Consider the following 115343-nt stretch of genomic DNA (forward strand, 5'->3'; position numbering starts at 1 on the left):
ATGCTCAGCGGGCATAATCATCTTTTTGACAAAACTTTGTATAATGATGTCTGGTATTGCTGCAATGGCGCTATGAGTGGCTTCTGGTGGGGCAAAGGGGATAAGGAATCTATCGGGGAAGGTTATTACAAAGAAACACCTCCGGGATTTGCTATCCTGAAATTATATGAAGACGGATCTGTGGAGAACAATTATTATCCGCATTCTTTTTAAAACATTAAACTTGTGTATGAAAAAGTGCATCACTGCCCTATTATTTTTAACGGTTTGTACAGGTGTTTCTGCACAAACCCGCAAGGCTGTATTTATCATTGTTGACGGTATTTCTGCGGATGCGCTGGAAGCAGTGAACACCCCTAATCTGCAACGCATTGCCAAAGATGGAAAATATCTTCGCGCATATGTGGGCGGAGAAAAAGGCGGATATTCTCAAACACCCACCATCTCTGCGGTTGGGTATAACAGCATGATAACAGGTACCTGGGTGAACAAACATAATGTTTGGGACAATGATATCGCAGCGCCTAATTACAATTACCAGAATATCTTCCGCATTATAGAGGATAAATATCCGCAGAAGAAAACAGCCATCTTCAGCAGCTGGCTGGATAACCGCACTAAACTTGTGGCGGAGGGTATGACTGAAGCAGGCAATATCATGCTTGATTATAAATTTGATGGATACGAACTGGATACCGTAAAGTTCCCGCATGATAAGTCCAGGGATTTTATGGAGAAGATAGATGCGCATGTGGCAGAAGAAGCGGCGAATTGCATCCGTAAGAATGCGCCGGATTTTTCATGGGTATACCTGGAGTATACAGATGACATGGGGCATATGTATGGAGACAGCCCACAATTCACACGCGCTATTGAAAAGATGGATGAAAAGGTAGGTAAGATCTATGATGCTATTCAATACCGCCAGAAGCAGTTTAAAGAAAACTGGATGATCATCATTACAACAGATCATGGCCGTGATGAAAAAACAGGTAAAGGCCATGGCGGTCAATCTGCCCGCCAGCGTTCCAGCTGGATCCTCACTAATCAGCCACAGGTAAATAATTACGCGAAGTATTATTATCCCGGTGTAGTGGATATCATGCCTACTGTGGCCCGTTTCCTGCAGGTGCCGTTGCCAATGGCCGTTGGTCGTGAATCAGATGGTATTTCCCTGATCGGTAAAGTATCTGTAGCTAATCCTACGGTATTAAAGGTTCAGGATAAACTGGATGTTACCTGGAAAGCATTGGATGAACAGGGTACGGTGAAAGTATGGCTGGCCAGTACCAACAATTATAAAACAGGCAGCGAAGATGTGTATACACTGATCGCAGAAGTGCCGGTTGGCAAGGAGCGCATCAGCATACCATTGCAGGATAAATCTTCGGCCATATATAAAGTAGTGCTGGAAGGAAAAGAGAACACCATTAACAGGTGGTGGGTGGAAGAAGCTAAAAAGTAAAACACCCCCTCCCCAAAGTGGTGGGTGGAAGAAACTAAAAAGTAAAACACCCCCTCTCCAAAAAGAAAAAACCTCCGCCCTCTGTTGCGCGGCAAACTCGCTTTATTCAACGGCTGCAAATGCTTGCAGCCGTTGTTGTTTTAACTCAAATGACGTTCCAGTATGGTGGGTAAAGTGGCTAATACAATAGGTTTGATCACATAATCACTGGCGCCAGCTTTCATGAACACATCCATGGCTTCTGTGAATGCATCTCCGGAAGCAATGATCACCGGAATATGCTGCAGGGATGGATCTTCTTTTAGTTGCAGCAGGGTTTGTTTCCCATTCATTTTAGGCATGTGAGAATCCAGGAGAATAAGGTCCGGTACTTGCTGACGTGCTGCGGCGAGGCCTTCCACTCCATTGTTGGCTGTTATTACCTGTACGCCAAGGCTTGTGAGATAATTCCTGAGCAGTGCCTGGCTCATTTTATCGTCTTCCACTACCAGTATAATTTTATTGTCAAAGCGGAGCGGCGGAGGTTCTTCCGTAGCAGAAAGCGCACTACCTCTTTTGAAATCAGATAAAGGGAAGGAAACAGTAAAAGTAGTAGTGAGGTGTTCTTCACATTCCACGGTGATATTGCCATTCAGCAATAGGACAAAATGTTTGGAGATGTATAATCCCAGCCCGGTACCTTCAATGAAACTGGTTTTCTCTGTTACAAAAGGTTCAAAGATCTTTTCGAGTTTGTCCTTTTCAATGCCACCTCCCTGGTCAGTAATACTGATGAACCAGGTCCTTTCTTTTACACCAGTATGGATAGTGATCACGCTGTTATTGCGGGTGAACTTAATGGCATTCGTTAACAGGTTATTGATGATCTGGGAAAGTTTGGTTTCATCTGTGAAAACATGATCCGGCAGGGTATCGTCAAATTGCTGTTCTATGTGTACCCCTTTTGTATTGGCCACATATTCGTAAATGTTGGCGGTATTCCGGATAGCGGTGCGGATGTGTATCTCTTTGCGTTTTACTTCATCCAGGTGGCCGGCTTCAATGCGGGACAATTCAAGGATATTATTGATAATGTCCTTGATATTAAAACTGGCCACATAAAGATTGTCTACGAGCTCCGGCAGTACTTCCGGTTCGGCTGCTTTCTTTATATCCATACGCATTAACTGCACGATCCCGAAAATGGCATTGAGCGGGTTACGGATCTCATGGCTGGTTTCCTGCAAAAACACCTTTCTTGATTTATTGGATCTTTCCAGTTCCTCCTTTTGTTCCTCGAGGACCTTCATGAGTGCATTCCTGTCGTCCTTATAAAAACTGATCACCAGGGTGTTCATGGTAAGGATGAACAGGATGCATAACCAGCGCAATATGAAGGTGGCAGTATGCGGGAAACTGATAGGGTCAATGATCTCTGCGTAATAGAAGAATTCAGTGGTGATGAGGCCACCTGCTATTGCTATTAAACAAACGGTCCTCGCGGGGCCTTTTTCGTACAACAGGTAAGTGGCGTTCACCAGGAATAGTAAGATCAGGATAGCTTCCACGGCAGTGCCAAACAGGATACCGAAGTAAACGAACTCCATGGCTTGCAGGATCATGAAGGCCATACTGGCTGTTTCAGGCCGGCGCATTTTATTTAACCAGATGATGCTAAGAAAGCCAACGGACTCAAGCATGGCAGGGATCAGGATCTGCAGTTTCCTGTTCATGATAAAGAATACGATCCCCATGATGAATGCCAGTACAGCAGTCGTCAGACTGAGGGAGTTAATGATACGTATCCTGCGCTGTTTCCGTTCGTCCTGGTCCGCAGTACCTAATTGGATGAGGTAAGCTATAGGAGGATATAGTTTCAATAGACGTATATTTTGGTGTACTCGAAGGGGCCGCGGTTCTTATAGGCTACAAAAATAGGGAATAGCGTAATGTCCTCAAAATGAGAATACTACACGCAAACATATATGCGGGTCTTTTTTAGTCGGTGATGGGGATGTTTATGCTGCTGGGATGGTCTTTATCTGTGATAATAGTGGCTTCGATCAGGCGGGGTGCGGATGTGGTTTCCCGGGCAACAATACCCCCAAATCCATAGTTCTTTTCTATGGAAGGGTGATTGACACTGCCAAACTCCATGCGGATCCTGCTGCCTTTCCGGATCTTTTTGAGGTAGATATAAGCATTGTCAAAAGCCAGTTTTTCAATACTGTTCAGGGGCATCAGTTTGGGTTGATCTCCTCCAAAGCGATAACGGCAACGGATGGCAGCGGTACCTAAATATACCCGTATGTTATCTTTTGTGATCTCATAGAAATTAATGGAAAAATCCGCATCGGGTACATTCAGGCGGATATACAGTGTGGCGCTGATCCTGTCTGATAACTGGATATCCTCCGGGAAGGGATCTGTTTCAAAGAGGATAGCTTGCGGGGAATAAATACTGTCGTTGTTTCTCCTGTCTGGCAGGATACTTTGGTAAGCCCTTCCGGAATCTTGTAAAGAAGTGATGTCATGCTGGTAGACCAATGATTGCTGTGTTTCCGGTAACTGGCTTTGCAGTTTTTTGGTGTTGGTAAGATAGTACCGCAGAGTATCTTTTGTGAGGTCCGCAAAAGAGGTGGTGCCTTTCCATTCACCGGTGCCGGCAGCAAAGTAAGTGATCTTGTTCTTCATCCAGAAGGGTTTTGGTCCGTCCTTCAGGATCCAGTTAAACCATGCGATCATGTATCTGTAAGGTGCTATCTGTGCCTGTTTTTCTATGGCCCGCGCGGATTGTATAGGATTGGTCATCCATTGGGAACCGCCATGATCAAAGGGACCAATGAGCAGCTGGTGATTTTGTTGTGCAACAGCTCCGCCATAACGGTGATGGTTATTGTAATAGAACATAGCTCCATTTTGATCATCATCATAATAACCGGTTACAGTGAGCATGGGGATATCCAGGCTGGCATAATCTTCCTGGTTGGGCATGATCCCCTGCCAGTAATCATCATAGTCAGGATGGGATACCCATTTGCGGAAGAAGGGATTGGGCAGGCCCGCGAGGGAATCAAATTGTGCAAATGGAATGTGACGGCGATACATGTCCATTTCTTTTCCATACCAGAAATTTTCGTCCAGGAACTTTGCGAGGTTATATTCCGTGCCGCTCACAAACTCCGCCCAGCGCAGCATATAGGGTGTGAACATATTGGCGTTGCGTGGGAAGTCAACACCAAAACCTACGGCTACTGCGGGATTCACTGCTTTCAGGGCAGGGTGGCGATAAGCTTTGCGGATGCTTTGCCATTGTGCAAAACCAAGATAGGAGCCGCCGGTGGTACCTACTTTTCCATTACACCAGCGTTGCAGGCTTACCCAGTCTATGATATCATAATAGTCCTGTGCATCTTTTTCATACGGGAAATTTTCTCCTTCAGAAGTACGCCTGCCGCGGTTATCTATATACACATAATTGTAGCCATGTAATGCCCATATGTTTCCCCGTTCTGCTTCTCTTCCGTAAGGGTATGGACTGAGGCTGATAATGGCGGGTTCTCTTTCCATCACATCTTCATTCTGGAAAATAAAGGCATTCAGCAGAACACCATCCCGCATGGGGATGCGGGCTACTATTTTCCTGAAGCGGGTAGGCTCCAGCCGTTGTAAAGCTTCCTGCAGGGAGGTATAATGTTTATCCAGGAAATCCTGGATGGCCTGGTATTGCAGGATCTCCACTATTTTATTAAGGTTCGGGTCCTGCCCGGTTTTTTGGATCTGTTCCAGTTGCTGTACTATATTAAGCCTGAGCAGGCTGGCGTATTCCGGCTGGAAACTTCCTTTCAGACTACTGATCACATCTGCCCTGAAATCTTTTTGTACGGTCTTTATACGTTCCTGTAGTTTCTCAGTTTCTTTACCCGGCCATGCCGCCATTTCCTGCAGCAGGTTAATGGGGGAAAGTACTTTCGCGTCTTTGGGCCATTTGAGTAAAATATTAAAAGCCTTTTGTGCTTCTTCATATTCCTGCCGGATCAGCATAGCGCTGCTTACCATACCCATTGGAAAATGTTTGGCTTTGCAGAAAACATATGCGCTGTCTGCCAGCCGTTGCATTTCCAAACGGACGGCAGCGGTATCCCTTATGTTTAAGTTTTGGGTGAGGCGGAAGGAGCGTTGGGCGTAAGTAGTGATTGCCAGCAGCAGGCAAACAGGGAAAAGGGTTAGGATACGCATATGTTAAGTCAGGTTTGTATCCAAATATACCGAAAAAGAAACGCCTTAACGTTTCCTATGGCTACAAACACACTTTCGCCCTATGAACAACCATTAATTGTGCTGATAGCTGCCGGGCGTATCTCCTGTCCATCTTTTAAAGGCACGTGTAAAAGCACTGAGTTCATTGTACCCCAGCATATAGGATACTTCCTTCAGCGGATAATTTCCGGACGACATATAATGCATGGCGAGTGACTTGCGTACAGCGTCTGCAATATCCTGGTACTTCACACCTTCTTCCCGCAATTTGCGTTGCAGGCTGCGTGGGCTGATATTGAAATTCGCGGCCATCTGCTCCAATGAAATAATACCGAGGTAAGCATTTGTGAGCAGGTAATTATAGATCCTTGCCTGCAGGGATTGTGTGCCGGCAGCCTGTTCCGGAAGGGTTTGTACTTTTTTCAGCAGCAGGCTTTGCAATTCATAATTCGCTGTGAGGATGGGTTCATCCCAATGTTTCTTATCAAACTCCAGGGAAAACTCACCGGTGCGCTTTGTGGGTTTGCAGCGTAATACCCTTTCATATTCTGCGATGTTGGATACTACATAAGGAAAACGTGCAGCTTTAGGCTGGATCTTTTGCAATAGCAATCCATCCAGTTCATGCACGGTAAATACCATGAAAAAATCCATCAGTTGCAGGAACGAAAAGGAGGGTGGTGCATCCGTATGTGGAATAAAACGGATGGTGAATGTTTTGCTTTTATCGGGAGGTGTTACTTCCATCCTGAAAACATCCGTGATAAGATGTGCCAGTGCGGCAGCATGTGTGATAGCTTCTCCCACTGTACCACTGCTTTTTACGATCTCTCCCACTACGCCGAGTGCAGTTACCTGCAGGGATTCTCCAAAGTGCAAACCAAAGAGGGGATCATTGGTGAGATGCCCTGCGTTGGTCCATAAATTATTCATCTGTGTTGCGGTGATGCTTTCTCCTGATGGTTTCTTCAATTCGTCCAGCTGAATGCCTGCCAGTTTGCACAGCTGCTGTGGCAACACATCTCTGTGTGCTGCATATGCCAGCAGGCTCAGGGCCATTCTTTTCTGTTGGTCTTCCATATGCTAAAGTTATTGCAAAAAGGTCTTGTCGCGAAATGGTAATTGTTTGTCGTGTGAAGATAAGTGTAGCCGGGGCATGCCGGCCTAGCTTTGTGTTATCAAAAAATTAAAAACATGGAAACAATCGTAAGAGAATTTTTAGCAGCAGTACAACGGGTGGACCTTGAAAAGATAGGGGCTATCCTGCATCCGGAAGTAAAATGGAATGCTCCCGGTAACAATCGTTTTTCTGGTTTGAAATTATCCGTTACGGAAGTATTCCAAATGGTAGGAGGGATGTTTGAAGCTTCTCAAAATACCTTTGCATTGGCAGAGATCAAATCAGTAGCGGTGAATGGAAATAAGGTAGCGTGTTTGCTGCGTTTTACCGCTGCACGCAATGGCGTAACGCTGGATACAGATAACATTGATGTGTATACCGTAGTGGATGGAAAAATTGTAGCGGTGGATGCGTTTGCTACAGATGCGGCAGCAGAGGATGCATTCTGGGGTTCTTTACCGCAATAACGTAGCCGTGCCGGTGAGGAAGAAGTCAAATCCAAGATAATCGACTGCTTTCACCTGCCATACGTATACACCGGATGATTGGATCCTTCCATTGATGCGGCCATCCCATCCTTTGCCACTCTGGAAACCACGGTATACCAATTCTCCCCAACGGGTATAAACCATGAAGTATTCAATATTCTGGATACCTGCAGCGATAGGGCGTAACTGATCATTCACACCATCTCCGTTTGGTGTGAATGCCGTGGGTACAAAAACCTGTGGCATGGTATTGTATACTTTCACATTCAGGAAAGCAGAATCTGTACATCCGCCAATGTCCTGCACCAATACTTTATAACGTAATCCTTTGATGGGTGCATTGAATAATGCTATAGGATTGGGAATAGTAGTAGCAGATAATCCGTTTGAAGGAAACCAGGTGTACTGCGAGCCGCCGGAAGCATTTAATTGCAGTGGCTGGCCCAATACAATAGCAGTGTCCCTTCCTGCAAAAGCATTGATCTTAGGTAGTACGGTCACCATCACGGTATCTTTTGTAGGCTTAGGGCAGCCTCTTGTATCAAATGCAGAAAAGACGTAAGCAGCGGTTGCTTTTGGTCTTACCGTAGGATCCATGGAAATGGGAACGCCGGCAGCATCTGTGGTTTGCCATGTATAAAAAGTACCGTCCGTGAGTGCATGCAGTTGTGCGAAGGTATCAAAACAGATAATGGTATCTGCACCTGCAAATGCACGCGGATAAGGTACTGTGGATACCAGCATCTGATCAGTGGCAGAGCAGCCGCTGATGGTGGCGGTAACACTATAAATAGTATTATTGGTAGTGATCGCTAAAGGACTTTTAACGGCAGCATTATTTAAATTCTGGGCAGGCGTCCATGTATATAACAGGCCATTGGATTGCGGCCTTAACTGGATCTGATCTCCCTGGCAGATCACCGTGTCTGCCGGTAAATTTAAACTTACGCGATCTACTGTTCGTATCATCACAGAGTCTCGGTTCAGGCAGCCGTCCTGATCAAGATCTACATAATATTTTGTGTCTGTAGTGGGGCTCACTCTTGGTATGGGGGTATTTGCACCCGTCATATTAATGGTGGGCGACCAGGTGAATACACCAGTGCCCAATGCCTGTAATTGTAACTGATCGGGCGGGCAGATGAGTGTATCGCGGAATGAAAGATTGATCGGTGGTTTATCCAGTACCTCCAGCGGATTGAAGATAGTATCCTTGCAACCGACAGTATTGTGTACGATCAGCCGGACGTTCTTAAGGCCGTTAGTGGGATAAGTATAAAGCGGATGCTGCTCATCGGAAAAATCTGTTTGTGCAGTGGGCTCTCCGAAATCCCAATCCCAGAAATTAGTAATGCCATACCGGGAAGTGGTCTGGTCTCTGAATATAAGCGGTTTATTGATGCAGGAGCCGGTCACAGAAAAACGGGGTTCAAATCCGGGGTACACATACACTTGTGCATCAGTAGAATCAGGACATTGAAAACCTCTGTTGGTAGCCAGCTTGATGGTATAAGTACCTGCTGTGGGGAATGTATAATCTGCGATGTTGTTGCTAGAATTATAGACCACTGCCCCTGCGCTGTTCTTAAATTCCCAGAACCAGGATACGATCAGCGGGCTGGTAGATTGATTGGCTAAACTTAGCTGTTGGGTATTACCGCATAACATGTATTCCGGTAAAAGTGAGGCGGAGGCTACGGTGCAGCCGGTGATATTTATCTGCAGGTCTTTCCGTTGTGTGGCAATAGCTACACCATTACGGATCTCCTGTACGCAAACGGTTACTACATAAATTCCTACACCTGGTGCTATACCTGTGATCAAACCAGTATTGGGATTAATGGAAACACGGTTGCCTAACGGACTGCCGCCACTAAAACCATCACCATAAGGAACAGAATAATAGGGAGGGGATACAGGCGGCTGACTGTTATTTCCACCAATTGGGCCACCAGCTCCTCCTCCGCCACCTCCACCACCAGAATAACCGGCAGTTTGGTAAGCTTCGCAAAAGAAATAACGCAGCTGATCTCCATCTCCATCCGTTGCGGCAAAACTGTAAGAGAAAGAGTTCTCTGCGCAGATGGTCACCAGGTCATCTCCCGTAAATCTGGCGCTGTGATTTTGTGCAAAAGCAGTACCCGGAATTTCAGCAGTGTAAGTGGCGCCGATCCTGCCATAACCAAAGGAAAGATTATTAATACCGTCTACCCGGTTGGTAACCTGGGAAGTGAGGATGTAACCATCTGCAGAAGCCGGTAAGGAAAGAGGAAATGTCCAGGTGCCTACATAATAACAAATGAATGGTGGCCGGGTAATGCAGGGATCGTTGCTGGTAGTGCTGATCTGTTCTTCGTTGTTAAACGTAACTGCTATATCCTGGATGCGTGCTCCCGTAGCCCTGTTAAATACACCTATATAAGTTGGATTGGCAAACTGGCGGTTGGCTGTACCGCAGCTTCTGAATTGTTTTAAGGTAACGGAATAGTTGTACATGCCACCGGACATGCCTGTAAATGTATAATACATCTCCCCGCCGGTAATGTGGTCGGCTTTGAGGGTGAGCGATGCTCCTAAAAAAATCAGCAACAGAATGTGCTTCATGCAGATGTATTTGCGCCAGGGATACTACGTAAAAACCCTCGTTCTGGTTGCTCTGTCAGCTTATGTTAGGTCAGATGATCTGTTGTAAATGTATGATTCCTTCACGTATGCTGGTAGCACCTATGAAAGAATATTATACATACTTTTTATGTATAATGCAATTCGGGTTGCTTACTAGCAGATAGAGTTGAATTTTTAATATTGTGTAATTGTAAATTTTATGTGTCAGAGCTGAAATTGCTTCAAAGGAAGGATGATCCTGAAGGTTGCGCCTTCTCCATTTTCAGAATGAGCGGTGATACTGCCATGATGGTTCAGTACTATTTTCCTGCAAAGTGCCAATCCTATACCGGTTCCTGCATATTCATGTTTTGTATGCAGGCGTTGAAAGATGGTAAAGATCTGTTCTGCATATTGCTGATCAAACCCGATGCCGTTGTCTTTAAACTCGATCAGGCAGTAGGAGAGGGAGGGATTTAATCCTTCCGGCAATTGAGCATCCATGTCTAACATGGTAACCGTGATATTAATGGCAGGTTCATCTCTTGTATTAAATTTCAGGGCGTTACTGATCAGGTTGCTGAAGAGCTGATTGATCTGTAAAGGATTCGCTTCAATTACCGGGAGTTGTTGTATGTTGATCTTTGCATTCTTTTCGCGGATCAGCAATTCAAAGTCATCCACTACCTGCCAGATAACGGCATGAAGATCTACTCTCGTAAAAGTTTCTTCCGGTGCTATTAAGCGGGAATAATGTAATACATCTTTGATCAGTCTTCTCATGCGGGTAGAGGATGCCGCAATTTTATCCAGGTAACCTTTGGACTTTGAAGAGATAGACCCCAGGCTGCTTTCCAGCATTTCTGTGAAGGTCCTTATTTTCCTCAGTGGTTCCTGGAGATCGTGACTGGTGATATAAGCAAACTGTTCCAGTTCTGAGTTGGAACGTTGCAGGTTGAAGTTGGCGCTTTTGATCTCTGCAGTTCTTTCATGCACGCGTTTTTCCAGTAATTCTTCACTGGCGCGTAAAGCATGTTCCGCTTCTTTCAGTTCTGTAATATCTATCATTACATTCATGGCCCCTGTTACATAACCTTCATGATCATGTAAGGGTTCCGGATAGGCGATCACATGTTTCATTTTTCCATCCGGCTGCTGGATCAGCATTTCCAGGTTGATGTCCCGGTTTTCGCGGAGGGCTTTAGCCATGGGGCCATTTTCATGTGCAATGGGTGTGCCGTCTGTTAAGAACATCTTATACGAGCCGTTCCATTTATCTTTTCCGATCGCTGGTTCCCTGCCCCATAATTCCCTGGCGGCATTATTGTACAGGTTGATGAAACCATTGGCATCTATGGTAAAAACGGCCACAGGGAGGCTTTCTACCAACTGGCGGTAATTTGCTTCCGCTATTTCTATTTTTATGCCTTGTTTTCTTTTTTCTGTGGTTTCATGACAGACCACCAGGATGCCGCCTACTTGTCCTTCTTCATCTTTCACGGGGCTGTAGCTGAAGGTCCAGTACATATCTTCTATGCTGCCATTGCGATAGATGGGCACCAGCAGATCTTCATTCCATGTGGATTCGCCAGCCCATACCTGGTCTATCTGCGGTTTGATGATGTGCCATATTTCCGGCCAGCAGTCTTCTCCTTTTTGTCCTACGGCGGCGGGATGTTTGCCTTCAATTCCTAAACTGGGGCGGTAGGCATCATTGTAGAACTGTATCATATCCGGTCCCCACCATAAGAACATGGGGAAGCGGGAATTCAATACAATGCTCAGTGCGGTACGTAAACTTTGCGGCCATTGATCCGGTGTGCCAATGGAAGTGGAGGCCCAATCGTAGTTACGGATCAATGCACCTAACTCACCACCTCCTTCCATAAACTTGAAAGAAGCGTAAGTTGGAGTTGATGTCATGATCACAATGCTTTAACGGGTAGCAGGAAATAATAAACCATGCAGGAGGCCCACTAATTCTGAGAACTTCTCTGGTTTAGTGATAAAATCATGTGCACCCAATTGTTTGGCTTCTTCAATTGTTTTCATGTCTGAAGCAGTTGAAAAAATAATAACGGGTACATCTTTTGCCTTATGTGCTGCTTTTACTTCCCGAAGGAACTGGATGCCGTTCATTACAGGCATATTAAGATCAAGGAAGATCAGATCCGGTAATGCATCGGAATCATTTAACTGCATAATGCCTTCATAGCCATTGGGTGCAATCGTACAACTGATAGCATTATCTATGAATGCAAGAGCAGAGGTGAAGATCTCCTGATCATCAATATCATCATCTATGAGCAGTATGGTGGGTGTGTTTAACATAACTTCAGGTCTATTCAATCGCTAGGTGAAACTACAATTTTTTGTAGGATAAAATTCAATTTGCGAAACATTACAAAATAAATATATGTCTATCAGGGCTTTTATTGAGGATAACGCATTACTGTTAATTTAAACAAAAAACGGGAGAAATTATAGTTAACGGCTGTTTTCGCCGAATAAAATAATTAATTATTTAGCCGTAAGATTGTAATTAATATTCCTTGTATGAGAAAGTTACTCTTTATGACGCTGGTGGTTATTAGCAGCCAGCACCTGTTTGCACAGAAAAAACCGAACGTTATCATTATTTATGCGGATGACCTGGGGTATGGGGACCTCGGTTGCTATGGCGCTACCAAAGTAAAAACTCCGAATATTGACCGGCTGGCCAAAGAAGGGCTGCGTTTCACTAACGGGCATACTACTTCTGCCACCTGCACGCCTTCCCGGTTTGCTTTGCTCACGGGGAGATATCCCTGGCGGAAAACGGGAACGGGTGTTTTACCGGGCAACGCGATCATGATCATTCCCACGGATAAACCATCCCTGGCCACTGTGATGCAAAAAGGTGGTTACAAAACGGCCCTGGTGGGAAAATGGCACCTGGGCCTGGGAGATGGAAATGACATTGACTGGAACGGGTCTGTGAAACCGGGACCTAATGAAGTGGGATTTGATTATTCCTTTTGTTTTCCTGCCACGGCGGACAGGGTGCCCACTGTTTTTGTAGAAAACCACACAGTGCTGGGGCTGGATAAGAACGATCCTATTGAAGTTAACTATAAAGAAAAAGTAGGAAATGACCCTACCGGCAAAGAGCATCCGGAATTGCTCAAAATGAGATCTTCTGCGGGACATGGACATGACAATACGATCGTCAATGGTATCGGCAGGATCGGTTACATGAAAGGGGGGAATAAAGCCCGCTGGACGGATGAAGAACTGGCGTATACATTTACAGAAAGAGCAGAACAGTTCATTGAGCAAAATCGCCAACAACCTTTCTTCCTTTATTTCGCGCTGAGTGATATTCATGTTCCCCGGATGCCGGGTACTGCTTTCAAAGGTAAAAGCGGCTTAGGTTACAGAGGGGATGCTATCTTACAAATGGATTGGACGGTCGGCCGGATCACGCAGAAGTTGCGGGAGCTGGGGATCGAGAAAAATACGCTGATCATTTTTTCCAGTGATAATGGGCCGGTGCTGGATGATGGTTACGAGGATGAAGCGGTAACATTGCAAAACGGGCATCAGCCTGCTGGTGTTTTGCGGGGAGGGAAATACAGTGCTTTTGAAGGAGGTACGCGTGTGCCGTGGATTGTTTCCTGGCCGGGGACTGTAAAGAGCGGAACTTCTTCTGATGCGTTGATCAGTCAGGTGGACTTATTTGCTTCTTTCTCTCAACTAACCGGGCAGAAATTAGGAGTGGATGATGCCCCGGATAGTTTTAATATGCTGGATGTTTTACTGGGGCGTTCTGCTAAAGGACGATCCTGGCTCGTATTGCAGGGAGGTTCTTTGTCTTTGGTGCAGGGGAATTTTAAATACATTACACCTTCTAAAGGGAAGGCGTTGATGGAGTTGGTGAATATTGAATCTGGTAATGATGAGGCGGCGCAGTTGTATGATCTTTCGAAAGATGTGGGGGAGCGGAATAATATTGCTGCTTTATATCCGGAGAGGGTGAAGGAGATGGCTGCGGAGTTGCAGCGGTTAAAAGTTGCGGAGAGGACGAGGTAGTTTTTTGCTAGGAGTTTGCCGCGCAGCAAAGGGCGGAGTTTTTTTTCTTCTTTAGGGGGAGCTTTTTTTGGAATGAGTGCTTTTTATGGTGAGAGGCTTTTTGGGTAGTACTTTTATGGCGAGAAGATTTTAAGATAAAAAACAGATCATATAACAATAGGTCAGATGGTAACTACCATCTGACCTATTGCATTTAATGACTTAAAATAAAAAACTAATTGGTGTTTACACCTACCTTTTTGCATTAATAAGCGCTGGCAGTATTTAATAACTCCATAGCTGAAGCATCCAGCTTTAAGGAGGCGGCGGCGATGAGATCATTGAACTGGGCCATGTTGCTGGCGCTGGCAATGGGAGCTGTGATGCCGGGTTGGGCCATTACCCATGCAATAGCTACAGTACCGGGTTTGCTGTTGTATTGGGCGGCTACTTCATCTAAGGTGTTCAATATTTTAAAGCCTCGTTCATTGATGTAGCGAGAAACATATTTTGTGCGGCTGCTGCCTTCGAGGTCTTTTTCGGAGCGGTATTTTCCGGTTAGGAAACCGCTGGCCAATGCGAAAAATGGAATTACGCCTATGTTGTGTTCTGTTACAAAAGGGGCATATTGGGTTTCGTACTTTTCCCTTTCCAGGAGGTTGTATTCCGGTTGCAGGGATTGGTATAAAGGGAAACCTTTTTGTTGGCTGATCTGGATGGATTCGGCGAGCCGTTCTACTGTCATGTTGGAAGTGCCGATGGCGCGTACTTTGCCTGAGCGTACTATTTCTGCATAGGCTTCGAGGGTTTCCTCTATGGGTGTTTCCAGATCATCATAGTGCGTCTGGTACAGATCGATATAATCTGTTTGCAGGCGGGTGAGGGAATCTTCTATGGATTGAAGGATATAGGCTTTCTTCAAACCTTTCTTTTCTTCACTGAATTTGCCTCCCACTTTGGTTGCAATCACTACCTTATCGCGCTTGCCGCTTTTCTTCAACCATTTACCGATCACTCTTTCAGAATCTCCCCCGGTATTACCAGGAATCCAGGCCGTGTAATTATCTGATGTGTCGATACCGTTGAAACCAGCATCCGTGAATGCATCGAGTAACTGAAAGGAGGTAGGTTCATCAGCCGTCCATCCAAAAACATTACCGCCAAAAACGAGTGGGGCCAACTGAATATCTGTATTGCCCAATGTTCTCTTTTCCATATCTGTTGATTTAGTTCTACGTAACAAAAGAACAAAATTTATGTTGAACCTTTTGAAAAGGTATTTGTTCTTTGCTATATGAAGCCGCTATTGTTTTTGATCGCCATTGTCTATACGCTGCCTGTGTATGCTCAGCAGGTAGATGAAACCTCGCTTTCCGAATCAGATACCATCACTAACTTTTCCGCCTATAAACGTTCGTTGAGTTTTGCCGGGGTACTGCAAACGCGGTATGTGGCTTCGCTTACGAAAAATGTGGATGTGAACGGAAAAAACTATGATCCTGCTGTTGATAAAGGCACCAACAATTCTTTCCTTGTAAAGCGCGCCCGGATCATGGTAAAGGCGAATATCAATGATCACTTTTCTGCAAATATCCTGGCCAACTTTGCGGACTTTTCCGGTAACCCCGCCAACAAAGTATTGGAGAATGCTTTTATCCGGTATTCGCTGAATAAATATTTCAATGTACAGGCAGGGCAGTTCCGTCCTTTTATGGGTATTGAGGATATTATGCCGGTGGACATTATCCGTACCGTGGATTTCTCCAATCAGTATTATGCTTTCGGGAAAAATGGATGGCAGAGTTTCCAGGTAGGGCTTTCTGTTTTTGGAGATGTCAATGCCTCCGGGAATTTGAGGTATTATGCGGGTGTGTATAATGGCAATAACAGGAATGAGAACACGGACGATGATAATACGAAGAATTTATATGCCCGTGTGGAAGCTTCACCGGTGAATGATCTCACGATAGGTGTAAATGCCGGTAGCGGCAGCCTGGGTAGGAGTGCTGTAGGAAATGCCTATGGTATGGATGCTTCTGCGCGGATCAGTTTGTCACGCAAATGGAAGCTGCTGTTGATGGGGGAATATAAATCGGGTACTAATTTCGTGGCTTATAATAGTGATACGTTAAGTCCTAAGCCGGCTATCAGCCAATTCAGGATGAAGGGTTTTTATTTCTTCCCTACTTTACGGTATGAATATCATCGCCCGCGGGTGAGGGCCATGGAGTTTTCCGCGCGGTATGAATATTTTGATGAGAACGATAATCCCAGGCAGACCATCGTTCCCAACGTTTCCTTTATTTTTGCAGATAATTTCTATGCCGCCCTGCAAATGGGCGTTACCATCGACCTGTTTAAAAAAGATATCCCTCTTACCACTACTTATTCCCGCAACCTGGTATACGTACAATTGCAGATAAGAATTTAACCCGGCCATTTGGAATTGAAAAGGGGAAGGATTATTTTTATCCTGCTCTCTTAACCTCTTTAGTTTTTTCATTTAATACTTTCTATCTATGAAGAGGTTTACCTTCCTTTCCTGCTTTCTGTTGTTATCTGTTACTGTTATAGCACAGGAGCCGAAGTTCCGCGTATTGGGATACCTGCACAGTTATAATAACAACTGGCATACGGATATTGAAATGATCGATCTGGGTAAGATCACAGATCTGAACCTGGCTTTTTTTAACCCGGATGCGGCGGGTAATTTTTCCGTAAGTGAAAATGTACGGAAGGCGATTGATAAAGCGCACAGTCAGCATGTACGTGTATTCTTTTCTATTGGGGGAGGAGGTGCGCCGGCACATATCGGGGAGCTGTTAAAAGATGATAAACGGGCTGTGCTCATCTCAAAACTAACCGCACTGGCAGAAAACTTTAATTTTGACGGGGTGGATGTAGACCTGGAGAATGATCTTATCAATGCGCAATATGCTGTGTTCATCAATGAACTGTCTGCTGCCTTGAAACCAAAGAAAAAGCTGATGACGGCTGCGCTGGCTTCCTGGAATTCCAATAAGATCAATGATGTTACGTTGCAGCAATTCGACTTCATCAATATCATGTCTTACGACAAAACGGGGCCATGGAACCTTTCCCGTCCGGGACCGCATTCTCCTGTTTCCATGGCGATGGCGGACTTTAATTATTATCATACTAAGCGTGGTATTCCTGCGGAGCGTTTGCTGATAGGGCTTCCTTTTTATGGATATGGTTTTGGCGCCAATGCGCCGGAAAGTATACATTACAAAGAGATCATTGCACAATATCCGGGGGCAAAGGATACGGACAGTGTAACCGTGAATGGTGGTGGGAAGATCTATTATAACGGGGTTCAATCCATCCGGGAGAAGGTAATTTTTGCCAGGCAAAATAAGGCGGCGGGGGTGATGATATGGGAATTGAAGCAGGATGCTAAGGGCGCAGATGCTTTGCTGGGAGTGATTCAGACAGCCGGAAAATAAGGAGTGGCATATCATTTGATCGCATAAATGGATAAGGAGGCTCTCACCACGTCAGTCGGGAGCCGGTATTTCTTAATTTCTGCATATGGATCCGGAATTGAATAATGTCCCTTTAGATACCCTGGTAGCCGATACAGAAAACATTCCAACGCAGTTTCTCGAACTATTACCTGTAGGAGTTTGTGTTTGTGATGCCAATGGTAGAGTGAAGAAGTATAACACCCAGGCAACCCGTTTGTGGGGAAAAATACCACAATCTGGGGAACTGTTTTGTGGTGCTTACAGGTATTATTATCCTGACGGTAAACTTTTACCACATGCAGAAACCCCTATGGCAGCGTGTTTGGCAGATGGATTACCCCGCAAGGACTGGGACCTGATCATGGAAAGGCCGGACCAGTCTAAGATCATGGTACGGATCAATATTGCTCCCATTATTGATAATCAAGGACTTATTAAAGGAATCGTTAATTCTTACCAGGAAATTCCCTGGAAGGAAGAGTTGCAGGACTATGTGGAAAATGCGGCCATCGGTTTGCATTGGGTAGATGCCAATGGCATTATTATCTGGGCTAACCAGGCGGAACTGGATATGCTGGGTTATGAAAAGGAAGAATATATCGGCCGTCATATTTCTGAATTCCATGTTCAGGAGGACGCGATCAATGATATACTGGAACGGTTAAACAAGAATGAAACGCTGCAACAATACGAAGCCAGCCTGCGCCATAAGAATGGAGAGGTGAAAACGGTGCATATTCATTCCAATGTTTTCCGGGTAAACGGAGCGTTTAAACATACCCGTTGTTTTACAATAGATATTACAGATCGCACGAGATTGGTGAAGACCATAGAAAGGCAGGAATTAGAATACCGTTTATTAATTCAGGACCTGCCGATAGCTATCTATACTACAGATGCAGAAGGCAGGATCATGTTGTTCAATAAAGCAGCAGCAGAACTCTGGGGGCGGAAACCGGAAATAGGAAAAGACCTTTGGTGCGGTTCCTGGAAGATCTATAATTTAGATGGAACTGAAATGGCACTGGAGGATTGCCCTATGGCTATTACCTTAAAAGAAGGGCGTCCCGTATCCGGTGTGGAAATCATTGTTGTGCGTCATGATGGAACCACGCGGCATGTAAAACCTCATCCCCGTCCTTTATTTAATGAGGAGGGAGAACTGAAGGGGGCTATTAATATGCTGGCGGACATTACTGAAATGAAACAAGCAGAGGAAGCCCTGCGGGAAAGTGAACAAAATTACCGTGCTGTGGCAGAGGCCCTGGAAGAAAGATCAAAAGAAAGGACCATTGATCTGCGCAGGAGTGAAGAGCGGTATCATAGAATGATCGAAGAAGTGGAGGATTATGCCATCCTGCTAATGGATAAATCAGGGATCATTCAGAACTGGAACAAGGGAGCGGAAAAAATAAAAGGATATAAAGATTACGAAATAATTGGTAAGAGTTTCGAGTTGTTCTATCTGCCGGAAGACCGGGAGAATGGGCTGCCGAAAAAGTTGATCAATGAAGCATCCAGAACAGGGAAGGCCTTACAGGAAGGCTGGCGGGTAAGAAAGGATGGTACCCGTTTTTGGGGAAGTATTGTGATCACTGCCCTGCATGATGGGGATGATCATGTGATCGGTTTCTCCAAAGTAACACGTGACCTCACTGATAAGAAAAAGGCAGAGGACAAGATCAATCAGTATGCAAGAGAACTCGAATTCCAGAACAAGGAGCTCGAACAGTTTGCTTATGTGGCTGCGCATGATATGAAAGAGCCTTTGCGGAAGATCCAGTTCTATAGTGACTATATTGCTGAAAACGCCGGACCTCAGTTACCGGGAAAAGTCAGAGATTACCTGGGAAGGTCTATCCAGGCGGCCTCCCGTATGAAGCATCTGATAGAAGATCTGCTCACTTATTCAAAAGCATCTTCTTTTGCTCAAAACCTGGAAGCAGTGGACCTGAATAATACAGCGAAGGAAGCTATTGCTGTCAACAGTGAATCTATAGAAAATTATGGTGCTGTTGTAGAGGTAGATATGTTACCTGTTGTGCAGGGGATACCTTTTCAGTTGAGCCAGTTGTTTGATAACCTCATTAATAATTCACTAAAGTACCGCCATCCTGATCGTACTCCGCATATTAAAATTTCTGTAGAGAAAGTAGAGGGAAGTGCGCTTCCGGCAAAAGAAAGCCTAAAGCACAGCAGCTTTTACAAACTTTCTTTCAGGGATAACGGGATCGGTTTTGATCCCTCTTATACAGATAAGATATTTGATCTTTTTCAACGGCTGCACGCACAGTCTGATTACATGGGCTCGGGTGTTGGGTTGGCTATCTGCAAAAAGATCATTCAGAATCATCAGGGTTTTATCCAGGCCAGTGGCCATCTTAATGAAGGGGCTGTGTTTGATGTGTATATTCCCTGTAAATAATAAAAAAAGGGCTGTCTTCAATTTGAGACAGCCCTTTTTTTTACTTAGCTTTTATGATCAATACGGCTGGTACCGGTCTTGGACCTCCTTTATCAGAAGGTGTGATGGTAGGTTGATTTCCTGCCATCAAAGTAGTGGAACCTCCGCCATCCAGGTTCAGCGCTTCCACACAACCCAATGCTCTCATAATGCGGGAGAGTTGTAATAAGGTAGCGCCTTCTGCTACTCCGGCATGACGACCTTCTACGGCTAAAATGATCACCCTGTTATCTGCAGTATAACCAATAGCAGTACGTGGATGTTTATCCAGTTCCTGCCAGGCGAAACGATTTTCCTGCACACTGCTTACGTAAGGCAATAATACAGGGGCGCCACCTGATGCTTCAACAGCTTTCCAGGGTTTGCCGGTTTTTGTACCCGGTTTGGCCCATATGCCGTTGATCGGTGAATTGGGCACATCATAAGCATATGCTTCCTTGTTTTTGCCGGCAGGATATACCCATGCGATATCCGGTTTACCGTCTGGCATAATACCAAACACACCTTGCGTAGGATAGATCACCTGCTTCTGACCATCGAATGTTTTGATGGTGTCTGTCATTTTATTGTTGGCGATTGTTTTTCCTTTGCTTACGACCATGTTCAGGGAACTGTTATCGGCAAAAGAAAAGAAGGTGGTATTTACCACGGCGTATACTTTACCGCTTTCCATTTTTGCATAAGTTTCCGGCGGATAACGTTTACCGTTGCCGGTACGTGCTTCGATGGAAATAGACTTATCTGAAGTGGATGCTTCTAAATAGAAAGCACGGAAAGGAAGGCCGTCCAGACTATCTGTTGTTTCGTACACCCTGATGGATGTAGGAAGACTATCATTGTGTTTTTGAGAAAGATGCCAGTGCAGTTTTTGCGCCTGGGAGGTGCCGGCGATACCACAAAACAACATCAGGGCCAGGGTACGTTTACTAAAAGTGATCATATATTTCTATTTTGTCCATTTTGGATTTTGTTCCAACTTAGGATTTAAAAGCATTTCGTTTATCGGTAATGGGAACAGGTAATCTCTTCCTTCATCGAACTTCTTCGTTTCATTCGGGTGTACGATCAGGTTTCCTTTTGTTCCTTCCGTTAATTTAAAGTTTGGCTTCAGTATTACGTACTCTACATTTGGTAACTGCGGAGTTGGCATATCTTCAAAAATACCAAAATCGTTTGTTCCATCTCCATTAAAATCATAATAACCCAGTGTGGGGAAATACATGCCCCTGAAAACTTTTATCAGTGCAGATCCCTCCTGCCAGCGGAGAAGATCGTTCCTGCGGAATCCTTCCATGGCGAGTTCTACTCTTCTTTCGCGGCGAACTTCCAGGATCAGGGGATCCGTTGTTTGGGTGTATTGTGCCAGTAAGATGGGATCTGCCTGCAAACCATTTAACTGGAAAAGCGGGAGGCCTGCTCTTTTGCGGATGGGGTCCAATGCTAATGTAACATCCGCCTGATCCAGCTTTCCATTTTCAGCACGCGCCTCTGCATAGTTGAGCATTACTTCGGCCAATCTGAAAATGATAATATCATTGGTGTTACTTTGATAACCATCCTGATCTGTGCCCATTACCCATTTTATACACTGGTAACCGGTTGGTGCATTATCAAAATCAGGCAGGAGTGTAGCGCCACCACTTTTCCGGATGTAACCGGGTGTGCGGATGGTTTGAGCTAAACGTGGGTCCCTGTTCTTTACTTCTGCTGTGAAAGGCATGGTGTTGTAACCTGGTACAGATGAGAAGGGCTTGCCATCAGCTGTAAGATAAGAGTCTATCATATCTTTTGTAAGACCGGGTGCACCTAAAGTAGCGGAAGTAAATACACCGTTTGCGGTATGCGTCAGTGCCAGTGTTTTATCATATACTTTGGAAAGGATCACTTCTGAAGGATTCGCGGCTTCCTGTGTGAAGAGGTTGCCGTAATCTGATCCCGGATTGTTGGTGGAATAGAGGATATATCCACCTTCCTTAATTAGTCTGAAGGCAGTCGCTGCAGCAGTGTCTAATAAAGCGGAAGCAGAAGACCCTAAGCCAAGTGAGGTATGGTATTTACGGTAAGTACCTTCATATAAACAAACCCTGCTTTTAAGTGCCAGTGCTGCCCAACGTGTAATGCGACTCACGTTTTTTGTAGGATATACGTGCTGTACTGCAAAGTTCAGATCTGCAATGATGGAATCTACTACCAATACTCTTGGATCACGGGCTTTGTAAAGTTCCGGACTACCGGCATTCAGGGAAGTTGAATACCAGGGTACATCACCAAAGCGCATTAATTTATTAAAATAGAATACAGCTCTGAAGAAACGGCCGATACCTGCGTAGTGTGCTTTTACAGAATCAGAGATCTGTGCGCGGTTGTAGTTTTCCAGGAAGAAGTTAATGTTCCGTAGCTCCGTCCAGGTCCAGCCGGCGGCGGAAGCATCATTTTGCACGATCGTTCTTCCGGCCATCAGGTCACTGATGGTTTGAGGATCTACGTTATCGCTTTGTGTATCGTCTGTATAGATGCCGGTGTTAGGGAGCATGGTGTAAAAACCATTGCTGTATATTTCAAGGTCCTGTTGTGTTTTGAAATACTGGTTCGGACTTACTTCAGAGATCGGGGAGCGATCCAGGAAGTCTTTGCTGCATCCCGTTATGATAACGGCAGCCAATGCGAACGCTGAAAGTAAATATCTTTTAAACATATAAGAGGATTTGACGCATTAAAAATTGATATCAATACCAAAGGTGTAGGTGCGGTTGAAAGGAGATACAAAACCAGTTCCGCTGTTTGTACTGCTGTCAGGATCACTTCCTGTACCTTCCGGATCGAATACCTTATGCATTTTTGTCCATTCAAAAAGGTTCTGACCGCTGAAGAACAATCTCGCTGTATTCATGCCGATGTGTTTTGTCCATTTACCGGGAATGGTGTATCCCAGTGCCAGGTTCTTCAGGCGGGTGTAAGCAGCATTTTGTAAGTAACGGGTTTGTGTCTGGTAAAGAGAACGTCCGCTGGATAAAGCCTGGTAAGCACGCAGCCTTGGGAAATAAGCATTCGTGTTTTCAGGTGTCCAGTAATTACCTGGCAGGTGATCATACATGGGCTGGTAATAAGCCTGGTAAGGTCCCCAGAATACGATGGCGGTTGAGCCTGGCCAGATATCTCTTTTGCCGATACCCTGGAAAAATACAGTAAGATCGATACCATTCCATGCGAAGTTGAAATTGGCGCCATAAGCATAACGCGGCGTAGAGTTGCCGATGATGTAACGATCTCCGGGGTTATCTACAGAACTACCGCCGGGGTTGATCTCATTATTGCCATCCCTGTCCCAGAACTTTACGTCACCTGCAAGCGGATGACCATCCAGTGCATACTCTATGCTGGATACTTTACGCTGGTCTGCATGTTTCAGGTATTCATCATCTGTGAGGAAGAAACCGTCTGTGCGGTATCCCCAAATTTCTCCCAATGTCTGGCCTACATAAAAGTCATTCAATAATTTTCCGGGGTTATCAAATCTGGTGATGTGTGATGTATTGTCAGATAATACAACGTTCACTGCATAGGTGAAGGGTTTGCCGGCTACCTGGAATTTATCCTTCCAGCCTAAAGAAAACTCCCATCCTTTTGTAGAGAGGTCTGCTGCATTTTCATTTGGTTCGCTTGCTCCTAATACGGCAGGTAATGTTTTACCTTTTGTGAGCATATTGGTGGTTCTGCGGTCGTACCAGTCAAAGCCCATATTCAGTCTGCCAGCCAGTGCACTTACGTCAATACCGATATCAAAGGTGGAAGCCTTTTCCCAGGTGAGGGCAAATGGCACAAGACCGGGAGCTCCTGTACGTAATTGGTAAGCGCCGTCCAGGATCACGTTGCCGGTGCTCACACTCATCGTTGGGAGATAAGGATATGCGCCGCTGGTGATTTGATTTCCCAGTGAACCATAGGATGCTCTTAATTTCAGGCTGCTGATGATCTTAGGTGATACGGTGAAAAAGTTCTCGTTAGAAATAACCCAGCCTGCGGATACAGAAGGGAAAAATCCAAAACGGCTGGTATCCGGATAACGGGAAGTTCCATCATAACGGCCATTGAATTCCAGCAGGTATTTTCCCCTGTAATCATAATTCAGGCGGTAGAAATAACCACGGGTGGCTACTTCGTTCTTCCTGTCTCCCAGTGAAGGTGTTCCTGTTGTGAGGTTCAGAGAGCCTTGTCCCGGCTGGATGTTATTATCCCTGCGGGCGAACATGTAATTGTACTTATTTATTTCCTGGTTAAAACCTACGAGCGCTTTGAAATTATGTCCGCCAAAACTACGGGCATAATCTGCATACAGGTTCAATGTTTGATTCATTGTTTCTGTATTCGATTCCTGGTAATAGTCCGGGGCAGCGTTTGCTACCATTACATTTGGCCTGGTTTCGTAATAGGTTTTCAGGTTTTGGGTTTGTACGTTACGGGGGGTTACAAGGATGGTATAGTCTGCATTTACATGTAATGAATTATTCAGGAAGTTGGTCTTCAGTGCAAACGTGTTTTTAAACTGACGGTCTCTGTTGTAAGTACGTCCGCCCTGTTCCAGTTGTCCGAATACTTTGGACCCTGCGGAGGTATAATTTCCGTTAGGCGTTTTGATAGCTTCGTATGGATTGGCATTGAGTGCGAGGAAACGCCAGATATTATAAGTACCGTCTACGAATTTGTTGGGGGTATCATAATCTCCCTGCAAAAATTCCGTGTTGTTGGAAAGCTGCAACCATGGCGTGAGTTCCTGATCTAATTTCAAACGGAAAGAATAACGTTTGTAATCATCTGTGGCTACTTTAAAAGCACCTTTCTGATTCAGGTAGCCGATGGAAACAAAGTAACCTGATTTCTCCGTTCCGCCGGATGCGCTCAGGTAATGTTTATCGAAAAGCTGTTGATCATTATAGAATGCGTCGTACCAGTCCGTGTTTGCCCCTTTGATATAGTTACCGGAAGCATTAACGCCCAGTTCAGGAAGGGAGGGATCATCTTTTCTTTTTTGCAGGTAATCAATAATGGTGAGAAGGCCGGCCTGGTCTGCGCCATTCCATCCTTTGGCAGATGCATTCTGCAGTTTGGTGGCTTCGAGGGCATCTGTCATTACATGGGGGAGACGGGTAGGAGTGCTCCATCCAATGTTATCACTGTAGCGGATGCGTAATTTTCCGTTTTTACCGCTGCGGGTTGTTACGAGTACAACACCAAATGCGGCACGTGCTCCATAGATAGCAGCGGAGGCAGCATCTTTAAGAACAGTAACAGATGCCACATCTTCCGGGTTAATTAAATTGATATCACCGGGTGTACCATCTATCAGGATCAATGGTCCTCCTCCGTTGATAGAAGTATATCCACGTACATTGATATCTGCACCACGGCCAGGCTGGCCATCACTGAATGTAATGTTCAGGTTGGGGATAGTTCCCTGAAGACCCTGGGCCACATTGGTAAGGGGACGGTTTTCAAAAACCTCTGATCCTACCTGTGAGATAGCTCCCGTGATAGCTCCTTTCTTTTGTGTGCCGTAACCTACCACCACCACTTGCGAAAGGGAATCTGCGCTGGCTTCCAGTTTGGCCAGCAGGCTGAGTGTTTCGTTGGCTTTGATGGTGTTATTGTCCAGTTGTAATTTGCTGTATCCGATGTAGGAAAACGTAAAGCGGTATTTGGTACCTGATGGTAACTGGAAGAAACGGAATGTGCCTTTTTCATCCGTCATCTGCTGGTATTTTTTACCGGTTTCCAGGTTCAGTGCCTGAACGGATACACCGATCAGTGTTTCGCCCTGGCGGTTCTGCACGATACCCGTAACGGCTGGTTTTTCCTGTGCCAGCAATATGCCCGGAGTGAATAGCAAAAGAAAGATGCTCCATAAGCGCCATCTTGTTTTGTTGTTTTTAGACATGTTCATGTTGGTATGTTTAGATAATAAAAGTCCACGCCGGTAATGCTACCGACCTTCCTTTTGTTTTTGGTTTACGCTTTATTTTTTAATTGGAAAGATGATATCCTTCCTGGTCATTCCCCTTCAGGTTGAGATCATTCAATGTTGCTATGGTTTGCAGTATGGTTATAAGCTTGTCCGTTTTATCAAATTCTGCTGTCAGGTAAATATTTGCAATGCTTTTATTATCTGCTGTGATAGGCACTTTATACCAGGCAGACAGGAGAGCCAATGCTTTTTGCAATGGGGCTCTTTTGTATTTGAAGTCTGTTCCTTCATCCAGCGCATAGGTTTCAACAACCGGTTTGGTGGTTTCTTTCTTTAAAACTTTAAATGATTTATTGTAAGTAAGTTCTTCACCGGGTTGGAGATAAACGATTTCGTTGTTATCATTCATTTTATGAATGCTCACCTTTCCTTCAAACAACCGCACATGTAAATGCTGTTTAATTGTTTGTACAGAGAATGAGGTGCCTATTGCTGTGGTCACAATTTCGCGGGAGATCACAGAGAATGGGCGGTTGCTGTCTTTAGCTACCCAGAAGCGGGCATCTCCTGTAAGCCATATAGTACGGACACTGAATTTATTTCCGTATCGCAGGATGGCGTGTGGTTGCAGTGTTACCTTTGATCCGTCTTCGAGGATACGTGTTTCCGGGGTGGTGTTTTTGTTTTCCCAGATGATGTATTCAGGTGCTGCTGTTGCTATTGCCTGTGTTGGTTTTGTTTTTTCAGCGGGTTGGATGAGTAATACGGCAAGCAAAATGCTGGCCGCTGCAGCTGTAGCGGTTAGGATACGTATAACGGTGATCTTCCTCCTGCGGATACGTTGCTGAACAGCAGCGAGTGTTTTCCGTACATCCTGTTGGCTACGCAAAGGATATTGCTCAAACTTTTCCCAGCTGGTTTCGTCCATATACGCTTCCAGTTCTTCCGGAAACTCGTTAAAGTATTGCAGTACGAGCAACTCTTCTTCCTTTGTACAGGTACCTGACAAATAACGTTCGTATATAACCTGGGATAATTTTGACATCGTATAGACTACGGATGTGAGGGGGGCAACTACGTAGTGGTAACAATTCGTTAATACAGGATGGAGAGCATGGCTTTGCGAAGTTGCTGTAATGCTTTGTGGATGTGTGTTTCCACGGTTCTTGGGGAGATAGACAATAACCCGGCTATCTCTTTATGAGAGAGGCCGTTCACTTTATTCAGCAAAAAAACCTTTTTACGGACAGGGGGCATGCGGGATATTTCCTTTTGCAGCTGCAGCTTGTAGTCTATATTGGATTCCTGCAATAGCTGCTGCAGTTGAATTATTTCCTGTTCATAAGCATCGGTCAGGCGTTTCCTGGATTTCCGCTCCCTGATCTGGTCTATCATGCAGGTGCGTGCAATACGGAAGATCTGGGCAGACAGTTCCAGGTCTTCATTCAGGCCGGTCCTGTAGTCCCATAATTTAATAAATGTGTTTTGCACTAATTCCTCGCTGAGCATGTTAGAACGCGTGTGTTTGAGGAAATAGCCATATAACTTATCCTGATAAGCATGGAATACCTGCTCAAAAACAGGCTCACTTCCTTGTCTCAGTGCAGCAATTTCAATCATTGGAATCAGGTTGTGATACAACAAAGATTGGGAATCATATGAGATTCCGATGTTAAAAAATCATTATGGGGTCTCTGTTCTTTTTTATATTTTAAGGGTATGCAAAGATTTTTATTTTTATTGATATGTTTTCCTGTTTTGGCTTTTTCGCAGGAGCGGAAAGTGGATCACAAGCTGGAAAAGGCTTTAGGGGAGTTGGTGAAGGGGTTTAATGGTACGGCCGGTGTTTACGTGCTTAACCTCAAAACGGGTAAATATGCTTCCCTGAACGGGGACACCATTTTTCCTACAGCCAGTATTGTAAAAGTACCGCTGCTGGTGGGCCTGTTTTCTAAAATAGAAAAAGGTGAATTGAGTTTTCATCAACCTATGATGTACCGGGATTCTATTAAATACGGGGGCTCGGGGCTGATGCAGTTCTTTAAAGACAGTTCTGCCACAGAGGTAAGTGTGCTGGCAGCTTTAATGATGGCTTACAGTGATAATACCACATCACTCTGGAACCAGCAACTGGCGGGAGGGGGAGAGCAGGTGAATATATTAATGGAGCAATATGGTTTGAAAGATACGCGTGTGAATTCCCGTACTCCGGGACGTGAAGAGATACGTAAGATCTATGGCTGGGGGCAAACTACGCCGAGGGAGATGTCTTTTTTACTGGCTAAGATACATCGGGGGGAAGTGATCAGTAAGTCTGCCAGCGAAAGGATGTACCGGTTGATGACGAAAGGGTATTATGATGAACAGGCGCTGGCGGAGATACCTCCTTATATACAGGCGGCTGCGAAAAGTGGTTCTGTGAATGAATCCCGTTCTGAAGTGGTATTAGTGAATGCGCCGCATGGGGATTATGTGTTCTATGTGGGAACGAAAAATATTAAAGATCAACGTTGGGAGGCGGATAATGAAGCGGTGGTGATGATCCGTAAGATATCTGCTTATCTGTGGAATTATTTTGAGCCGAAGAGTGGCTGGAAACCAGCCTGGGATGTGTTGAAGAAGTGATGTTCAATCGTGATGTTTCTGAAATTTAGATGCATGGGTTTTACGCCATGCATCTAAAACAATCTTTATAGTTTTATCACTTGGGTAGCCCCTTCTTTTATTGTGTATTTCTTTCCTTTTACAGTGATCAACAGTTTGCCTGTTGAAGCTCTCGCTACTTCTACATCAAACGTATTCCCGAAAGCATTGATCTTGCGAAGTGCCATATTGTTCCAGTCTTTAGGTAAACGTGGCGTGCAATCAAATGTATTAAATCCGGTGGGGCGGATACCGAATAAACCTTCAATATAGATCCGGCAATACAATCCGCTTTCTGCTGACAGATGACGCTGACCACCTTCAGGATATGCTTCTACCGGATATGGAACATGTTCTCCCAATAAGCGGCGGCGGGAATAATAACGGATAAAGTCCATGGCTTTTGCTGTTTCGCCGGCTTGCAGTACACCGCGTAAGGCATAGAGTGTAGACCTGTCCCAGAAAGTTCCTTTTCCTGATTCGGTAGCTAATCCGTCTGCTGTCCATAATTTGGGAGAGAAGAGGGCATTGATAGTGCCTTCCTTTCTGTCCATAATACCCACTGTTAAGGGCAGGCAGATCCATGCTCTCAATACATTGAGATCTTCATGATAGCGGTAGGTGGCAAAACCATCGATGGTGGCGCCGAAGTATTTTTCTATGTTTCCACGCAGGGTGGCAGCTTGTTTTACATAAGCATCTGTGGGTTTTCCTAACAGGCGGCCCAGCATGGCAGCAGAACGTAATGCATCGTAGTATAAGGTGTTGGTGGAAAGATTGGCTTTGCCGGCAGAGAAACGATTTTCCAGTTCATCACTATCTGAATGCACTACACCCTGGTCATTGATCTTTCTGCGGCTGTATTCAAGACACCATTCTATCAGAGGCCATAATACTTTTGCGGAATCTATATTCCCAAAGGTCATCGCATAACGGGAAGCGCCATAGGCAATCATAGCCTGGTCGCCACGATCTTTTGCGCCTTTCCAGTTGGCATCTCCTTCTGCTACAATAGAACTGGGGATGGGTTTGTAATCAGGATTCATGTAAGCAGCAAAATGACGGTAGGCATTCATGGCAGAGAGATTACCTCTTTCATCTCCGAGGAATGCAAAGAAAGGATTGATGTATTCTGCCTGATCGTTTGCCCAGATAGCGGCGTAATAAGCTAATCCACCAGGGCCATGCATGTAACCACCTTTGGTTTTGAAGATACTTTCCGTAGCCCTTAGTTTGGCGAAAGCGAAAGCGGTGTTCAATATTTTGTCCGGGGTTTCCAGTTGTAGTTTGTCATCGAGGGAGGCTACACGTTGGGCGCGGGCTGTTTCTTCTGCCTGCGGGTTTATGGCAGTGAGGGATTGTGATGCATTCGAGGCCAGGTAAAATACACTGAAGCTGGCTGACTGGCCAGGGTCCACGGTTTGCGTGCCGTCATTCACAGAACCCATGATCACGCTATGCTGCTGGCCTTTGCTTTTCTTCGCATCCGTTCTCACTTCTTTTTTTAAGTACTCCATGTAAATTGTCATCGGTTCATTTGTGATGTTTTTGATCACGAATGTTTCCAGCACCAGAGGTTTGTCTACCGATGGAAATAAAGTACGTTCTATATTTACCAGCGCAGGTGTACCCGCTTGTGCGCTGACTTTCATAATACCTTTATGGGAAAAGCTTTTTATATTATAGGAAAGTTCTCCCGCGCGGCCGGGGCCATTTTTGATCAGTTCCAGGTTGATCAGGCGGTTGTTCACGTATAACCTGGGGAGGTCTTTATCTGAAAAGGAATAACTGATGTGAGAACGGGTGGCATCTGGTAATAAGCGGAAGGTAGGGAACACCACGGTGCGGTAAATGTCTGATCTGCCGATGCTGTCTAAACCGTAACGTACCCACAGGGATACTTTTTCACCACTCATCTCAATATGATCTGTATGTGGAAGGTGGTCTTTTACTTCCCAGCGGATACTTCCATCTTCCTGGATAGCCCATCTGTCCTGTTGGGAAGGTAATACGACCTGTGCACCGGCAAGGAGGCCGTTACATAATGCAATAAATAAAAGGATTGGCTTTGCAGACAGCAATTTCATGCGGTGTAATTTTAAAAATCAATGAATAGCTGCTGACGTGGAGATTATGATAGCGGGCAAGATAGTAGAAAATTGCAGAATTTCTGAGGGAATTGGAATATATTTATTACGCATACATTTAACCTAACACAAATGGCCTCCATCATCAAAGCAACGACGGACAACCTCGCGTTAATAGCTGACATCGGGAAAAGAACGTTTATGGAATCTCATGGGCATAGTGCTCCGCCGGAGGATATCGCGCGGTATGTAAATGAGAAGTTCAGTGAGGAAGTTCTAAAAGCGGAACTCAGTAATGCGCATAATATTTTCCATCTCCTTTATCATGATCAGCGGCCTGCGGGTTATTCAAAGATCATCCTCAATTCCCCACATCCTGATATCACACTGAAAAATGTTACGAAGCTGGAACGCTTGTACCTGCTGAAAGATTTTTACAACCTGAAGTTAGGACATGAACTATACCAGTTCAATGTTGAACTCTCGCGGAAGAATAACCAGGCGGGCATATGGTTATATGTATGGAAGGAAAACCACCGGGCGGTTGATTTCTATATGCGGGCGGGTTTTGAACCGATCGGGAGCTTTGATTTTCAGATCTCGGCTACGCATTCCAACCCTAATCACCATATGTTCCTGCGGTATTAGAAGCAGCAAATCTTGAGCCTATGTCGAGCCTATGTCAAGGATAGTAATGCCTTGTACTTCAGTGCGTTAGGAAAATGTCGTTTTTTTACTATACAGGGGATCTTCGGGAGGCCATATTTGTACTATGAAAAATATCCTTTTACTGACGGCAATGGTTTTGCTATTTGCATGTCACACTAACCAGCCGAAGATATTAGCTGATGAAATAACAGCTACTGCAAAAGCCAACACACCTGGTTTTATTCCCACATCGAAAGATGGTTATTGGATGAGTGCCAAAATAGATGGCAAAGATTGGACCGCTTCTGCTATGATGCCGGTGGATAAAAGTGATTCCCGGAGGATACATGGAGAGCATAACGGAGAAACGATCAGTTTCTCTATTTGGATGCGTGGGCTGGAGCCGGGGAAACATTTTTCTTTTTCAGAAGATAAAGCGGCGGATCTTTTTACGAATGATGATATAGGAATGTGGGGAGGACGAAACGGTGAAATTGTGATCACTAAAATTGATGATAAGGGGGTGGAAGGGACTTTTTCTTTTACCGCCAGCAGTAGCAGAAGTGAAAAGACGGTAGCTGTGACGGAAGGGCGTTTCAGGGTTCCTTTAACGGCGACACCTTAGATAATACTATTCCTGCTTAACCATAGAGGGCTGCTCTTTTTAGGGCAGCCTTTTTTTGTTTTTAGTAACTAATTTTTAACAAGGTTAAGGCAGAATATTTTTTTCATTTACAGCCAGTTTGTAAGCATTGTTTTTTTAACCCATAATTAGTGTTAATGATTAAAGTAGATTTTACAGACACCTATAAATTTATAAAGGTTAATAAGGAGATGGGATTTATGACATTTATTTCACCGTTAAAAAATGGCCAGGAAATTTTGTTGAAAGTTAATTTTTCTCCTTTGGATGATCCCATGCTGCCAGATGTTTATAATCTTTCCTTCGGACCATTAAATGATGACAGGAGGATTGACGATACTTGAAAATTGAATCACGTTAATATCAATAAAGTGTTTTCAACTATCTTATTGTTTTGTCTAATCTTTCTTAGGAGGAACCCTGCTGTTGCTATTGGTATTGATGGTTCTAATGAAGCAAGAGCTTATTTCTATCATAGAATGTTTCTGACTAACAAAGAATATTTAGAAGGATTCTTTAATAGCATTGGTGTGGACTGGTATGTAAGGTTGCTTAGAAATAACACTTTTGAACGAGGCGAAGATGGAGAGGCTTTTTGTAAGCCAAGGTTGGAAGATTTTGATTACTATCGAAACACGAATGATTTATATGGGTATTATATGTTTGAACTACTAGCATAGTAAATTGTAATAATTTGCATTAAAATTTCTTAAATTTATATTATGGATGAAGTTATACAACGTAAAATAGATGAGATCCTGGAGATGGCTGATGCCGCCGAGCCATCTGATGAGAAACATGTTGTAACTCCCCGCACGAGGGAGAACGATAGCCTTTTAAAAGTAATCCGGAATGAAAAAATGGCTAAGGAGTTTTTAGAGGACATGAAGATTGCTTTTGAAAGAGCCCGTCGTCGAAAAGGATTATAGCATTTCTCACCTATGATTCGCCTTCACATTATCCGCAGCCAACTCCACCGTTTGTAAAATCCTTTGCTGCCTCGTTTCAGGCCTTTTTGCTTTAGAGATCCATTCCAGGATCACACGTTTGGAAGAAGGAGCAAATGCTTCAAAGTGTTTCAAAGCTTTTTTGTTTTTAGTAAATAACTTTTGCAGATCGTCCGGGACGATGTTGTTTTGGGCGGCGGCTAAATTATCCCAAGTGCCGATTTCTTTGGCAAGATCGATCATGGCCTGGCCGGCTGGTCTCATTAATCCCTGTTCTGTCATCCGGGCAACCCGTTCACGGTTTGTTTTGCTCCAATTGCTTTTGGGCTTGCGGGGGGTGAAGCTTAAATAGAAACTCTCCTCATCTCTTTTCATCGCTTTGCTATCTATCCAGCCATAACAAAGGGAATGCTCTATGGATTCTGCATAATGCACGCTGGGTGTTTTACTTTTCTGGTGGTAGATGATCAGCCATACCGCTTTTTCGGTGGTGCCGTTTTTCTCCAGCCAGTTACGCCAGTCTTTGACTGTTTTTGCGTGGAATGCTTTTATACCGTTTTTCGTTTCCATATTTTCTTTATTAAAAGCCGGCCATTTCAGGCCGGCTTAATTTATACTTATGCTTTTTTCAGAGAACCGAGTACTTCCAGGTAATGAGGATTGTACATGATACCGAGGATGTTTCCAAAAGGATCAAGTACAGAAGCTGTTACAAATCCTCCACCGCGGGGAGTGATAGGTTCGTATTCTTTTGCTCCGATGGCCAGGATCCTTTCCAGGGCTTCCTCCAGATTATCTACATGCCAGTAGATGATCTCACCGCCCGGAGTAGTTGCGGAACCTTCTTTTTGGTAAGCGGCGTCTATCAGGCCGAGTTCATGCTGGTAGTCTCCGATGCGGAACTCTGCATAACCGGTTTTATTGAAATAAGGAGGAGTTCCTAATAATTCAGTGTACCATTTAACTGCTGCTGCGTGATCGGCTGCGAAATAATTAACTGTTGCAAATCCGCGTAATGGGTGATTGTTTGCCATGATATTCGTTTTTCTTAAGGTTATTATTTATTGTTTGTTTGATGAATCAAAGATAGAAGTGGGCTGTGACAGCCCTGTGTCAAGGGTCTAAAACAATCTGCAAAAAAAAGGCCGAAGTGGCTGCCAGCCTGGGAATTGTTTTTGGTTAACGGCTGTAGGAAAGGGGTTCACATCCTCTAACCCCCTGATTCCAATTATTTTTCACATCTTTACGGGGATAAATCAGCCAAAAAATTTGCCAGCAGTCCAGCTATACAACGAGAATGAACTTCTTTCACGCATCGCAGAAGGTGACCGGAATGCTTTTAAGCAACTTTACGACTTTTACTGGGAGGACATCTATTATATAGCCCTCAGTTTCCTGAAATCTCCGGAATGGTCCCAGGATATGATCCAGGAGATCTTTATTAAGATCTGGCAAAAGCGGGCCTCCCTTCCTGCTATCGAACAATTCAGATCCTACTTATTTATAATAGCCCGCAATGAACTGATCAGCGCCCTCCGGCAAAAAATGAGAACAGACGGGCAAAAGGACCAATATGAGCAACAGCTGCCGGATCAGTTCCTGGCGCCGGACCAGTCTTTTGCAGTCAGAGAACTGGAAATGCAGATCGGGCAAGCGGTTCAACAATTGCCGGAACAACAGCGGCGTATTTTCCTCATGACGAGGAATGATGGACTCAGTCATGATGAAATAGCCGAACAACTTGGGCTGGCGCGAAAAACAGTGGCCAACAACATCACCAAAGCCCTCAACCACATCCGCGATTATCTTCTTCAACATGGTAACGACATGATTACCATTGCTTTGTATGTTTTTATACTCATCGGCAAAAAAAAGTAGTGTTTTTAGCGGGACATTGATTTTCTGCCAGCGTCTTTATTATGTTACCATTAAATTATCTGTGGCTTGACAAGTAATCAACAAGAGAGATTTTATGCATTGCTGGAGCAATACCTTGCTGATACCATCAGGAAGGAGGATCTGGCTGAATTAGAGGCCATCATGGAAGATCCTGCTGCTGAAGTATGGTTGCAGGGTTTTATTGACGACCGGATGGCTGATCGCAGTTACGTGCAGCAGCAGGACCTGCTATTAGCCTTTAAGGAAAAGGGCTACCAGTCTCTGATGCAGCGGATGGACGAAGAAGAAAAACCAGTAGTGGTACGGAGACTCTGGAAATGGGGGTGGGCAGCAGCAATTGTATTCCTGCTGGGCGCTTCCTTTTATTTCTGGTCTGAGAATAAGCCGCAGTCTACTGTAGCATCCAAAGAAAATAAAATAGAACCGGGGAAAAAGGGCGCCATCTTAACATTGGCCAATGGGGAAGAAGTGGTGCTGGATACTTTGGGCAATGGATTGATCACTACCCAGAACGGCGCGAAAGTATTATTGCAGAATGGGCAGCTGGCTTATGATCCTACCGGAAACGGCAATATGGAAATAGTTTATAATACGATAAAAACCCCCAACGGCAGAGAGTTCCAGGTAAGGCTGCCGGATGGGACCATTGTTTGGCTCAATGCCGCCAGCTCTTTAAGATATCCTACACTCTTTACCGGCAAGGAACGGAAAGTGGAGATCACGGGAGAAGCTTATTTCGAAGTGGCTACCGATGCGGATATGCCTTTTCGTGTGAATGTTAATAATAAAGTAAACATAGAAGTACTGGGCACACATTTTAATGTGAATGCCTATGATAATGAGCACAGTCTCAATACTACTTTGCTGGAAGGGGCTGTGCGTGTACAGTCCGTGGTTTTAAAACCTGGTCAGCAGGCACAGGTGGCAGAAGGGGAAACGGTGAAGGTGGTGAATAATGTAAACCTGGAAACGGTGATGGCCTGGAAGAACGGGCTGTTCAATTTTGAGAATAAAAGTTTAGAAGAAGTGATGCGGCAGCTGGAAAGGTGGTATGATCTGGAAGTGGTGTATGAAAAGGGGATACCGGATATTAAGTTCGGTGGAGAAATGAGCAGGGATATGGATCTGGCGGGATTGCTGAAATCGCTGGAAGCTTCTAAGGTGCATTTCAGATTGGAAGAAGGAAGGAAATTAATCGTATTACCATAGCCGTATTTCGGCCCTGCATAACTAAATATCACATCCCTAAATCCATTGGCAAAAAAACAAAAGCCGGAAGTGTTGCAACCACTCCCGGCAGGCGTTCAGTTGACTCAATTTTTCGCTCTTAAACGATCATTTTAACAACCAAACAGTGCAATTTATGCAAAAAACTGCTAATCGGAGCCGGTGGGCTGTGCCTGACACCTTCGTAGATCAACCACCTAAATTTCGGCTCTCAGCGCAAATGCTGCGAATTATGAGGCTAACGTCATTTTTCCTTCTTACTATTTGTTTACACATTTCTGCGAAATCATCTTCGCAGACAGTAACACTTTCCGGCAAGGACGTTCCGCTGGAAAAGGTTTTTTCTGCTATTAAAAAACAAACCGGTTATGTTGTTTTTTATAACCGCGGCCTTTTAAATAATTCCACACCTGTCACCCTTACTGTCAATAACATGCCATTGACGGATTTCATGACGGTTGCATTGAAAGATCAGCCCCTGGATTTCATCATCAATGGTAAAACTATTACACTATCTGAAAGAAGATCACTGGTTATCCCTGTACCACAGGCCCCGCTTGTGGGTCCGGCCTTAGTGCCTGTTTCCGGAATTATCAGGAACTCTTCCGGTGTACCACTGGAAGGTGTTTCTATCCGGGTGAATGGTAGCAAAACGGGTACCAGGACTAATGCACAAGGTCATTTTGTGATCAATGCAAATGAAGGAGATGTACTCACTATTTCTTACGTAGGCTTTTTAGGGATGACGGTCCGTATCAATGCTACAGGTGCCATGATGATCTCTACAGAAAAGCAGGATAAGGATGCAAATATCCCCGGTCCTTCTGTTTCTGTGATCACGAACAATTCTCTCCGGAATTTATCGATCCAGCTTGCTCCTTCCGCCACTTCGCTGCAAACTGTTACGGTTAACAAAGGATATTATACTACCTCTCAAAAACTGAATACGGGTAATACTGTTACGATCAGGGGAGAGGAAATTGAAAAGCAACCTGTAGCTAACTTCCTGCAAGCTTTGCAGGGCCGGGTAGCTGGTTTGATCATCACACAACAAAGCGGTGTACCGGGCAGTAATTTTACGGTGCAGATCCGTGGTCAGAATAGTATCCTGAACGGGAATACACCATTATATATCGTAGATGGTATCCCTTATTCTTCTGATAAACTGAACCAGGTATTATCTGGTTTCGTAGGTGCTACTCCTTCTGTAGATCCCGGTTCTGCTGCGGGTCTTGGTGGTTTAAGCCCTTTGAACAATATCAACCCGGCGGACCTGGAAAGCATTGAGATCCTGAAAGATGCGGATGCTACTGCTATCTATGGATCGCGTGGTGCAAACGGTGTGATCCTGATCACTACCAAAAGAGGTGGTGCGGGTCCTTTAACTGTATCTGCCAACTTCAATTATGGTACGAATGCTCCTACACGTCTCATAAGATACATGAATACCCAGGAATATCTTGAAATGCGGAATGAAGCATTTAAGAATGATAATGTTACACCAACCGTTAATGACTATGATGTAAATGGCACCTGGAGTAAAACGAAATATACTGACTGGACGAAACAGCTGGTTGGTGGCCAAAGCTCTAATATTAACGGGCAGGTTACTTTATCCGGTGGTTCAGAACAAACGCAATTCCAGCTTGGTATGGATTACAGCAGGCAGAACCCTCCTTACGGTGGTGGTTTTGCTGATAACCGTGGTACGGTACGTTTTAATATCTCTAACACTTCTAAGGACAGAAGGTTCAGGATGGGATTCAGTACGGCTTATAGTGTAGACTATAATAACCTGCCGGGTATGGATGTGTATGCTAACATCGGCGTGGCACCCAATGCACCGGACCTGTTGTCTCCGGATGGTTCTTTGTTATGGACGAACAATGTGCTGAACCCTTTTGCTTCTTTGTTGCGGCAGTATAATGCTACTACCAAGAACCTGATGACGAATGTGCAGCTTACTTACCACATCATCGAAGGATTGAATGTGAAAGCTTCGCTGGGTTACACTAATTCCATCTTTAATGAAAGCCGTTTAAATCCTGCGAGTTCTTTCTTCCCGCTTCCTTTTTATAAAACAAAGGCGAATGCTTCTTTCGGTACCAACGGAGGAGATACCTGGATCTTTGAACCACAGGCAGAATATGACAAAGATATACTGGGTGGTAATTTGAGATTGCTGGTAGGATCTACTATGCAGGGCAGTGTAACGGAAGGGCAGGTGATCACTGGTAACTTCAGGTCAGATGCATCGTTGAATAACATGAATGCGGCTACTGAAAAGAATGTTGCCAATAGCTATGGTAAATATAATTATGCAGCTGTGTTCGGCCGCATCAGTTATAATTTTGATGAGAAATATGTGATCAACCTCACAGGCCGCCGTGATGGTAGCAGCCGTTTTGGACCAGGCCGTCAGTTCGCCAATTTTGGTGCTATTGGGGCAGGCTGGATCTTCAGCGATGAAAAGTTCATCAAGGATCATCTGCGATTCCTGAGCTTTGGTAAGTTCAGAGGATCTTATGGTATTACAGGTAGTGACCAGGTAGGCGGATATCTTTATCTCGATTCCTATACACCTACTCCTGCTTTCCAATATCAGGGCCTGAATGGATTAACACCCAGCCGTATTTTCAATGAAGATTTTGGATGGGAGAATAACAAGAAGCTGGAAGGCGCGGTGGAACTGGGTTTCCTCAAAGACCGCCTGAATGTGTCTGCCAGCTGGTTTAAAAACCGTTCTTCCAATCAACTGGTACAACAACCTTTGTCTCCCGGAACAGGTGCTGATTTTGTACAGGCTAACTTACCAGCTACTGTCCAGAATACAGGTTGGGAGTTTGTGGTGAGCAGCACGAACATCAAGAATAAAGGATTGACCTGGAGAACGAATATGAATGTGACGATCTCCCGGAATAAGCTGGTTGCATTCCCTGGTTTGGCGCAATCTTCTTACGCCAGCCGTTTTGTTGTAGGAGAACCTGTGACGATGCTCAGGTTATTCCAGTTTGCAGATGTGGACCCGGCTACGGGTGTTTACCGGTTCGTGAATAAGAGCGGCCAGTTGACTACTTCACCTGCATACGGCGTGGATAATATTATCATTTTTCATCCTAATCCTGATTTTTACGGAGGGGTACAGAATAGCTTAACCTACAAAGGTATTTCGCTGGATGTGTTTTTTCAGTTCACGAAACAGCGTGGCAAAAACATGCTGACAGGCTTGAATAATAGTATCGGTTCTATGAATAACGTTCCTGCGCTCTTTACGGAACGCTGGCAAAAACCGGGAGACATTGCACGCATTCAGAAATACACTACGCTGCAATATGGTCCGGCTTCGAACTCTCAAACTGCGGCCAACAATAGTGATTTTGGCTGGACGGATGCTTCCTATGTACGTTGCAAAAATGTGGCCATCTCTTATAACGTGCAGTCTAAATGGATAAAGAAAACTTTCATGAAATCAGCGAGGGTTTATCTGCAGGCACAGAACCTGTTCACCATTACTAACTACATGGGAGCAGACCCGGAAACACAGGGTTTAATACTTCCTCCAATGAAAACAATTAACGGAGGTTTCCAGTTCTCATTATAAAAAATTACGTACATGACATCTGCTAAACATATATTAAAAAGCGCCCTGGCCGGAGTTGTGCTCATCTCCATCATCGGTACTTCCTGTAAAAAATTCCTTGATGTAGGCGCTCCTAAAACAGAGCTGGTATCAGAACTGGTATTTAATGATGAGCAAACTGCCATCAATGCGGTTACCAGTATCTATGGTGACATGATGGGTTCCAGCACCTTTGTAAGTGATTATTCTTCCAGTTATTTAGGCATGGCTGCAGATGAACTGGTAAGTGTGAGCAGCCCGCTGAATGTTTATTTCACGAACACGCTGGCCAGTGATAAAGACGATTTCTGGAAAAGCGGTTACAAGTATATTTACCAGGCTAACATTGTAAGGGAGGGAACAGAGCGATCTTCTTTGCTCGATTCCACCAAAAGACAAATGATCGGGGAACTTTTGTTCGTGAGAGCCTTCTGCCATTTTTATATGGTGAACCTGTTCGGGGATATTCCTTACATGACCTCTACTGATTACAGGGTAACAAATGTAGCACCGCGGGAACCGGTTGCAGCAGTGTATGCCAAGATCCTGAAAGACCTGCTGGATGCCCGTGATCTGGTAAGGGAATATTATGTGGAGGCTACTAACAAACCTACTACTGAAAGGATCCGTCCAAATAAAGCAGTGGTAACTGCTATGCTTGCCCGTGTGTATTTGTACATGGGAAATTGGGCTAAAGCGGAAGAAGAAGCTACCACGCTGATCAACAATCCGCTTTATAACCTGCCTACGCTTATGAGCAGTGTGTTTCTCAGGACCAGTACGGAAGCAATCTTTCAACTACAACCCAGTAGCCTGACTTATAACAACGGATACTCCGGACCCAATTTTATAATAGATGCAAGGCCCAATTCTTTCCGTCCTGTTTTGTCTGATCAGTTATGGAATGCTTTTGAACCGGGTGATAAAAGGCAAACGGAGTGGCTGGGTACTTTCAATAATTTTGGAACGATCACTCACTTTGCCTGGAAATACAAGATAGCACAGGTACCGGCACCGGCTCAATCAGAATTCCACATGGTGCTCCGCCTGGCAGAACAATATCTGATCAGGGCTGAAGCAAGGGCTAATCTGAATAATTTTGCCGGCGCTGCGCAAGATCTGAATAAACTCAGATTGCGGGCAAGGGCTACACCAACTGACCTTCCTGACTATCCGGAAACACTGGACAAGGCACAATGCCTTGCAAAAGTAGAGCTGGAAAGGCAAAGGGAACTTTTCACAGAAATGGGCCACCGCTGGCTTGATCTGAAAAGGACCGGCAGGGCAGATGCTGTGATGGCTCCGGTGAAAGGAACTAAATGGCAAACAACAGACCAACTTTTCCCTCTCCCTAAATTACAACTTGAACTGAATCCGAATATGACCGGCAAACAAAATCCGGGCTATACTTTATAACATTCCAGCAAGGGGCCGTTGCGCCCCTTGTTTTTAAACCCATGCTTTAGATATGAAAAAGATTTTTCAGTTAGCTGTGTGCCTGTTACCTGTAATAGGAATGGCCCAGGAAAAGAAAGCCATTATTACTGGCACAACAGATATTAAAGAGCCAACCACCATTTATGCTTTGTATTATTATAAAGCAACAGAAAATAAAGCGTTTGATTCTACCGAAGTAAAAGATGGCAAGTTTACACTGGCTGTACCATTCAGTGGCACCACCGTTTCTGTGATGTTATATAAAAGTCCCAGTGGAGGCGGTATGCAACAGTCGAATGCCAGTGATCCAAAAGCCTTCATGCTGGATAAAGATGGTAGCAGCATTCATATTAAGGATTCCATGAGAACGGCGGTGATCAGTAACAATAAGATAGAAGCCGAAAAAGCAAGGTATGTGAAATATATGTACCTGGCAGCAGCAGATTCTGCGAAGATGGGCTTTTATATTAATGGCGTTTCCGCAATCGTGTATGATGTTATAGCTACCGCACCTGATAGTGTTAAGGATAGGGAGAACTATGATAAATTTCAAAAAACAATGGCCGCCATCCAAAAGATGAAGGACCTGGTACAGCAGAAACTGGTATTACAACGCAAATTCGTAAAAGAGAATCCGGATTCTTATTTCAGTTTCAGTGCTGTGGAAGATATTGCCCGTTACAGTAAAGATATTGAAGAGGCACTGCCTTTATATAAAAGTTTGTCTGAAAACTTACGTAACAGTGAAGAAGCAGCCAAGGTATTAGCTACTATTGAAAAAACAAGAGACGACAGGTTGCATCCTGAAAAAAAAGCGGAAAAGAACACGGCTGATATGCTGAAACGTCCTCAGCCATTAGCTACCGGTATCATGGCACCTGATTTTACACAGTTCGATGTAAATGGTAAACCAGTGAAACTGAGTGATTTTAAAGGACAATATGTACTGATAGATTTCTGGGCTTCCTGGTGTGTACCTTGCCGTGCGGAAAACCCTAACGTCGTAAAAGCATACAACGAATTTAAAGACAGGAACTTCACCGTGCTGGGTATTGCACTGGAAGAAAAGGGCAGTAAAGACGCATGGCTCAAAGCCATTAAGAAAGACGGCCTCACCTGGACGCAGGTAGCAGATATCGAAAAAGGAGAAAACCCTGTAGCCAAAATGTATGGTGTATCTGGTATCCCTTATAATTTCCTCGTAGATCCTTCCGGTAAAATTGTTGCCAGCAATATCAGGGGAGAAGACCTGCAGAATAAACTTACAGAAATCCTTGCCAATTGAGAAAGCTATTATTCATGGCATTATTACTGCCCGCTTCCGCTTTTGCAGATTATGTAATAAAAGGAACGTGTGATGTGAAAGAAGGGACCGTTATACTAAATGACCGTATCACCAAAGATACCATCACCATTAAGGATGGCCGGTTCACGTTCCGTGGGAAAGTGAAACAGCCGGTGCTGGGATTGATCGGGTTACCCGGCAGTATTCCGGCCAGTGTGATCCTGGAAGAAGGTGAAATTACGGTAACGATTAAAAAGGGAAATTATACAGTTGGGGGTACCACTAATAATAAGAAGTACCAGGAGCTGCGTGATCTAACGGCATCTTACCGTACAGCTGTTGCTTCATTGCTGGATAGTTCCATGAAAGCAACCGGATTTGAAAAACGCAAATGGTCAGCCGCAATTGATAGTGTGGAGCGCGCTAAGGCGAAAGTTACAGGTAAATGGGTAAGGAGTAATAACACCTATGCCGGGTTAGTTGCCTTGCTGTCTACGTACAGAAAGGAAACGCCCGGCAACCTGGCTCATTTCCTGGAAGCGATGAAAACATTTTCCGCAGACCCCAGTTATCAATTGATAGCAGGCTATTACAAGGGTATGCTCAAAATGGAAGTGGGTGCGCCTGTTCCGCCATTTACTTTGCAGGATCTGAAAGGGGATATGGTTTCGCTGGCTTCCTTTAAAGGGAAATATGTGCTGGTGGATTTCTGGTACCATAACTGTGGTTTTTGCCGGCAGATGATGCCTTCCCTTGTGAAGCTGTATAAGGAATTGCAGCCGAAGGGGTTTGAAATAGTGAGCATCTCTATTGATGCCAAAGCAAACGAAGCATTATGGCGCAAAGCCATTAAAGATGATGGCGCTACCTGGACGGAACTTTGGGATTACGATAAAACGATGCCTGATCAATATGGCGTAGTTGGATATCCCAATATGTTCCTGCTGGACAAAGAAGGGAAGTTGCTGGAAACAATCGTAGGCTTGCAGGAAGAAGCTACATTGCGGAAGATACTGGGTAAATATAATTTATGATGAAAAGATCAATAGCCGGGGTGCTGGTATGTTTCGTTCTGTTTGCCTGGAAGGCAGACAATGATCCAACCGCGGAAAGAAAGAAATTACTGAACATGGTAGGCGCCATGCTGGAACAGAAACATTATCTCACCCCGGTGATCAATGATGCCTTTTCCCGGGAAGTGTGGAATACATATATCAATGCCATTGATATACGGAAATGCATTTTCCTGCAGGCGGATATTGATCAGCTGAAAGCTTACCAGAATTACCTGGATAATGAAATGCACGGTGATTCCCTGAAGTTCTTCCCGGAGATCACACAACTGTATGCAAAACGGTATGAGGAAACGGCGGTTATCTATCAGCAGTTGCTTTCCAAACCTTTTACGTTTTCAAAAAAGGACAGTATTGGAATGGAGGTGACGGGCTTTCCGAAAGACCAATCCGAGCGTGTGAACAGGTGGAGGAATTACCTGAAGCGCATTACGCTGGAAAAAATGATAGAGCTGCAGGAAAACAATCCGGGCAAAAAGGACGCGCAGTTGGAGCAAATGGCCAGGGAGATCATCCTGAAACAACATGAGCGGATGCTGGCGCGGTTCAGATCTTTTAATGAAGACAAACTGTTTACCGGTTATGTGAATGTGATCACACATTATGTTGATCCACATTCGGACTATTTTCCTCCTTTAGATAAAAAGGCTTTTGACCAGTCTATGGCCAACCGCTTTTTTGGTATCGGTGCACAACTGAAAGATGTGGATGGAACCGTAACTATTGCAGGTGTTGATGCAGGAAGCCCTTCCTGGAAAAGTGGCCAACTGGCGGTGAATGACCAGATCGTAAAAGTAGGGCAGGGAACCGATGGCGCGATGACGGATGTTGTGGGTATGGGGCTTAGTGATGTGGTACAACTTATCCGGGGAGATAAAGGAACCACAGTACGGATCGGTTGCCGCAAAACGGATGGCCGGTTGATCACTGTTCCGCTGGTACGCGAAGAAATAAAACCGGAAGAAACGTTAGCGAGAAGTGCCGTGATATGGAAAGATGGTAAGAAGACCGGTTACATTTACCTCCCTGTTTTTTATGATGATTTTACGCATGCAGATGGTGCACATTGTGCAGATGACGTTGCCAAAGAAGTAACCAAACTGAAAGCAGAAAATGTAAACAGCATCATTATTGATCTGCGGAACAATGGGGGCGGTTCCCTGACGCAGGTAATAAAAATGCTGGGCTTGTTCATTGGTAAAGGACCTGTAGTGCAGGTCAGGATGGGGCCGGATCAGGGGCAGGTGTTGAAGAGTGATCAGCCTGAAGCGTTATACAGCGGGCCGCTCACGGTGATGGTGAATGAACTGAGTGCCTCCGCTTCAGAGATCTTTGCTGCCGCCATACAGGATTATGGACGTGGCATTATTATCGGGAGCACCACTTTCGGTAAAGGTACGGTTCAGACAACCATCCCATTTACAGAAGAGAAATATGGCGCGGTGAAATTAACGATCCAGAAATTCTATCGCATCAATGGAGGTTCGACTCAATTGAAAGGGGTAATTCCGGATATCGTATTACCGGATCTGTATGAAACATTAAAGATCCGCGAAGGGGATAAACCTTCGGCATTAGGATGGGACAGGATCTCAGAAGCAGATTATAAGGCGAAGGAAAACAAGCAGGTACCGGTGCTCGCAGCTGATCCTGTTTTTAAAGTGATCGCAGATAATAATACCTGGCTGGAAACTTACCTGGATAAAACCAGTGCGGGTATGCCGTTGCCGGAATACAAAGCGGAGTTTTTAAAAAGAAGGAAAATAGCAAAACAGAACGAAACGATCCAGCAGCTGGAAGCAGGAAAGAAAATGGATGTTCGGCCGGTGGCCAAGGCATCCGGTGTGTCGTATGAAAAATGGCTGGAAAGGATTGCTGCAGATATTTATATAGATCAGGCGCTGAAGGTAGCTCATTGACCCAGTAACCATCTGTGAATAATGGAAAGGAGATAGTCAGTGATGGCTATCTCCTTTAGTGTTTAAATACAGTTAAGAAAGAGCAAAATAGTATCCCCCATCCCCCCTGAAAGTTATAATTTACGGTACATCTTTATTGTTTATGATGAAGCGCACTATACTGGCGGCTTTAATGGCCGTTCCTTCTCTCTTGCATGCACAACAGATCGTTTTGAAGAATGATCAGATCAAAAGAACATTATCGTTTGACGGGAAGGTCTGGCGCACTACGGAGTTCTCCAATATAAAAGGAGATAAACGTTTGCCCGTGAAAAGTGAAGAGTTGAACATCCTGCCTATGACGGGTGATAAAACTTATTCCATTACAGATTTCCGGGTGCAGGGGAAACCTGCTGTATCTACCAGTAAGGATACCAGTTTTATTGTTATTACATATACACCCGTCATAAAAGCAGATGCTATTCCAGCATTGCTGCGGATCAAATATTATCTCGTTAAAGGACAGCCTTACACGCGTAAAACAATTACACTGATATATGATAAAATGGCTACGGTGGACAGGCTGGAAGTGGAACGTTTTGTAACAGACCAAACACAAACAGCAGAAGGCGGCGGCAGGGGAGAGCCCGTATTTATCAATAACCAGTGGTTCACTGGCCTGGAATATCCTGCAGGTTACAGCAGGCATACGGATGGCAATACACCAAAGGATTACAGCCGGTATTATGAAAAGGTAGGTAACTACAGTTACATAGATCTGGATGGCAGGGATATAGAACCCCATGCGCAAAAAGGATTAACCCGTTTAATGCATTTCCCGGGTTACACATTGCCTAATTTTCAGATAGAAAGTAAAACTGCGATGATGGGCGTAGTGCAGGAAAGGGAAACGGCGCCTACTGCATTCATGCATTACATGACTACGATGTGGAAAGCACCCCGCTCTTTTCTTCATTTTAATAACTGGTTTGAGCCAGAGGCAAAAGATCTTAAAGGAGATGGATTGCTTAATATATGGCGTGCATTTAAAACGGCTATCACACCATATGGTGTAAAGATGGATGCAATGGTAGCAGATGATGGCTGGCAGGAAAGGAAATCTATCTGGGAACCTTCTCCCAAATATTTCCCCAATGGCTATGCGGATGTGAAGGTATTAAGTGATAAACTCAGCCATGAAGGAGTTGGTTTCGGTTTATGGCTTTCTTTAAATGGTTATACCAATAATATAGACTGGGGGCTGGAGAATGGTTATAAAGAAGCAAAACGGAATAAATATTTTTCCCAGTATGGCAGGAACTACAGTTTATCTGCCACAAAATATAAAACAGAAGTGCTGCAAAAAATACCTGCTATCGCTAAACAGGTGAATGCATTGTATTATAAACACGACTTCAATGTACTGAGCGATATGGATGAAGGGAATAACCATCCTGCTACAGACAGGCATGGCCATGAAGCCACTTTGGATGCTGCGATTGAAATACTCACCGCTACCCGGAAAATGAATCCCGCTATTTATCAAAACCTCACTAACTGGGTATGGTTCTCTCCCTGGTGGTTAATGTACAGCGATTATTTATGGATGCTGGCAGGGGATGACGGAACAAATGGTAACTGGCCGGAGATCTCTACCAGGGCTATGGCTTCTACGGACAGGGATACTTATATTTGGCGCATGTTTGGTAATCCTGCAGACCGGCCTTTAGTACCCATATCCAGATTAATGACGCATGGCATTATTAAGAACAGCCGCGGCATGATGGAAAGTAAAGAGGATAATATACAGGATTGGGCAGAGTATGTATTGATGCATTATGGCAGGGGTACCTTGCTGAAGGAATGGTATATTTCTCCTTCTGTGATGAAGCCGGAGGACTGGAAGGCATTGTGTACAGTAGACGGTTGGGCGAAAAAACACCTGGCGGCATTGACCAATACCGTATTTGTCGGTGGCCGGCCGGATGAAGGAAATGCTTATGGTTATATTGGCTGGGATGGGGAGAAAGGGGTGCTGGTGGCAAGAAATACACAGGCAACCACGCAGAAACTGATCATTCCTTTTGATCAGTCTGCCGGCTTTAAGGGCCTTGCCGGGCAATCATATAAAGGGAGCGTTGTTTTTCCGTACCAGGATACCTACCCGGTTACTTTTACTTCCGGCAAAAATATAGAGATTGAATTGCCGGGATATGCTACCATGGCTATTGAGTTGGAGAGGGGTACATCTGCAGGTTTGAAAAAAGAGATAGCCCCCATTCCGTTCACTATTAATAATGGTGTGGTGCAGGTAACAGTGCCTGCAACTATTAAAGGCAGATGTGATCTGCTGGTGATAGGCCGCCCGGAAACTCCGGCAGTTAAGATAAACGGGGATACGGTTATGGTGTTACGTTCCAATAAAGGCAGGCTGAATAATTTTGCCGGTTATGCAAAGTCCGGCATGCCCAGTGAAAAAGCTGCGGCCTGGACGATGTATACTTTTGACCTGTTGCCTTATGCAGGCAAAAATATACAGATCGAATTCAGCAAGGTGGCGGGGTTTGAAAGTTATATACTGGCTGAGCAGGTGGTGAATGTTCCGGCAGCACGGGCAGGTAATAATATATTATGGGCTATTACTAATAATACAAGGCGTCAAACCGTGCGGATATTCTAACCAAATCTGCAGATATGCCAATACCCGGTCAATTATTTTGAGTTATATAAGTTTCATTTTCTTCCTGAAATAGCTCCTTTTTCAGGGCATTTTGTTTTTTATTACTTTGTAAAACAATTGATAGATAATATTTTATATCAGTTTATCTCCTCGTGTTTCCTTTCTTTCATAGTGTTTCATATTTGGTTACGATTAATTACCTCTAATTTAATTTTGTTTAATTTCGTTTTTTCTCTACTTTAGCATTGTCCCTTTTTTGATGATAATAAGTTCCACGAAACCAAGTGTTTCATAAGCCAGGATTTTTTCAACAGGCTGTCGGTGGCGTCACCGAAAACTTTAATACCGTTTTTTAGATCAGGCATGGCCGGAGGTCTGCGTTGTTTATTTCACGTTTGAACTAAAACCAAAATCATCAATACCATGAACAGCGATGTTGCTTTGCAACACAACTAAAGCCAACCGGCGCGTATATCATTTTCCTGAAAGTATCTTAAACATAATATAAGCTTAATATTAGGATATGTAAGGCTTATTTACTTTTGCGCAAGAAAAAAGTAATCAACTGAAATCTGTTTACCTGACTAAGCAAGGTTATAATTACATTAAATACATTGTGAATGAAACATTTTTTCCTAATTATTACTGGTCTGCAATTGTGTGTCCATGGCATGGCAATTGGTAAGACTACCGAAAAGGAATCCACCGCTTCAATGTACAGGTCCCCTGCAAAGCTTGCGGAGGATATTGTTATACGTGGTAAGGTGACCGATGAGAACGGACAAGCTTTAATTGGCGTGAATATTAAGTCCGGAGACGGCAACAAAGGAACTGTTACAGATAAGAACGGTAACTATACCCTTACTGTTTCTGCCGCAGGCACAAAGGTTACTTTTTCTTTTATCGGTTATATCAGTCATGTGGTTACTGTAAAGGCCACTGAGGTAATGAACGTACAAATGTTGCCAGATCCTAAAGCATTGGGTGAGGTTGTTGTAACGGCACTTGGTATTAAACGGGATGAAAAAGCGCTGGGTTACTCTGCCACCGTTGTAAAAGGGGAGCAGTTAACAGATGCGTTATCTAATAACTGGACGGATGCATTGTCCGGTAAGATAGCCGGTGTGAACCTGATCAGATCTAACAGTGGCCCTACCGGTTCCAACAGGATCGTTCTCCGTGGAGAGAATAACCTGGATGGTAATGATGAAGCACTCATTGTTGTGGATGGTGTGGTAATTAACCAGGGTAGCGGTCGCCGTACTGCTATTACTGGAGAATCTGCTTATGGTACCAGCAGTGATAACATGCCTGCGGATTATGGCAGTGGCTTAAATGACATTAACCCTGAGGATATTGAATCCATCACGGTGTTAAAAGGACCGGGCGCATCTGCGTTATATGGTCAGCGTGGTGCGAATGGTGCATTGATCATTACTACAAAATCAGGCAGCAGTAAAAGGAAAGGGCTGGGTGTTACTTTCAGTTCCAATGGTTCTTTGGAAACGGTGAACCGCTGGCCTGACCTGCAATATGAATATGGACAGGGAACGGAAGGAATGGATTATTATTCCTTCGGCGCTACAGCGGATGGTGCGAGTACCAGCGGTACCAGTTCTGCTTACGGACCAAGGTTTGATAAAGACCGTAAGTTCTTCCAGTATGATCCGGTAACACAGACTGTGGGTAAAGAAAGAACGCCCTGGGTACCTTATACTGATAAGATCAATAAGTTCTTCACTACTGCAGGAACATTAACTAATACAGTGAGCGTGGATGGTGGTACAGATAAGACCACTGCGCGTTTCTCCTTCACCAATGTGGCTAACAAATGGATATTACCTAATACAGGTTATGGCCGTAATACGGTATCTCTTTCTGTGAATTCCAAAGTGAATGATAAACTCCAGATCTCTTCAAAAATAAATTACACCAATAAGACCAGTGATAATCTGCCGGGTGCAGGATATGGTAACCAGTCTATTATGTACTGGTATATCTTCTGGCAACCCAATGCAGATCCGGATTGGTTAAGGAATTATTGGGCAAAAGGACTGGAAGGCAAAACGATCAAATATCCTTTCAGCAGTTTCCCTGAGAATCCTTACGCTATTTCTCATGAGTTCCTCAATGCCTCAGACCGTAATGGTATTACAGGTAATGTGCAGGCAACCTATAATTTTACGAAAGAGTTAAGCCTCCTGGTAAGGACTTCTGTAGATTTTGGATATGAGCAACGTGCGCAAAGCCGTCCTTTTGATGCCGGCGCAAAACTGCCATTTGGTAGTTACCGTACGCAGAACATTTTCTCTATGGAACGCAGTACAGATTTCCTGTTGAGATATAATAAGAAGGTAGGTGATTTTGAATTCTCTGTTACAGGAGGAGGAAGTGCGCTGAGGAATAATTATAATAAGGATGAAACACGTGCGGATTCACTCGTGATCCCGGGCATTTTCTCCTTTGCCAATAGTGCAGGGCCATTGATCACTATACCCAGAAGAAGTAAATACGCGATCAACAGCTTTTATGGATTGATCTCTGCCGGATATAAGAACTTCCTTTACTTAGATCTTACTGCCCGTCAGGACTGGAATAGTGTGCTTGCCACACCAGAGCGTACAGAAAATGCAGGATTCTTCTATCCATCTATGAACACGAGTTTCATTGTGTCTGAAGTAGTAAAATTACCTTCATCTATAGATTTTGCGAAACTGCGGTTTTCTGTAGCAGGTGTTGGTAGCGGGGGAACGGAACCTTACTTTACCTCTTACTATTATGACCCTGTTATAGGATCTGACGGAGAATTAGCCAACCCCACCTTATTGGCCAATGGTAACCTGGTGCCACTCAAAACAGTTACGTATGAAGCAGGTGCTGTATTGAAAATGTTTAAAAACCGTTTGGGTCTTGACCTGGCTATTTATACAGGCAATACTAAAAACCAGATCATCAGGCGTAAGCTTGATCCGGCCTCTGGTTACCCTGAAGCTGTTATCAATGCCGGCGTAGTAAATAACAGGGGAATAGAAGTTGGTTTAAACGGTACACCGGTACAAACCAAAGATTTCAAATGGAACACAAATGTGGTATTCTCTGCTAACCGTAACCATATCAAATCCCTCCCGGATAGTTTCATTGTACTCAGAACGGGCCCTATCGCCGGTGGCGCTATTGTAGCAACCGTTGGCGGAAGCATGGGTGATATGTATGGAAGAGGTTATCAGCGTGCTCCGGACGGCCAGATCATCTATGATGCAACAACAGGTTTTGCAAAAATTACCGAAGGTATTGTGTACCTCGGCAATACAAGCCCTAAATGGAAATTGGGCTGGACGAATGAATTCCAGTATAAACAATTCCGCTTTACTTTCCTGTTCGATGGTCAGTACGGTGCTGTTGCACATTCTTTAATGAACTATAAACTGGCAGAACAAGGTAAAACAAAGATCACGCTGCCGGGAAGATATAGTGGTATGATCGGTAATGGTGTTGTGGATGACGGAAGCGGGAAGTTTGTAAAGAATACGACGATTGCTACAGATATAGATGAGTATTACCGTTCACATTACGGAGCAGATAATGCAGAGGGAAGTACTTTCTCTACAGACTTTATCAAATTCAGGGAAGCGCGCGTGGAATATGGTTTCAGCCCTAAGCTTATTAAAAGGCTGGGTCTGCAAAAGGCGGTGCTTGGGTTTTATGGCCGTAACCTGTTCATCTGGTCTCCATGGCCAATGTTTGACCCTGAATTCGGTACAATTAGTGATACGGGAGGGATCGTACAAGGTTTTGAGACAGCTCAATTCCCATCTACCCGTTCATTCGGATTTAACTTAGTTCTTGGCTTCTAATCAGAAAAACAATGAAGAAGATTATATATCAGATCACAGGTGCTGTATTGATACTAGGTATGTTCGTTACATCCTGTACTAAAGATTTTACGGAGATCAATACCAATCCCAATGCTTCTCCGGAGGCTTTGCCGCAGCAGCTTTTGAGGCCTGCGCTGGTAAGGACCCTCACTTATAATATGCTGCGGAACCGCAACTTTAATAACGAGCTGATGCAGGTAACGGTGGATGCGAGTGATGCAGAAGGAAAAGTTTTCAGGTATGATTACCGCGCCAGCTGGTCAGATTATCTGTATAACGGCTGGTATCTTCAATTAACCAATTTTAAGGATATCTATAAGATAGCCAGCGATTCCGGTATCTATTACAACAGGTCTTACACGGGGATCTCCCTGGTTTGCCAGGCATGGATCTATTCTATGCTCACGGATACTTATGGGGATGTACCTTTTTCTGAATCAAACAAGGCAAAGACAGATAGTATCACCGAACCTAAGTTTGATGCGCAGAAAGATATCTACATGGGTCTCTTTAAGATGCTGGATACTGCTAATCTTTTGCTGACAACCAATACTGCCATCGACGGAAGTTCCGATCCGGTTTTTAATGGAAATGTGAGCCTTTGGCGCAGATTCTGCAATTCCCTGCAATTAAGGTTGCTGATGCGGGTTTCCGGTAAAGCGGAGATAGCTCCGATGGCCATTGCAAAGATCAAAGATATGGTAGATACCAGGGCGAGTACTTTTCCGATCATGACGGACAGCAGTCATTCTGCTATTCTGAGATGGACGGGTGCGGGCCTGCTTGTTTCGCCTTTTGTGGGCGGTGTAAGGGAACAGGATTTCAGAACACCGGGAATAGCGAGTTTCTTTATTGATAACCTGGTGGCCTGGAATGATCCGCGGATCAGCATACCCGTTCCCTGGGGCAATGGTACTTTTAACAGATGGGGCATAGCGCCAGCTTCCGGAGCATACCTGGGTATTCCAAGTGGTTATGCAGCAGGAGAGAATCCACCTAAAAAAGCCTATTTCACATCCAATACCTCTGCTGTTTCTATGCAGACGGAACCGTTAGCGGGGATGATAATGAATACAGCGGAAGTGAAATTTATTTTGGCGGAGGCATCTTTAAAGAAATGGATCAACGGTTCTCCCGCCACCTTTTATAATGCGGGTGCCCGGGAAAGCATTAAAATGTGGTTACCAACATGGAACCTGGATATCCAGGCCTTCCTGGCAGGTGGTGATGTTGAATGGGAAGAGGGTTTATCGGATGATGCCAAAATGGAGCGGATCCATTTGCAGAAATACTATGCACTTTTCATGGAAGATCTGCAACAATGGTTTGAATATCGCCGTACTGGTCACCCTGTATTGCCTAAGGGCGGAGGTTTAAGGAATGGTGGTGTAATGCCTGCAAGGATGACCTATCCGGTGCTGGTGCAATCTACCAACCCTACAAATTATAAATTGGCTGTAGCTGCACAGGGGCCTGACCAGATCTCTACACAGGTGTGGTGGCAAAAACCGTAATAGTTGTTAATTATCAAAAAAAGAACAATGAAAAATATAACAATATATTCCTTCTTTTTGCTGTCATTGTCCTTGTTCATGGGATGCGAAAAATACGGCAACTACCCGGGAGGAGAGATAAGTCCTTATATAGCTATATACGATGTAAGAGGTATGTACAAGGGTACTGACCTTACGCTTAGCAAAGAGAACATGCTTGGTTCTACCAAACTTTCCGCGATGGTGATATCAGATTTTTCTGGTGGTAACATGCCGGAAGGTTTTCTGATCGTGCAGGATAAACGCCGTTTGAATGAATTGCGTGGGATTGCCATACCACTGGGTGCGGATGCTGCTAATTATACCTCAGGTGATTCCGTGATCATTGAAATGGAAGGTAAAGTAGTGAAGAGAGTGGATGGCATGATGCAGATCACCGGTGTTACTACAAAAGACATTAAGAAAGTGTCTTCCGGAAATGCCATTCCTGCACCAAGGGTACCAGCCCATTTAATATTGGCTAACCCCGGGAAATATGAAAGTACTTTGGGTGTTATTGTGAAAGGTGGTTTTGATCCCTTACCTGTTCCCGGAGATGTGTTCAGCGGCGTCAAAACGCTGAATGACGGTTTCGCTAATATTCCGCTGGTATCAGACGCAGATGCTGAATTTGCAAACACCAGCCTTCCCATCATGGCTAATTATTATGGGATCGTTTATACTAAAATCACGCCTAAAGCAGATTCACTTGGAGTAGATTTCCGCCTGCGCAAATCTACGGATGTTAAAATACTGAGCGCTGTTATAGATATCCCGTCTGTTGTTATCACCGGTCTTATGACGGATGTAAAAGGAGGAGATGGTAACTATGAGTATGTGCAGTTTATGGCTACAAAGGATATCAACTTTGCTGTAACGCCTTACGCCATGGTGGCCACCACCAACCCCAACGCTGCTATTCCTTCAGGTTATCCTGCTCAGGGATGGGCTACAGGGCAGCAACGTACCTATAAGATCAACATCACAACAGGTACGGTTGCAAAAGGGTCTTTCTTCTATGTAGGCGGCACGGGCAGAATGATCAATGGTTCAGGATCTACTGCGATCCCTGCCACTAAGTGGATAAGAGGACTCAATTACACCACTACAGACGGAGATGGCTTTGGACTTAAAACCGGCGGTTTGTTTGCCAACAGTGGTAATGCTACAGGTGTAGCTATATTTGAAGGTATCAATATCACCGTTGATTCCAAACCGGTGGATGCGATGTTTGTGAATGGCGGCGGTAGTTTGTATACGCCAACACCACAACCTCAAGGGTATAAAATTCCGAATTCTGACTGGTATGATATCAAGAACCCCATCACACTGGAAGATCAGCCTTATTACAGAGCGGGTACCAATACGATGTTCGTTCCTTATCTCACAGCAGACCAGGGTTATTTTTACCTGCTGGGCGGTGAGTATAGCATCCCATTAGCAAAATGGACAAAAGCCAGGACGCAAAACTATATTACACTGGAAAAAACGTCTCCTATCACTGACATTGAAGGAATAGGGGCTTTCGTACTCAAGCAATAATTTTCTCTATCTATCATCATAAAAGGGTTACTCTGTATAGAGTAACCTTTTTTTTTGCTAATTAACTTACTGTTAACTAACGGTAGCATATAAATAAAGTGAGATGTAAAAGATTAAATTCGAAACATTGTTTACCACTAAAAACATTTTATGAAAAGATTAATTGCGATTTTATCGTTAATGATGATTGGCCATTTTAGCATGGCGCAACAGCGTTACTATGAGGAGATCAGATCACAGGGAGAGGGAGCTAAATTTATACATCATAGCAGTGATGACCTTCTGTACTCTGCTAAATACATGACGCTTGAAGTAAATGTTTTAGCTACCGGCATAGCCGAGGCGCAAATTGAGGCATCAGTAGAAGGAAGAGGATATCAAAACTTTGGTGAGTGGTCTGTATTTGCTTATGCCTCAGAATTTTATGCTGGAGTCCTGGAAGCTGGGGACTTTGATGGAACTTTTGGTTGTGGATATGAAGTTAGGGCGGGCACTTTGTATATAGATGGCTATATAACTGCTCCTCCCGGAGAGATGGCAGGTGCAGAAATTGAGATATATTATAGATTCGATTCTATGTGTCCTTGATAACCTCCATCAGCATTCTGATGCCAGTAGTCTTGTGTCAGAATGCTGATTTTTATTTCATTTCAAACATTCTTATCCTTCAAATGAAGCCCATTATTGATCTTGTCAGGACCCTTATACTTTGCTCTTCTTTATTTTTTTCTTATTCGTTAAAGTTGTCCGCACAAAACACCGGATCAGAACTTGAAAGGTTTGTAGTTCAGATAGGCGATTTTAGATTATCTGCTGGTGAGTATAATTATTATTACAATGGCTACGTCAATGAATTCAGGGATAAGTATAAAGGACTGCCTGGTGTTGATTCAGTAGAAGCCTGGAAGAAAAGGTTTATAATGAAAATGTATCTGTTGGCGGATGCATATAAAAATGCTTATTTCAGTGATGAACGCATTAATAAATTTATCAAACATACAGGAGAAGCTATTTTAACGCAAAGATCAGGTGCGCTTTTAAAAAGTTTAACAACGGTCAGCGTTTCTGACGAAGAGGTGGTAGAAGGATATAATAAGCGAAAGAAAAAGTATATCATCAGCTATGCTGTTATTAACCCTGCTACAGTACAATCCCGGTTTGATTCTCTGATCAATCATGAAGGGATACAGGCAACTTTGATCTGGCCGGTTTCATTTCTTGGAGCAGATGAGCTTTGGGATATGGAAACCGGAGAAATCTCACACGCTGCAGTAACGGGCAAGGGCCTGGTTGTTTTCAGAATCGATAGCATTAATAGTAATCAACAGCCTGTATTTGATAGTTGCAAAAACAATATCCGAAAAGTTATAACATATTATAAATCAGGCAGAAAAGAAGGTGAGCTGTTCAGAAAAATTGAGCGGGAACTGAATATTGAATATGATAGCCTGAATATCTCCCAGTTATTTAAGTATCTGCAACTGATTGACTTTAACCGGGATAATATTTGCGATTATAACACTCCTATTGACACATCCTGGTCGCTTGTGAAGTATACAATAGAAGGAAATATTTTAAGAAAGAATGTTTCTGAACTTTATGATGCTTATAGATATTTACCTCTTCGCAAAAAGATCAACGCTGTTGATCAATTATATTCCATCCTCTTTGACATGACTTGTAAGGATTATTTATATGATCTGGCAGAAAAAAAGGGGCTAGCCAGCGATGTTAACTTTTTAACATCCCAGAAGATGGCTAGAAACAGCATGGTCTATGCAAAGTATAAAGAAGATAAATTTAAAGCAGGCAAAGATGAAATAAATACTTACTATAATATACATCAATTAGAATATCCTGACGCTATCACTGTATTATCTTTTTCATCATACCCGGAGGCTTTACAGGCAAGAAAAATACTTCTTGGTAACCATATGCAGGATGCCGGGTCGTTGAAGTTAACAGGATTAAAAAGCAGGAAGGATTATGCAGTTAAAACAGATAGCACCTTTAGTTTTTTGATGAATACAGTATTGCCTGGTCTAAAAGCAGAAAACATCTCCCTCCCTGTTTATATGACAAGAGAATACAAGTTATTTATGCCAGGTCCGGCCGTTCATTATAATCCTATACCACTCAACCTGGTGGAAGGATACATCATCAACAAGCTTTACCAGCAGAAAGAAGATAAACGCATTGCTGAGCTGATGGCGCAAAAGGCAGATCAGGTAAAGATTGACATTTGAGTAGTATTTTATTAACTATAAAGGAAGGGATTGTTCTTGATAGGACGGTCCTTTTTTATTTTCATTAACAATTGATTAGCGTTAGGACAACTAATAAATATTCTATATTGCCCTCCTCCAAAACTTTCATCAATGCTTGTGAAAAATTACCTCATTGTTTTATTATGCCTGTTAGCTATTGCCTGTAAAAAGGAAACTGTTCCTGTTGCGCAGAAAGAGGAACTGGCTATTGAGCCGGTCACTCCTTTGGACAAGGCTATTCCATTACCTGCAGGGCGCGGTGCTATGCAACGCAGCAGTAGCGGGAACATTCCAATTATTATGGTGCATGGCCTCGGGGGCTTTGGGCCTGGCGAAATGCTGGGGCTTTATCATTATTGGGGAGGGATAGATAATATTCCGCAATACCTCACTGATAACGGGTTTCCTGCGTTTGCTGCAAAAGTAGGCCCGGTAAGCAGTAACTGGGATAGGGCAGTGGAATTGTATTATTATATTAAAGGAGGCTATGTGGATTATGGAAAATTCCACAGCAGTCAATTCGGGCACGCGCAAAAAAGGCAACGTTATTTTCCGGGCGTTTATCCGGAATGGGATGCCGAACATCCCGTGCATTTGCTGGGGCATAGCATGGGAGGTATTACGGTGCGTAAGCTGGTAACATTGCTGGAAAAAGGAAGTGCTGAAGAAAGATCAGATCCTGCACATGCTGCCATTTTTAACGGAGATAAAACGGGCTGGGTAACTTCTGTTACCACTATCAGCACACCACATAATGGCGCAACGCTTTCTTATTTATTACTGGATGGCAATATTCCTTTTGTACGCAAGCTGGTGACTTCAGTAGCTTCGCTGGCAGGGATTGTTCCGGGAATTGAAAAGATCTACGATTTCAGCCTGGAGCAGTGGGGCCTGGAACAACAACCCGGAGAAAGCTGGAATGCTTATGCCCAAAGGGTAGAGGACAGTGATATCTGGAGCACGGATGATTATTCCGGGCATGATGTTACACCGGAAGCGGCCGTGCAAACGCAGGCTGCAGAACCGGATTCCAGGAATGTGTACTATTTTTCGATCACTACCAAAGCTTCTGTGAGGGGGCTGCTCACGGGTTGGGAATATCCCCGCCTGGATATGTCTCCGGTGTTAATGCCCATTGCTTATCCCACACCGATATTTATGGGCCTGGGTAATTATACCCGTAATGTGCCGGGTAAAATAGTGATAGACTCAAAATGGTGGCCAAATGACGGAGCTGCCAATACATATGGGATGAGTGGTCCGGCCAGCAGCGCTATCAGGCCTTACAATCCTGCCGTTCCGCTGGAAAAGGGGGTATGGAACCATGTGGGCGTCTATAACGGGTATGACCATTTTGACGTGATCGGGATCGGTTATTTCTTCTCTGTAAGGCCATTTTATGCAAACGTTGCACAGCTGTTGAGTACGCTCGAGTAAAATTCATATGATTCTGTAAATTATTTATGTATTTTGGAATGTTAATACATAAAATAATTACACGTATGAATAATGACTATTCAAGAAGATCATTCTTGAAACAGGCTATGCTGGCGTCTGCGGCAGTTGCTGCACCCGGCATATTGATGGCAAATGGCAAACCGCTCAGGGCAGGTGAAAAAGTGAACCTGGCTTGCATCGGCATCGGAAACCGCGGCGGAGAAATTATACAGGCATTATATAAAACGGGCCTGGCTAATATCGTTGCGTTTTGTGACGTAGACATGGGTGCACCGCATACGCTGGATACTTTAAAGCAGTTCCCTGATGTGCCGAGATTCCAGGATTTCAGGCAGATGTTTGATAAAATGGGCAAGAAGATCGAGGCCGTATCTATCGGTGTTCCTGACTTTTCCCACTTTCCTATTACAATGATGGCGATGGGACTTGGTATACATGTATATGTAGAGAAACCAATGGCCCGTACATTCAATGAAGTGGAACTGATGATGAAAGCGGCGAAGAAATATCCTAAAGTGGTAACACAAATGGGCAATCAGGGACATTCTGAAGCCAATTATTTCCAGTTCAAAGCATGGAAAGAGGCTGGTATCATCAAAGATGTAACAGCCGTTACTGCGCATATGAACTCTCCACGCCGCTGGCATGGATGGGATACTAATATGAAATCTTTCCCTGCAACAGAGCCTACTCCGGAAACATTAGACTGGAATATATGGCAGATGGCAACGCAAGGGCATACTTATAATAAAGATTTTGTGAACGGCCAATGGCGCTGCTGGTTTGACTTTGGTATGGGTGCTTTGGGAGACTGGGGCGCGCATACATTGGACACGGTACATCAGTTCCTGGACCTCGGCTTACCTTACGAGGTAAACCCGGTGTTATTAACCGGCCACAATGATCTCTTCTATCCTACATCCACTACTTTATCCTTTAAATTCCCGAAACGCGGTGATATGCCGCCATTGGAAGTGAAGTGGTATGATGGCGTAGATAACCTGCCACCAATACCAGCAGGATATGGTGTGTCCGGCCTGGATCCTAATATTCCGCCGCCAAGCACAGGTGCTATTAAACCAGCCAAGCTGAATCCGGGTAAGATCATTTACAGCAAGGAGCTGACTTTTAAAGGAGGATCACATGGCAGTACGCTGTCTATCATTCCTGAAGAGAAAGCAAAAGAAATGGCTGGTAAATTACCTGAAGTACCGCCAAGTCCTTCCAATCACTTCAAGAACTTCCTGCTGGCTTGTAAAGGTCAGGAGCAAACCCGCTCACCATTTGCTATTGCCGGTCCTTTAAGCCAGATGTTCTGCCTGGGTGTAATGGCACAATGGACAGGTAGTAAGATTGAGTTTGACAGAGAGAAAAAGATCGTCACCAATAATAAACATGCCAATGAATTGCTTGTTGGCCCTCCGCCGCGTAAAGGCTGGGAGCAGTATTATAAGGTGTAGAAATAAAACAAAAAGAGACAGTCGTTTGACTGTCTCTTTTTTTTATACGTTTAATTTCCCTTCTATTGAATCGTCTAGTGTTTTACCAGTGATAGCCCCTACGATCTGTTTCGCAAACGCTACAATCTGCCCATGTTTGGTGTCCCAGTAATAACCTTCTGAAGGAATGAACCGGATCACTGAAATGCGGGGATCATCTATGCCTTCTGTGAACCATGTTTTAATGAGCGGGTTCCAGAGTTCCTTTATCATCTCTTTGTCGTCACTGATAGAAGCCTCTCCATATAACGTCATGAAATCTGAGTGATCGCTGCCTTTAAACAACAGTTGTACTGCAGGATCTGTTGCTATATGAAGATTTTTATCACTGTCTTTCGGGCTAAGGAACCAACAGGTTCCGTCATCATCTGTTTTTAATACAGCCATAGGGCGTGTAGAGAACTGCTGGCCTGTTATGATCCTGGTACAGAAGAAACAGCTTTCAGATTTCTCTGTTAACGTTTTCAGTTTATCAATAGCCGGATGGCCCCGCAGATCTTCATGATTCTTTTCTGGCTGTTGCCGGTTTATACTGTCCATGGTTTGCTTTTTAATAAAAGGTGTGAAAACCATGCCAGTATGCAACAGCTGTAAATGAAAATCGCCGGTATATACCGGCGATTTCATGTTTAATTATAATATAAATTCTTGCTTTTTAAATATTTCATCAGTAAGGCTGGGTAATCAGTTTGTACCATATTGGCACCATTCTTCAGTAACTCTCCATAAGCTTCCAGATCACCGGCAGCAGCTTTTTTGTCTGTTTCGCCAAGTGCATTGATCCATACGCGACCGCCGTTCTTCTTAATTTTAGAAGTTACTTCTACGGTGTTGTGAGAAGGGTCTATATGTACCGCTTCTGTTTTGGTAATTGCAAAGAGGCTGTCAATATCTGCGGCACGGTGTGTTCTTACCAGTGTTCTGATGCCGGCGTTTTGTTCTTTTACCATTTTGGCATATTCGCCACGGCCTAAGAAGAACATGGTAGTGTTAACGGTTTGTGTTCTGTCCACCACTTTCATGATCTGCGGAACACGGGGTGTTTTGATATCCAGGTCTACCAGGATCTTTCCTTTTGCCAGGCGCAGTGCTTCTTCCAGTGTAGGCACTTGTTCATCTGTCAGTTTACCATTGAATTTCAGGCGCAGTTTCCTTACTTCTTCAAAAGTAAGATCGGATACTTTACCGGTGCCATTTGTTGTTCTGTCCACAGATCCATCATGCATCACCACCAATGAATCATCTTTTGTGTGGCGTACATCCAGCTCAAGTACATCTATACCTAATTCTATACCTCTTTTGAATGCGGCCATAGAATTCTCCGGGAAATCATTGTGTGTACCGCGGTGAGATGCAATCAACACTGTTTTTGAATTCGGTGATAAAAATGCTTTATTGATCTCTTTAAAACGTGCTGTTTCCTGTGCGCACACGATGGAAACTCCTGCCACCTGCAACAACGCTGCAACTAATACTTTTCTGAACATACGGGTGTATTTTTAAATGATTAAATGCTATTGATAATATCCTATGTTTTGTTCTTCCTGAATTGGTCCTTGTGGGATCAGCCTGTCGATATGTGTTTGCGGAATAGGACGGAGGTTGTGGAAATCACGGATATTTTGGGCATCCGGATTATACAATTTCACACGTTCTACCAGCTTTTCGCAACGATCCAGATCTTCCCATCTGTTCAGTTCTCCTAACATTTCACGGCCTCTTTCTTCCAGCATGAAATCAACAAAATTAGTGCTGATATCTGCGGCTGTAACCTGCATTTGCGGAACAGTGCTGGTGGTTCTGTCTGCATAACTGCCACCTTCAAACGTCCAGTATTGGGTGGTTTTCATTTCTCCGTCTTTATAGGCGGCACGTGTTCTTACCTGATTGATATATTTAATAGCCTCATCATATTGTCCTTTGCGGCCATAACCTTCTGCCAGCAGCAACAATGTTTCCGCATAACGGAACACCATCCAATCCTTTGAACCATTGGCATCATTGGTGGAAATACGGTTTTTATCCAGCCATTTCTTTAAACCCGGGAAAATGTTATTCCTGGAAAAAGGAAGGTAAAAGTTGAGCGGGAAGAAATAAGCTAAACGTTTATTTTCCTGGATAGCTGCCTGATATTCTGCATCAGTAGCATAGAGTGTTGGTGTAAAATAAATAGCTGTATCGCCTGGTTTTACATCTATCTTATTACCGGCGGTGGTGGTAATACCTGTTGCTGCTGTGGTAGCAATATAACCCCATACAAAAGATTTCGCGAAGCGGGAATCATATTTGCGGGTAGCGCCAAATAAACCGTTGTATACATAAGGTGTAGGACGAACCCTGCGATAAGGACGGCCATATTCTGTAGTACGCAATAATATTTTGGTGTTCACCGCATCATATTGTGGAACATGATACAGGTGCATGTTGTTACCACTTCCGTTATTCAGGGTGGTGGTGGTGAACTGAATAGCAAACACCACTTCAGGATTTACCTGGTTGTTGATGTCAAACAGTTGGGTATAATCAGGTACCAGGGAATAAGTACCTACTTCTTTATTTACCACTTTACCGGCATAGTATATAACGCTGTCTACATCCGTTGCTTTTGTACCACGGATGGTTTGTTGTGCAGCAGAAACTGCGCTTCCTCTTGCCAGGTAGATCTTTGCCAGCAGGTGAGCAGCAGCAGCTTTCGTAACACGGCCCTGTTCTGCAGGGAGGATAGGCAACTGATTGTAAGCAGTTACCATGTCTGCTATGATGAGGGCGTAGATGTCTTTAACCGGCGCGCGTTTGAAATCGGTCTTTACCTTATCAATGGCTTCCAACACCAGTGGTACATTACCAAAATGCTGGATCATCTCAAAGTAATAGTAAGAGCGCAGAAACTTTGCTTCCCCTTCAACTACTTTTTTCCTGTTTTCGTCCATAGCTACCTTTGGCAGGTAAGTAAGGGTGATGTTACACTGAGAAATACCTACATAGTGATAATCCCAGTATTCAGATACATTACCGTTCAGAGAACTCAGGGTGGCGAGATATTGGTTCATCGTTCTGTCACCATCAGATCCTACGGTGAACAGATCTGTACCTGCATCACTAAAGGTCAACGCACGCTCTCCATTCACTGCCAGCCTTAAGTTATTATAAGCGGAGGTCAATGCGCCTTCCACACCTTCTGGTGTTTCATAGAGCTGGTAAGAAACTTTAGAGATAACCTTCTCTGTCAGGAATTTTTTACAGCCGGTGAAAGAAGCGATTGCAATAACTGCCGCAAGGCATGCATATATCTTTTTCATTTATGTCTATTTATAGTATTAAGAAAAATTAGAAGCTCACGTTTACGCCTAACAGGTAAGTAGTTAAACTTGGTTCGTTAAACCCGGTGGCTCCTTCCGGATCTGTACCGGGGAAATTTGTAACCAGAAATGGATTTTGCACGCTGGCATAGATCCTGAACTTTTGCAGGTGCGCACGTTCTATGATAGCTCTGGGTAAGGTATAGCCGAGTGAAATGTTTTTAACACGCATGAAAGAACCATCATAATAGTTTAGGATGCTTAAGTAGTTCAAACCTGCAGAGCCAAGGAATGGGCGCGGATATGTTTTGCTGGGATTGGTAGGTGTCCAGTAATCCAGTTTGGGTTGATTGTAACGGCCGTCAAAACGCATATCAAGATCATGATAAACGATCTGGCCAACGTTTGCATACATGAAGATGGACGCATCAAAATTGCCATACTGGAAATTGTTACCTAAGCTGGCAGTCCATTTAGGCTCCTTTTGTCCTAAGAAGTGCCTGTCTGCTGCATCTATTCTGTAATCCTTGTTCAGGTCAAGCGGCCTGATGTCTCCGGGTTTGTAAGTAGCACCATTGGCGGCAAATTTGGCCATTTCAGCTTTGTCCGCTTCTGTATCCTGCCAGATGCCATTAGGGCTTACATCGTAAGCTACTACTACAGGCTGACCAATGAACCAACCATTAGCGAGGTCGTCATGTTTACCATTATACAGTTCTACGATCTCTTGTTTATTGGTTGCAAAGATCCAGTCTGTACTCCATTTAAAATCTCTCTTCGAAATGTTCACTGTATTGATAGATACTTCAAACCCTTTATTGAGTGTTTTACCAACGTTCACCAATATTCTGTCAAGGCCTGATGCTGTTGGCAACTGCTGTTCGAGCAACAGGTTATCGGTATTTTGCTGGTAGGCCTCAAGACTACCGGAAACGCGGCCATTGAATAAGGAGAAATCAACACCTATATTATATTGACCGGTTGTTTCCCAGGTCAGTTCAGGATTGATCATCTTGTCAGGTGTAAAACCGAGTTTGGTAGTTTCTCCAAATACGTACCGCACGGTAGCAAGGCTACCCCATGTTGTATAAGGGGCAACGCCGGCATTACCTGTTCTGCCCCAGCCTAAACGCAATTTCAGATCTGTGATAGCTTTTACGTCTTTCAGGAAGTCTTCGCCTTTCAGGCGCCATGCCAATGCTACAGATGGGAATGCTACCCATTTATGACCTTCGGCCAATACAGAGGAACCATCATATCTTGTAGAAAAAGTAGCCAGGTATTTATTCTTATAATTGTAATTGAGCCTTCCCATAAAAGATGCCAGGGTAGAACGGGAATAATCACTGGAAATGCCACTGATGTTTAAGGCACTACCTACATTGTAGTACAGTTGCTGATCATAGGGGAGGTCTTTTACAGAGATACCATATTTTTCTATTGTTTCAGATTGTATGGATTGTACTAAAGTGGCGTAAAAATTATGGTCGCCGATTGATTTATTATAGCTCAGGATGTTTTCCCAGCTGTACATGAAATTCTTGCTGCCACCATTGGATGTACTGGAAGGAACCTCACCACCGGCAGCAGCCGTATTGGCTTTGCTGAAATTGAGGTTTTGTGTACCGCGGTAATCAATACCTACATTAGACCTAAAATTAAATCCTTTCAGGAAAGAAACATCCAGGTAATAGTTCCCTATGTAACGGTCCTGTTTCACTAAACGTTTTGTATTACCAAAGCTGGTAACGGGGTTGGGCGTACGGGTGTTATTGGTAGGGAACAGCACCAGTGTTTTCCCATCTTCGGCGTAAGGAGAGGCGAGCGGATTGAAACTTTTTAAGCCATAACCATCAAAAACATCTCCCCAGCCAGCATTCAGCTGAGAGCTGGTGAAAAGGGATTGTGTTCCGATCTTTATATTATCCCGGATACTGTGGTCAACGTTGGCACGAATGCTATAACGGGTATAATCCTGATCTTTTACTACGCCAACGTTGTTGAAGTAATCAACAGATAACAATATTTTCGTTTTATCTGTTCCGCCACGTACACTCACCTGATGGTCCTGCATACTGCCGTTGCGGAGACCATAACTCAGCCAGTCAGTACTTACCAGTTTGGAAGGATCATAAGTGCCACTAGCCCATGCATTTTCCATGTTTTTCAGCATGTAAGGAGTAGCCACCAACTGATCATTCTTAAAGTCCAGATCGCGGTTAGGCTTTGGGTCATAAGTGCCGCCGAGTGAATTGCGTTGTGCTTCACGGGAATATTCCACAAACTCAGCAGCATTCATCAGCTCAGGCAACGGGCGATTCTTTTGCACACCATAGTAACCATTATAGTCTACTGTGGTGATACCTGCGCGTCCTTTCTTAGTTGTAATAATGATCACACCATTGGCGCCTCTGTTACCATAGATAGCGGTAGCAGATGCGTCTTTTAATACGTTGATGGTTTCAATATCATTGGGATTGATCTGGTCTACACCATCTTTGAGAGGCATACCATCCACCACATACAATGCTTCATTGCTGGCACCAATGGAACGGGCACCTCTTACCCTTACCTCAGTGCTGGCACCAGGTTTCCAGGAAGTTGTCTGAGCCATTACACCGGCTACGCGACCCTGGAGTGCTTGCGAAACATTAGTTACGGCAATCTCCGCTATCTTGTCTGCTTTTAAAACAGACACTGCACCGGTTACATCTTTTTTAAGTACGGAACCATACCCGATCACCACTACTTCATTCAGATCAGATGCCGCTTCTTTCATACGCACGATGAGTGAATTGTTGGCACCGGCTTTAATAACAAAATCTTTGATCACATATTTCTCAAATCCCATAATGGAAAATGTGAATTGGTATTTACTACCGGGCTTCAGACCGGATACTGTAAATACACCCTTTTCATTGGTAGAGAGATTTTGCTTTTCAGTACTTCCTGTTGCAACAATGCTTACACCAACACCTATCAGTACTTCTCCCTTTTCGGAAGTCACAATACCGGTAAGTTGTGGTTTGTCCTGTGCTTTCAAAGCCAAAGAAAAGACAACTGCTATCAAACATAGCCACCATTTGGTTGTTAAAAATCTGAATTTCATCATATTGTTTTTTCGTGTTTTGACAATAGTTACCCGCATGCCTCAAACGAGCATGTTTTTTTATGGAGTTAGTTTTTTTCCTTACTGTATTCTGGCTACTTCTATCTTATTATTGTTCACCTTTTTAAATAACAGCCCATTAATATTCCCCAATATAGAAAGCACTACATCTAATGAATCAGATGGCAGGAGCTTACCTGTCACAAGCATATTATTAAAACTTTCGTCGCTGAATTTGAATTGAACATTATATTGTTTACCTATACTGGCTAGTACTTTTCCCAGCGGCTCCTGGTTAAATTCGAGTGATATGCCGGTTGTATCTGTTTTATTGTCTGATGATATGATGTTGTTTTCTTTAAAGGACTTCACCGAGAATTGTTTCGAGCGGCTGTCCATTACAAACTGCTCACCGGCATTCAGGTATACATCTTTCATGATAGTAGAGCGGACTACTACCTTCCCTTCAAATAATTTTACACTTACCTTGTTCTGCTGTAGTGTATTCATCATAAAGCGGGTGCCAAGAACAGTTGTGCTGATACCACCTGCATACACGGTAAAAGGTCTTGTAACATCCTTTGCTACTTCAAAGATGGCTTTCCCTGAGAGCCTCACATCCCGCCTGCCAGTATCAAATGATACATGATAGCTGATGCTGCTTCCTTGTGATAATTCTATTATAGAATGATCAGATAATACCAGATGGCGAACGCTGTCACTATTATTGTATTCAATGATCTCCGCATCTTGCTTCACTTCAACGGAAGCCATTGCAGGCATGGCTTTGTGGCCGGTATTGTAATGGCGCCACGTAGCACCTGCCATTAATAATATCATCGCAGCGGCAACCCATTTTGCGTATATCATAATGGTCTTGCGTGGAGGAGCCACTTCTTTTTGAGAGATCTTCCTGTGCAGCTTTTCCAGCAGCAGGGCTGATCTTTCCGATGAAAGCATGGAACTGCCTGATCGAAGGGATTCTTCAAATTCTTTTTTCAGGCGTTTCTTTAGCCTTCTTTGATTCCTTTGTAGCGCCATGCTTTTGCGTAGTTTCAAGTATAAATACCCCAAACTGTGAAAAAGGTGATGCCGTTTTGTGTTACGAAATTGTTATGCGCATCAGCTGAGATAGAAAAGGAGCAGAGAGGCTCCTGTGGCAAGGCTTTCAGCCTGATGGTGGGAGATGTAATCTTTAATGAAACGGGTGGATTGTTTGAGGTAATCTTTTACAGAAGTAACAGAAATGCCAAGGATGTGCGCTACTTCATCATATGATTTTCCTTCATACCGGCAGAGCCTGAAAACTTCTTTTTTTCGTTCCGGCAGATGGTTCACGGCTTCTTCCACGATAGATAACCGGAAGGTGTATAACTCTTCGCTGAGAGGTTCTTCCTGATAGAGATCAACGGTTTTACGCTTTTCCCTTTCTTTTTGTTTAAGGTATTTGATGGATTTGTTGAAGCTGGTAACGAAGAGCCAGCCGGCCACCTTGGCGGCATCCAGCTTTTCCCTGTTTTCCCAGAGGGCCAGGAAAACTTCCTGCAGTATGTCTTCTGCTGCTTCGTGCTGCTTCACAACTTTCCATATGTTAGCATACACGGCCTGATGATATTGATGGTATAAAACATCAAAATTATCCAGGTCTACCTGGTCTGCAATGTGGTCGGCAAAATATGGCGTATCCATTTCGCCGGTAAAACTACAAGGAACCGCGTTTAGAGTGATATTATAAAATTGTAAAGCCTTTTTGAAGTTGATAAAAAAAGGCCCCGGTTTTCCCGGAGCCTTTTCGTTTTTTAGAAACCATATCGTATGCCGAACTGTATCTGCCAGGGGTTTCCGGATGGCGTTACCACCCCGGTATTTACGTTCACATTATAATTATAAGTGCTGGATGCTGCATCAAATCCACCAAGGGAATAGATGTTCTGTTTGCCGAGGGATTTGTTAGTACCCCAACCTTTATTCAGCAGGTTGGCTACGTTAAACAGATCGCCGGAGAGCTCAATATTGTGGCTTTTATAAATGTTGAATTTTTTACCGATGCGGAGATCCCATATACCATAGAAACCATTAACACCAGCGTTCCGTTCTGCAATAGTACCCATGCTTTTGCGGATGTAATCTTTTATGCTGTTATCTACAGAAGGATTATTGAGGATACCAGTGATGGCGGTACGGTATTTTTCCGGTACTGCTGTGTTGTTTACATCAAATATATAGGCCAGGTCGTTGGAGTTCACAAAGTCTCCGTTCACATTACCATTCACTGCGAGGGAATAACGGGTGCCGCCAAGGCCTGAATATCTTACACCTACACTGAAACCTTTCCAGCTGGGCAGTGTGCCATAGAAAACTATTTTATGCCGGAACTGGTTATCGGAATAACTCATGGCATCCAGGTTGCGCGGATCTTCCTTTACCATGAGTGAAAGTGTAGCTGTATTGGCAACGTCTCCGTTGAAAGATGTATTATCTTTTGCATCATTCCAGGTGTAGCTTAAAGTAAACTCACCGTCTCTGAAATAACGCCAGTTAACATCTGCTACAAAAGCATATTGATTCACCTTTCCACCTGCATTCAATTCCAGCACACGACCTACCTGTGTGCTTTTTCTTCCCTGCGTCCAGTCTGCCACACCATTGGTGGTGTTGATAGTTGTGGCAGGAACATACACTCCGCGATTTCCTTCATTCGCTAAACGGAAATAAGGCTGATCCACCATGTTCCTGTCTACATACATATAGTTATTCCGTGCAATGCTGGTGAAGAAAGTGATACCTGCTTTCAGGCGATCAGAGAACAAGTGGTTGTAGGAAATGTTGGCTTTGTATACCACAGGAATGCGGGCATCCTTTGCATTGGTATTAATAGTGCCGATGCGCGCGAGGCCCAGCTGGTCAAATAATTCCTTACCGGGAGCCTTTGACGGATCCTTTCTGTATTCGATGAAATCCGGTACGGGTACATTGTTTCCTGTAATATCAACGGAGAGTACTTTGGTACCATCAAACAACATGTTATTGATCATTGCATAGTTGTTGATGTCTGATCCAAAGATCCCTGCGCCGAGGCGAAGGTAATCCGTGTGTTTTTCATTGATATCCCAGTTGAACTGGATACGTGGTTGTATCTGGAGTGTGTTCAGCGGATTATCTGTGCGCAGGCCCAATTCATCAAACACGGTTTGGTTGAAGTTGGCCTTGTTCATGTAAGTGGTGTAGTCAGCACGTATTCCCAGGATCATTTCCAGGCCCCGTGCCAGGCGTGTTTGCATCTGTGCATAAAGACCAGCATTCAGGATATTTTGATTGAGGCTGGGATCATCTGCCAGCGCAATTTCGCGGGCATAACGGTAAGGCGTTTTGTTATCGAAATTAGTCATCCCGGTAAAATAGAACCGGCCATTCATTTCACTGCCATACAATGAATTAAGATGACTGTACATGATGTCTGTACCGAATGTGAAGTTTGCTTTGTTGGTATTGAAGTATACGTTATCTACGAGTTGTACAATGTTATTATAAAAGTGCTCCGGTGAATAACGTTGCCCGCCAAGCTGGATGGAAGTGAAGACGGGGTTGTTGTTGATGGTAGATTGTACACGTTCAACAATTGCACGGGGAATGTTTTCCCGGGGCAGTTGTTTATTAGGTACACTTTCTTCAAAAGTATAGAGGTGCTGCAGTTTCAGTTCATTGGTAACCCTGGGGTTCAATACGGTACGCAGGGTGGCAAGGAGACTATTATTATACGTATTGGCATCGCCATATACTTCGTACATATTGATGGCTGTATTATCATCACGCCCCTGGAAGTTGCGGTCGTTTACAAAGTTATTCCGGATGGTTAAGAGGTTCTTTTCATTCAGCTGCCAGTCGATACGGGCAAACACTGCATCCGTGCTTCTTTTCTTGTCAAACGATCCGAACTGTGCTGCATTGGATACGCCATATTTGCTGCGGGCGATCTGCTGGAACTGATCCAGTGTGGATTGCGTAATGTTCAGGCGTTTTTCATCTTCAGGAGATTGAATGTCTGCCAATTGCAGCGGGCGGGCATCTGCCTGACGGTCCCAGGTGAGGAAGAAGTGTGCTTTATCCTTGATGATAGGGCCTCCAAGGGAGAAGCCGAATTGATTGGTAGAAAAGTCATTTGTTCTCTTGGCGCCGCGGATATCGTTGGGGCTGGACAGCCAGTCTGCCCTGCTGAACATAAAAGCACTTCCGGTGAAAGTGTTGGTACCTGCTTTGGTTACGGTGCTTACAGTACCTCCGCCACTACGGCCATAGGTTACATCATATTGATTGGTCACTACTTTAAATTCCCGGATGGCTTCCATTGATATAATATACGGAGCTCCGGTACGACTGTTGGAACCGCCCCCTGAAGTAGGATTCCGGGCTGTAGTACCATCAATGGTAAAGTTAGTGGAAGAGGCCAGCTGACCTGATAAGTTGCTGCCACGGCTGAGCGGGGAGAGATCTATTAGCGTCGTGAAATTGCGGCCATTAACGGGTAACTTGGAAATGTCCCTGGCGCTAACAGTCGTAGCAGCACCAAAGTTTTCCGATTTGTTGCGAAGGGAGTTGCCTACCACTTTCACTTCATTCATATTCACGGCGGATACTTTCATCACTACATTTACACGGGCGGCATCTCCCTGGCTGAGATAACTGCCTTTCTCCTGTTGGTTTGCATAACCCACATAAGTGACGGTAACAACATAAGGGCCGCCTAATGGGAGTTCCCGGATGTTGTATTCTCCTTTGGAGTTGGTAACAGTGCGGGAAATGAAACCGGTGGATTCATTTTTTACCATCACGGAGGCGCCGGGGATGAGCTGTTTATTTTCATCTGAAACAACACCGTAAATGGAAGCCTGGGTAGTTTGTGCCTGCGATCTGAGGGCCACAAAGCAAAATAAGGTTAGCAAGAGTTTAATGTAGGATCTCATAAAATGAAAGGATGTTAAAGGTGTAAGTGGAATTATCTACGTGAGTGGAATAATATTAAGTTTATACGATCCGTAACTAATCGGAAGTCTTTTCGTAATTAAAAATAACAATAAATGCAATAAAATGCAACAAAAGGTAATTAAAAAGTAATATTACGAATAAGGGCTGCCTGGAAGGCAGCCCTTATTTTTTATGGCAGGAGGAGGGGTTATTTTTCAAATATCAGGTCATCACATACATCTACCCGGGCTATAATGCCCCAGCCAAAAAGGTCATTGGCAACAGCTATCAGTAACTCATTATCTCCCTGTTCTAAGGGAAGATTAAAAGAAGTGTTATCAACGGCACATCGTCCATTAGGATCTTTCCTAAGCGCGGCGCCGTAGAGGTTTTTCTCAGCAAACAGGTATTTTCCATTAATGAATATCCAGACCTCATCACTTAAACCAAGGTTCATTTTCCTTACCTGCGCGGTGGCTGATTGAATGTTGGTTTTAAGCCAGACCAGTCTGCGCGTAGGAGGGGGCGCGCCTCCAAACATCCGGGTGATATTGATCAGGCCTCTGCGCTCCGCACGGATGGTATCCCATTTAGTCTCTTTCGCAGGATATTTAGCATAGCTGAATTCCAGTCTTTCAGCTGTAATGACGGGTTGGCTGATCTGCCATTTACGGATATAACGTGGATCATGGTCTGTGAGGTCCGATTCTTCCAAGGGGGAAAGTCCTTCCGTTTGATCTGGCTTAACAACCAGGTTGGAAATGATCATCTGCCCCTCAAATGCAAGGCCGCCATGGAGGGTATTGCCCTCCAGTCTTGATACTGCCAGCACCGCTTTATGATTTACATAAGCGCGCATTTGCTTCCCGGATATCACCAGTTTTACGTGGTTCCATTTATCTTTTTCAATGGTGGCGGTGCTTTGGAAATGGAAAAGCATATCCCAGAGGTTAATGCCATCAATAAACGGCGCGTATTGCACAGCATCTCCTTTTCCGGATCTAACGATACGGAGATAGAAACATTCCTTTTCTTTCTGGTCGCTTCTCCTGAAATAGATATTGGAGAACCCGGCATTTACCGGTTCCATATCATACTCAATGGTTCCATCTTTGAAGTCCAGGTTTTTCAGGACCACGGAATCCATATTGGGGAGGAGCTTCATGGCAGGTACTGATCTGTGTGTGATGAATTCCACGGTGCCTGGTTTGAATTCCCAGTTTTCTGCCTGCAGGGGGATTTCCTGCGATGTTTTCTTTTTTTGTTGTGCCGCTACGGTGGTAGCAAAAAGAAGTGATAGGAGAACAGTTGCTGTTTTTGTCATGGGCTGTTTTAAATTTGTACAGCAAAAGTGAATAATAAGTAAATTGATGACTGTTCAAGCGAGCATCAAGTTGGTGCAAGTCAGTATCAAATGCGTAACACCTTCATATAAAATGAATAACAGTCTTGAGATAAATTATATAAAGAAGTGCCTGGTGTTGATTGAAACCCGGTTAAACTGGGGTGCAAGCGATGACTGGACAAGTTATGATTTTGAAAAACTCAGTGAAGTTATCCAGGAACGTACCGGTGTAACATTAAGTATCACTACGCTTAAGCGGCTTTGGGGAAAATTGAAGTATGACAATATTCCGGCTACGACCACCTTGAATACGCTGGCAAAGTTTGCCGGGTATGAGGACTGGCGGGAGTTTAAGCAACAGGTGCAGCCTGGGGGAATTGAAATACCTCCGCAAAAGAGCAAACCCCGCCGGAAATGGATGTACGGACTTTTAGGTTTGCTGCCCCTATTGCTGGTACTCTACCTTGCACTTTTATCTAACAGGAAGTCTGCCACTACTATTAATAAAGCCGATTATACATTTAGCAGTAATAAAACGGTCACAGAAGGTGTACCTAACTCTGTAATCTTCAGTTATGATGCTACGGCCGCCGGGGAGGATTCCGTGTTCATAACACAGACCTGGGACAGGAGAAGGAAAGTAAGAGTGCCGGCAAATGAGAAAGCCTATTCTGCTATCTATTATATGCCGGGTTATTTCCGGGCAAAATTGATCGTGGGGGACCAGATCGTGAAAGAGCATGATCTGATGATCTCTTCCGGAGGCTGGCTGGCGCTTATAGAGCAGAAAAGTGACGTTCCTCTTTATTTCAAAAAAGAAGAATTCCAGAAGAATAGCGGGGTAGTGGTGAGCGAAGCACTTTTATCTGCTTATCAAATTCCCTTACAACCTTCGCCGCCTGTATTGAGAATTTATAATGTGCAGGACCTTGGCATAAAGAATGATCACTTTACTTTTGAAACAACATTGAAGAGTGGTTACGATCTGGGTACGGCTGCCTGCCAGCGGGTAGAGGTACTGATCCTTTGTAAAAGTGATGTGTTCATTATTCCGCTTTCTGCAAAAGGCTGTGTAGGAGACCTCTCATTAGTTGCAGCTGGTGTAGCTGTGCAAAGCAGCAAAGCAGATCTCTCAAAGTTTGGTTGTGATCTGGATCAGTGGGTGAAGGTGAAAGTGGAAGCGAAAGATAAGCGGGTGCGTTTTTTTGTAAATGGAGAAGAAGCGTATGCGCTTACTTTTCCTAATGCTCCAACGGATATAGTGGGTGTTCAATACCGTTTTTCCGGAACCGGTGCAGTGAAGGATACCCGTTTCATGAAAGATAAGCGGGTAATTGATCTTTAGTTAACTTTAATAAAAAAGATATGGTAAGAGCATTTTTAGGCATGGGCCTGTTAGGTACGAATTTCGTAAAGGCTATGCTGGAAAAAGGAGAGACAGTGCAGGTATGGAACAGAAGTCCGGAGAAAGCTACGGCACTGGAAGCTGATGGGGCAAAAGCATTTGCATCAGCAGCAGATGCAGTGAAAGGGGCAGATCATATTCATATTGCTGTGAAGGACGATGCCAGTGTAAACCAGGTGTTGGCTGCAGCTGTTCCTGGTCTGAAGGCCGGGGCTGTGATCATTGATCATACTACTACTTCTGCGGAAGGGGCGATACAGCGTACAAAGGAATGGAAAGAAAAGGGATTTACTTATTTACATGCGCCGGTATTTATGGGCCCTGCCAATGCAAGGGAAGGCAGTGGTTATATGCTGGTATCCGGAGATCAGGGGGTGATTGAAAAAGTGCAACCGCTGCTGGATAAAATGACGGGGAAGGTGATCAATTTTGGACCGGAGGAAGGAAAAGCTGCCGGGATGAAACTGATCGGCAATTGCTTCCTGATCACTTTTTCTGCAGGTTTGGCGGATACTTTATCACTCGGCAAGGCCTTACATATTTCAGCACAGGATATCGGGTCTTTGTTTGATATCTGGAATCCTGCACAAATGGTGGCTACCCGCCTTCAGCGTATGAGCAGCGGGGATTACAGCAAAGCTTCCTGGGAGTTGAACATGGCACGCAAGGATACACAGTTATTCATGAATACCAACGGAGCACTGGCTGTGATACCAGCTATTGCTGCTGAAATGGACCGCTGGATAGAAAAAGGATTTGGTAACAGTGACTGGACTGTTATTGCGAAGGATGCAGTATCATAAACGCATCCATCCTTCGGGCAACAGGTCTTGTGTGTCTTTGGGGCCTAAGCGGGCAAACCATTGTAATGGCGCCACTACCTGTTTGCCTTTATGGTTGCATAACCATGCAGCCCACCATCCGAAACTGCTGTTAGGAATAATGTAATGTTTGCAGGCGATCATCATCCGGAAAATATCCCGGTATTTTTCTCCGGCATACATTAGCGGAACGAAAGTAGCGGGAGATTGGAAATGCAGGTTAGCTTCGCACCAGGCTATATCATCAGAGAAGATGTAAAGATGCGGGTCTTTTACTTTTTGCCGTATCCATTTTTCTGCGCGCATATAATAGTCCACATCCATAGCGCCGTGATAAGGATTGTTGACGTATTCTTTTCGCCGCACGTTTACGCATACCGCTTCACTTTGCAGGATACGTTCCATGAGCGGAACAGCTGTTGCTCCGAGCGGGTGCTGAAAGCTAAAATCAGCACGGATAATGGGCGCATATTTTCTGAAATATTTTTCTGATTGCCAGAACCCGTCCAGGTATGCGTCAGGGCCTGCTTTGAGCACGGAAGGTGCATAATGGAAGCAGCGTTCACGTATGTTTGTTTGCGGAATACCAAGCAATGTTTTTACAAGTCTATCTGCCCGTTTAACCGGGATCCATTGGTTACGGACACGTTTTACTTCTTCCGGATCAGCAACCGGAACCTGGATGCGGAATATGTCCAGGTCAAAATTGCGATGCACAAAACCGGCTTCGCGTTTAGCAGCATGATCATGCAGCCAGTTAAGGTCCAGTTTAAGTGTGGTTTGGTGTTGCAGGCTCAGGGCCTTGCCCAGTGCATATTGGAACATCTGGTTGCCAAGCCCGCCCATGAGTTTTACAATGATCATACCGAGGCTTTCCATAACAAGACGGGTAATGTTCCTGTAAAAGTTGGGTGAGGCTTTCACTAAATAAAAAAAGCTGCCCTTGTACAGGGCAGCTTTTTTTATAAAAGTTCTTTCTTACAAATTTTGTTTCTTCATTTCACTCACGGCATAATCTGCTGCCCTGGCTGTGAAAGCCATATAAGTGAGGGTAGGATTTTGTGTGCCGGTAGAGGTCATGCAGGCGCCGTCTGTAACAAATACATTCTTGCAGGCATGCAGCTGATGCCATTCATTCAGTAAAGAAGTTTTTGGATCATGCCCCATGCGCACGCCGCCCATTTCATGGATATCCAGGCCGGGCCTGCGATCCGTGTTCTGTGTTTTTATATTGGTGAATCCTGCTGCATCAAACATTTCACGCATCTGCTCATAATAATCTTCCCGGATCTTCCAGTCGTTATCATCATACTCCACTGAAATGCTGAGTTGGGGAATGCCCCATGCATCTTTCTGGTTTTTATCCAGCCGCACATAATTACTAACTTTTGGAATGGTTTCTCCCATCATGTGCGAGCCTACTTGCCATGGTCCCAGTTCTGTTTTCGCCAGGTTGTCCTTTAGTGTTTCGCCGATCCCTTTGGAGTCACGGGATTCTTTGCGCCGGGCACTGAATGCTGCGGCATAACCACGGAGAAAATCAGTTTCTTGTTTGAATACATTCCGGAAGCGGGGAATGTAACCTCCTCCGGCAGGATTGCGGCCATCTGTTTTATATTCCAGCAGTCCATCATATTCTGCACTGATGGTAGCGCTGTAATTATGGAAAGCCACGTATTTTCCCATTAAGCCGTTATCATTTCCCAGGCCCTGCCGGAACCTGTTGGAAGTAGAATTCAGAAGAATGAGATTGGTGTTCAGTGCGGAAGCGTTTACGAAAACGATCTTTGCAAAAAAATCAATTTCTTCTTTTGTATTTGTATCGATCACTTTCACGCCGGTTGCCTTTCCTTTTGCTTCATCATATATAATGGAGTGTACCACTGAAAAAGGCCGTAAGGTGAGGTTGCCTGTTTTTTGTGCCCAGGGCAGGGTAGATGCATTACTGCTGAAGTATCCGCCGAAGGGGCAGCCGCGCTGGCAAAGGGTGCGGTTCTGGCATTGTACCCGTCCCTGATCAAAATGGATCTGGTTGGGTTTGGAAAGATGTGCACAACGGGCACTGATCACGTGCCTGTTTGGATATTTTTCTTTTAATGCTTTTTTGAAGTGATCTTCTGCGGCGTTAAGCGGAAAAGCGGGGAGGAATTCACCATCCGGCAGTTCTGCCAGGCCATCCCTGTTTCCGGAGATACCTGCAAAACGTTCTACGTAGCTGTACCAGGGGGCAATGTCTTTATAACGGATAGGCCAGTCTACTGCGAAATCATCACGGGCTGGTCCTTCAAAATCAAAGTCGCTCCAACGTTGCGTTTGCCTTGCCCATAGCAATGACTTGCCACCTACCTGGTAACCACGGATCCAATCGAATGGTTTTTCCTGTACGTAAGGATGCTCTGCATCTTTTACAAAGAAATGCCGGGTATCTTCATGATAGGCATAACAACGGTTAACGATGGGATTCTCTTCCTGTTCTTTCCTTGGAATTTCATTGCGGTGTTCAAATTCATAAGGGAACATGTTGGTAGTTGTATAGTCTTTCACATGTTCCACCGGGCGGCCGCGTTCCAGCACCAGTGTTTTTAATCCTTTTTCTGTAAACTCTTTGGCTGCCCATCCGCCACTGGCACCGGAGCCGATCACAATCACATCGAAGGTGCGCTCTTTAACACTATCTATTGCAAGATTTGCCATGTCTATAATTTTTTTATGCTGGGAAATAACCGTTGTACCTGCCGGGAACCAATTCGTATTTTACAATATTGGTCATCACATATTTGGAATTGAGATATCCCTGTATGGTTTTGCTTTTAGTGATATCGTAGAATTTTTTAACCGGATCATCTTTCTTCTTTCCTTCCTGGATCACTTTTAATACTTCTTCCCGTTTTGCCGGGGTGGCATCGGCAAAGGAAGTGCCACTCTGCTTTTTGAAGAAGTCGTTAAAACCGGCCAGCCCTTCCATATATAACTTTTGATTTTCGGTTGTATAACAATCATCCACCATCTTTAATACAAAGAGATGTAGTTTGAGTGACTTAGCGCCGGGTGTGGTTGTTTCCGGGATAAGGGTTTCTGTTAATGCCGCCAATAAGTTTTCGTCGTCTTCACTGATGGTGAGGTTTTGCAGCTGTATGCTGGCTTTCCCCGAGTTGCGGTAACAGGCAGGTAGTACCATTGCCCCACCGGCTATGATCAATAAATGGCGGATGGCCGTTCTCCGTTTTATTAATTTGTCCATCGTTTTTTCTTTAGCTTGTCGGGTAAAATACTAATTTTCGGAACGTTTTTTTTATTACTTTTAGTTATCAACCTAACAAAGAAAATTCCCGTCCTACAGGATTATGCAGAAAGTTCCACATAGTGAAAGTGAATTGTTGCGCCTGCTTGCTTCCGGAGACCAGCACGCATACCAGGTTATATTTGAACGCTATTGGGACCCCATTTATTCTACCGCACTTCTTCTTACCAAATCACCCGCCCTGGCAGAGGACGTGGCTCAGGATGTATTTACCATGATCTGGGAAAAACGTGCCGGCATGGCCGCAGTGGACAAACTGGAAGGATTCCTCTTTATTACTGCCCGTAATATGATCTATACTAAACTCCGTAAACTGGCTTCCGGCCAAGCTTACCGGCAGCATATCCTACATTGCTTTCCGGAGCAGGAGGTGGTAAGGGCAGATGAAAGGGCAGAATTCAGGGAGTTGGAACAAACTATCCTGGCAGCCATACAGCAGTTGCCGCCCCAGCAGCAGAAAGCTTTTAAACTGAGCCGCTTTGAGGGGATGCGGCATGAAGAGATCGCGGTAACGATGGGCGTTTCCCGGATCACCATTAAAAGTTATATCGTACAGGCCATTGCCACGCTCCGCAAGGCTTTGGGCAATCATCCTTCCGGCGCCCTGGTCATTTTATGGGCTTTCCTTTTCCTCCGTTAATTTTTTTTTGAAACCGGCACCTCCTGTTTGGGGAGTTGTGCGTCTTTATACTGTTACCGGGCTTCCGGGTATCCTATCATTCACGTTACACGTTATGGACCAAAAAACATTTTCCGCATTATTGGAAAGGTTCCTCAGTGAGGACCTCAGCCGGGAGGAGGTTTCCCGGTTACTGGATTCCCTCCAGGACGACGCTATGCGGCAACAATGGGAAGAAGCCCTCACTGCCTTACTGGAGAATAAAACTGTTCACGGTCTTTCTGATCCGGCCCGCATGCAGGTTATCCGCGAATCCATTGTAGCGGGTACAAAAACACCGCGTTTCCAGCTACTTAAAAAATTATTGCCATATGCTGCAGCTGCGGCACTGATTGCTTTTGCTGTAATATTCCTGTTCCAACCTTCCCCGCCTGCTTTAAAGCAGGTTGTGAAAGAGAATAAACTGCACCAGGTGGTGCCGGGTGGTAACAAAGCTGTGCTCACTTTGGCGGATGGTACACAGATCACGCTGGACAGTACAGGGAATGGGGCTATTGCCAGTCAGGGAAATGTGCAGGTGATAAAACTGGATAGCGGACAGTTGGCTTATAACGCGGCAAAGGGTGGTAAAGGGAATGAGATGAGTTATAATACGCTTGTTACGCCAAGGGGCGGGCAGTTCCGGATCATTCTTCCGGACGGTTCTAAAGTGTGGCTGAATGCAGCTTCCTCTCTGCATTTCCCTACTGCATTTAATGGCAAGGAAAGAGAAGTGCAGCTGATAGGAGAGGCTTATTTTGAAGTGGCAAAGAACCCGCAAATGCCATTTAAAGTAAAAGTGAATGAAATGGCGGTGCAGGTATTGGGTACTCATTTTAATGTGATGGCTTATCCGGATGAAGCGAACATCAAAACCACCTTGCTGGAAGGTGCTGTGAAGATACAGCATGGGGCAAAGGCGGTGCAACTGAAACCTGGCCAGCAGGCACAACTGAACACCGCAGGGAATATATCTGTTAATGAGGGGGTGGATATGGAAGAAGTGGTAGCCTGGAAGAACGGGTACTTTCATTTCAACCATGAATCGCTGGAAGGTATGATGCGCCAGATAGGCCGCTGGTATGATGCAGAGATAACGTATGAAGGTAATATCTCTGACCGTGAATTTGGTGGTAAGATAGAAAGGGGAAGCGACATTACAGAAGTGCTGAAGATACTTGAACTGAGTAAAGTGCATTTCAGGATCGAAGGTAAAAAGATCATAGTAACACCATAATATATATAGTTCCTTTTATTCCTTTTTTGAAAAAACAGACGTTATGAAAAAACACTGATAACACTTTTGCCCGTAAAAAAAGCCGGACCCGAATTGCAGTCGGACCCGGCACGATCGTAAGGGCAAACCAAATGTTTCCATGGTACATCCACGTTCCTGGCTATAAGCCGGGTGGGATTTTATTACCCTAACAAACCAAAATTATGCATTTTAGTTCTATTCGTACGCGGTATTTTAAACGGCGACTGATTGCCAAAACACTGCTTGTTATGAAGTTCTCCGCAATTATTATTTTGTTCGCATGCATGCAGGTCAGCGCAAAGGGCTACGCCCAAAGTGTGACCCTTTCAGAGAAAAACGTATCCATGGAGAAATTGTTCCGCTATATAGAGAAGCAGACGGGATACGTATTTTTCTTTGACCATAAATTAATAGACAAGGCTGCCGCCATTTCGGTGGATTTCAAACGAACGCCACTGGAAAAAGCCTTAGAGCTGGCGTTGAAAGACCAGCCACTTTCTTATTCCATTATCGGGAAAAATATAGTGATCAAAGCAAAGGAGGCTTTTTCTCCTTATTCACCTGTGAAAGTATTAGCACAGGATACGATGCTGAATATAAATGGCAGGGTAACGGACGAAGCCGGCAATGCTTTGCCTGGTGCATCTGTTGTAGTAAAAGGTACCACAACGGGTACTGCTACGGATGCCAATGGTTTCTTTAAACTGAGGGTGGCCCGCAGTACTATGATCTACGTCTCCTACATTGGATACAAAAGCCAGGAAATGCAGGTAACCAGTGAGCAGCCTATGAGTTTAAAACTGGCAGAGCAGGTGAGCAGTACAGATGAAATAGTGGTGGTGGGTTACGGTACTGTAAAGAAGAGTGATCTCACGGGTTCTTTATCCCAGGTGAAATCCAAAGACATTACTGCCTATCCTTCCACGAATGTGATGCAGGCACTGAATGGCAGAGCTGCAGGTGTGCGTGTGATGCAGAATGGCGGTTCTCCCGGAGGTGGTGTGAGTGTACGTATCAGGGGAGCCAACTCTATCCTGGGTGGTAATGAACCTTTGTATGTGATTGATGGTTTCCCTTATCCGGGTAATCCTACTTTCCTGCAGAACTCGGATATCGCTTCTATGGAAATATTGAAGGATGCTTCTTCTACTGCCATCTATGGTTCCAGGGGTGCAAATGGTGTTGTGATGATCACTACCAAAAGTGGCAGAAGAAAGGACGCTACTTCTGTGGATTTTGAAGCAGGTTATACTTTGCAGACTGTTTCTAAAAAGATGCCGTTGATGAATGCGCAGCAGTATGCTATGTTGTATAACGAGCAGGCTAAGAATGACGGGCTCGCTGCTTATTTTTCACAGACACAGATAGATAGCCTGGGCCAGAATGCAGGTACAGACTGGCAGGACCTTGTGCTGCGTACAGCGCCGATCTACAATGCAAGTGTTACCGTAAACGGCGGAACGGAAAAAACAAAATTCTCCCTTTCCGGCGGCGCTTATCTGCAGGACGGTATTGTAAAAGCCAGTGATTATAAACGTTATAATATCCGCGGTAATATTGAGCATGATATCAGCAAGGTATTCAGTGTTTCCTTTAATACGATCCTTACAAGATTGAACAGTGCCCGTCAGAACTCCAGCCTGGGAAACAGGGGGAGTGATCTTATTGCCGCCATGCTGATGGCACCTCCATCTCTTACACCTTATTTACCCAACGGTTCTTACCGGAGATTGAATACGGCTTATCCTTTTATCTCTAATGTGATCATTAATCCCCTGGTACCTATTGATAAACAGACTGATCTTATTAAAGGAGACAGGGTGTTCACGAATGCGGCGATTACGATCAAACCATTAAAAGGCCTTACGATCAAGATCTCTGGTGGTATCGATAACCTGAATGACAGGGTGGACAAATATTCTGCCATTGAACCTACCACTAACTCTGTAGGTACTGCTACTGTTGAAACTACACAACAGACAGGTTTGCTGAATGAGAACGTGGTTACTTACCAACGGGATTTTAATAAACATTCCTTTACTATCATGGGTGCCTTTACTTACCAGGATGGTACCACCACAACCCTTAATGGTTCTGGTACCGGCTTCCTGAGTGACGTAACGGGAACCGGCAACCTCGGCAGTGCAGCCACACCCGGTATTCCAGGCAGCGGATATAGTAAAGGGGTATTACTTTCCTATCTCAGCAGGCTCAATTATTCTTTTAATGATAAATATCTTTTTACTGCCAGTATCCGCCGGGATGGATCTTCGAGGTATTCAAAAGATAACCAGTGGGCGAATTTTCCATCTGCCGCACTGGCATGGAAAGCTTCAAATGAAGATTTCCTGAAGCAGTCCCGTGTAATATCAGATCTTAAAGTAAGGGCCAGTTACGGGCTTTCCGGAAGTACGGCTATTTCTCCCTATTCCACACTCAACCAACTGGGTACCAGCAATACCATTTTCGGGGATGCATTATACGTTGCATTTGCGCCAGGCACCACATTGCCCGGGGACCTAAAGTGGGAACTTACCAGGCAAACGGACTTTGGTGCAGACATCGGTTTCTTAAATAACAAGCTGCGTTTTACGTTGGACTATTACTACAAAAAAACGTTTAACCTGCTGAATACGGTGAGGCTGCCGGCGTCTACTGGTTATAATACCACACTTCAGAATGTAGGTGAAATAGAAAACAAGGGTTTTGAGTTTGGATTGGAAGCGGAGATCCTGCAACAAAGGGAAGTGAACTGGAGCATGAATGCGAACATTGCCTTTAACCGCAATAAAGTGCTGAAGCTCTATGATGGTCAGGATATACCTGGTGTCGCATTTTATACCGGCTCTATTAATGATTATGTGAACCTTCTCCGGGAAGGCCAGCCATTGGGCGTTTTCTATGGATATAGAGAAACAGGTTATACGGCTACCGGTAACCTGCAATATGAGGACATTTCCAAAGATGGCGCCATCAGTGCTGCTGATAAAACTTTTATTGGTGACCCCAATCCTGATTTCATTTATGGTCTGAATTCCGTAACCAGCTGGAAGGGGCTTGAACTCACCATATTTATCCAGGGTTCTCAGGGCAATGACATCTTTAACCTGAATAAGGCTGCGTCGCTCGATCTGGGTATGGGGCTTAACCTGCCAAGAGAAGTGTATGAAAGCCACTGGACGCCGGAAAATCCCAACGCGAAATATCCGAAGATCACGAGAACACTTGCGGCGAATCTGTCCACAAGATTTGTAGAAGATGGTTCCTATCTCCGCTTTAAGAATATACAGATCGCCTATAACCTGCCTGCTCAGAAGCTGGGTTGGAAATGGATTAAATCTGCACAGGTATATGCCAGCGGCCAGAACCTGATCACCATTACAAAATATTCCTGGTATGATCCGGAGGTGAATGTTTATGGCGGTGCTAACTCCTTCACCCAGGGTATAGATTACTCCATTTATCCGACCAGCAAGTCTGTTACTTTCGGTATCAGGTGTGGATTCTAATCTATTTTCATACACTAATCATTATTTATGAAACATTCTCTTCTTCTCATATTTACCGCTTTGCTAATGGCTTCCTGTTCCAAGTTGCTGGAGGAAAAACCAAAATCCATTGCAGCGGAAGTTTTCTATAATACGCCTGCTGAAGTAGAAGCAGGGCTCAATGCCATTTATACACCCATCAGGGGCAGTGGTAATTTTGGCGCTTTGTATGAATGCCAGCAGGAAATTTATGCTGAATACCTGTACGGCCGGGGCAGCCATGCACCACTGAATGATTATACCGGGCTGGATCAGGGAAACGTTCCCCGGATTGAAGGTATGTGGAGTACGTTTTATCAGTCTATCCGTAATGCCAACATCGTGATAGAAAGAGCACCGCTCGGTAAAGGGCTTCAACCGGCAGATGTACAGAAGTATCTGGCAGAAGCGCGTTTCTTACGAGGCCTTTGCTATTTCTACCTGGTACGCAACTGGGCCGGTGTGCCTTTGCGTACAGAGCATAATACAGACTCCCTCGATCTGCCCAGGGCTACACAGGATGAAGTGTACGATTTCATTTTAGCAGACCTGGAATGGGCAGAGCAAAACCTGACGGATGCTCCACGCCTTATTGGTGCACCCAACAAATTGGCAGCGAAGGCTGTGCTTACAGATGTTTACATGAACCTGCATCAGTATGACAAGGCCAGGGACAAAGCATTGGAAATAATAACATCTAACAAATACTCTCTTGTAAACGTGGCTGTTGTGGCTGATTTTGACAAGATATTCGGACCTGAAGCAAATGGTACTACAGAAGAGATCTTCTATCTCAAGTATTCCCGTAATCCTTCTGGTCAGGGATTTTCTTATCCTCAATACTGCCATTATCCCAATTCAGGTTATTATCCTCCCGGTGGTTTTTATACTTTTTACAGTGATTCAGAGCTGAATAGTTTTGTGAAGAACTGGGATAAGAATGACCTGCGTTATTCCTTTAACTGGTATACACAAACCTTCGGTCTGGGAGCCACTACCATACTGCTTAAAAAGTTCAGTGATAAAGGAGCGGTAACAGCGGGAGGCAATGACTATCCCATGTACCGTTATGCAGACATCCTGCTATTTTATGCAGAAGCAGTAGCACAGGCAGGCGGCGCACCAACTGCAGACGCCATGGAAAAACTAAACATGGTACATCGGAGAGCATATGGTAAAGTAGCTACTGTAGCTGATCCTGTTGGGGATTTTAAACTGGCAAATTATGCCGGCAAACAACCTTTCATTGACCTGGTAGTAAAAGAAAGAGGATATGAAAACTGCGGAGAGGCTAAACGCTGGCTGGACCTTAAACGCCTTGGCATTGCCCAGCAAACCATCCTGGCTGTAAAAGGTAAAACGATGACGGTGCGCCATTTACTCTGGCCAATTCCACTGCCTGAAACCAATTACAACAAAGCGATAGATCCGGTGAAGGATCAGAATCCCGGATACTAAAAAAACAAAACGATGATGAACTTAAGGATAAAATTATTGCTTTGCCTGCTGATACTGACCAGTAGCCTGATGGCACAGGCAGTACGGCAGGTGGATATATGTGTGTACGGTGGATCCTCTGCAGGAGTAATAGCTGCTTATACAGCTAAGAAAATGAATAAATCCGTATTGATCATTGAGCCCGGCAAAAGGCTGGGAGGGCTTACTTCCGGCGGATTAGGATATACGGATATCGGGAACAAATATGCCATTACAGGTATTTCCCGTGATTATTACCGCCGCATTGGCAAACACTATGGTAAGTTTGAACAGTGGATATTTGAACCCAGCGTAGCAGAACAAACTTTTCATCAGTATGTGAAGGAAGCGAACCTGGATATACTTTACCAGCATCGTATCATCAGCGCAAAAAAAGAGAACGGCAGTGTAACGGAAATACAACTGGAATCTTCTGCCGGTGGTGCCACTAAAGTGATCCGCGCTAAGATGTTCATTGACTGTTCCTATGAAGGGGATCTGCTGGCAAAAGCAGGAGTTTCCTATACTGTAGGACGTGAAGCGAATGCACAATACGGTGAAACGTATAACGGTGTACAGTTACTCAATAAACATCAATTCCCTGACGGCGTAGACCCTTATAAAATACCCGGCAAACCTGAAAGCGGCCTCGTGTGGGGGATCAGTGCAGAACCGTTAGCAGAAAAAGGTGCGGGCGACAAAAAGGTACAGGCTTACAACTTCAGGATCTGCCTCTCCAATCAGCCGGATAATATGGTGCCCATCACACAACCGGAAGGATATGATCCAACGCGTTATGAGTTGCTCATCCGCTTAATTGCAAAACATACGCCGGGTGATCTGAATGGTTTCCTGAAATTCGACAGGATGCCCAATAACAAAACGGATATTAATAATAACAACGCTTTTTCTACAGACATGATAGGGATGAATTATAACTATCCTGAAGCAGATTATGCTACCCGTGAAAAGATCACGAAAGAGCATGAGCTGTACAATAAAGGACTGTTATATTTTATCGGTCATGATCCGCGCATGCCGGAGCACCTGCGTAAACAAATGTTGCAATGGGGTTATCCGAAAGATGAATACAAGGAGTTTGGCAACTGGTCTCCACAGATGTATGTGAGAGAAGCAAGAAGGATGGTAGGCGCTTATGTAATGACGCAGGCCAATTGTGAAGGAAAAGAAGTGGTGAAGGATAAAGTAGGCATGGCTGCTTATACGATGGATTCTCACAACTGCCAGCGCATTGTGGTGAATGGTATGGTGAAGAATGAAGGAGATGTGCAGATGGGCGGATTTGGCCCTTATCCGATTGCTTACCGTTCTATTATTCCTAAAGCAGAAGACTGTAAGAATATGCTGGTGCCGGTTTGTTTATCTGCCACGCATATCGCTTATGGTTCTATCCGTATGGAACCTGTATTTATGGTACTGGGGCAATCGGCTGCTGTTGCTGCCTGTATGGCCATCGACAATAAACAGGCTGTGCAGGATGTGGATGTGGAAAAGCTGCAGGAAGTGCTGCGTTTGAAACCACTGGGCACGAATGCTACGGCCGAGATCCTCGTGGATAATGACGATGCCGCACATGTAGAAGTGAAAGGTGATTGGAGAAGAGAAACGAAAGGTGCATACGGCCCCTCTGTATATATTGCAGAAAGCGGTGCTAAAAGTATACGTTTTAAACCGGAAGTAATACGTGATGGTACATACAAGATCTATACCTATGTACCTAAACAACCGGGGTTGTCTGCAACAACAAAGATCAATATTTCTGCAGATGGCAAAACGGTAAAACAAGTTTCATATACCGCAGCATCTGTGCGCGTGGAAGGACAAACCTCAGGGGAGTGGGTAGACCTTGGCACTGTAAAACTGAAAAAGGGTAGCCAGGCTTATGTGGAAATTACGAGTGAGGGAGCAGATGGAGTAGTAGTGGCAGACGCGGTATTATTTATTCCTTTGGATCAAATATAAATCTGTAACTGTTTGCAAATGGCCGGGTGGATGTTTATCCGCCCGGCTTTTCATTTTTTGCGGGTTTGCTGCTTAGCCAGATACCGGCCAGCACCAATACACCGCCAGCCAGTTGCAGGGAGGTAAAAGTATCTTTCAGAAAAATAAAAGCAATTACAGCACCTATCACAGGAATTAAATTGAGGAAGTTACCTACCTGCGCTGCGGGTAAACTTTCCAATGCCCTGTTGTAAAGAAAGTAAGCAAGGGCGGAAGAAAATACGCCAAGATATACCATGCCTGCCCAGGCTTTTCCTGATATGACCGGTATTCCTGTATAGGCTACTTCTATCAATGCAATTGGTATGGACAGCAAAGTGCCGATAAAGATGCTAACGGTTGTAACCAATGTTGTATCGATGTTTTTCAGACTTCTGGACAAGAGGGTGTAAGTACACCACAAACAAACAGCCCCGATCATTAGTGCGCTGCCCAGCAATGCGTTGGAGGACTTCTGCGCATTGCCCACAAAAGCAACAAGTATAACGCCTGTCACAGAAAGCAGAATGCCTGCCATGATCCTTTTATTCAGCCGTTCTTTCAGGATAAGCGCCGCGAATATGGCAATGCCTACAGGTACCAGTCCCTCTATCAGTGCACCGGTGGATGCAGCAATATATCTCATGCCTGTATTGAAGAACAAGTAATATGCCGCAGTGCCTACCAAACCCATTAATGCCAGTTTCAGATAAGGCAGGGGCTCTTGTACCTTTTTCCTTTTTGCTAAATAGAAAGGCAGGAGCACAAGACAGGCAATTATATTACGCAGCGTGGAAGAAAGCAGCGGAGGCATTTCTGTTACCACTATTTTGGTAACGGTGAAGGAGCAGCCCCATATCAGCATAACAAAAACAATGGTGATGATTCCTTTTACGCGGGTTCTATCCATATTAATCTTCTATGTTCAGGTTATTATCCATATTGCCATAACTGCTTACTACATCGTTTTTGAAAATGATGTAGCTATTGTCATAGGACCAGATCTCTACTCCATCATCTTTTGTTATTTTATGCGGTTTACCCTGCGCATGGTATACCTCTTCTTTCTCTGATCCTATTTTAAATGTTCCCTGCTGCGTGTCACTGTCTGTAAAGCTTATGTGATCGTGACTCCAGGGCGGGGAAAACGTGACCCTGCAGATATAGAGCATGATCATTAAGAAAATGATCACTGCACCGCGGGACCGCCGCCATTTCAGAATCGGGCTACTGCTGTTTTCCGGTGGAGGCGGTGTATAAATGGGTTGTTCGGGGATCGGAGCTACATATGGCCTGTTGTAATAACGCAACTGGTGATCATACATTTCTTTTATTGCCGGATCGCGCAGCCGTTCATACGCATGCTGGATCTCCCTGAACTTTTCCTCGTAGTATTTATTGCCGTTATTAAGGTCCGGGTGATAACGTTTGGAGAGTTTGCGATGTGCTGCTTTAACCGTATCGGCATCGGAAAAATCCGCTATTCCCAGAATTGTATAATAGTTGCGCATGATAGGCCAAGAGATATAAATATAATAAGTTCTTCCAAAAGGTAATTATGGATTTCAAACTAATTTGTTACTTTTAACAGGTCTACGTTATTTATGATACAATAATTCCACTATTCCGCTTCCATGGAGTATCCATTCAATGAAAAGGACCTGTTAAGGCATGCTGCAGAGGGTAATTCAACAGCATTTGCCACGCTTTTCAACAACTATAAGGATAAGTTGTATCGTTTCCTCGTGCAGGCAAACGGGTCTCCGGAATTGACAGAAGACATCATCCAGGATGTATTCCTGAAGCTGTGGAAAGACCGCGCTAACCTGGTGAATGTACAAAATTTCGGAGGGTACCTTTACCGTATGGCACAGAACCATGTGATCAATTCCCTGAAGCGGATGGCCACGGAAACTCATATTATACAGGAGTTAAGTAAAAAACAGGAAGACACCTGCTCCGATGTGGAGGAGCACATTTCCCTGCAGGAAGTGAACCGGAGCCTGCACTCTGCCCTCAATAAGCTCACGCCTAAACAGAAACTGGTGTATACCCTCAGCCGGGATAAAGGCCTCCGGCACGATGAGATTGCCCGGTTCCTCAATATCTCTCCCTCTACCGTCAATAACCATCTGATAGAGGCGCTTCGCATTATCCGCCGGCAGTTGCGTACCACGCCGGACAGCTTTACTTTGCTGGCTTATCTCTTCTTTCTCCTTTCCTGAGAATTTTTTTTAGAAAAAACCAGGTATATCCTTCTTCCCGATTGTCTATATAAAGGACAAACTACTCAACATGTTGAGAGAAAGAATGCAATACCTGCTGGACAGGTATTTTCAAGGTATCTGTACAGCAGAAGAAAAGCAGGAATTGGCCGAAGGGATCAATGAATTAAAAGATGACGAACTATTAAAACAGTTGGTTGGGAATACATGGGAACGGTTCCAGCCGGATGAGCCTATGCCTGCAGCTGTTTCCGAGCGGATCCAGGCGGCTGTATTTCCCAAAGTACGCCCCATGCATTATAAAAAATGGCTGGCGGCCGCAGCGTCTTTATTGCTGATCGTAAGCGCGGGTTTGCTATTTATCAAAAAACCTGTGCAGCAAAAGCCGCGGATGGTTGAACAACATACCCGGTACAAGAACGAAGTGCCGGCTGGTGGAAATAAAGCCTTGCTGACATTAGGGGATGGAACCGTTATTGAACTGGATAGTGCAGCCAATGGCGTGTTGACACAACAGGGAAATGCACGGATCATCAAACTGCCTAATGGGCAACTTGCCTACGAATTGAATGATGCAGCACCCGGAGAGGTGATGTTCAATACCATGCGTACGCCACGTGGAGGAGAATACCGCCTGCAATTACCAGATGGTTCCAAAGTGTGGCTGAATGCGGCATCTTCTATTACTTATCCCAATGCGTTTACAGGGAATACCCGGTCTGTACAGATCACGGGAGAGGCCTATTTTGAAGTAGCGCAAGATGCAGCAAGGCCATTTGAAGTACAGGCAGGTAATATGAAAGTGGAGGTACTGGGCACGCATTTTAATATCAACGCTTATCCCGGGGAAGCGGCTGTTAAAACCACTTTGCTGGAAGGGGCTGTGCGGGTGCAGAACGCTGTTTTGAAACCGGGGCAGCAAGCCATCCTGGCGGCAACAGGGAAGTTCCAGGTAGAAGACGATGTGGAAATGGATGAAGTGATGGCCTGGAAGAATGGTTTTTTCCAGTTTAATGATTCGGATATGCCTACTGTGATGCGGCAGCTGGAAAACTGGTACGATGTAACCGTCACTTATGAAGGGGGCGTACCTGTGAGAAGCTTTGGTGGCGCTATGCAGCGATCTTTACCATTGTCCAGGGTGTTGAGCATACTGGAGGAAAATGATGTACGCTTTAAAGTAGAAGGAAGAAATATAACCGTTATGAAATAGTTCAGCTGAAAAAAAGCCAGAAATGCTAGGAACATCTCTGGCGGACGCTCAGTTGATAATAAACAATCGACCAGGACTGCCTGATTATTCAACCAAACAATGCAAATGTATGCAATTAAAATTTATCGCTTTTTGCAAGCGGATAGCTCTTGCTATACAATTCCACACCGGTGAGCCGGATACCGGACACCGTTTAAGTTGCTCAACCAAAATCTTGTTAGCTATGAAGTTAACATTTGTGTTCCTGACTGTAATATGCCTGAATGTGAGCGCCACTGCGGTGTCTCAAACCGTCAGTTTCTCGGGTAAGAATGCTAAGCTAAAAACGATCTTTTCTGCTATCAGGAAGCAGACGGGGTATGTAGTGTTTTATGATAATAACCTTATCAAAAGCGCGCAGCCTGTTACCATAGCTATGGAGCATGTACCCATAGAAACTTTATTGACGGCCACTTTGATGGGACAGGGGCTTGCTTTTTCCATCACGGATAAAACCATCTCCATCAGGAAGAAACTGGAGCCGACACCTGTTCTATGGCCCGTAGAGCCACCACCGGCAACTATCTCCGGGCGGGTAACAGATGATAAGGGGATACCCTTGCCGGGTGTGACGATATTGGTGAAAGGTACCCAGACGGGTACCACCACGGATGAGAAAGGAGAGTTTAAATTAACCCGTGTTGACGACCAGGCTACATTGGTCTTTAGTTATATCGGTTATGAAAAGCAGGAACTGGCAATAGACGGTCAACGCAGCCTGCAGGTGAAACTCGCCGTAGCAGATAATACCGCACTGGAAGCTATTGTGGTAGTGGGGTACGGTTCTATGAAAAAAAGTGATCTCACAGGTGCTGTTTCTGCTGTGCAGGGAGAGGCCATCACACAACGTAAAACCACACAGATCTCCCAGGCCCTGCAGGGTTCTATGCCAGGGGTGATGGTGACCCGCGATAATAATGCACCTGGTGCCACTGCAAGGATCAGGGTGCGCGGTATCACTACGATCAATGATGATGGGGCTAACCCCCTGATCATATTGGACGGGGTGCCCATTGACGATATCAATTCCATCAATCCCAACGATGTGGAAAGCATTTCTGTATTGAAGGATGCGGCTTCTGCCTCTATTTACGGTTCCCGTGCAGCAGCAGGGGTTATTGTGGTGACCTCCAAGCGATCCAAAGGTAACCAGCTGAGCATGGACTATGCTTTTGAATATGGTATTGAAAAACCAACGAAGCTGCCGTCCTACGTGGATGTGGTAAGATATCAGCAGCTGACGAATGAACTACGCTGGAATGATAATAGCAATAACGCCAATGAATATCCTACTTATCCGAAAGCAACAGTTGATAATTACTTAAACCTGCATGCACAGAGCCCGGATGAATATCCAAATACAGATTGGCGGGGACTGATACTGCATGATAATGCACCAAGGCAAAGCCATATACTCAGTATCAGCGGTGCGGGTAAGTCCATCCGCTCAAGAGCTTCCCTGGGTTATGATAAAACAGATGGCCTGTACGATAACCGCAGCTATCAAAGGGTGACGGCCAGGATCAATAATGACATCACTATCAACAAATATTTATCTGCGAGCGTAGACATTAATTTCCGTCGTACTTCGATCAAACAACCTAATGGAGACCCGATGTATAAAATGGGTATTATTCCCTCACTTTATGCGGCTGAGTGGTCTGATGGACGTATCGGGGCTGGTAAAGACGGTGCTAATATCTATGCACTCCTGAAACACGGCGGATTCAATGATCAATGGTATAACCAGATAGGAGGCCGTGTTAGTGTGGACCTCACACCAATAGAGGGTTTAAAGTTCTCTGCCATTGTTTCTCCTTTCCTGAATTTTGATAAGGAAAAACTGTTCAACAGGAAAGTACCTTATACTTCCTGGAATAATCCCAATTCTGTTTCAGGATATATTGAAGGAGCCACGGAAACAAAACTGACAGAAAGAAGGAACGACAGTTATCGCTATACAATGCAATTCCTGGCAAACTATACCAAACAGCTGGGTAAACATAACATCAGCTTGCTGGCAGGATATGAATATTTCCATGCTTTTAATGAAGAGTTGATGGGGTCCAGGGGCCAGTATATCTTAGGCTCTTATCCTTACCTTGACCTGGGGCCATTGGAATTCCGGGACAATAGCGGTAAAGCTTATGAAAATGCTTACCGTTCCTGGTTTGGCCGCATCATGTATAACTACAAGGAAAAGTACCTGCTCCAGGCAAATATCCGTTATGATGCATCCTCCCGTTTTGCACCAGGATACAGATGGGGTTCTTTCCCTTCTGTTTCTGCCGGCTGGATCGTATCGCAGGAGCCATTTATGCGCAGCACTTCCAACTGGTTGTCTTTCCTGAAGGTGCGGGCCTCCTGGGGTTCGCTGGGTAATGAAAGGATCGGTAATTACCCTTACCAGGCTATCCTTTCCTTTGAGAATAATTCCCTGTTCTACAGGGGAGGCACGGTGGTGTCTGCACAATCTGCCGCACAATGGCAATATGTGATCCGTGATATTTCATGGGAAACCACACAGTCATATGACCTCGGCCTGGATGTTAACTTCTTCGATAACAAGCTTCGTTTCACCGGTGATTATTTCAAAAAGACCACTAAAGACATGTTGCTGAAACTGGAAATTCCAGACTACATAGGCTTTGACAACCCGGACCAGAACACGGGTAAAATGTATACTACCGGTTGGGAATTCCAGTTGGGGTGGAATGATAAGCTGGGTGATTTCACTTACAGCGCATCTATTAACCTGTCTGACTTCCAGTCAAAAATGGGCGATCTGGGTGGTACGCAATTCATCGGTGATCAGATCAAAATATTCGGTAGTGAATTCAATGAATGGTATGGTTATGTATCTGATGGTTTGTATCAGACGCAGGATGAAGTGGATAAATCAGCCAAGCTGAATGCCAATGTAAAACCCGGCGATGTACGCTACCGTGATATCAGCGGACCAGCCGGTACGCCGGATGGAAAGATATCACCTGAATATGACCGTGTATTATTAGGAGGTTCCTTACCACGTTACATGTATGGCGCCAGTTTGCAGGCGGGGTATAAGAACTGGAGCCTGGGTGTGGTGTTACAGGGAGTAGGGCATCAGAATTCCAGGCTTACAGCAGATATTGTTCAGCCTTTGCGTGAGAACTACGGTGCATTCCCTGCTATCCTGGATGGGAATAGCTGGAGCAAATACAATACGGCGGAACAAAACCTGCGTGTGAAATATCCCCGTTATTCCAATACATCCGCAGGTAATAATTACCTCCTGTCTGATTACTGGCTTATGAATGGCGGGTATTTCCGTTTGAAGAATATAAACCTTTCCTATACGGTGCCACGCTGGCTGGTAGAGAAAGCACATTTACAGGATGTGCGTATTTACGGTACTGCTTCAGATCTGTTGTCTCTTCACAAATTCCCTAAAGGCTGGGATCCTGAATCAAGCAAACTGGGTTATCCTATCACCGTGTCTTACGTAATTGGTGCATCCGTTAAGTTTTAAAAAGTATTATCATGAAACGCAACATATTAATTGCCGGTATCGGTATAATTTTTATCACTTCCTGCGGCAGCCTGGACCTGAATCCTTTATCAGACGGGTCGGGTGAAACATGGAATTCTACGCCGGAAGAAATTGAAATGTCCCTCAACGGATTGTATAAGGATGCATTCTGGATGCAGGACAGCGATGAATGGACGGACGATTTTCTCTACCGGGATGCTACTACACCTATCACGGGTGCTACCATCAATGGGGAAACTGATTTTGTAAACCTATGGTGGACGAATTCCTATAAAGCTATTGCAAGGGCTAATAACGTGATCGTAAGTGTAGGCCGTGCAGCAGGTAATTTATCTCAGGCACAGATCAGCCGTTATTCCGGTGAAGCGCGTTTTGTACGTGCCTGCCAGTATTCCCGCCTGCTTTCTCATTATGGTAATATCGTGTACACAGAATCTGCGCTGGATATAGAACAGGCATTGAAACTGAAACAGACGGATGCGCCTACTGTGTTGAAGAATATTTACGCAGATTTTGATTCGGCTGCATTGTACCTGCCTAAAACGTTTGGTGCTTCTGACCTGAAACGTGCATCCTCCGGTGCAGCGTTGGCTATGAAGGCACGTATTGCACTGCAAATGGGAGATATGGCTACTGCCCGTGATGCGGCTAAGGCCTGCATGGACCTTAATGTTTACAAGTTGCACACTGATTTTAGTAATTTGTTCCTGGCAAAAACAAAGAATTCCATTGAAAGCATTTTTGGTTTGCCCAGATCGGTAGCACTGAAAGTAACGTTTGATGATGCTCAGAATTTTGTGCCGAGGAATGCTGGCGGATGGGGCGCAAAGAATCCATCCTGGGACCTCTTCTGTGCATTCCTCTGCAAAGATGGATTACCTATAGATGAGTCACCTTTGTATGATCCCCGGAAACCTTTCCTGAACCGCGATCCCCGCTGCAGCGCTACTATCATAGAATTTCAGACCTCTCATCTTGGATACACCTATCAGCCGCATCCTGATACATTAAAAGTATGGAAGGATGCAGACCGGAATTATGTGGAAAACAAGGATACCCGTTCTATCGCCATCTTTGCTTCTTTCAACGGATTGAACTGGAAGAAAGGAATAGATGGAGACTGGCTGCTGAATGCCTGGAAAGTGGAGCCGGATAAGATCATCATCCGTTATGCGGATGTATTGCTGATGTATGCAGAGGCAAAGATAACATTGAACGAAATAGACCAAACGGTGAAAGATGCCATTAATATGATACGTGCAAGGGCTTACGGTGTGCCGTATACAAATACAGCGGCTTATCCTGCTGTAACCTCCAATGACCAGGCAGTGCTGCAAAAAGCTTTACGCAATGAAAGGCGCATGGAGTTTGCCCGGGAAGGGATCCGGTATATGGATATCATCCGCTGGAAGATTGCGGATAAAGTATTGAACATGCCTAACTATGGTATGCTGGATCCTGCTGATCTCCGCACAAAAGTGGTACAGCCGGGATTATGGTTCTTCCCGCAAACATCACCTGTGGATGAGGATGGTGTAGCGGACCTTTCTGCCATGTATACAGCCGGTTATATCAAAGTAGTGGCTGTGCGCAAGTTTGATGCTACGCGGCAATACCTGTGGCCGATCCCAAGTACGGAAGTGCTGATCAGCCACCTTACACAAAATCCTAACTATTAAGATAATGAGAATAGGAATTAACGGACTATTGATAGGTTTATGTTTCGCGGCAGGCCCACTGAAAGCACAGCGTGTTTTCAGTGGGGTTTACCCGCACCTGGCCATGTATAATAAAGAAGGAGAATGTGGTACCGGCGCAGTAGTGCCCTGGGCTGGAAAACTGTGGGTGATAACATATGGCCCGCATTTACCTAAAGGTTCTTCTGATAAATTATATGAGATCTCTCCTTCTTTAACGCAAACAGTCCGCACTGAAAGCATCGGTGGTACACCTGCCAACAGGATGATCCATAAAGAAAGCAATCAGTTGTTCATCGGGCCATATGCTATTGACGGAAAAGGAGATGTAAGGGTGATTCCTTATACTGCGATGGCAGGCCGCCATACGGGTAATGCACGTCATTTAACAGATCCTGCCGGAAAGATATATTACGGTACCATGGAAGAAGGATTTTATGAAGTAGATGTGAAAACGCTCCAGCCAGTGATGATATCAGAAGATGGAAATACCCGGAAGAATAGTGATCTGTTACCTGGTGCACATGGCAAGGGGTTATATTCCGGACAGGGTGTAATGGTCTATTCCAATAATGGGGAACAGGGACCAAAGGCACTCACAGACTTTGATATCGAATCGGGTTCTTTGTCTGAATGGGATGGGAAGAATTGGAAAGTGGTCCGCCGTAATCAATTTGTGGAAGTAACCGGTCCCGGTGGTATTAATGGTAACCGGAATCCTGCAACAGATCCCATCTGGGCTACCGGCTGGGATTATAAATCTGTATTGCTGGGCGTGCGTGACCAGGGAAGCTGGCATTTTTACAGGTTGCCCAAAGCGAGTCATAGTTACGATGGCGCACATGGATGGAATACAGAATGGCCAAGGATCAGGGATATAGGCACCACACAAAAACCAGATTACCTGATGACGATGCATGGCATGTTCTGGCGTTTCCCCGGCAATTTTTCTTCTGCCAATACAGCTGGTATCCGGCCGCGTTCAGCTTATCTGAAAGTGATCGGTGATTATGCCCGCTGGAATGAGCAGCTGGTTTTTGGTTGTGATGATTCTGCGCAAAAAGAATTTCTAAATAAGCGTAAAGCGAAAGGAAGTATTGAAGGCCCGGGGCAATCCAATTCCAATCTCTGGTTCACTTCATTTGATCTGCCGGACCAATTGGGGCCCGCCACTGCTGAAGGTGCTATTTGGGTGAAGGAAGAAGTGAAAGCCAATACACCTTCCGATCCTTTCCTGTTTGCCGGCTGGGCGCATCGCTCTGCATGGATACAGAACAATGGAACGGTACCGGTGCAATTTACTTTTGAAACAGATAAAGGAAACGGAAGCTGGGTTAAAACCCAAACTGTTACGGTATCCCAGGGGGCTGCCATCCCGGTTTTATTTCCGGCCACTATGCCCGGCGAATGGATCCGTGTAAGAACGAATGTGGCTACGAATGCTACCCTCCAGTTCTATTATGCGGCAAATGATACACGCAGCACAACACCTGCGGCCATGTTCAATGGCCTCAGCAAAGTAACAGGTGATGCAGCTACGCAGGGTTTATTGTATGCCCTGGGTGATGATCATCGTACACTGGGGCTTAGCACAACTGCCGGTTATTATGAACTGGATGAGAAAATGACGTTGGCAAAAAAAGAAGATGCGGTTACGGATCAATTCATCAAAAGCAAGTTCGCTATTCCTGAACAGGCTGTGATCGTGGAAGAGGCATCTATGCTGATAGTAGATGATAAAGGCCGCCGCTGGCGTTTGCCAAAAGGTAACGAAGCTTTTACAGGACTTCAGTTGCGTGTTTGCAGAGAAGTGGCTACGGAGCGTGATCTGTTCAACTGCCAGGGCACATTTTACGAGCTGCCTGCTGAGAACGCAGATGGATATGCCAAGATCCGGCCGGTATCTTCCCATTCTTTCCGGATCGCGGATTACGCTTCCTACAGAGGGCTGCTGATCCTTACCGGAATAGATGCGCAGGTGAAAGGGAATGATCATCTTATCTATTCCAATGATGGAAAGGCTGCGGTATGGGCTGGTGTGATAGATGATCTATGGAAGATGGGTAAACCCACAGGACATGGCGGGCCATGGAAGGATACGGAAGTAAAGAACGGTACGCCATCTGATCCTTACCTGATCGGTTTTTATGATGACCGCAGTTTGAAATTATCGCATGCTGCAAAACAACCTGTTGTTTTTACGATCGAAGTAGATCCTGTTGGTACTGGTGAATGGATGAAATATAAAACAGTAACGGTGAAACCGGGAGAAACCTTTAACCATCATTTCCCGGCTGGCATCCAGGCCCGCTGGATCAGATTCAGCAGTAATGGCGATTGCAGGGCAACTGCTTTGCTTGAATATAAATAGTATGCGGAACGTTCTCTTAGTGATCTTATTATTTTCTGGTGGTCTTGCTTATGGGCAGGAAAGGAATGTACGTGTGTATGATTCCTTAAAACTCGCGCTGGATGATAATGGCAGGCCCTTGTATTTCTTCCGGAACATTTATACACCGGTTTGTAATACGGGAGAATGCAAACCTGTTTATATCAATTTTTTCTGGGACCTGCTGGGGAACTATACCCGCTTCACCATGCCGGCAAATGAAGTACTGACTAAAACAGATCACCGGGAATTCCAGGAGAAGGACTATGCTAAATTGCAGGAGATCATTGCCAAAGAAACATCCATCTTTTCAGAGTTGAAAATGGAAGACCTGGTGGTGAAAGGCACGGAGAAGATATCAGACTCTGTAGATGTGAAAACGGGTGCTACACTTAAAACGATCAAAAATGAAGTGATAGAGGGGGCTGTTTTTACCTGTTATACACTCTGGCATCTTGCGCATGGAAAAACGACAGATGAGATCCGAAGCATCACAGAAACATTGGCGGATGCTTCCTTACTGCATAGTTTCCTGCAAAGCAATAATCATCATTATCAGTATTGGGCAATGGATAAAGTGATCAATGCCAAAGGGCATGTTACGGCTGCTTATGAAGCAGATATTGTCCGGATCATTGAAGGGAATAATATTTTCACTGCCAGGTATGCCTTGCAAAAGGCAAACAGCAGTTTTTTTGCCGGGCGGCAACTGTGGCTTTGGGAAACGGCTGATAAGGCGGTATATCCATTGCAAATGGCCATCTATAAAAAAATGGCAGGCCTGGTGCTCACTGATGCGGTAGCCCTGAAAGTGGCTAAAGCACTCACAACCGGGAACCAGGAGCAAGTGAAGAGCAAACTGGAGATCCTTGCTGCGCAGCCTGCACTATCACAAACTGTAAAAAGACAACTGGGACCATTTGCAAAAGACATCCAGCAAATGGAACATAAAAAACATTCAAACTGAAATGGACATGAAACGAAATCTGGTAATTCTTTTTCTCTTCTTCACACTCCATACCGTTGCACAGCAACACGTATATGTAGAAGCGGAATCCTTTGAAAGCAAAGGCGGCTGGGTGGTAGATCAGCAATCATTTGTCGTGATCGGATCTTCCTACCTCATGGCACATGGAATGGGCAAACCCGTAAAAGATGCGAGTACCACGGTAACATTTCCTTCAAAAGGAAAATACCGGATGTGGGTGAGAACGAAAGACTGGGCGCCATTTCCTACGGGCCCGGGTAAGTTCACGTTATGGCTGGACGGGAAACAGGCCGGGCAGGTATTTGGTGAAAGCGGGGATGTAAACTGGAAATGGTATGACGCCGGTATGGTAGATATCAAAAATGAAAAGGTGCAGCTGACAATGAAGGACCTGACCGGATTTAATGGCCGTTGTGATGCGATACTTTTTACCGATGCCGCTAAATTCACGCCACCGAATAAACTGGAAGAATTAAATGCCTTACGCCGGAAGCTATTACATGAATCCACAGCACCCACAGAAGGTGGTCACTTTGATCTTGTAGTGATAGGTGGTGGGATAGCCGGCACCTGTGCAGCCATCTCTGCAGCCCGTATGGGTTTGAAAACTGCGCTTATCCAGGACAGGCCAGTGCTGGGAGGGAATAACAGTTCCGAGGTAAGGGTACACCTGATGGGAGATGTTGATAAGAATCATTATCCTAAACTGGGCCGTATTGTAAGAGAAATGGACAACGGAGATCCCGGTAACGGAAATCCTGATGCAAAGGAATATGGAGATGCCAGAAAGATCCAGATCGTAAAAGCAGAAAAGAACCTTACGCTGTTCCTCAATACCCATGTGTATAAACTGGAAAAGGAAAAAGATAAGATCATTGCTGTTACAGGGCGGGATATTTCAACGAATAAAGAAACGCGTTTTACCGGCACTTACTTTTCAGATTGTACGGGTGATGGTACGGTGGGGTATTTGGCTGGTGCAGATTTTCGTATGGGCAGAGAAAGTAAAGCTGAAACAGGCGAATCCCTTGCAGCAGAAAAATCTGATGATTTTACACTGGGTACTTCTAACCTCTGGGCTTCCGTGGAAAAAGATACTGTTTCTGCTTTCCCTGAAACACCCTGGGCCATGCAATTCTCAGACGAATATCATATAGACCAGTTTAGATCAGATTGGGAATGGGAAACCGGGTTCGGTAATTTCAATACGATCACCGATGCAGAAAAGATCCGCGATCATAACCTGCGCGCCATCTTTGGTAACTGGTCTTATCTGAAAAAGAGCAAGGCAGATAAATTTGGAAAACATGAACTGGCATGGGTTGCCTATATCGGTGGCAAAAGGGAATCGCGGCGGATCATTGGTGATCACATCCTCACACAGATGGATATCCAGGAAGGTAAGTTATATCCTGATGGCAGTGTAACCGCCACCTGGACCATTGACCTGCATTTCCCGGATGCGAAAAACAGTAAGTACTTTGAAGGGCAGGAGTTTTTTGCAAGCACCAAACACATCAAGGTAGCACCTTACACTATTCCTTACCGTTGCCTTTATTCCAGGAATATCAGTAATCTGTTCATGGCAGGCCGTAATATCAGCACTACGCACGTAGCATTTGGCAGTACACGTGTAATGCGTACCTGTGGCATGATGGGAGAAGTGGTAGGCTTTGCGGCTTCAGTGGCTAAGAAATATAATACCACACCAAGAAATGTTTACGCGCAACATTTACCGGAACTCATGAATATCCTGAAAGGTGAATAACCTGCTGCTGTTCTTATGTGCATGGGGTGTTTTTAATACGCCTGAAGTGAGTTTTGAAGGTGCAGCACAGGGAACTACCTACCACATCCGTTATATGGATGCGGATCAGCGTAACCTGCAGATACAAGTTGATTCAATACTGGCAGACATAGATAAATGCCTGTCTACTTACCGGACTGACTCCGATATCTCGATCTTTAACCAGTTCGGGGCCTTTCGGTTTCAGTCCGTTCATTTTTACCCGGTGCTGCAAAAGGCCTATGAAGTTTATAAGGCTACCAATGGTGCTTTTGATCCCACCATTATGCCATTGGCGGAAGCTTACCGAAAAGGCAAAACCACCGGTAAACCCTGGTTACACCAGGTAGATTCTCTCCTGCAGTATGTAGGGTTTCAATACATTACTTTTGATAAAGAAACGGTGCAGCGATCAAAAGAACATGTACGGCTGGATCCTGATGGTATTGCACAGGGATATACGGTGGATGTTATCGCGGCTTTCCTGGAAAGCAAAGGGATCGTTGATTACGTAGTGGAAGTGGGAGGAGAACTTCGCTGTACAAATGCAAGAACGGTTAGGATTGAAGATCCCACACATCCTGACAGCCGTATGGCGGTCCTGAAACTGAAAGATCGTTCTATGACCACCGCCGCGAATTACAATGATCATTATTCCGCCGGAGGGCAAACCTTTAACCATATCCTGCATCCCAAAAAAGGTATAGCCCCGCCGGACGCTTTATTAAGTGTAACTATTATTGCCGCAGACTGCATAACGGCAGATGCCTATGACACAGCATGTATGGTGCTGGGATTAGAAGGAACCAAAAAACTACTGGCAGAACATCCGGAGCTGGATGCTTATCTCGTGTACCGGGAAACGGATGGTACATTGAAAGTGTTTATGACGGAAGGTGTGAAACGGATGCTGATCTTGCCTTAATTCCTTATATTGCTTATATGGATAACCGCAGTATGCCTTCCGCTACCATCATCCCGGTATTGGGTTACAAAGATGTCAGTAATGCTATCGCATGGCTATGCCGGACATTTGGTTTTAAAGAACGCTGGCGTGCAGGTGATCATCGTGCGCAGCTGGCTTTCGGAAACGGGGCTATTGCTGTAAATGATCAGCCGGGCCAGATCAGTAACCTGATGGTGCGGGTACCTTATGTAGATGCCCATTATGAACATGCACTGGCTGCCGGTGCGCAGATCATTCACCCGCCGGCGGATTATCCTTATGGGGAACGCCAGTATACAGTAGTGGACCCTGGTGGTCATTTCTGGACTTTTACGGAGTCCATTGATGATCTGCTTCCTGAAGACTGGGGTGGGGTAACCTCTTAGTTGTATTAGAAAATCCTTAACTTTTATTGCCTTTGTTTTTGCCTAATATGTGTCAAAACATACCCTATGCGATTGACAATAGCATTATTACTGGTCATTAGTACAAGAGTTGCGGCGCAGGATAATAAGGATCTTTCTATATCCATAAACAACAAAGAAGAGTTTACTATTTCCGGAAAGATAGATGGCATAGGTAATGCAAAGGTATTCCTGGGTAATAAGCCGAATGGTTATTCCGGTGCTTTTAAAGTACGGTATTTTGATTCCTGCATGAGCGTCAATGATCACTTTACTTTTAAGGGACATGTTGATGAGTTGGCTTTCTATTCAATTGAAGTGCCCGGTAAATCCAAAGGTTGGTTTTACTTTATCGTGGAAAATAAGGAGATTAAAATAGTTGGCAATAGAGATTCTTTATATAGATCCACCATTACAGGTTCTCCGCAATCTGATACTTACATACGTTACCTAAAAGAAGTCTACGCCCCGCTTGTTCTTGAAGTTAGGGTATATCATGAGAGGGTTGACAGCCTGAGAGCGGCAGGCGATACGGCAGAGATGAGAAGAGTGTCAGATGAGATCATCAAGCCCTATAACAGGAGAATGGAGGCTAATATGTGCCGGTTCGTTGAGGAGTATCCTTCTAATTTCGGTGCACTGGCTGCATTAAAAAACTTTGTCAATTTCATACCGCTTGATACGGCAAAGAAATACTTCTTAAAGCTTTCCGATGAAATAAGGCAAAATCCGGTGGGTAGAAAACTCAAGTATCGGCTTTTTGATTATCCGGAATTGATCAGTAAGAAAAAACCGATGCCTAATTTTTCTATGCGGGACACGCTGGGTGGCATCCGGCGCATTGCTGAATTCCGTGGAAAGTATGTGCTGTTGGATTTTTGGGCCAGTTGGTGTGGACCCTGCCTGGATGAACTGCCGCAAGTTAAAAGGATAGATAGCCTATATGGCGCAAAGGGGTTACAGGTGGTAGGTATCTCTTTGGATACAAAAAAAGATCTCTGGAAAAAGGCTATCATCGCAAATGGCATTACCTGGGTGAACCTGTCTGATCTGGAAGGATCGGATGGTAAATTATATACACTATTGAACATCACCTATATCCCCACTAAATATTTGCTGGATAGGGAAGGAAATATCGTTTTGAAAGAAGCTTCGCTTACAGCAATAGAAAAATTCCTGGAAGAGGTGGATGAGTAGGCTCCACTGGCATGAAGATTGTCCCCTAACGGTAACCAAACTATTCATGCCATGAACAGCTTAAAGATAGAACACATCAACCCGGACGGATTAATTAAAAATCCGGCTTTTACTAATGTTGTTACCGTTCAGGGTAATGCAAAAACAATCTACATTGGGGAAATAAATGCCAACAATGCTGCCGGGGAAGTCATCGGTAAAGGTGATCTGAAAGTGCAGGCAGAACAGGTAATGAAGAATATTGAAACAGCTTTACATGCTGCCGGTGCAGATTGGGAGAACCTGATAAAATGGACCATATACCTCGTGCATGGGCAGGACATACAACCAGGATTTGAGGCTTTTCAGAAGTTCTGGGGAAAGCGGCCTAACCCACCATTAATAACAGTGTTGTTTGTTCCTGCGCTGGGACGGCCTGAACATTTACTGGGTATAGAAGCTATAGCTGTTGTGCCTTAATAAAAAAGGGCTGGCCAATTGGCCAGCCCTTTCTGTAGATGTGAATATGAAGGCTAATTAGTATCCATCATTTTGTTTCAGACCTGGCTCCACCTTCAGGCTGTTCTCGTGGAACGGCCATAAGTAATTGTTGGAGCGGAAAGCACGGTCTTCCACTTTCAGTGTAACCATTTGTCCGCTCACCAGGCGGGAGTGGCCCATTGCTGGTTGGTTCAATACCTGCTCGGCTATCTTCCAGCGGATGATATCATCATAGCGGCGTCCTTCGCCGGCAAGTTCAATACGGCGCTCGTTACGGATCAGCGCTATCCATTGCTGCTGTGTATAAGCAGCATATTTAGGCAGCGTAACATCTGCCGCTGTCATGTCCAGACCACCGCGTCTGCGGATATCGTTGATATAAGTTTTGGCGGGGGCATCCAGCTGGTTCAGCATGATCTTAGCTTCAGCATAGCTGAGCAAAACTTCAGCATAACGTATGAAAGGGAAGTGCATGTTACCACCTGTTTTGAATGCATCCGTTACATCCACGAACTTCTTGTACCAGAAACCAGAGCGGCTGGCGCGGGCGTTTTCGTAGTACATCGGATTGTTTGGATCGTAAATGTTGATCGGCTCATTTACGAAAACATCGCCGGGTATGAATATGCTGGCTGCTAAACGCGGGTCGCGGTTCAGTTTAGGATTAAGTTCATAGGCCTGTTTGTTGTGCAACGGACTCTGATCAATCGCATCTCCCTGTAATGTCCAGTAAGAATCTATCAGTGCTTTCAAAGGAACAACAAAGGACTGGCCATTACCGGTGCGATATTGTGGCGCCAGGTGTTGAAATGACTGGGTAGCACTGTTGGCATGGCTTTCCATATCCATTTTCAGGATGAACTCCTTGTTGGTTTTGTCTGCCTTGTAACTGAAGAGGTCTGCATACACAGGGTGCAGCTGGTATTTTTGGGAATCGATGATCTCCTGCGCAAGACGGGCAGCTACATCATAACGTTCGAAATACAGTGCATACCGCATGATCAGCGCCTTCATGGAATAACGGTTGAACATATAAGCATCGGAACCGTATTCATCAGGAGGAAGTCTGTTAGCCACTTCTTCTGCCAGCGGGAACAATTCGTTCAGAATATCTTCTTTAGGCTTGGGTGGTTGCAGGGCAGAAGCAAGGTCTGCTGGTTCCAGGTAGAACGGAACACTGCCCCAGCGCGCAACCAGCTGGAAGTAATGCCAGCAGCGGATGCCTTCCAGGATGGCACGGTATTTTTCACGTACTGCTTCATCTTCCACATAAGGAATATCTGCGTTGGCGATAAATACATTGAGGCGGCCAAGGTGTTTCATGTGCAACTCATAGTAATACAGAAATGCTGCAGTGTTGGAGTTGAAGTTACCGTTGGCGATCCGTTGGCTGTGATGACTTTCTGTGCGGCTGTACGCATCATCTGATTTACCATCTTCCAGGTAAGGAAGACGTTGCATCAGCGTAGGGCCCGTCCATACGTCCAGCATGCTGGAATACACAACACGGCGGAGGTCTTCTTCAGTGTTGAAGAACTCGGAGAATTTTGTGGCCGTAGGATCACTCTTGTCGAGGAATTTTTCGCATCCCGTTCCCGCAAGGGTAGTGGCCAGGAGGGTAGCGTAAATTAATTTCTTCATTTTCATATGCTGAGAATAAGTTGATTAGAACATAGTAGCTTTCAATCCAATGCTGAAAATGGCCATGCGGGGATAAGTTCCGTTACCGCCATTACGCTCTGGTTCAAGACCTTCCCACTTAGTAATAGTGATCGCATCCTGTGCGTTCACGTAAACACGCAGATTGCGGATCTGTGAACCCACCTTTGGAAAAGTGTAACCCAGCTGGATCATTTTAAAGCGGAAGAAGGAGGCATCGCTCAGCCATACATCAGACAGGTTGGTGTTTGTAGTAGTACCCGTCCATACACGTGGGAAACGACTGTTTGGATTCTCAGGCGTCCAGCGATTGTCTGCATAATATTGACGTGGCGTACCAAGTGCATTGGTGGCACCATCTACCAGTACAGGATAACCTTCCATTCCTCCGAGACGGCCGGTGCGTTTGCCTACGCCCTGACCGAGCACTGCAAAATCCCAACGCTGATAACTGAGGTTCAGGTTCACGGAATAGTTCATGTGCGGGAACGGATCGCCCAGGTTCACACGATCCATGTTGTTGATCACACCATCTTTATTTATGTCTACATAACGGATGTCACCGGGAAGGGTATTAGCCATTTTTGAAGGACTGGCGGCTACTTCAGCAGCATCACGATAGAAGCCGTCTGTTTGATAACCATAGTAGTTGTCCAGCGCAATGCCTTTGTACCAGATCTTGTCGTTATTGTCTTTGAAGATCAGTGTGTCATTATCCTTGTAACCGGCTTTCACTACTTCGTTACGGTTGTCGAAGAGCATACCACCGATGCTGTAGTGTAAATTGCCAATATTATCGCTCCATGTAGCGGAGAGTTCAAAACCTTTGTTATCCACCTGTCCGATATTCAAAGCAGATTCCAGGGTATAGGAACCTGTGAGTGGCGGTACAGGGAAGTTGGCATAGATCAGGTCGAAAGAATGTTTCTGATACACCTCAGCTGTTAAGGTCAGGCGTTTATCGAGCAAAGTAGCTTCCAGGCCAATGTTGGCTTGCTGCTGCTTTTCCCAGGAAAAATTGGGATTGGGCATGCGCATCGTCCATCCCCATGTGTTCACGATCTCCTGCCAGAGATAAGGATCTACGTTCTCATTACCGATGAGGCCATAAGATACCCGCAGTTTCAGGTTGTTCAGCTTGCCGGACTCTACGAGTGATTTCATGAATTGCTCGTTGGTTACGTTCCATGCCAATGCTCCGGAAGGGAAGAAGCCCCATCTGTTTCCGGGAGCAAACTTGCTGCTACCATCTGCGCGTGGCGTGAATTCAAGGATGTAACGGTTGTCGAAAGAATAGTTCAGTTTACCGAAGAAAGAAGATTTACTTACTTCCCGGAAATCTGTATAGTTCCAGCTCATTACTTCCGCACCCGCTGTAAAGTAGATCTTGTCCTTACCCTTGCGGAGGTTGCCGGTATAATTAACGAGTGCACGGCCGGTAACCTGGCTGGTGCTTACACCTTGTTCTGCACCTACGGCATTCGCCCAGGTAGTTACAGGTTTTCCATTTCCGTCAAAAAACTTGAAAGTTTCGCGTTTCCATTTATTGGCGGATTTGGTAATGAGATAAGATACGTTGCCCTCTACATTCAGGTTTTTGCTGATGTTATACCTGGGGCGCAGGTTGATAGAACTGTTATCGTGCAGGTAGTTTTTGTTACCGCCGCGAACGATAGAAGCTAATGGATTGAGACTGTTATGCAGGATGTAATGCTCAGGAATGTCCAGCCCGCGGTCACTGTAAAACACCTGCTGGGAAGCATTCATTTTCCATGCATTGGTGTAGAGGCCATTGCCATCATCGTTGGCGTACAGACGGTCCACCTGAAGACGGTGTGCATAGAAGTCTGCCAGGAGCACGAACTTGTCTGCGATATTGATATTCGTGTTGAAGCGGGCAGAGTATTTCCGTGAGCCTTCAATGTTGTTAAGACCGTTTTCCCGGAGGTGGCCCAGCATCAGATTGAAGGTACCCACACCACCACCACCGGATACGCTCAGTGCGGTGTTCTGTGAGTTGGCGGTACGTTGCATCACCTCGTCCAGCCAGTCTACATTTGGAATTTCACCGCTCTCCATTTTGCGGATGGAGTCTGCAGAGAAAGTAGGTGCCTGGCCCTGAAGGGTACGGGCCTCATTGTTCAGACGCATGTATTCCGCGCCATTTACGAAGTCTGGCAGATCGATCGGTTTCTGGAATGCGGTCCAATGGTTCAGATCTACTTTGAACTTACCTGTGGTACCTCTTTCCGTTTCGATGATAATAACCCCGTTGGCGCCGCGCGAACCATACATGGAAGCGGAAGCGGCATCTTTCAGGATGGTGATGCTTTTCACCTGGTTAGGGTCAATGTCTGTAAGGGATTGTTCCATACCATCTACGATCACCAGTGGCTCTGCATTTTGCAAAGTACTGATACCGCGGATGGAAATAGTACCCGGCACACTGCCTGGCAGGTTGTTACCTTGTTGCATGGTTACACCCGGAATGGTTCCGGAGAAAGCTTCCTGCAGTTTGGCTACAGGTCTTGTTTTAACCTGCTTCATATCCATCTGGGCAACAGAAGAAGCTACGTGCTGGCGTTCTATTTTGGAGAACCCCATTACCACTACAGTGTTGAGGTCTTTGCCTCCCTGCAGTAACCGCACATTAATAACGGATTGCTTACCTACAGATACTTCCCGGTCCTGGAAACCGATGGAGCTGAAGATAAGGATAGCGTTGTCATTCGGCACCTTGATTTCATAGCGCCCGTCGGCTGCTGCCGCGGTGCCGATGTTGGTGCCTTTTACCAGGACGGTTGCGCCTGGTACGGGACTGCCCGAAGAATCCGCGACACTGCCCGTAATGTTCCGCTGCTGGGCCTGGGCCTGCAGCATGCAGAACAGAAACGATGAGAATAAGAATAAGTACTTCATATATTGGCTTGGTTGAAGGTACGTGCGCAAAAAGGCATAACTCCGCCTGTAACAGCCAGCTGTTTTTATGCCGGACGGTTGTGAATTATCATACAAACAGTACATGGATGAGGTGAGGGCTTAGATTTCCCGAAGCGTATATTTTGGTAATCCCCGGCTGTTGTTTTAGTTGATTTTATGCGTAAAGCCACATGGTCCAATCAGGTTATCCGTTGACTCTAAACCCGATTAATTTTTTGCGTTTCTTTAACTTCCTGCTTAATAAATCTTCAAATAATTATTGTATGTGTTCTAAATATGCGGACTATTTTTCGCTAAAGACCAAAGTTTTTTGATATTTTCCGCAATGAAACAAACTTCTTAAATATTTTTTAAGAAGTTTGTTGAAGAAAGACAAAAAAATTGAAGATATGAATGTGCATCTGTTAGGAAGGGAGTTGTTTTCGTTGGAGAGTGACAGCAGGAAGCAGGTACAGCTGAAGTACAGGCTTTTACAGTACATGTATACGAAAGGTCCATCTTCCGTGGCCGGGCTTTGCGAAACATTGAGTATCTCTACACCCACGGCAATGAAACTGCTCCTGGAAATGAGCCGGGAACGGATCGTAGAGAAAAAGGGGCAAGGGGAATCCATAGGAGGGAGGCGCCCTGATCTTTTTCGTTTACGCAAACACGGATTGTTCATTATTTGCATAGACATTGAGCTGTTCAAAACCAGCATGGTGATCGTGGATAACAACAACAACTTTATCACTGCAGTAAAATCGGTGCCTGTTACACTCTCCCGCAGCCGCAGCGCATTTTTTGACACTTTGCTGGGACATGTGGAAGAACTCATCGATTCTGCCAAAATAGATACCGGCCTGCTGATCGGATGCAGTATTGGTATGCCTGGCCTGATCGATACCCAGTTGGGTGAGAATTTCAGCTACCTGTTGGATGATACCGGGCACATGAGCCTGCGCGAAGCATTCGAACAGCAATTGGGGCTACCTGTTGTTATTCAGAATGATGTGAAAGGATCGGCGCTGGCAGAGCTTCGGGTGGGGCATGCAAAAAATAAAAAGAATGTGCTGGTTATTCTCATGGACTGGGGTATTGGGCTGGGCATTATTATGGATGGCAAAGTACAGCAGGGTAGTTCTGGTTTTTCCGGTGAGATGGGACATATGCCTTTTGCAGAGAACGGTGAGTTATGTTATTGCGGTAAACATGGTTGCCTGGAAACAGTAGCTTCCGGCATGACGTTGTCCAAGATTGCAAGACAAGGTATTCTTTCCGGCCAGAACTCTATCATCAATGATCTGTCAAACAAAGAAGTATACCGGATTGAAACAGAGCTGATCATTCGTGCGGCCAATAACGGAGACCAGTATTCTATTCAGTTGCTGTCTAATATCGGTACTAACCTGGGCAAAGGGATCTCTGTTCTCATTCAGTTATTTAATCCGGAATTAGTGATCCTTAGCGGAAAGATCGCGGCGGCCCGCCAGTATATTACATTGCCTATGCAGCAGGCGATCAACACTTATTGCATGACGCAAATAAGGGAAAAAACACAGATCGTTAGTTCTGAACTGGGTGACCATTCCCGTTTGCTGGGATATGCGGCGGAGGGTATCAACCAGTTCTTTGATGCGATGATTGCACAGGTGAAAGCAGGGTGATGGCATATTCTGCCACTATATAAGTCGCATATACACCACCCAAACTCCATTTTTTCTGTTGAGATTTGTGTTGTTTACAAATAGCTTAAAACCCAATTCAACATGAGTAAAGTAAAAGTTGCATGTTTTTCAATTTCCCTGGATGGATTTGGTGCAGGCATCAGACAAAACTTGACTGAACCTTTGGGAGTAAGAGGTGAAGAACTTCACGAGTGGATCTTCCCGACAAAAATGTTTCGGGAGATCGGCCGTAAAGATGGCGGAAATGAAGGTGTAGATAATGAATTCGTGGAGAAGTCGTTCGAGAACATGGGGGCCTGGATCCTGGGACGAAACATGTTCGGACCTGTTCGCGGACCATGGCCGGATGATGAATGGAAAGGCTGGTGGGGCGAAGAGCCGCCGTATCATGTTCCGGTGTTTGTTTTGACAAATCACGAGAGAAAATCCGTGACCATGAAAGGAGGAACAACGTTTCATTTTATTACCGGTGGTATTGAATCTGCGATGGAAGAAGCCAGAAAAGCGGCGAACGGGAAAGACATCCGTATTGGCGGCGGGGTGTCAACGATAAGGCAATACTTACAGGCGGGATATATTGACGAATTACATATAGCCATTTCACCCATCTTCTTAGGTTCGGGAGAACATTTATTTTCGGGAATGAATATGACAGCGCTTGGCTATAATCAGATACAAATAGTGGCCGGAGAGAATGCTACACATATGATCATAAAGAAGGGATGAACGACTTTTTGGAGCAGAGGCTGTAGAATAGGAGATGAAGGCTGATGTAAGGCCATTGCAAGGCTGACTAGAGGCTGTCACGAGGCCGCGTAAGGCCAATCCAAGGCCGCAAATAGGCTGACTAGAGGCCATTAAGGAAATGAAAAAGGCTATTCTGATTCAGAATAGCCTTTAGTTTTTGGTACCGCGTACGGGAATCGAACCCGTCATTCCTCCGTGAAAGGGAGGCGTCTTAACCGCTTGACCAACGCGGCATATAGCGTTTTTGGGATGGCAAAGGTAAGAGAATTCTTTATAAAACCAAAAATATTTGAGCGCAGTGGGTTTACCCGTTATTTTCAACCAGCTGCTCCTTTTCTTCCCGGTTCTGATTTCCCCAATTGGACATTAAGTGCAACATAGGTTCTGTTGAATATCCCAGCGGCGTTAATTCATATTCTACTTTGGGAGGCACTTCCGGGTGAATGATCCTTTTTACCAGGCCGTACTCCTCCAGTTCCCGCAGCTGTGCTACCAGCATCCTTTCAGAAACACCATCGATGGCTTTGCGCAATTCATTGTACCGCATTTTGCCTTGCAGCAGGCAATACAGGATATTGGGTTTCCAGCGGCCGCCGATCACGGAAAGGGTATAGGCCATCCCGCAATTCCTGATCAGGGTGGCTTCATTTTGTGCGTTGGTGGATTCTTCTTTCCGCATACTTACTTTTTTGTTAGTACTTAACAATTTTAGCTGTACCTGCAAATTTAATCATTCCATTCTACTTTTGTGAGATGAAAAATTTAGCAAACAAAACAGCCCTGGTAACAGGAGGGAGCCGCGGTATTGGTGCGGCTATAGCAAAAAGGCTTGCCCGTGAGGGAGCCAATGTGGCCATTACTTATCACGCGTCTCCGGAAAAAGCGGCAGCCATTGTGAAAGAAATAGAGCAATTGGGCGTGAAAGGTATCGCCATTCAGGCGGACAGTGCAGATCCGCTGGCCGTGAAACAGGCGGTAGACCAAACGGCTAAGGAGCTGGGTGGTTTAGATATCCTGGTAAATAATGCAGGCATCGCATTTTATAAAGATATGGCTGATCTGACCATAGAAGATTTTGACCTGATCACGGCGGTGAACATCCGTGCTGTATTTGCGGGATCTCAGGCGGCTTTGCCTTACCTGGGAAAAGGCGGACGGATCATTAATATTGGCAGTTGCCAGGCGGAAAGGATGCCAACTCCCGGCGGCACTCTGTACGCTATGACCAAAAGTGCTCTGGTGGGATTAACGAAAGGCATGGCCCGCGACCTGGGTAAAAAGGGTATTACGGTGAACGCTGTACATCCTGGTCCGATCGATACAGATATGAATCCGGCTGATGGTCCGCACGCTGATTTTCAACGCTCTCTGATGGCGCTTTCTGAATTTGGCACTGCTGATGATATTGCAGGTCTGGTGGCCTATCTTGCTGGTCCTGAGAGTGGTTATGTAACGGGTGCTGGTTTTGTAATAGATGGTGGAACAAATATTTAACAATATATATAGGATTTCAATCAGCTATAATTGCTTAAATGAGGATATTTTCGCTAGTTTTACATGAAAGGGTGAATAGAATTTACGGATGATGAGACTCACTCATCATTTTTATGACCTACCTCCTGTTACAACTATGGCCAAAGTATCATTCAACAACAAGAACGCGCTTTTTTTTCCTTCGCTAAAAGCGTCTGTGGAAGAGTATTTCCAATCAAACAATCTGAAGAAGACAGGTAATTTCCAATTGTATCTGAAAACGATCGTATTGGTACCTGCCGCTGTGCTCCTGTATGTGAGCCTGCTGGTATTTCCTCTTCATGCTGTAGCGGGGATCGCGCTGAGTTCTTTACTTGGTTTTGTATTAGCCTGTATCGGGTTCAACGTGATGCACGATGCCTGCCATGGTAGCTACTCTACCAAAGGCTGGGTAAATGATGCAATGGGACTTACTTTAAATGCACTGGGTGGCAACGCCTTTATCTGGAAACAGAAACATAACATTATCCATCACACGTATACAAATGTGGACGGGTTGGATGATGATATTGCAAAAAGTCCGCTGATGCGCCAGTGCGACACTCAAACATGGAAGCCTATGCACCGGATACAGCATATTTATGTAGTGCTTGTGTACGGAATCTCTTCCTTTGCCTGGGTATTCATCATGGATTTTGTAAAGTACCTGAGCCGCAAGGTGTATAAAACTCCTTTGCAGAACATGAAAACGAGCGATCACCTGGTATTCTGGGGCAGTAAAGTATTATACATCTTGTTCTATATCGTGTTACCTATCTGGGTAGTAGGTGTACAAGCCTGGTTGGTGGGCTTTATCGCCATGCACCTTGTACTTGGCTTTACATTGGCCATCGTATTCCAATTGGCGCATGTGGTAGAAGAAACTACTTTCGAAGTGGTGGGTGAAGATGATAAACTGATAGAGAACGAATGGGCTATTCACCAGATCAAAACCACAGCGAATTTTGCACAGGATGATAAAGTAGTATCCTGGTTGGTAGGTGGTCTGAATTACCAGGTAGAACACCATCTGTTCCCACGGATCAGCCACGTGCATTATCCTGCGATCAGCAAGATCGTAGCATCAAAGTGTAAAGAATTTGGCATTCAGTATAATTCTATGCCCACTATGATGAGTGCGGTGAGATCTCACTTCCGGTTTATGCGCACTTTAGGCATGAAGCCTGTAGCGGCTACTGCATAAAAGCATTGCTATAAAATATTAAAAGCCTCCCAATAACATTGGGAGGCTTTTTTTGTGCGATGATCTAAGTTCTTATTTACAGTGCAAAACGTTGTTCTTCCAGTAGAACTGTACCAATCCCAGGCTGTTCAGCTGATCGAGGAAGTTTTGTAACGGGCGGTGGCGGTATAACTTACCACGAAGGCGCATATTACCTGCTTCGGGGTTATCGATCACCAGGTCCACATTATACCAGCGGCTCATCATTTCTCCGATCTCGCGGATAGAAGCATCCCGGAAGTAATGTTCTCCCTGGCGCCATGCAAGGGTGGTCTGCTGATCAAAATCACGCATAACGAGTGGTTCGCCTGTAGCTACCACTACTTCTTTACCCGGATCCAGGAGTAGTTTGCTGGAGCCGGACTGAACGGCTACTTTACCTTGTACCAGTGAGGTGATCACCTGTGTGGCCCTATAGGCGTTCACATTAAAGGATGTTCCCAGTACCTGGATATCTGCCTGCCCCGCATGTACTATAAAAGGACGGGTAGCATCCTGCTTCACGGTGAAATAGGCTTCTCCTTCTATGAATACTTCCCTTTGATTACCGGGGAATTTAAAAGGGAAACGGATCCTGGAGGTACTGTTCAGCCATACCTGGGTGCCATCAGACAATACTACCTGGTAATCAAGGGTGGGAGGAACGGTGAGGGTGTTCCAGCCGGTGGCGCCTTCCGTATCCTGCGCGTCGAATTTCAGGACGCGGTTATTATTCTGCACATTGGTATTCTGGAGGTTGATGTTTTGGTGGCCGGAGTCACTCATGGTGATCACCTGGCCGTTTGCCAGCTGCAGGGTGGCTGAGCCGTTTGCCACCCGGGCTATCTGCTGAGGCTGTAGCGAGGCTTTTTTGCCGGGCATCCACAGGTAGGCGCCAACGGCTACTGCTGCCAGCAATGCGGCCGCTGAGACCCAGCGGGTGCGCATACGCCGCCTTGCCTTTTGGGCATTATATCGTTCAAAAACGTTTTCAAGGCCTGCCTGCAGGTTCACATTTTCAAGATATTGCCGGGCATCGTCTGCCGGAACCTCCTGAATTTCTTCCCGGATCTTCCTTGCTTCTGCGCCAGAGGCCAATATAGCATCCAATTCCAGTTGCTCCGCTTCGGAAATGATCCCGAAGTGTTCCTTTATTATTAACTCCCGTATGTACAATTCATTCTCCATGCTGCTTATAAGATTCCTTTTATCGATTAACAGGGTGAATTTAAGTGTAATATATTTCCGTTTATCCCTATTTTGGGGTCTGTTAACAGGCATTTAACTTCAAATTTTGTTTTTTTTCTAAAAATTGCAGGTGATGAGACTATTTCAGCATACATCTTTGTTACGAGAATAATTGATCATGTACGCTTCATTTCAATTTCTCCAGTTCAGCCGG

The 115343-nt window shown here is 44.9% G+C and carries 81 protein-coding genes and 1 tRNA gene (1 of these 82 only partly in view); 49 read left to right on the forward strand and 33 right to left on the reverse strand.

Annotated features, from left to right (window positions below; genetic code table 11):
* Together GFS24_RS22475 and GFS24_RS22480 are read left to right on the forward strand one after the other, a co-directional pair.
* On the forward strand, window positions 1-213 hold the end of the coding sequence (locus GFS24_RS22475) for a metallophosphoesterase (RefSeq protein ID WP_153663488.1). The gene continues 678 nt to the left of window position 1, outside the view; the window shows 213 of its 891 coding nt (coding positions 679-891); its start codon lies beyond the left edge, outside the window; its stop codon occupies window positions 211-213.
* A 16-nt stretch (window positions 214-229) separates the two neighbouring features.
* Window positions 230-1465, forward strand: a complete 1236-nt coding sequence (locus GFS24_RS22480) for an alkaline phosphatase family protein (RefSeq protein ID WP_153663490.1) — start codon at window positions 230-232, stop codon at window positions 1463-1465.
* A gap of 140 nt (window positions 1466-1605) precedes the next feature.
* On the opposite strand, the gene GFS24_RS22485 is transcribed toward GFS24_RS22480, so the two are convergent.
* From GFS24_RS22485 to GFS24_RS22495, 3 genes are all read right to left on the reverse strand, one after another.
* The gene (locus GFS24_RS22485) at window positions 1606-3324 is read right to left on the reverse strand and encodes an ATP-binding protein (protein ID WP_153663492.1); all 1719 of its coding nucleotides are present in this window, start codon (window positions 3322-3324) and stop codon (window positions 1606-1608) included.
* A 118-nt stretch (window positions 3325-3442) separates the two neighbouring features.
* Complete coding sequence (locus GFS24_RS22490) at window positions 3443-5683, reverse strand: CocE/NonD family hydrolase (RefSeq protein WP_153663494.1); 2241 nt, start codon at window positions 5681-5683, stop codon at window positions 3443-3445.
* Window positions 5684-5776: 93 nt separating this feature from the next.
* Window positions 5777-6784: an AraC family transcriptional regulator gene (locus GFS24_RS22495; protein WP_153663496.1), complete on the reverse strand. Its 1008-nt coding sequence runs from the start codon at window positions 6782-6784 to the stop codon at window positions 5777-5779.
* A 114-nt stretch (window positions 6785-6898) separates the two neighbouring features.
* On the opposite strand from GFS24_RS22495, the gene GFS24_RS22500 reads away from it, so the two are divergent.
* Window positions 6899-7291, forward strand: a complete 393-nt coding sequence (locus GFS24_RS22500; protein WP_153663498.1) for a nuclear transport factor 2 family protein — start codon at window positions 6899-6901, stop codon at window positions 7289-7291.
* On the opposite strand, the gene GFS24_RS22505 is transcribed toward GFS24_RS22500, so the two are convergent.
* The 3 genes from GFS24_RS22505 to GFS24_RS22515 all read right to left on the reverse strand — a co-directional run bounded on the left by GFS24_RS22505 (window position 7280) and on the right by GFS24_RS22515 (window position 12247).
* Window positions 7280-9916, reverse strand: a complete 2637-nt coding sequence (locus GFS24_RS22505; protein ID WP_153663500.1) for a T9SS type B sorting domain-containing protein — start codon at window positions 9914-9916, stop codon at window positions 7280-7282. The two genes, GFS24_RS22500 and GFS24_RS22505, sit on opposite strands and share 12 nt — an antisense overlap.
* A gap of 225 nt (window positions 9917-10141) precedes the next feature.
* Window positions 10142-11839 (reverse strand): ATP-binding protein, encoded by a 1698-nt coding sequence (locus tag GFS24_RS22510; RefSeq protein ID WP_153663502.1) that lies wholly within the window; start codon window positions 11837-11839, stop codon window positions 10142-10144.
* Window positions 11840-11851: 12 nt separating this feature from the next.
* Window positions 11852-12247, reverse strand: coding sequence for a response regulator (locus tag GFS24_RS22515; protein ID WP_153663504.1), 396 nt, complete (start codon window positions 12245-12247; stop codon window positions 11852-11854).
* Window positions 12248-12472: 225 nt separating this feature from the next.
* Here GFS24_RS22515 and GFS24_RS22520 point away from each other — a divergent pair, with 225 nt between their 5' ends.
* Window positions 12473-13987, forward strand: coding sequence for an arylsulfatase (locus GFS24_RS22520; protein ID WP_153663506.1), 1515 nt, complete (start codon window positions 12473-12475; stop codon window positions 13985-13987).
* Between the two features lie 244 nt (window positions 13988-14231).
* Here the strand turns inward: GFS24_RS22520 and GFS24_RS22525 are convergent, their stop codons facing one another.
* On the reverse strand, window positions 14232-15182 hold the full coding sequence (locus GFS24_RS22525; RefSeq protein WP_153663508.1) for an aldo/keto reductase: 951 nt from the start codon (window positions 15180-15182) through the stop codon (window positions 14232-14234).
* Between the two features lie 78 nt (window positions 15183-15260).
* On the opposite strand from GFS24_RS22525, the gene GFS24_RS22530 reads away from it, so the two are divergent.
* From GFS24_RS22530 to GFS24_RS22540, 3 genes are all read left to right on the forward strand, one after another.
* Window positions 15261-16397 (forward strand): porin, encoded by a 1137-nt coding sequence (locus GFS24_RS22530; protein ID WP_153663510.1) that lies wholly within the window; start codon window positions 15261-15263, stop codon window positions 16395-16397.
* 88 nt (window positions 16398-16485) lie between these two features.
* The gene (locus GFS24_RS22535; protein ID WP_153663512.1) at window positions 16486-17433 is read left to right on the forward strand and encodes a glycosyl hydrolase family 18 protein; all 948 of its coding nucleotides are present in this window, start codon (window positions 16486-16488) and stop codon (window positions 17431-17433) included.
* 85 nt (window positions 17434-17518) lie between these two features.
* On the forward strand, window positions 17519-19879 hold the full coding sequence (locus GFS24_RS22540; RefSeq protein WP_153663514.1) for a PAS domain S-box protein: 2361 nt from the start codon (window positions 17519-17521) through the stop codon (window positions 19877-19879).
* Between the two features lie 40 nt (window positions 19880-19919).
* Here the strand turns inward: GFS24_RS22540 and GFS24_RS22545 are convergent, their stop codons facing one another.
* The 5 genes from GFS24_RS22545 to GFS24_RS22565 all read right to left on the reverse strand — a co-directional run bounded on the left by GFS24_RS22545 (window position 19920) and on the right by GFS24_RS22565 (window position 27497).
* Complete coding sequence (locus GFS24_RS22545; RefSeq protein WP_153663516.1) at window positions 19920-20858, reverse strand: phosphodiester glycosidase family protein; 939 nt, start codon at window positions 20856-20858, stop codon at window positions 19920-19922.
* Window positions 20859-20864: 6 nt separating this feature from the next.
* A complete protein-coding gene (locus tag GFS24_RS22550) occupies window positions 20865-22613 on the reverse strand; it encodes a RagB/SusD family nutrient uptake outer membrane protein (RefSeq protein WP_153663518.1) in 1749 nt (582 codons plus the stop codon).
* Window positions 22614-22631: 18 nt separating this feature from the next.
* Window positions 22632-25856: a TonB-dependent receptor gene (locus tag GFS24_RS22555; protein ID WP_153663520.1), complete on the reverse strand. Its 3225-nt coding sequence runs from the start codon at window positions 25854-25856 to the stop codon at window positions 22632-22634.
* Between the two features lie 79 nt (window positions 25857-25935).
* Entirely contained in the window at window positions 25936-26922 is a 987-nt protein-coding gene (locus GFS24_RS22560; RefSeq protein WP_153663522.1) for a FecR family protein, read from the reverse strand.
* A 50-nt stretch (window positions 26923-26972) separates the two neighbouring features.
* Complete coding sequence (locus GFS24_RS22565; RefSeq protein ID WP_153663524.1) at window positions 26973-27497, reverse strand: RNA polymerase sigma factor; 525 nt, start codon at window positions 27495-27497, stop codon at window positions 26973-26975.
* 99 nt (window positions 27498-27596) lie between these two features.
* Between GFS24_RS22565 and GFS24_RS22570 the strand changes: the two genes are divergently transcribed.
* On the forward strand, window positions 27597-28502 hold the full coding sequence (locus tag GFS24_RS22570) for a serine hydrolase (RefSeq protein WP_153663526.1): 906 nt from the start codon (window positions 27597-27599) through the stop codon (window positions 28500-28502).
* 65 nt (window positions 28503-28567) lie between these two features.
* Here the strand turns inward: GFS24_RS22570 and GFS24_RS22575 are convergent, their stop codons facing one another.
* Entirely contained in the window at window positions 28568-30607 is a 2040-nt protein-coding gene (locus GFS24_RS22575) for a hypothetical protein (protein WP_216647490.1), read from the reverse strand.
* Window positions 30608-30739: 132 nt separating this feature from the next.
* Between GFS24_RS22575 and GFS24_RS22580 the strand changes: the two genes are divergently transcribed.
* From GFS24_RS22580 to GFS24_RS22595, 4 genes are all read left to right on the forward strand, one after another.
* Entirely contained in the window at window positions 30740-31255 is a 516-nt protein-coding gene (locus GFS24_RS22580) for a GNAT family N-acetyltransferase (protein WP_153663528.1), read from the forward strand.
* 124 nt (window positions 31256-31379) lie between these two features.
* A complete protein-coding gene (locus GFS24_RS22585) occupies window positions 31380-31880 on the forward strand; it encodes a DUF6252 family protein (RefSeq protein ID WP_153663530.1) in 501 nt (166 codons plus the stop codon).
* Between the two features lie 155 nt (window positions 31881-32035).
* Window positions 32036-32242, forward strand: a complete 207-nt coding sequence (locus GFS24_RS29115) for a hypothetical protein (protein ID WP_216647491.1) — start codon at window positions 32036-32038, stop codon at window positions 32240-32242.
* 378 nt (window positions 32243-32620) lie between these two features.
* Window positions 32621-32827, forward strand: coding sequence for a hypothetical protein (locus GFS24_RS22595; RefSeq protein ID WP_153663532.1), 207 nt, complete (start codon window positions 32621-32623; stop codon window positions 32825-32827).
* A 6-nt stretch (window positions 32828-32833) separates the two neighbouring features.
* Here GFS24_RS22595 and GFS24_RS22600 read toward each other — a convergent pair whose 3' ends face one another.
* Both GFS24_RS22600 and GFS24_RS22605 read right to left on the reverse strand, forming a co-directional pair.
* Window positions 32834-33415, reverse strand: coding sequence for a YdeI family protein (locus tag GFS24_RS22600; protein WP_153663534.1), 582 nt, complete (start codon window positions 33413-33415; stop codon window positions 32834-32836).
* A gap of 47 nt (window positions 33416-33462) precedes the next feature.
* Window positions 33463-33879, reverse strand: a complete 417-nt coding sequence (locus GFS24_RS22605; RefSeq protein ID WP_153663536.1) for a VOC family protein — start codon at window positions 33877-33879, stop codon at window positions 33463-33465.
* 235 nt (window positions 33880-34114) lie between these two features.
* On the opposite strand from GFS24_RS22605, the gene GFS24_RS22610 reads away from it, so the two are divergent.
* From GFS24_RS22610 to GFS24_RS22680, 15 genes are all read left to right on the forward strand, one after another.
* Entirely contained in the window at window positions 34115-34723 is a 609-nt protein-coding gene (locus GFS24_RS22610; protein WP_173003161.1) for an RNA polymerase sigma factor, read from the forward strand.
* Window positions 34724-34789: 66 nt separating this feature from the next.
* Entirely contained in the window at window positions 34790-35953 is a 1164-nt protein-coding gene (locus GFS24_RS22615; protein WP_253906558.1) for a FecR family protein, read from the forward strand.
* Window positions 35954-36203: 250 nt separating this feature from the next.
* The gene (locus GFS24_RS22620) at window positions 36204-39572 is read left to right on the forward strand and encodes a SusC/RagA family TonB-linked outer membrane protein (protein WP_173003162.1); all 3369 of its coding nucleotides are present in this window, start codon (window positions 36204-36206) and stop codon (window positions 39570-39572) included.
* A 12-nt stretch (window positions 39573-39584) separates the two neighbouring features.
* Complete coding sequence (locus GFS24_RS22625; protein ID WP_153663542.1) at window positions 39585-41006, forward strand: RagB/SusD family nutrient uptake outer membrane protein; 1422 nt, start codon at window positions 39585-39587, stop codon at window positions 41004-41006.
* A 52-nt stretch (window positions 41007-41058) separates the two neighbouring features.
* Window positions 41059-42312 carry a TlpA disulfide reductase family protein gene (locus GFS24_RS22630; protein WP_153663544.1) on the forward strand — a complete coding sequence of 418 codons (1254 nt, stop codon included), beginning with the start codon at window positions 41059-41061 and terminating at the stop codon, window positions 42310-42312.
* A gap of 14 nt (window positions 42313-42326) precedes the next feature.
* Window positions 42327-43346, forward strand: a complete 1020-nt coding sequence (locus GFS24_RS22635) for a TlpA disulfide reductase family protein (protein ID WP_153663546.1) — start codon at window positions 42327-42329, stop codon at window positions 43344-43346.
* Window positions 43343-45304 carry a carboxy terminal-processing peptidase gene (locus GFS24_RS22640; protein WP_153663548.1) on the forward strand — a complete coding sequence of 654 codons (1962 nt, stop codon included), beginning with the start codon at window positions 43343-43345 and terminating at the stop codon, window positions 45302-45304. The genes GFS24_RS22635 and GFS24_RS22640 overlap by 4 nt, the downstream gene beginning before the upstream one ends.
* A 142-nt stretch (window positions 45305-45446) precedes the next feature.
* Entirely contained in the window at window positions 45447-47963 is a 2517-nt protein-coding gene (locus tag GFS24_RS22645; protein ID WP_153663550.1) for a hypothetical protein, read from the forward strand.
* Window positions 47964-48583: 620 nt separating this feature from the next.
* Entirely contained in the window at window positions 48584-51817 is a 3234-nt protein-coding gene (locus tag GFS24_RS22650; protein WP_153663552.1) for a SusC/RagA family TonB-linked outer membrane protein, read from the forward strand.
* A gap of 11 nt (window positions 51818-51828) precedes the next feature.
* Window positions 51829-53352, forward strand: coding sequence for a SusD/RagB family nutrient-binding outer membrane lipoprotein (locus tag GFS24_RS22655; RefSeq protein WP_153663554.1), 1524 nt, complete (start codon window positions 51829-51831; stop codon window positions 53350-53352).
* A gap of 27 nt (window positions 53353-53379) precedes the next feature.
* Window positions 53380-54912, forward strand: coding sequence for a DUF5689 domain-containing protein (locus GFS24_RS22660; RefSeq protein WP_153663556.1), 1533 nt, complete (start codon window positions 53380-53382; stop codon window positions 54910-54912).
* A 150-nt stretch (window positions 54913-55062) separates the two neighbouring features.
* On the forward strand, window positions 55063-55500 hold the full coding sequence (locus GFS24_RS22665) for a hypothetical protein (RefSeq protein WP_153663558.1): 438 nt from the start codon (window positions 55063-55065) through the stop codon (window positions 55498-55500).
* An 83-nt stretch (window positions 55501-55583) separates the two neighbouring features.
* A complete protein-coding gene (locus GFS24_RS22670) occupies window positions 55584-57158 on the forward strand; it encodes a hypothetical protein (protein ID WP_153663560.1) in 1575 nt (524 codons plus the stop codon).
* A gap of 132 nt (window positions 57159-57290) precedes the next feature.
* Window positions 57291-58616 carry a triacylglycerol lipase gene (locus tag GFS24_RS22675; RefSeq protein WP_153663562.1) on the forward strand — a complete coding sequence of 442 codons (1326 nt, stop codon included), beginning with the start codon at window positions 57291-57293 and terminating at the stop codon, window positions 58614-58616.
* Window positions 58617-58681: 65 nt separating this feature from the next.
* Window positions 58682-60097: a Gfo/Idh/MocA family oxidoreductase gene (locus tag GFS24_RS22680; RefSeq protein ID WP_153663564.1), complete on the forward strand. Its 1416-nt coding sequence runs from the start codon at window positions 58682-58684 to the stop codon at window positions 60095-60097.
* Between the two features lie 42 nt (window positions 60098-60139).
* On the opposite strand, the gene GFS24_RS22685 is transcribed toward GFS24_RS22680, so the two are convergent.
* The 8 genes from GFS24_RS22685 to GFS24_RS22720 form a co-directional block, all read right to left on the reverse strand.
* Window positions 60140-60763 carry a pyridoxamine 5'-phosphate oxidase family protein gene (locus tag GFS24_RS22685; RefSeq protein ID WP_253906559.1) on the reverse strand — a complete coding sequence of 208 codons (624 nt, stop codon included), beginning with the start codon at window positions 60761-60763 and terminating at the stop codon, window positions 60140-60142.
* Window positions 60764-60765: 2 nt separating this feature from the next.
* Window positions 60766-61623 (reverse strand): glycerophosphodiester phosphodiesterase family protein, encoded by an 858-nt coding sequence (locus tag GFS24_RS22690; protein WP_153663566.1) that lies wholly within the window; start codon window positions 61621-61623, stop codon window positions 60766-60768.
* Between the two features lie 27 nt (window positions 61624-61650).
* Entirely contained in the window at window positions 61651-63435 is a 1785-nt protein-coding gene (locus tag GFS24_RS22695) for a RagB/SusD family nutrient uptake outer membrane protein (RefSeq protein ID WP_153663568.1), read from the reverse strand.
* 28 nt (window positions 63436-63463) lie between these two features.
* Window positions 63464-66544 carry a TonB-dependent receptor gene (locus GFS24_RS22700; protein WP_173003163.1) on the reverse strand — a complete coding sequence of 1027 codons (3081 nt, stop codon included), beginning with the start codon at window positions 66542-66544 and terminating at the stop codon, window positions 63464-63466.
* Between the two features lie 81 nt (window positions 66545-66625).
* On the reverse strand, window positions 66626-67585 hold the full coding sequence (locus GFS24_RS22705; protein WP_153663572.1) for a FecR family protein: 960 nt from the start codon (window positions 67583-67585) through the stop codon (window positions 66626-66628).
* A gap of 81 nt (window positions 67586-67666) precedes the next feature.
* A complete protein-coding gene (locus GFS24_RS22710; protein WP_153663574.1) occupies window positions 67667-68233 on the reverse strand; it encodes an RNA polymerase sigma factor in 567 nt (188 codons plus the stop codon).
* 110 nt (window positions 68234-68343) lie between these two features.
* Complete coding sequence (locus tag GFS24_RS22715; RefSeq protein ID WP_153663576.1) at window positions 68344-71505, reverse strand: TonB-dependent receptor; 3162 nt, start codon at window positions 71503-71505, stop codon at window positions 68344-68346.
* Window positions 71506-71714: 209 nt separating this feature from the next.
* The gene (locus GFS24_RS22720; protein WP_153663578.1) at window positions 71715-72830 is read right to left on the reverse strand and encodes a hypothetical protein; all 1116 of its coding nucleotides are present in this window, start codon (window positions 72828-72830) and stop codon (window positions 71715-71717) included.
* Window positions 72831-72942: 112 nt separating this feature from the next.
* Between GFS24_RS22720 and GFS24_RS22725 the strand changes: the two genes are divergently transcribed.
* Together GFS24_RS22725 and GFS24_RS22730 are read left to right on the forward strand one after the other, a co-directional pair.
* Window positions 72943-74196, forward strand: coding sequence for a hypothetical protein (locus GFS24_RS22725; RefSeq protein ID WP_153663580.1), 1254 nt, complete (start codon window positions 72943-72945; stop codon window positions 74194-74196).
* Between the two features lie 20 nt (window positions 74197-74216).
* On the forward strand, window positions 74217-75059 hold the full coding sequence (locus GFS24_RS22730) for an NAD(P)-dependent oxidoreductase (RefSeq protein ID WP_153663582.1): 843 nt from the start codon (window positions 74217-74219) through the stop codon (window positions 75057-75059).
* Here GFS24_RS22730 and GFS24_RS22735 read toward each other — a convergent pair.
* From GFS24_RS22735 to GFS24_RS22745, 3 genes are all read right to left on the reverse strand, one after another.
* The gene (locus GFS24_RS22735; protein ID WP_153663584.1) at window positions 75054-75956 is read right to left on the reverse strand and encodes an alpha-1,2-fucosyltransferase; all 903 of its coding nucleotides are present in this window, start codon (window positions 75954-75956) and stop codon (window positions 75054-75056) included. The genes GFS24_RS22730 and GFS24_RS22735 overlap by 6 nt on opposite strands.
* Before the next feature lie 99 nt (window positions 75957-76055).
* Entirely contained in the window at window positions 76056-77771 is a 1716-nt protein-coding gene (locus tag GFS24_RS22740) for a GMC oxidoreductase (protein ID WP_153663586.1), read from the reverse strand.
* A 13-nt stretch (window positions 77772-77784) separates the two neighbouring features.
* Window positions 77785-78318 (reverse strand): gluconate 2-dehydrogenase subunit 3 family protein, encoded by a 534-nt coding sequence (locus tag GFS24_RS22745; protein WP_153663588.1) that lies wholly within the window; start codon window positions 78316-78318, stop codon window positions 77785-77787.
* Window positions 78319-78421: 103 nt separating this feature from the next.
* Here GFS24_RS22745 and GFS24_RS22750 point away from each other — a divergent pair, with 103 nt between their 5' ends.
* The 5 genes from GFS24_RS22750 to GFS24_RS22770 all read left to right on the forward strand — a co-directional run bounded on the left by GFS24_RS22750 (window position 78422) and on the right by GFS24_RS22770 (window position 87280).
* Window positions 78422-79018 carry an RNA polymerase sigma factor gene (locus tag GFS24_RS22750; protein WP_153663590.1) on the forward strand — a complete coding sequence of 199 codons (597 nt, stop codon included), beginning with the start codon at window positions 78422-78424 and terminating at the stop codon, window positions 79016-79018.
* A 94-nt stretch (window positions 79019-79112) separates the two neighbouring features.
* Window positions 79113-80273 carry a FecR family protein gene (locus tag GFS24_RS22755; protein ID WP_153663592.1) on the forward strand — a complete coding sequence of 387 codons (1161 nt, stop codon included), beginning with the start codon at window positions 79113-79115 and terminating at the stop codon, window positions 80271-80273.
* Between the two features lie 269 nt (window positions 80274-80542).
* Complete coding sequence (locus tag GFS24_RS22760) at window positions 80543-83803, forward strand: TonB-dependent receptor (protein ID WP_153663594.1); 3261 nt, start codon at window positions 80543-80545, stop codon at window positions 83801-83803.
* A gap of 27 nt (window positions 83804-83830) precedes the next feature.
* On the forward strand, window positions 83831-85279 hold the full coding sequence (locus tag GFS24_RS22765) for a RagB/SusD family nutrient uptake outer membrane protein (protein ID WP_153663596.1): 1449 nt from the start codon (window positions 83831-83833) through the stop codon (window positions 85277-85279).
* A 15-nt stretch (window positions 85280-85294) separates the two neighbouring features.
* The gene (locus GFS24_RS22770) at window positions 85295-87280 is read left to right on the forward strand and encodes an FAD-dependent oxidoreductase (protein WP_153663598.1); all 1986 of its coding nucleotides are present in this window, start codon (window positions 85295-85297) and stop codon (window positions 87278-87280) included.
* A 34-nt stretch (window positions 87281-87314) separates the two neighbouring features.
* Here GFS24_RS22770 and GFS24_RS22775 read toward each other — a convergent pair whose 3' ends face one another.
* Together GFS24_RS22775 and GFS24_RS22780 are read right to left on the reverse strand one after the other, a co-directional pair.
* Entirely contained in the window at window positions 87315-88208 is an 894-nt protein-coding gene (locus tag GFS24_RS22775) for a DMT family transporter (protein WP_153663600.1), read from the reverse strand.
* Window position 88209: 1 nt separating this feature from the next.
* Window positions 88210-88809, reverse strand: coding sequence for a J domain-containing protein (locus GFS24_RS22780; protein WP_153663602.1), 600 nt, complete (start codon window positions 88807-88809; stop codon window positions 88210-88212).
* A 123-nt stretch (window positions 88810-88932) separates the two neighbouring features.
* Here GFS24_RS22780 and GFS24_RS22785 point away from each other — a divergent pair, with 123 nt between their 5' ends.
* From GFS24_RS22785 to GFS24_RS22835, 11 genes are all read left to right on the forward strand, one after another.
* The gene (locus GFS24_RS22785) at window positions 88933-89523 is read left to right on the forward strand and encodes an RNA polymerase sigma factor (protein ID WP_153663604.1); all 591 of its coding nucleotides are present in this window, start codon (window positions 88933-88935) and stop codon (window positions 89521-89523) included.
* 70 nt (window positions 89524-89593) lie between these two features.
* Window positions 89594-90736: a FecR family protein gene (locus GFS24_RS22790; protein WP_153663606.1), complete on the forward strand. Its 1143-nt coding sequence runs from the start codon at window positions 89594-89596 to the stop codon at window positions 90734-90736.
* A 223-nt stretch (window positions 90737-90959) separates the two neighbouring features.
* Complete coding sequence (locus GFS24_RS22795; protein WP_216647494.1) at window positions 90960-94286, forward strand: TonB-dependent receptor; 3327 nt, start codon at window positions 90960-90962, stop codon at window positions 94284-94286.
* An 11-nt stretch (window positions 94287-94297) separates the two neighbouring features.
* Complete coding sequence (locus GFS24_RS22800; protein ID WP_153663610.1) at window positions 94298-95986, forward strand: RagB/SusD family nutrient uptake outer membrane protein; 1689 nt, start codon at window positions 94298-94300, stop codon at window positions 95984-95986.
* A gap of 4 nt (window positions 95987-95990) precedes the next feature.
* A complete protein-coding gene (locus GFS24_RS22805) occupies window positions 95991-98375 on the forward strand; it encodes a hypothetical protein (protein ID WP_153663612.1) in 2385 nt (794 codons plus the stop codon).
* 1 nt (window position 98376) lies between these two features.
* A complete protein-coding gene (locus GFS24_RS22810) occupies window positions 98377-99360 on the forward strand; it encodes a hypothetical protein (RefSeq protein WP_153663614.1) in 984 nt (327 codons plus the stop codon).
* A 7-nt stretch (window positions 99361-99367) separates the two neighbouring features.
* Entirely contained in the window at window positions 99368-101149 is a 1782-nt protein-coding gene (locus GFS24_RS22815) for an FAD-dependent oxidoreductase (RefSeq protein ID WP_153663616.1), read from the forward strand.
* Window positions 101142-102092, forward strand: coding sequence for an FAD:protein FMN transferase (locus tag GFS24_RS22820; RefSeq protein WP_216647496.1), 951 nt, complete (start codon window positions 101142-101144; stop codon window positions 102090-102092). Before GFS24_RS22815 ends, GFS24_RS22820 begins: the two co-directional genes overlap by 8 nt.
* Before the next feature lie 17 nt (window positions 102093-102109).
* The gene (locus tag GFS24_RS22825; protein WP_153663618.1) at window positions 102110-102499 is read left to right on the forward strand and encodes a VOC family protein; all 390 of its coding nucleotides are present in this window, start codon (window positions 102110-102112) and stop codon (window positions 102497-102499) included.
* A 66-nt stretch (window positions 102500-102565) separates the two neighbouring features.
* A complete protein-coding gene (locus GFS24_RS22830; protein WP_153663620.1) occupies window positions 102566-103714 on the forward strand; it encodes a TlpA disulfide reductase family protein in 1149 nt (382 codons plus the stop codon).
* 51 nt (window positions 103715-103765) lie between these two features.
* Entirely contained in the window at window positions 103766-104173 is a 408-nt protein-coding gene (locus GFS24_RS22835) for a RidA family protein (RefSeq protein ID WP_153663622.1), read from the forward strand.
* A 57-nt stretch (window positions 104174-104230) separates the two neighbouring features.
* Here the strand turns inward: GFS24_RS22835 and GFS24_RS22840 are convergent, their stop codons facing one another.
* Both GFS24_RS22840 and GFS24_RS22845 read right to left on the reverse strand, forming a co-directional pair.
* On the reverse strand, window positions 104231-105835 hold the full coding sequence (locus GFS24_RS22840; protein ID WP_153663624.1) for a RagB/SusD family nutrient uptake outer membrane protein: 1605 nt from the start codon (window positions 105833-105835) through the stop codon (window positions 104231-104233).
* A gap of 24 nt (window positions 105836-105859) precedes the next feature.
* Complete coding sequence (locus tag GFS24_RS22845) at window positions 105860-108772, reverse strand: SusC/RagA family TonB-linked outer membrane protein (RefSeq protein WP_216647498.1); 2913 nt, start codon at window positions 108770-108772, stop codon at window positions 105860-105862.
* 410 nt (window positions 108773-109182) lie between these two features.
* Here GFS24_RS22845 and GFS24_RS22850 point away from each other — a divergent pair, with 410 nt between their 5' ends.
* Together GFS24_RS22850 and GFS24_RS22855 are read left to right on the forward strand one after the other, a co-directional pair.
* The gene (locus tag GFS24_RS22850) at window positions 109183-110439 is read left to right on the forward strand and encodes an ROK family protein (protein ID WP_153663628.1); all 1257 of its coding nucleotides are present in this window, start codon (window positions 109183-109185) and stop codon (window positions 110437-110439) included.
* Between the two features lie 102 nt (window positions 110440-110541).
* Window positions 110542-111186, forward strand: a complete 645-nt coding sequence (locus GFS24_RS22855) for a dihydrofolate reductase family protein (RefSeq protein ID WP_153663630.1) — start codon at window positions 110542-110544, stop codon at window positions 111184-111186.
* Window positions 111187-111365: 179 nt separating this feature from the next.
* On the opposite strand, the gene GFS24_RS22860 is transcribed toward GFS24_RS22855, so the two are convergent.
* A tRNA-Glu gene (locus tag GFS24_RS22860) sits at window positions 111366-111440 on the reverse strand.
* A gap of 71 nt (window positions 111441-111511) precedes the next feature.
* Window positions 111512-111886 carry a helix-turn-helix domain-containing protein gene (locus GFS24_RS22865; RefSeq protein WP_153663632.1) on the reverse strand — a complete coding sequence of 125 codons (375 nt, stop codon included), beginning with the start codon at window positions 111884-111886 and terminating at the stop codon, window positions 111512-111514.
* A 74-nt stretch (window positions 111887-111960) separates the two neighbouring features.
* On the opposite strand from GFS24_RS22865, the gene GFS24_RS22870 reads away from it, so the two are divergent.
* Together GFS24_RS22870 and GFS24_RS22875 are read left to right on the forward strand one after the other, a co-directional pair.
* Window positions 111961-112701 (forward strand): SDR family NAD(P)-dependent oxidoreductase, encoded by a 741-nt coding sequence (locus GFS24_RS22870; protein WP_153663635.1) that lies wholly within the window; start codon window positions 111961-111963, stop codon window positions 112699-112701.
* 88 nt (window positions 112702-112789) lie between these two features.
* The gene (locus GFS24_RS22875) at window positions 112790-113923 is read left to right on the forward strand and encodes an acyl-CoA desaturase (protein ID WP_253906560.1); all 1134 of its coding nucleotides are present in this window, start codon (window positions 112790-112792) and stop codon (window positions 113921-113923) included.
* Between the two features lie 72 nt (window positions 113924-113995).
* On the opposite strand, the gene GFS24_RS22880 is transcribed toward GFS24_RS22875, so the two are convergent.
* On the reverse strand, window positions 113996-115129 hold the full coding sequence (locus tag GFS24_RS22880; RefSeq protein WP_173003164.1) for a FecR family protein: 1134 nt from the start codon (window positions 115127-115129) through the stop codon (window positions 113996-113998).
* Window positions 115130-115343 lie beyond the last annotated feature (214 nt).

Source organism: Chitinophaga sp. SYP-B3965 (assembly GCF_009647655.1).
Lineage (GTDB): Bacteria > Bacteroidota > Bacteroidia > Chitinophagales > Chitinophagaceae > Chitinophaga.

Excerpts from the sequence above, each read along its gene's own strand:
- GFS24_RS22480 (WP_153663490.1), top strand. The coding sequence starts at position 230 with ATGAAAAAGTGCATCACTGCCCTATTATTTTTAACGGTTTGTACAGGT.
- GFS24_RS22490 (WP_153663494.1), bottom strand. The coding sequence starts at position 5,683 with ATGCGTATCCTAACCCTTTTCCCTGTTTGCCTGCTGCTGGCAATCACT.
- GFS24_RS22495 (WP_153663496.1), bottom strand. The coding sequence starts at position 6,784 with ATGGAAGACCAACAGAAAAGAATGGCCCTGAGCCTGCTGGCATATGCA.
- GFS24_RS22500 (WP_153663498.1), top strand. The coding sequence starts at position 6,899 with ATGGAAACAATCGTAAGAGAATTTTTAGCAGCAGTACAACGGGTGGAC.
- GFS24_RS22505 (WP_153663500.1), bottom strand. The coding sequence starts at position 9,916 with ATGAAGCACATTCTGTTGCTGATTTTTTTAGGAGCATCGCTCACCCTC.
- GFS24_RS22510 (WP_153663502.1), bottom strand. The coding sequence starts at position 11,839 with ATGACATCAACTCCAACTTACGCTTCTTTCAAGTTTATGGAAGGAGGT.
- GFS24_RS22515 (WP_153663504.1), bottom strand. The coding sequence starts at position 12,247 with ATGTTAAACACACCCACCATACTGCTCATAGATGATGATATTGATGAT.
- GFS24_RS22520 (WP_153663506.1), top strand. The coding sequence starts at position 12,473 with ATGAGAAAGTTACTCTTTATGACGCTGGTGGTTATTAGCAGCCAGCAC.
- GFS24_RS22525 (WP_153663508.1), bottom strand. The coding sequence starts at position 15,182 with ATGGAAAAGAGAACATTGGGCAATACAGATATTCAGTTGGCCCCACTC.
- GFS24_RS22530 (WP_153663510.1), top strand. The coding sequence starts at position 15,261 with ATGAAGCCGCTATTGTTTTTGATCGCCATTGTCTATACGCTGCCTGTG.
- GFS24_RS22535 (WP_153663512.1), top strand. The coding sequence starts at position 16,486 with ATGAAGAGGTTTACCTTCCTTTCCTGCTTTCTGTTGTTATCTGTTACT.
- GFS24_RS22540 (WP_153663514.1), top strand. The coding sequence starts at position 17,519 with ATGGATCCGGAATTGAATAATGTCCCTTTAGATACCCTGGTAGCCGAT.
- GFS24_RS22545 (WP_153663516.1), bottom strand. The coding sequence starts at position 20,858 with ATGATCACTTTTAGTAAACGTACCCTGGCCCTGATGTTGTTTTGTGGT.
- GFS24_RS22550 (WP_153663518.1), bottom strand. The coding sequence starts at position 22,613 with ATGTTTAAAAGATATTTACTTTCAGCGTTCGCATTGGCTGCCGTTATC.
- GFS24_RS22555 (WP_153663520.1), bottom strand. The coding sequence starts at position 25,856 with ATGAACATGTCTAAAAACAACAAAACAAGATGGCGCTTATGGAGCATC.
- GFS24_RS22560 (WP_153663522.1), bottom strand. The coding sequence starts at position 26,922 with ATGTCAAAATTATCCCAGGTTATATACGAACGTTATTTGTCAGGTACC.
- GFS24_RS22565 (WP_153663524.1), bottom strand. The coding sequence starts at position 27,497 with ATGATTGAAATTGCTGCACTGAGACAAGGAAGTGAGCCTGTTTTTGAG.
- GFS24_RS22570 (WP_153663526.1), top strand. The coding sequence starts at position 27,597 with ATGCAAAGATTTTTATTTTTATTGATATGTTTTCCTGTTTTGGCTTTT.
- GFS24_RS22575 (WP_216647490.1), bottom strand. The coding sequence starts at position 30,607 with ATGAAATTGCTGTCTGCAAAGCCAATCCTTTTATTTATTGCATTATGT.
- GFS24_RS22580 (WP_153663528.1), top strand. The coding sequence starts at position 30,740 with ATGGCCTCCATCATCAAAGCAACGACGGACAACCTCGCGTTAATAGCT.
- GFS24_RS22585 (WP_153663530.1), top strand. The coding sequence starts at position 31,380 with ATGAAAAATATCCTTTTACTGACGGCAATGGTTTTGCTATTTGCATGT.
- GFS24_RS29115 (WP_216647491.1), top strand. The coding sequence starts at position 32,036 with ATGATTAAAGTAGATTTTACAGACACCTATAAATTTATAAAGGTTAAT.
- GFS24_RS22595 (WP_153663532.1), top strand. The coding sequence starts at position 32,621 with ATGGATGAAGTTATACAACGTAAAATAGATGAGATCCTGGAGATGGCT.
- GFS24_RS22600 (WP_153663534.1), bottom strand. The coding sequence starts at position 33,415 with ATGGAAACGAAAAACGGTATAAAAGCATTCCACGCAAAAACAGTCAAA.
- GFS24_RS22605 (WP_153663536.1), bottom strand. The coding sequence starts at position 33,879 with ATGGCAAACAATCACCCATTACGCGGATTTGCAACAGTTAATTATTTC.
- GFS24_RS22620 (WP_173003162.1), top strand. The coding sequence starts at position 36,204 with ATGAGGCTAACGTCATTTTTCCTTCTTACTATTTGTTTACACATTTCT.
- GFS24_RS22625 (WP_153663542.1), top strand. The coding sequence starts at position 39,585 with ATGACATCTGCTAAACATATATTAAAAAGCGCCCTGGCCGGAGTTGTG.
- GFS24_RS22630 (WP_153663544.1), top strand. The coding sequence starts at position 41,059 with ATGAAAAAGATTTTTCAGTTAGCTGTGTGCCTGTTACCTGTAATAGGA.
- GFS24_RS22635 (WP_153663546.1), top strand. The coding sequence starts at position 42,327 with ATGGCATTATTACTGCCCGCTTCCGCTTTTGCAGATTATGTAATAAAA.
- GFS24_RS22640 (WP_153663548.1), top strand. The coding sequence starts at position 43,343 with ATGATGAAAAGATCAATAGCCGGGGTGCTGGTATGTTTCGTTCTGTTT.
- GFS24_RS22645 (WP_153663550.1), top strand. The coding sequence starts at position 45,447 with ATGATGAAGCGCACTATACTGGCGGCTTTAATGGCCGTTCCTTCTCTC.
- GFS24_RS22650 (WP_153663552.1), top strand. The coding sequence starts at position 48,584 with ATGAAACATTTTTTCCTAATTATTACTGGTCTGCAATTGTGTGTCCAT.
- GFS24_RS22655 (WP_153663554.1), top strand. The coding sequence starts at position 51,829 with ATGAAGAAGATTATATATCAGATCACAGGTGCTGTATTGATACTAGGT.
- GFS24_RS22660 (WP_153663556.1), top strand. The coding sequence starts at position 53,380 with ATGAAAAATATAACAATATATTCCTTCTTTTTGCTGTCATTGTCCTTG.
- GFS24_RS22665 (WP_153663558.1), top strand. The coding sequence starts at position 55,063 with ATGAAAAGATTAATTGCGATTTTATCGTTAATGATGATTGGCCATTTT.
- GFS24_RS22670 (WP_153663560.1), top strand. The coding sequence starts at position 55,584 with ATGAAGCCCATTATTGATCTTGTCAGGACCCTTATACTTTGCTCTTCT.
- GFS24_RS22675 (WP_153663562.1), top strand. The coding sequence starts at position 57,291 with ATGCTTGTGAAAAATTACCTCATTGTTTTATTATGCCTGTTAGCTATT.
- GFS24_RS22680 (WP_153663564.1), top strand. The coding sequence starts at position 58,682 with ATGAATAATGACTATTCAAGAAGATCATTCTTGAAACAGGCTATGCTG.
- GFS24_RS22685 (WP_253906559.1), bottom strand. The coding sequence starts at position 60,763 with ATGAAATCGCCGGTATATACCGGCGATTTTCATTTACAGCTGTTGCAT.
- GFS24_RS22690 (WP_153663566.1), bottom strand. The coding sequence starts at position 61,623 with ATGTTCAGAAAAGTATTAGTTGCAGCGTTGTTGCAGGTGGCAGGAGTT.
- GFS24_RS22695 (WP_153663568.1), bottom strand. The coding sequence starts at position 63,435 with ATGAAAAAGATATATGCATGCCTTGCGGCAGTTATTGCAATCGCTTCT.
- GFS24_RS22700 (WP_173003163.1), bottom strand. The coding sequence starts at position 66,544 with ATGAAATTCAGATTTTTAACAACCAAATGGTGGCTATGTTTGATAGCA.
- GFS24_RS22705 (WP_153663572.1), bottom strand. The coding sequence starts at position 67,585 with ATGGCGCTACAAAGGAATCAAAGAAGGCTAAAGAAACGCCTGAAAAAA.
- GFS24_RS22710 (WP_153663574.1), bottom strand. The coding sequence starts at position 68,233 with ATGGATACGCCATATTTTGCCGACCACATTGCAGACCAGGTAGACCTG.
- GFS24_RS22715 (WP_153663576.1), bottom strand. The coding sequence starts at position 71,505 with ATGAGATCCTACATTAAACTCTTGCTAACCTTATTTTGCTTTGTGGCC.
- GFS24_RS22720 (WP_153663578.1), bottom strand. The coding sequence starts at position 72,830 with ATGACAAAAACAGCAACTGTTCTCCTATCACTTCTTTTTGCTACCACC.
- GFS24_RS22725 (WP_153663580.1), top strand. The coding sequence starts at position 72,943 with ATGAATAACAGTCTTGAGATAAATTATATAAAGAAGTGCCTGGTGTTG.
- GFS24_RS22730 (WP_153663582.1), top strand. The coding sequence starts at position 74,217 with ATGGTAAGAGCATTTTTAGGCATGGGCCTGTTAGGTACGAATTTCGTA.
- GFS24_RS22735 (WP_153663584.1), bottom strand. The coding sequence starts at position 75,956 with ATGGAAAGCCTCGGTATGATCATTGTAAAACTCATGGGCGGGCTTGGC.
- GFS24_RS22740 (WP_153663586.1), bottom strand. The coding sequence starts at position 77,771 with ATGGCAAATCTTGCAATAGATAGTGTTAAAGAGCGCACCTTCGATGTG.
- GFS24_RS22745 (WP_153663588.1), bottom strand. The coding sequence starts at position 78,318 with ATGGACAAATTAATAAAACGGAGAACGGCCATCCGCCATTTATTGATC.
- GFS24_RS22750 (WP_153663590.1), top strand. The coding sequence starts at position 78,422 with ATGCAGAAAGTTCCACATAGTGAAAGTGAATTGTTGCGCCTGCTTGCT.
- GFS24_RS22755 (WP_153663592.1), top strand. The coding sequence starts at position 79,113 with ATGGACCAAAAAACATTTTCCGCATTATTGGAAAGGTTCCTCAGTGAG.
- GFS24_RS22760 (WP_153663594.1), top strand. The coding sequence starts at position 80,543 with ATGAAGTTCTCCGCAATTATTATTTTGTTCGCATGCATGCAGGTCAGC.
- GFS24_RS22765 (WP_153663596.1), top strand. The coding sequence starts at position 83,831 with ATGAAACATTCTCTTCTTCTCATATTTACCGCTTTGCTAATGGCTTCC.
- GFS24_RS22770 (WP_153663598.1), top strand. The coding sequence starts at position 85,295 with ATGAACTTAAGGATAAAATTATTGCTTTGCCTGCTGATACTGACCAGT.
- GFS24_RS22775 (WP_153663600.1), bottom strand. The coding sequence starts at position 88,208 with ATGGATAGAACCCGCGTAAAAGGAATCATCACCATTGTTTTTGTTATG.
- GFS24_RS22780 (WP_153663602.1), bottom strand. The coding sequence starts at position 88,809 with ATGCGCAACTATTATACAATTCTGGGAATAGCGGATTTTTCCGATGCC.
- GFS24_RS22785 (WP_153663604.1), top strand. The coding sequence starts at position 88,933 with ATGGAGTATCCATTCAATGAAAAGGACCTGTTAAGGCATGCTGCAGAG.
- GFS24_RS22790 (WP_153663606.1), top strand. The coding sequence starts at position 89,594 with ATGTTGAGAGAAAGAATGCAATACCTGCTGGACAGGTATTTTCAAGGT.
- GFS24_RS22795 (WP_216647494.1), top strand. The coding sequence starts at position 90,960 with ATGAAGTTAACATTTGTGTTCCTGACTGTAATATGCCTGAATGTGAGC.
- GFS24_RS22800 (WP_153663610.1), top strand. The coding sequence starts at position 94,298 with ATGAAACGCAACATATTAATTGCCGGTATCGGTATAATTTTTATCACT.
- GFS24_RS22805 (WP_153663612.1), top strand. The coding sequence starts at position 95,991 with ATGAGAATAGGAATTAACGGACTATTGATAGGTTTATGTTTCGCGGCA.
- GFS24_RS22810 (WP_153663614.1), top strand. The coding sequence starts at position 98,377 with ATGCGGAACGTTCTCTTAGTGATCTTATTATTTTCTGGTGGTCTTGCT.
- GFS24_RS22815 (WP_153663616.1), top strand. The coding sequence starts at position 99,368 with ATGAAACGAAATCTGGTAATTCTTTTTCTCTTCTTCACACTCCATACC.
- GFS24_RS22825 (WP_153663618.1), top strand. The coding sequence starts at position 102,110 with ATGGATAACCGCAGTATGCCTTCCGCTACCATCATCCCGGTATTGGGT.
- GFS24_RS22830 (WP_153663620.1), top strand. The coding sequence starts at position 102,566 with ATGCGATTGACAATAGCATTATTACTGGTCATTAGTACAAGAGTTGCG.
- GFS24_RS22835 (WP_153663622.1), top strand. The coding sequence starts at position 103,766 with ATGAACAGCTTAAAGATAGAACACATCAACCCGGACGGATTAATTAAA.
- GFS24_RS22840 (WP_153663624.1), bottom strand. The coding sequence starts at position 105,835 with ATGAAGAAATTAATTTACGCTACCCTCCTGGCCACTACCCTTGCGGGA.
- GFS24_RS22845 (WP_216647498.1), bottom strand. The coding sequence starts at position 108,772 with ATGAAGTACTTATTCTTATTCTCATCGTTTCTGTTCTGCATGCTGCAG.
- GFS24_RS22850 (WP_153663628.1), top strand. The coding sequence starts at position 109,183 with ATGAATGTGCATCTGTTAGGAAGGGAGTTGTTTTCGTTGGAGAGTGAC.
- GFS24_RS22855 (WP_153663630.1), top strand. The coding sequence starts at position 110,542 with ATGAGTAAAGTAAAAGTTGCATGTTTTTCAATTTCCCTGGATGGATTT.
- GFS24_RS22865 (WP_153663632.1), bottom strand. The coding sequence starts at position 111,886 with ATGCGGAAAGAAGAATCCACCAACGCACAAAATGAAGCCACCCTGATC.
- GFS24_RS22870 (WP_153663635.1), top strand. The coding sequence starts at position 111,961 with ATGAAAAATTTAGCAAACAAAACAGCCCTGGTAACAGGAGGGAGCCGC.
- GFS24_RS22875 (WP_253906560.1), top strand. The coding sequence starts at position 112,790 with ATGATGAGACTCACTCATCATTTTTATGACCTACCTCCTGTTACAACT.
- GFS24_RS22880 (WP_173003164.1), bottom strand. The coding sequence starts at position 115,129 with ATGGAGAATGAATTGTACATACGGGAGTTAATAATAAAGGAACACTTC.